The sequence below is a fragment of the Soonwooa purpurea genome, assembly GCF_053891095.1.
The window spans coordinates 115,343-223,546 of the sequence record NZ_JBSSMA010000004.1; the positions used below are offsets into that span (position 1 = coordinate 115,343).

132 protein-coding genes and 3 tRNA genes (1 of these 135 running past the window's edge) are annotated in these 108,204 nt (G+C 33.9%); 51 read left to right on the top strand and 84 right to left on the bottom strand.

All coding sequences use genetic code 11. The features are described from left to right. The 5 genes from ACVFVN_RS05185 to rplT all read left to right on the top strand — a co-directional run. Window positions 1–58, top strand: partial view of a F0F1 ATP synthase subunit epsilon gene (locus tag ACVFVN_RS05185; protein WP_165130918.1) — the 3' end only. It extends 224 nt beyond the left edge of the window; the window shows 58 of its 282 coding nt (coding positions 225–282); the start codon falls outside the window, past its left edge; the stop codon is at window positions 56–58. 155 nt (window positions 59–213) lie between these two features. Further along, the gene (gene thrS, locus ACVFVN_RS05190) at window positions 214–2,160 is read left to right on the top strand and encodes a threonine--tRNA ligase (protein WP_456234472.1); all 1,947 of its coding nucleotides are present in this window, start codon (window positions 214–216) and stop codon (window positions 2,158–2,160) included. A gap of 60 nt (window positions 2,161–2,220) precedes the next feature. Continuing rightward, on the top strand, window positions 2,221–2,751 hold the full coding sequence (gene infC, locus ACVFVN_RS05195) for a translation initiation factor IF-3 (protein ID WP_165130922.1): 531 nt from the start codon (window positions 2,221–2,223) through the stop codon (window positions 2,749–2,751). Window positions 2,752–2,888: 137 nt separating this feature from the next. Then, on the top strand, window positions 2,889–3,086 hold the full coding sequence (rpmI, locus tag ACVFVN_RS05200; protein WP_165130924.1) for a 50S ribosomal protein L35: 198 nt from the start codon (window positions 2,889–2,891) through the stop codon (window positions 3,084–3,086). Between the two features lie 119 nt (window positions 3,087–3,205). Beyond that, entirely contained in the window at window positions 3,206–3,550 is a 345-nt protein-coding gene (gene rplT, locus ACVFVN_RS05205; RefSeq protein ID WP_165130926.1) for a 50S ribosomal protein L20, read from the top strand. A 68-nt stretch (window positions 3,551–3,618) separates the two neighbouring features. Here the strand turns inward: rplT and ACVFVN_RS05210 are convergent, their stop codons facing one another. Then, complete coding sequence (locus ACVFVN_RS05210; protein WP_165130928.1) at window positions 3,619–4,053, bottom strand: FKBP-type peptidyl-prolyl cis-trans isomerase; 435 nt, start codon at window positions 4,051–4,053, stop codon at window positions 3,619–3,621. 127 nt (window positions 4,054–4,180) lie between these two features. Here ACVFVN_RS05210 and ACVFVN_RS05215 point away from each other — a divergent pair, with 127 nt between their 5' ends. The 4 genes from ACVFVN_RS05215 to ACVFVN_RS05230 all read left to right on the top strand — a co-directional run bounded on the left by ACVFVN_RS05215 (window position 4,181) and on the right by ACVFVN_RS05230 (window position 9,645). After that, the gene (locus ACVFVN_RS05215) at window positions 4,181–6,622 is read left to right on the top strand and encodes a hypothetical protein (RefSeq protein ID WP_456234473.1); all 2,442 of its coding nucleotides are present in this window, start codon (window positions 4,181–4,183) and stop codon (window positions 6,620–6,622) included. Between the two features lie 164 nt (window positions 6,623–6,786). Continuing rightward, window positions 6,787–8,175: a dihydrolipoyl dehydrogenase gene (gene lpdA / locus ACVFVN_RS05220; protein WP_456234474.1), complete on the top strand. Its 1,389-nt coding sequence runs from the start codon at window positions 6,787–6,789 to the stop codon at window positions 8,173–8,175. 1 nt (window position 8,176) lies between these two features. Continuing rightward, window positions 8,177–8,767 (top strand): hypothetical protein, encoded by a 591-nt coding sequence (locus tag ACVFVN_RS05225; protein WP_456234475.1) that lies wholly within the window; start codon window positions 8,177–8,179, stop codon window positions 8,765–8,767. Window positions 8,768–8,847: 80 nt separating this feature from the next. Beyond that, window positions 8,848–9,645 carry a patatin-like phospholipase family protein gene (locus tag ACVFVN_RS05230; RefSeq protein ID WP_456234476.1) on the top strand — a complete coding sequence of 266 codons (798 nt, stop codon included), beginning with the start codon at window positions 8,848–8,850 and terminating at the stop codon, window positions 9,643–9,645. On the opposite strand, the gene ACVFVN_RS05235 is transcribed toward ACVFVN_RS05230, so the two are convergent. From ACVFVN_RS05235 to ACVFVN_RS05245, 3 genes are read right to left on the bottom strand one after another with little or no spacing between them, the layout of a single operon-like run. Further along, window positions 9,620–10,408 (bottom strand): alpha/beta hydrolase family protein, encoded by a 789-nt coding sequence (locus tag ACVFVN_RS05235; protein WP_456234477.1) that lies wholly within the window; start codon window positions 10,406–10,408, stop codon window positions 9,620–9,622. The genes ACVFVN_RS05230 and ACVFVN_RS05235 overlap by 26 nt on opposite strands. A gap of 15 nt (window positions 10,409–10,423) precedes the next feature. After that, window positions 10,424–11,785, bottom strand: coding sequence for a M28 family peptidase (locus tag ACVFVN_RS05240; RefSeq protein ID WP_456234478.1), 1,362 nt, complete (start codon window positions 11,783–11,785; stop codon window positions 10,424–10,426). A gap of 15 nt (window positions 11,786–11,800) precedes the next feature. Beyond that, a complete protein-coding gene (locus ACVFVN_RS05245; RefSeq protein ID WP_456234479.1) occupies window positions 11,801–12,634 on the bottom strand; it encodes an ion transporter in 834 nt (277 codons plus the stop codon). A 63-nt stretch (window positions 12,635–12,697) separates the two neighbouring features. Here ACVFVN_RS05245 and ACVFVN_RS05250 point away from each other — a divergent pair, with 63 nt between their 5' ends. Together ACVFVN_RS05250 and ACVFVN_RS05255 are read left to right on the top strand one after the other, a co-directional pair. Continuing rightward, complete coding sequence (locus ACVFVN_RS05250; protein ID WP_456234480.1) at window positions 12,698–13,804, top strand: Nif3-like dinuclear metal center hexameric protein; 1,107 nt, start codon at window positions 12,698–12,700, stop codon at window positions 13,802–13,804. 3 nt (window positions 13,805–13,807) lie between these two features. After that, window positions 13,808–14,590: a zinc ribbon domain-containing protein gene (locus ACVFVN_RS05255; protein WP_456234481.1), complete on the top strand. Its 783-nt coding sequence runs from the start codon at window positions 13,808–13,810 to the stop codon at window positions 14,588–14,590. Window positions 14,591–14,641: 51 nt separating this feature from the next. Here ACVFVN_RS05255 and ACVFVN_RS05260 read toward each other — a convergent pair whose 3' ends face one another. From ACVFVN_RS05260 to ACVFVN_RS05270, 3 genes are all read right to left on the bottom strand, one after another. Beyond that, the gene (locus ACVFVN_RS05260; RefSeq protein ID WP_456234482.1) at window positions 14,642–15,529 is read right to left on the bottom strand and encodes a LysR family transcriptional regulator; all 888 of its coding nucleotides are present in this window, start codon (window positions 15,527–15,529) and stop codon (window positions 14,642–14,644) included. Beyond that, window positions 15,522–15,887 (bottom strand): hypothetical protein, encoded by a 366-nt coding sequence (locus ACVFVN_RS05265; RefSeq protein ID WP_165130950.1) that lies wholly within the window; start codon window positions 15,885–15,887, stop codon window positions 15,522–15,524. The genes ACVFVN_RS05260 and ACVFVN_RS05265 overlap by 8 nt, the downstream gene beginning before the upstream one ends. 247 nt (window positions 15,888–16,134) lie before the next feature. Beyond that, complete coding sequence (locus ACVFVN_RS05270) at window positions 16,135–17,616, bottom strand: T9SS type A sorting domain-containing protein (RefSeq protein ID WP_456234483.1); 1,482 nt, start codon at window positions 17,614–17,616, stop codon at window positions 16,135–16,137. A gap of 183 nt (window positions 17,617–17,799) precedes the next feature. On the opposite strand from ACVFVN_RS05270, the gene ACVFVN_RS05275 reads away from it, so the two are divergent. Both ACVFVN_RS05275 and ACVFVN_RS05280 read left to right on the top strand, forming a co-directional pair. Beyond that, a complete protein-coding gene (locus tag ACVFVN_RS05275; protein ID WP_165130954.1) occupies window positions 17,800–18,123 on the top strand; it encodes an RNA recognition motif domain-containing protein in 324 nt (107 codons plus the stop codon). Window positions 18,124–18,537: 414 nt separating this feature from the next. After that, window positions 18,538–18,888 (top strand): DUF2493 domain-containing protein, encoded by a 351-nt coding sequence (locus ACVFVN_RS05280; protein ID WP_456234484.1) that lies wholly within the window; start codon window positions 18,538–18,540, stop codon window positions 18,886–18,888. A 12-nt stretch (window positions 18,889–18,900) separates the two neighbouring features. Here the strand turns inward: ACVFVN_RS05280 and ACVFVN_RS05285 are convergent, their stop codons facing one another. From ACVFVN_RS05285 to ACVFVN_RS05320, 8 genes are all read right to left on the bottom strand, one after another. After that, window positions 18,901–19,464: a hypothetical protein gene (locus tag ACVFVN_RS05285; RefSeq protein ID WP_456234485.1), complete on the bottom strand. Its 564-nt coding sequence runs from the start codon at window positions 19,462–19,464 to the stop codon at window positions 18,901–18,903. Between the two features lie 2 nt (window positions 19,465–19,466). After that, window positions 19,467–20,381: a helix-turn-helix transcriptional regulator gene (locus ACVFVN_RS05290; RefSeq protein ID WP_456234486.1), complete on the bottom strand. Its 915-nt coding sequence runs from the start codon at window positions 20,379–20,381 to the stop codon at window positions 19,467–19,469. 118 nt (window positions 20,382–20,499) lie between these two features. Continuing rightward, window positions 20,500–20,733, bottom strand: coding sequence for a hypothetical protein (locus tag ACVFVN_RS05295; protein WP_456234487.1), 234 nt, complete (start codon window positions 20,731–20,733; stop codon window positions 20,500–20,502). A gap of 18 nt (window positions 20,734–20,751) precedes the next feature. Next, window positions 20,752–21,648, bottom strand: coding sequence for a hypothetical protein (locus tag ACVFVN_RS05300; protein WP_456234488.1), 897 nt, complete (start codon window positions 21,646–21,648; stop codon window positions 20,752–20,754). 98 nt (window positions 21,649–21,746) lie between these two features. Next, window positions 21,747–21,974: a hypothetical protein gene (locus ACVFVN_RS05305; RefSeq protein ID WP_456234489.1), complete on the bottom strand. Its 228-nt coding sequence runs from the start codon at window positions 21,972–21,974 to the stop codon at window positions 21,747–21,749. 89 nt (window positions 21,975–22,063) lie between these two features. Continuing rightward, window positions 22,064–23,083, bottom strand: coding sequence for a PDDEXK-like family protein (locus ACVFVN_RS05310; protein WP_456234490.1), 1,020 nt, complete (start codon window positions 23,081–23,083; stop codon window positions 22,064–22,066). A gap of 160 nt (window positions 23,084–23,243) precedes the next feature. Next, window positions 23,244–23,429, bottom strand: coding sequence for a cyclic-phosphate processing receiver domain-containing protein (locus tag ACVFVN_RS05315; protein ID WP_456234491.1), 186 nt, complete (start codon window positions 23,427–23,429; stop codon window positions 23,244–23,246). A gap of 286 nt (window positions 23,430–23,715) precedes the next feature. Next, a complete protein-coding gene (locus ACVFVN_RS05320) occupies window positions 23,716–24,090 on the bottom strand; it encodes a RidA family protein (protein ID WP_456234492.1) in 375 nt (124 codons plus the stop codon). A gap of 145 nt (window positions 24,091–24,235) precedes the next feature. On the opposite strand from ACVFVN_RS05320, the gene ACVFVN_RS05325 reads away from it, so the two are divergent. From ACVFVN_RS05325 to ACVFVN_RS05345, 5 genes are all read left to right on the top strand, one after another. Next, window positions 24,236–24,787: an NAD(P)H-dependent oxidoreductase gene (locus ACVFVN_RS05325; protein WP_456234493.1), complete on the top strand. Its 552-nt coding sequence runs from the start codon at window positions 24,236–24,238 to the stop codon at window positions 24,785–24,787. A 383-nt stretch (window positions 24,788–25,170) separates the two neighbouring features. After that, the gene (gene purM, locus ACVFVN_RS05330; RefSeq protein ID WP_456234494.1) at window positions 25,171–26,163 is read left to right on the top strand and encodes a phosphoribosylformylglycinamidine cyclo-ligase; all 993 of its coding nucleotides are present in this window, start codon (window positions 25,171–25,173) and stop codon (window positions 26,161–26,163) included. A gap of 45 nt (window positions 26,164–26,208) precedes the next feature. After that, window positions 26,209–26,772 carry a phosphoribosylglycinamide formyltransferase gene (gene purN / locus ACVFVN_RS05335; protein ID WP_456234495.1) on the top strand — a complete coding sequence of 188 codons (564 nt, stop codon included), beginning with the start codon at window positions 26,209–26,211 and terminating at the stop codon, window positions 26,770–26,772. Window positions 26,773–26,962: 190 nt separating this feature from the next. Then, window positions 26,963–28,477 (top strand): bifunctional phosphoribosylaminoimidazolecarboxamide formyltransferase/IMP cyclohydrolase, encoded by a 1,515-nt coding sequence (gene purH, locus ACVFVN_RS05340; protein WP_456234496.1) that lies wholly within the window; start codon window positions 26,963–26,965, stop codon window positions 28,475–28,477. 152 nt (window positions 28,478–28,629) lie between these two features. Further along, window positions 28,630–29,163 (top strand): glutathione peroxidase, encoded by a 534-nt coding sequence (locus ACVFVN_RS05345; protein ID WP_165130980.1) that lies wholly within the window; start codon window positions 28,630–28,632, stop codon window positions 29,161–29,163. A gap of 34 nt (window positions 29,164–29,197) precedes the next feature. On the opposite strand, the gene ACVFVN_RS05350 is transcribed toward ACVFVN_RS05345, so the two are convergent. Further along, window positions 29,198–29,542 (bottom strand): DUF4377 domain-containing protein, encoded by a 345-nt coding sequence (locus tag ACVFVN_RS05350; RefSeq protein WP_165130982.1) that lies wholly within the window; start codon window positions 29,540–29,542, stop codon window positions 29,198–29,200. A gap of 117 nt (window positions 29,543–29,659) precedes the next feature. Next, entirely contained in the window at window positions 29,660–31,327 is a 1,668-nt protein-coding gene (locus ACVFVN_RS05355) for an APC family permease (protein ID WP_456234497.1), read from the bottom strand. A gap of 398 nt (window positions 31,328–31,725) precedes the next feature. Here ACVFVN_RS05355 and ACVFVN_RS05360 point away from each other — a divergent pair, with 398 nt between their 5' ends. From ACVFVN_RS05360 to ACVFVN_RS05375, 4 genes are all read left to right on the top strand, one after another. Next, window positions 31,726–34,701 (top strand): tetratricopeptide repeat protein, encoded by a 2,976-nt coding sequence (locus tag ACVFVN_RS05360; RefSeq protein ID WP_456234498.1) that lies wholly within the window; start codon window positions 31,726–31,728, stop codon window positions 34,699–34,701. A 27-nt stretch (window positions 34,702–34,728) separates the two neighbouring features. Beyond that, on the top strand, window positions 34,729–35,613 hold the full coding sequence (gene bla / locus ACVFVN_RS05365) for a class A beta-lactamase, subclass A2 (RefSeq protein WP_456234499.1): 885 nt from the start codon (window positions 34,729–34,731) through the stop codon (window positions 35,611–35,613). A 39-nt stretch (window positions 35,614–35,652) separates the two neighbouring features. Further along, on the top strand, window positions 35,653–37,425 hold the full coding sequence (locus ACVFVN_RS05370) for a TonB-dependent receptor (protein ID WP_456234500.1): 1,773 nt from the start codon (window positions 35,653–35,655) through the stop codon (window positions 37,423–37,425). 15 nt (window positions 37,426–37,440) lie between these two features. Continuing rightward, window positions 37,441–37,512 (top strand) — tRNA-Arg (locus ACVFVN_RS05375). Between the two features lie 169 nt (window positions 37,513–37,681). Here ACVFVN_RS05375 and ACVFVN_RS05380 read toward each other — a convergent pair. Further along, window positions 37,682–37,816, bottom strand: coding sequence for a ribbon-helix-helix domain-containing protein (locus ACVFVN_RS05380; RefSeq protein ID WP_456234501.1), 135 nt, complete (start codon window positions 37,814–37,816; stop codon window positions 37,682–37,684). A gap of 69 nt (window positions 37,817–37,885) precedes the next feature. On the opposite strand from ACVFVN_RS05380, the gene ACVFVN_RS05385 reads away from it, so the two are divergent. After that, window positions 37,886–38,770, top strand: coding sequence for an HNH endonuclease (locus tag ACVFVN_RS05385; protein WP_456234502.1), 885 nt, complete (start codon window positions 37,886–37,888; stop codon window positions 38,768–38,770). Between the two features lie 75 nt (window positions 38,771–38,845). On the opposite strand, the gene ACVFVN_RS05390 is transcribed toward ACVFVN_RS05385, so the two are convergent. The 16 genes from ACVFVN_RS05390 to ACVFVN_RS05465 form a co-directional block, all read right to left on the bottom strand. After that, complete coding sequence (locus ACVFVN_RS05390) at window positions 38,846–39,286, bottom strand: M15 family metallopeptidase (RefSeq protein WP_456234503.1); 441 nt, start codon at window positions 39,284–39,286, stop codon at window positions 38,846–38,848. Window positions 39,287–39,333: 47 nt separating this feature from the next. Then, window positions 39,334–39,903: a hypothetical protein gene (locus tag ACVFVN_RS05395; RefSeq protein WP_456234504.1), complete on the bottom strand. Its 570-nt coding sequence runs from the start codon at window positions 39,901–39,903 to the stop codon at window positions 39,334–39,336. After that, complete coding sequence (locus tag ACVFVN_RS05400) at window positions 39,851–40,357, bottom strand: phage holin family protein (RefSeq protein ID WP_456234505.1); 507 nt, start codon at window positions 40,355–40,357, stop codon at window positions 39,851–39,853. Before ACVFVN_RS05400 ends, ACVFVN_RS05395 begins: the two co-directional genes overlap by 53 nt. A gap of 46 nt (window positions 40,358–40,403) precedes the next feature. Continuing rightward, complete coding sequence (locus ACVFVN_RS05405; protein ID WP_456234506.1) at window positions 40,404–40,739, bottom strand: hypothetical protein; 336 nt, start codon at window positions 40,737–40,739, stop codon at window positions 40,404–40,406. 16 nt (window positions 40,740–40,755) lie between these two features. After that, a complete protein-coding gene (locus tag ACVFVN_RS05410) occupies window positions 40,756–44,604 on the bottom strand; it encodes a phage tail spike protein (RefSeq protein ID WP_456234507.1) in 3,849 nt (1,282 codons plus the stop codon). Continuing rightward, entirely contained in the window at window positions 44,589–45,647 is a 1,059-nt protein-coding gene (locus ACVFVN_RS05415; protein WP_456234508.1) for a galactose-binding protein, read from the bottom strand. The genes ACVFVN_RS05410 and ACVFVN_RS05415 overlap by 16 nt, the downstream gene beginning before the upstream one ends. Next, window positions 45,647–46,147: a hypothetical protein gene (locus ACVFVN_RS05420; protein ID WP_456234509.1), complete on the bottom strand. Its 501-nt coding sequence runs from the start codon at window positions 46,145–46,147 to the stop codon at window positions 45,647–45,649. Before ACVFVN_RS05420 ends, ACVFVN_RS05415 begins: the two co-directional genes overlap by 1 nt. A 13-nt stretch (window positions 46,148–46,160) precedes the next feature. After that, window positions 46,161–50,486 carry a hypothetical protein gene (locus tag ACVFVN_RS05425; RefSeq protein WP_456234510.1) on the bottom strand — a complete coding sequence of 1,442 codons (4,326 nt, stop codon included), beginning with the start codon at window positions 50,484–50,486 and terminating at the stop codon, window positions 46,161–46,163. 212 nt (window positions 50,487–50,698) lie between these two features. Further along, on the bottom strand, window positions 50,699–51,211 hold the full coding sequence (locus ACVFVN_RS05430; RefSeq protein WP_456234511.1) for a hypothetical protein: 513 nt from the start codon (window positions 51,209–51,211) through the stop codon (window positions 50,699–50,701). A gap of 71 nt (window positions 51,212–51,282) precedes the next feature. Further along, a complete protein-coding gene (locus ACVFVN_RS05435; RefSeq protein WP_456234512.1) occupies window positions 51,283–51,753 on the bottom strand; it encodes a hypothetical protein in 471 nt (156 codons plus the stop codon). A 19-nt stretch (window positions 51,754–51,772) separates the two neighbouring features. Continuing rightward, entirely contained in the window at window positions 51,773–52,201 is a 429-nt protein-coding gene (locus ACVFVN_RS05440) for a hypothetical protein (protein ID WP_456234513.1), read from the bottom strand. Then, on the bottom strand, window positions 52,198–52,578 hold the full coding sequence (locus ACVFVN_RS05445) for a hypothetical protein (protein ID WP_456234514.1): 381 nt from the start codon (window positions 52,576–52,578) through the stop codon (window positions 52,198–52,200). Before ACVFVN_RS05445 ends, ACVFVN_RS05440 begins: the two co-directional genes overlap by 4 nt. Before the next feature lie 5 nt (window positions 52,579–52,583). Beyond that, window positions 52,584–52,904 carry a DUF6706 family protein gene (locus ACVFVN_RS05450; RefSeq protein WP_456234515.1) on the bottom strand — a complete coding sequence of 107 codons (321 nt, stop codon included), beginning with the start codon at window positions 52,902–52,904 and terminating at the stop codon, window positions 52,584–52,586. 3 nt (window positions 52,905–52,907) lie between these two features. Further along, window positions 52,908–53,996, bottom strand: coding sequence for a major capsid protein (locus ACVFVN_RS05455; protein ID WP_456234516.1), 1,089 nt, complete (start codon window positions 53,994–53,996; stop codon window positions 52,908–52,910). A gap of 42 nt (window positions 53,997–54,038) precedes the next feature. Then, a complete protein-coding gene (locus ACVFVN_RS05460) occupies window positions 54,039–54,575 on the bottom strand; it encodes a hypothetical protein (protein ID WP_456234517.1) in 537 nt (178 codons plus the stop codon). Between the two features lie 31 nt (window positions 54,576–54,606). Continuing rightward, complete coding sequence (locus ACVFVN_RS05465) at window positions 54,607–55,308, bottom strand: hypothetical protein (RefSeq protein ID WP_456234518.1); 702 nt, start codon at window positions 55,306–55,308, stop codon at window positions 54,607–54,609. Window positions 55,309–55,463: 155 nt separating this feature from the next. On the opposite strand from ACVFVN_RS05465, the gene ACVFVN_RS05470 reads away from it, so the two are divergent. The 12 genes from ACVFVN_RS05470 to ACVFVN_RS05525 all read left to right on the top strand — a co-directional run bounded on the left by ACVFVN_RS05470 (window position 55,464) and on the right by ACVFVN_RS05525 (window position 61,991). Continuing rightward, window positions 55,464–55,700 carry a hypothetical protein gene (locus ACVFVN_RS05470; RefSeq protein ID WP_456234519.1) on the top strand — a complete coding sequence of 79 codons (237 nt, stop codon included), beginning with the start codon at window positions 55,464–55,466 and terminating at the stop codon, window positions 55,698–55,700. 5 nt (window positions 55,701–55,705) lie between these two features. Further along, window positions 55,706–56,494, top strand: a complete 789-nt coding sequence (locus tag ACVFVN_RS05475) for a hypothetical protein (protein ID WP_456234520.1) — start codon at window positions 55,706–55,708, stop codon at window positions 56,492–56,494. Window positions 56,495–56,547: 53 nt separating this feature from the next. Next, entirely contained in the window at window positions 56,548–56,922 is a 375-nt protein-coding gene (locus ACVFVN_RS05480) for a hypothetical protein (protein ID WP_456234521.1), read from the top strand. Window positions 56,923–57,073: 151 nt separating this feature from the next. Continuing rightward, window positions 57,074–57,316, top strand: coding sequence for a hypothetical protein (locus tag ACVFVN_RS05485; RefSeq protein ID WP_456234522.1), 243 nt, complete (start codon window positions 57,074–57,076; stop codon window positions 57,314–57,316). 152 nt (window positions 57,317–57,468) lie between these two features. Beyond that, the gene (locus ACVFVN_RS05490; protein WP_456234523.1) at window positions 57,469–57,795 is read left to right on the top strand and encodes a hypothetical protein; all 327 of its coding nucleotides are present in this window, start codon (window positions 57,469–57,471) and stop codon (window positions 57,793–57,795) included. Window positions 57,796–58,213: 418 nt separating this feature from the next. Continuing rightward, a complete protein-coding gene (locus tag ACVFVN_RS05495; RefSeq protein ID WP_456234524.1) occupies window positions 58,214–58,429 on the top strand; it encodes a hypothetical protein in 216 nt (71 codons plus the stop codon). 41 nt (window positions 58,430–58,470) lie between these two features. After that, on the top strand, window positions 58,471–58,920 hold the full coding sequence (locus ACVFVN_RS05500) for a hypothetical protein (protein ID WP_456234525.1): 450 nt from the start codon (window positions 58,471–58,473) through the stop codon (window positions 58,918–58,920). 186 nt (window positions 58,921–59,106) lie between these two features. Beyond that, the gene (locus ACVFVN_RS05505; RefSeq protein WP_456234526.1) at window positions 59,107–59,526 is read left to right on the top strand and encodes a hypothetical protein; all 420 of its coding nucleotides are present in this window, start codon (window positions 59,107–59,109) and stop codon (window positions 59,524–59,526) included. A gap of 142 nt (window positions 59,527–59,668) precedes the next feature. Continuing rightward, on the top strand, window positions 59,669–60,400 hold the full coding sequence (locus ACVFVN_RS05510) for a hypothetical protein (protein ID WP_456234527.1): 732 nt from the start codon (window positions 59,669–59,671) through the stop codon (window positions 60,398–60,400). A gap of 130 nt (window positions 60,401–60,530) precedes the next feature. Continuing rightward, the gene (locus tag ACVFVN_RS05515; protein ID WP_456234528.1) at window positions 60,531–60,782 is read left to right on the top strand and encodes a hypothetical protein; all 252 of its coding nucleotides are present in this window, start codon (window positions 60,531–60,533) and stop codon (window positions 60,780–60,782) included. Between the two features lie 9 nt (window positions 60,783–60,791). Then, window positions 60,792–61,412, top strand: coding sequence for a SprT-like domain-containing protein (locus ACVFVN_RS05520; RefSeq protein WP_456234529.1), 621 nt, complete (start codon window positions 60,792–60,794; stop codon window positions 61,410–61,412). A 12-nt stretch (window positions 61,413–61,424) separates the two neighbouring features. Then, window positions 61,425–61,991, top strand: a complete 567-nt coding sequence (locus ACVFVN_RS05525; RefSeq protein ID WP_456234530.1) for a hypothetical protein — start codon at window positions 61,425–61,427, stop codon at window positions 61,989–61,991. 11 nt (window positions 61,992–62,002) lie between these two features. On the opposite strand, the gene ACVFVN_RS05530 is transcribed toward ACVFVN_RS05525, so the two are convergent. The 32 genes from ACVFVN_RS05530 to ACVFVN_RS05685 form a co-directional block, all read right to left on the bottom strand. After that, entirely contained in the window at window positions 62,003–62,149 is a 147-nt protein-coding gene (locus ACVFVN_RS05530) for a hypothetical protein (protein ID WP_456234531.1), read from the bottom strand. 615 nt (window positions 62,150–62,764) lie between these two features. Then, the gene (locus tag ACVFVN_RS05535) at window positions 62,765–62,893 is read right to left on the bottom strand and encodes a hypothetical protein (protein WP_456234532.1); all 129 of its coding nucleotides are present in this window, start codon (window positions 62,891–62,893) and stop codon (window positions 62,765–62,767) included. A gap of 21 nt (window positions 62,894–62,914) precedes the next feature. Continuing rightward, window positions 62,915–64,000 carry a hypothetical protein gene (locus ACVFVN_RS05540; RefSeq protein ID WP_456234533.1) on the bottom strand — a complete coding sequence of 362 codons (1,086 nt, stop codon included), beginning with the start codon at window positions 63,998–64,000 and terminating at the stop codon, window positions 62,915–62,917. Further along, window positions 64,001–64,528 (bottom strand): hypothetical protein, encoded by a 528-nt coding sequence (locus ACVFVN_RS05545; RefSeq protein WP_456234534.1) that lies wholly within the window; start codon window positions 64,526–64,528, stop codon window positions 64,001–64,003. Between the two features lie 2 nt (window positions 64,529–64,530). Beyond that, window positions 64,531–65,103: an ADP-ribosyltransferase gene (locus ACVFVN_RS05550; RefSeq protein ID WP_456234535.1), complete on the bottom strand. Its 573-nt coding sequence runs from the start codon at window positions 65,101–65,103 to the stop codon at window positions 64,531–64,533. A 149-nt stretch (window positions 65,104–65,252) separates the two neighbouring features. Continuing rightward, on the bottom strand, window positions 65,253–66,005 hold the full coding sequence (locus tag ACVFVN_RS05555) for a LamG domain-containing protein (RefSeq protein ID WP_456234536.1): 753 nt from the start codon (window positions 66,003–66,005) through the stop codon (window positions 65,253–65,255). Between the two features lie 4 nt (window positions 66,006–66,009). Continuing rightward, window positions 66,010–66,978 carry a phage upper tail fiber protein gene (locus tag ACVFVN_RS05560; RefSeq protein ID WP_456234537.1) on the bottom strand — a complete coding sequence of 323 codons (969 nt, stop codon included), beginning with the start codon at window positions 66,976–66,978 and terminating at the stop codon, window positions 66,010–66,012. An 18-nt stretch (window positions 66,979–66,996) separates the two neighbouring features. Continuing rightward, the gene (locus ACVFVN_RS05565) at window positions 66,997–68,475 is read right to left on the bottom strand and encodes a phage portal protein (protein WP_456234538.1); all 1,479 of its coding nucleotides are present in this window, start codon (window positions 68,473–68,475) and stop codon (window positions 66,997–66,999) included. Window positions 68,476–68,499: 24 nt separating this feature from the next. Then, window positions 68,500–68,757 (bottom strand): hypothetical protein, encoded by a 258-nt coding sequence (locus ACVFVN_RS05570; RefSeq protein WP_456234539.1) that lies wholly within the window; start codon window positions 68,755–68,757, stop codon window positions 68,500–68,502. 152 nt (window positions 68,758–68,909) lie between these two features. Beyond that, on the bottom strand, window positions 68,910–70,217 hold the full coding sequence (gene terL / locus ACVFVN_RS05575; protein WP_456234540.1) for a phage terminase large subunit: 1,308 nt from the start codon (window positions 70,215–70,217) through the stop codon (window positions 68,910–68,912). A gap of 183 nt (window positions 70,218–70,400) precedes the next feature. Next, window positions 70,401–70,652, bottom strand: a complete 252-nt coding sequence (locus ACVFVN_RS05580) for a hypothetical protein (protein WP_456234541.1) — start codon at window positions 70,650–70,652, stop codon at window positions 70,401–70,403. A gap of 1 nt (window position 70,653) precedes the next feature. Continuing rightward, entirely contained in the window at window positions 70,654–71,076 is a 423-nt protein-coding gene (locus tag ACVFVN_RS05585; RefSeq protein WP_456234542.1) for a hypothetical protein, read from the bottom strand. A 257-nt stretch (window positions 71,077–71,333) separates the two neighbouring features. Continuing rightward, window positions 71,334–71,407: transfer RNA gene (locus tag ACVFVN_RS05590), tRNA-Cys, on the bottom strand. Window positions 71,408–71,518: 111 nt separating this feature from the next. Further along, a tRNA-OTHER gene (locus tag ACVFVN_RS05595) sits at window positions 71,519–71,651 on the bottom strand. A gap of 91 nt (window positions 71,652–71,742) precedes the next feature. After that, window positions 71,743–72,021: a hypothetical protein gene (locus ACVFVN_RS05600; RefSeq protein WP_456234543.1), complete on the bottom strand. Its 279-nt coding sequence runs from the start codon at window positions 72,019–72,021 to the stop codon at window positions 71,743–71,745. Next, a complete protein-coding gene (locus ACVFVN_RS05605; protein ID WP_456234544.1) occupies window positions 72,008–73,090 on the bottom strand; it encodes a hypothetical protein in 1,083 nt (360 codons plus the stop codon). The genes ACVFVN_RS05600 and ACVFVN_RS05605 overlap by 14 nt, the downstream gene beginning before the upstream one ends. 145 nt (window positions 73,091–73,235) lie before the next feature. After that, the gene (locus ACVFVN_RS05610; RefSeq protein ID WP_456234545.1) at window positions 73,236–73,505 is read right to left on the bottom strand and encodes a hypothetical protein; all 270 of its coding nucleotides are present in this window, start codon (window positions 73,503–73,505) and stop codon (window positions 73,236–73,238) included. A 2-nt stretch (window positions 73,506–73,507) separates the two neighbouring features. Beyond that, entirely contained in the window at window positions 73,508–74,095 is a 588-nt protein-coding gene (locus ACVFVN_RS05615) for a hypothetical protein (RefSeq protein WP_456234546.1), read from the bottom strand. A gap of 64 nt (window positions 74,096–74,159) precedes the next feature. Next, on the bottom strand, window positions 74,160–74,525 hold the full coding sequence (locus ACVFVN_RS05620) for a VRR-NUC domain-containing protein (RefSeq protein ID WP_456234547.1): 366 nt from the start codon (window positions 74,523–74,525) through the stop codon (window positions 74,160–74,162). Beyond that, window positions 74,506–74,706, bottom strand: a complete 201-nt coding sequence (locus ACVFVN_RS05625) for a hypothetical protein (RefSeq protein WP_456234548.1) — start codon at window positions 74,704–74,706, stop codon at window positions 74,506–74,508. Before ACVFVN_RS05625 ends, ACVFVN_RS05620 begins: the two co-directional genes overlap by 20 nt. A gap of 108 nt (window positions 74,707–74,814) precedes the next feature. After that, window positions 74,815–75,105 carry a hypothetical protein gene (locus ACVFVN_RS05630; RefSeq protein ID WP_456234549.1) on the bottom strand — a complete coding sequence of 97 codons (291 nt, stop codon included), beginning with the start codon at window positions 75,103–75,105 and terminating at the stop codon, window positions 74,815–74,817. After that, entirely contained in the window at window positions 75,077–75,799 is a 723-nt protein-coding gene (locus ACVFVN_RS05635) for a hypothetical protein (protein WP_456234550.1), read from the bottom strand. The genes ACVFVN_RS05630 and ACVFVN_RS05635 overlap by 29 nt, the downstream gene beginning before the upstream one ends. Then, entirely contained in the window at window positions 75,759–76,553 is a 795-nt protein-coding gene (locus tag ACVFVN_RS05640) for a hypothetical protein (RefSeq protein ID WP_456234551.1), read from the bottom strand. Before ACVFVN_RS05640 ends, ACVFVN_RS05635 begins: the two co-directional genes overlap by 41 nt. Window positions 76,554–76,630: 77 nt before the next feature. After that, window positions 76,631–77,170: an HNH endonuclease gene (locus ACVFVN_RS05645; protein WP_456234552.1), complete on the bottom strand. Its 540-nt coding sequence runs from the start codon at window positions 77,168–77,170 to the stop codon at window positions 76,631–76,633. Further along, entirely contained in the window at window positions 77,170–77,313 is a 144-nt protein-coding gene (locus ACVFVN_RS05650; protein WP_456234553.1) for an NfeD family protein, read from the bottom strand. Before ACVFVN_RS05650 ends, ACVFVN_RS05645 begins: the two co-directional genes overlap by 1 nt. A gap of 22 nt (window positions 77,314–77,335) precedes the next feature. Then, window positions 77,336–78,064 carry an MBL fold metallo-hydrolase gene (locus ACVFVN_RS05655; RefSeq protein WP_456234554.1) on the bottom strand — a complete coding sequence of 243 codons (729 nt, stop codon included), beginning with the start codon at window positions 78,062–78,064 and terminating at the stop codon, window positions 77,336–77,338. Further along, the gene (locus ACVFVN_RS05660) at window positions 78,061–78,504 is read right to left on the bottom strand and encodes a hypothetical protein (protein ID WP_456234555.1); all 444 of its coding nucleotides are present in this window, start codon (window positions 78,502–78,504) and stop codon (window positions 78,061–78,063) included. Before ACVFVN_RS05660 ends, ACVFVN_RS05655 begins: the two co-directional genes overlap by 4 nt. Window positions 78,505–78,604: 100 nt before the next feature. Continuing rightward, window positions 78,605–79,375 (bottom strand): phage recombination protein Bet, encoded by a 771-nt coding sequence (bet, locus tag ACVFVN_RS05665; protein ID WP_456234556.1) that lies wholly within the window; start codon window positions 79,373–79,375, stop codon window positions 78,605–78,607. 41 nt (window positions 79,376–79,416) lie between these two features. After that, window positions 79,417–81,360 (bottom strand): AAA family ATPase, encoded by a 1,944-nt coding sequence (locus ACVFVN_RS05670; RefSeq protein WP_456234557.1) that lies wholly within the window; start codon window positions 81,358–81,360, stop codon window positions 79,417–79,419. 21 nt (window positions 81,361–81,381) lie between these two features. Further along, on the bottom strand, window positions 81,382–81,696 hold the full coding sequence (locus tag ACVFVN_RS05675; protein ID WP_456234558.1) for a DUF3853 family protein: 315 nt from the start codon (window positions 81,694–81,696) through the stop codon (window positions 81,382–81,384). 360 nt (window positions 81,697–82,056) lie between these two features. Continuing rightward, window positions 82,057–82,401, bottom strand: coding sequence for a response regulator transcription factor (locus tag ACVFVN_RS05680; RefSeq protein ID WP_456234559.1), 345 nt, complete (start codon window positions 82,399–82,401; stop codon window positions 82,057–82,059). Between the two features lie 123 nt (window positions 82,402–82,524). Then, window positions 82,525–82,731 carry a hypothetical protein gene (locus tag ACVFVN_RS05685; RefSeq protein WP_456234560.1) on the bottom strand — a complete coding sequence of 69 codons (207 nt, stop codon included), beginning with the start codon at window positions 82,729–82,731 and terminating at the stop codon, window positions 82,525–82,527. Between the two features lie 193 nt (window positions 82,732–82,924). Here ACVFVN_RS05685 and ACVFVN_RS05690 point away from each other — a divergent pair, with 193 nt between their 5' ends. The 6 genes from ACVFVN_RS05690 to ACVFVN_RS05715 all read left to right on the top strand — a co-directional run bounded on the left by ACVFVN_RS05690 (window position 82,925) and on the right by ACVFVN_RS05715 (window position 87,125). Next, window positions 82,925–83,725: a S24 family peptidase gene (locus ACVFVN_RS05690; RefSeq protein ID WP_456234561.1), complete on the top strand. Its 801-nt coding sequence runs from the start codon at window positions 82,925–82,927 to the stop codon at window positions 83,723–83,725. A 26-nt stretch (window positions 83,726–83,751) separates the two neighbouring features. Continuing rightward, on the top strand, window positions 83,752–84,228 hold the full coding sequence (locus ACVFVN_RS05695) for a hypothetical protein (protein ID WP_456234562.1): 477 nt from the start codon (window positions 83,752–83,754) through the stop codon (window positions 84,226–84,228). An 11-nt stretch (window positions 84,229–84,239) separates the two neighbouring features. Further along, window positions 84,240–84,788 (top strand): hypothetical protein, encoded by a 549-nt coding sequence (locus ACVFVN_RS05700; protein ID WP_456234563.1) that lies wholly within the window; start codon window positions 84,240–84,242, stop codon window positions 84,786–84,788. A 19-nt stretch (window positions 84,789–84,807) separates the two neighbouring features. After that, the gene (locus tag ACVFVN_RS05705) at window positions 84,808–85,098 is read left to right on the top strand and encodes a hypothetical protein (protein ID WP_456234564.1); all 291 of its coding nucleotides are present in this window, start codon (window positions 84,808–84,810) and stop codon (window positions 85,096–85,098) included. Next, entirely contained in the window at window positions 85,085–86,392 is a 1,308-nt protein-coding gene (locus ACVFVN_RS05710) for a hypothetical protein (RefSeq protein ID WP_456234565.1), read from the top strand. Before ACVFVN_RS05705 ends, ACVFVN_RS05710 begins: the two co-directional genes overlap by 14 nt. Window positions 86,393–86,843: 451 nt before the next feature. After that, window positions 86,844–87,125 carry a putative quinol monooxygenase gene (locus ACVFVN_RS05715; RefSeq protein ID WP_456234566.1) on the top strand — a complete coding sequence of 94 codons (282 nt, stop codon included), beginning with the start codon at window positions 86,844–86,846 and terminating at the stop codon, window positions 87,123–87,125. A gap of 134 nt (window positions 87,126–87,259) precedes the next feature. Here the strand turns inward: ACVFVN_RS05715 and lgt are convergent, their stop codons facing one another. The 8 genes from lgt to ACVFVN_RS05755 form a co-directional block, all read right to left on the bottom strand. Continuing rightward, window positions 87,260–88,087, bottom strand: coding sequence for a prolipoprotein diacylglyceryl transferase (lgt, locus tag ACVFVN_RS05720; RefSeq protein ID WP_165137470.1), 828 nt, complete (start codon window positions 88,085–88,087; stop codon window positions 87,260–87,262). 449 nt (window positions 88,088–88,536) lie between these two features. Beyond that, complete coding sequence (gene yidD, locus ACVFVN_RS05725) at window positions 88,537–88,776, bottom strand: membrane protein insertion efficiency factor YidD (protein WP_165130994.1); 240 nt, start codon at window positions 88,774–88,776, stop codon at window positions 88,537–88,539. A 32-nt stretch (window positions 88,777–88,808) separates the two neighbouring features. After that, on the bottom strand, window positions 88,809–89,450 hold the full coding sequence (locus tag ACVFVN_RS05730; RefSeq protein WP_456234567.1) for an alpha-ketoglutarate-dependent dioxygenase AlkB family protein: 642 nt from the start codon (window positions 89,448–89,450) through the stop codon (window positions 88,809–88,811). Continuing rightward, the gene (locus ACVFVN_RS05735; RefSeq protein WP_456234568.1) at window positions 89,451–90,431 is read right to left on the bottom strand and encodes a chorismate-binding protein; all 981 of its coding nucleotides are present in this window, start codon (window positions 90,429–90,431) and stop codon (window positions 89,451–89,453) included. Window positions 90,432–90,433: 2 nt separating this feature from the next. Further along, entirely contained in the window at window positions 90,434–90,856 is a 423-nt protein-coding gene (locus tag ACVFVN_RS05740; RefSeq protein WP_165130996.1) for a PaaI family thioesterase, read from the bottom strand. Window positions 90,857–90,870: 14 nt separating this feature from the next. Further along, on the bottom strand, window positions 90,871–91,437 hold the full coding sequence (locus tag ACVFVN_RS05745) for a 1-acyl-sn-glycerol-3-phosphate acyltransferase (protein WP_165130998.1): 567 nt from the start codon (window positions 91,435–91,437) through the stop codon (window positions 90,871–90,873). A gap of 334 nt (window positions 91,438–91,771) precedes the next feature. Next, window positions 91,772–93,508 (bottom strand): PspC domain-containing protein, encoded by a 1,737-nt coding sequence (locus ACVFVN_RS05750; RefSeq protein WP_456234569.1) that lies wholly within the window; start codon window positions 93,506–93,508, stop codon window positions 91,772–91,774. A 6-nt stretch (window positions 93,509–93,514) separates the two neighbouring features. Then, window positions 93,515–93,850 (bottom strand): PadR family transcriptional regulator, encoded by a 336-nt coding sequence (locus ACVFVN_RS05755; RefSeq protein ID WP_165131002.1) that lies wholly within the window; start codon window positions 93,848–93,850, stop codon window positions 93,515–93,517. A 387-nt stretch (window positions 93,851–94,237) separates the two neighbouring features. On the opposite strand from ACVFVN_RS05755, the gene ACVFVN_RS05760 reads away from it, so the two are divergent. Continuing rightward, on the top strand, window positions 94,238–94,534 hold the full coding sequence (locus ACVFVN_RS05760) for an MGMT family protein (protein WP_165131004.1): 297 nt from the start codon (window positions 94,238–94,240) through the stop codon (window positions 94,532–94,534). A 147-nt stretch (window positions 94,535–94,681) separates the two neighbouring features. Here the strand turns inward: ACVFVN_RS05760 and ACVFVN_RS05765 are convergent, their stop codons facing one another. Both ACVFVN_RS05765 and ACVFVN_RS05770 read right to left on the bottom strand, forming a co-directional pair. Continuing rightward, window positions 94,682–95,233 (bottom strand): ferritin, encoded by a 552-nt coding sequence (locus ACVFVN_RS05765; RefSeq protein ID WP_456234570.1) that lies wholly within the window; start codon window positions 95,231–95,233, stop codon window positions 94,682–94,684. 161 nt (window positions 95,234–95,394) lie between these two features. Beyond that, the gene (locus ACVFVN_RS05770; protein ID WP_456234571.1) at window positions 95,395–96,420 is read right to left on the bottom strand and encodes an SDR family NAD(P)-dependent oxidoreductase; all 1,026 of its coding nucleotides are present in this window, start codon (window positions 96,418–96,420) and stop codon (window positions 95,395–95,397) included. A gap of 280 nt (window positions 96,421–96,700) precedes the next feature. Between ACVFVN_RS05770 and ACVFVN_RS05775 the strand changes: the two genes are divergently transcribed. The 7 genes from ACVFVN_RS05775 (at window position 96,701) to ACVFVN_RS05805 (ending at window position 101,947) form a co-directional block, all read left to right on the top strand. Then, on the top strand, window positions 96,701–97,249 hold the full coding sequence (locus ACVFVN_RS05775; protein WP_456234572.1) for a lipocalin family protein: 549 nt from the start codon (window positions 96,701–96,703) through the stop codon (window positions 97,247–97,249). An 88-nt stretch (window positions 97,250–97,337) separates the two neighbouring features. Further along, the gene (locus ACVFVN_RS05780; protein WP_456234573.1) at window positions 97,338–98,543 is read left to right on the top strand and encodes an NAD(P)/FAD-dependent oxidoreductase; all 1,206 of its coding nucleotides are present in this window, start codon (window positions 97,338–97,340) and stop codon (window positions 98,541–98,543) included. A 310-nt stretch (window positions 98,544–98,853) separates the two neighbouring features. Beyond that, on the top strand, window positions 98,854–99,183 hold the full coding sequence (locus ACVFVN_RS05785; RefSeq protein WP_171622011.1) for an ArsR/SmtB family transcription factor: 330 nt from the start codon (window positions 98,854–98,856) through the stop codon (window positions 99,181–99,183). 94 nt (window positions 99,184–99,277) lie between these two features. Next, entirely contained in the window at window positions 99,278–99,742 is a 465-nt protein-coding gene (locus ACVFVN_RS05790) for a DUF6428 family protein (RefSeq protein ID WP_456234574.1), read from the top strand. An 18-nt stretch (window positions 99,743–99,760) separates the two neighbouring features. Further along, window positions 99,761–100,108 (top strand): hypothetical protein, encoded by a 348-nt coding sequence (locus ACVFVN_RS05795; RefSeq protein WP_456234575.1) that lies wholly within the window; start codon window positions 99,761–99,763, stop codon window positions 100,106–100,108. Window positions 100,109–101,240: 1,132 nt separating this feature from the next. Next, window positions 101,241–101,666, top strand: a complete 426-nt coding sequence (locus ACVFVN_RS05800; RefSeq protein WP_456234576.1) for a DUF6943 family protein — start codon at window positions 101,241–101,243, stop codon at window positions 101,664–101,666. 71 nt (window positions 101,667–101,737) lie between these two features. Next, entirely contained in the window at window positions 101,738–101,947 is a 210-nt protein-coding gene (locus ACVFVN_RS05805) for a KOW motif-containing protein (RefSeq protein ID WP_456234577.1), read from the top strand. Between the two features lie 162 nt (window positions 101,948–102,109). Here the strand turns inward: ACVFVN_RS05805 and ACVFVN_RS05810 are convergent, their stop codons facing one another. From ACVFVN_RS05810 to ACVFVN_RS05825, 4 genes are all read right to left on the bottom strand, one after another. Further along, window positions 102,110–102,397: a hypothetical protein gene (locus tag ACVFVN_RS05810; protein ID WP_456234578.1), complete on the bottom strand. Its 288-nt coding sequence runs from the start codon at window positions 102,395–102,397 to the stop codon at window positions 102,110–102,112. Then, a complete protein-coding gene (locus ACVFVN_RS05815; RefSeq protein ID WP_456234579.1) occupies window positions 102,384–102,650 on the bottom strand; it encodes a hypothetical protein in 267 nt (88 codons plus the stop codon). Before ACVFVN_RS05815 ends, ACVFVN_RS05810 begins: the two co-directional genes overlap by 14 nt. Window positions 102,651–102,662: 12 nt before the next feature. Further along, entirely contained in the window at window positions 102,663–103,115 is a 453-nt protein-coding gene (locus tag ACVFVN_RS05820) for a DUF5675 family protein (protein ID WP_456234580.1), read from the bottom strand. A gap of 101 nt (window positions 103,116–103,216) precedes the next feature. After that, window positions 103,217–104,020 carry a hypothetical protein gene (locus ACVFVN_RS05825; protein WP_456234581.1) on the bottom strand — a complete coding sequence of 268 codons (804 nt, stop codon included), beginning with the start codon at window positions 104,018–104,020 and terminating at the stop codon, window positions 103,217–103,219. Window positions 104,021–104,128: 108 nt separating this feature from the next. Here ACVFVN_RS05825 and ACVFVN_RS05830 point away from each other — a divergent pair, with 108 nt between their 5' ends. Continuing rightward, window positions 104,129–104,686, top strand: a complete 558-nt coding sequence (locus ACVFVN_RS05830; RefSeq protein ID WP_456234582.1) for a thermonuclease family protein — start codon at window positions 104,129–104,131, stop codon at window positions 104,684–104,686. 106 nt (window positions 104,687–104,792) lie between these two features. On the opposite strand, the gene ACVFVN_RS05835 is transcribed toward ACVFVN_RS05830, so the two are convergent. The 3 genes from ACVFVN_RS05835 to ACVFVN_RS05845 all read right to left on the bottom strand — a co-directional run bounded on the left by ACVFVN_RS05835 (window position 104,793) and on the right by ACVFVN_RS05845 (window position 107,016). Next, complete coding sequence (locus ACVFVN_RS05835) at window positions 104,793–105,353, bottom strand: hypothetical protein (RefSeq protein ID WP_456234583.1); 561 nt, start codon at window positions 105,351–105,353, stop codon at window positions 104,793–104,795. 468 nt (window positions 105,354–105,821) lie between these two features. Then, window positions 105,822–106,046, bottom strand: a complete 225-nt coding sequence (locus tag ACVFVN_RS05840) for a hypothetical protein (protein WP_456234584.1) — start codon at window positions 106,044–106,046, stop codon at window positions 105,822–105,824. A gap of 211 nt (window positions 106,047–106,257) precedes the next feature. Then, window positions 106,258–107,016, bottom strand: a complete 759-nt coding sequence (locus ACVFVN_RS05845; RefSeq protein WP_456234585.1) for a hypothetical protein — start codon at window positions 107,014–107,016, stop codon at window positions 106,258–106,260. Here ACVFVN_RS05845 and ACVFVN_RS05850 point away from each other — a divergent pair. Further along, window positions 107,007–107,162, top strand: a complete 156-nt coding sequence (locus tag ACVFVN_RS05850; RefSeq protein ID WP_456234586.1) for a hypothetical protein — start codon at window positions 107,007–107,009, stop codon at window positions 107,160–107,162. The two genes, ACVFVN_RS05845 and ACVFVN_RS05850, sit on opposite strands and share 10 nt — an antisense overlap. An 86-nt stretch (window positions 107,163–107,248) precedes the next feature. Here ACVFVN_RS05850 and ACVFVN_RS05855 read toward each other — a convergent pair whose 3' ends face one another. Further along, window positions 107,249–107,890 (bottom strand): hypothetical protein, encoded by a 642-nt coding sequence (locus ACVFVN_RS05855; RefSeq protein WP_456234587.1) that lies wholly within the window; start codon window positions 107,888–107,890, stop codon window positions 107,249–107,251. Window positions 107,891–108,204 lie beyond the last annotated feature (314 nt).

Here is a 108,204-nt window from a genome sequence, read left to right on the forward strand (position 1 = left end):
GATAAGAAGTGGTGTTCTAGAATTCAACAACGATAAAGGAATTATCCTTTGCGAGTAAGAATAGAATAAATATATTGAAGCACCCCGAATTTTCGGGGTGTTTTATTTTTTTGTTATTTTAAATATTTAAAATTAAATTATAGCATCTTGGCGAAGACCTTGTTAAATATTTGAAAAAAACACTAAATTTGTACCTTAATTTTTTATATCATTATGCTTAAAATTACGCTTCCTGATGCTAGCATCAGAGAATTTGATGGAGCAGTGACTCCACTTCAAGTTGCACAAAGTATCAGCGATGGATTAGCAAGAAATACCATCTCTGCAATTGTTAATGGCCAACAGACAGAAGTTGACACGCCAATAACGACCGACTCTACCGTGCAATTGTTGACGTGGAATGATGATATGGGAAAAAAAGCATTTTGGCATTCTTCAGCCCACCTTTTAGCACAAGCCATTATGGAGTATTATCCAGAAGCTAAGTTGACAATAGGTCCTGCGATTGCTAATGGATTTTATTATGATGTAGATTTTGGTGATAAAGCATTGTCAGAAAAAGACTTTGAAATGCTTGAGAAGAAAATCATTGAAAATGCTAAAAAGAATTCAACTTTCAATTTAAGACATGTTTCAAAAGAAGATGCATTGAAAGAATATGCTGACAATCCTTTTAAAACAGAATTAATAGAAAATCTTCAAGACGGTGAAATTACTTTTGTGACGCACGATAACTTTACAGACCTTTGTCGTGGTGGACACATCCCTGCAACAGGAATTGTGAAAGCTGTTAAAATTCTTAATGCTGCAGGGGCTTATTGGAGAGGAGATGAAAAGAACAAGCAATTGACGCGTGTTTATGGTATTTCATTTCCAAAACAAAAAGAACTTACCGAATATCTTGAAAGGCTTGAAGAAGCAAAACGTCGCGACCACCGTAAGTTAGGCAAAGAGATGGGGATTTTTACTTTCTCAGAAAAAGTTGGAGCAGGTCTTCCACTTTGGCTACCAAAAGGTGCTGCGCTTAGAAAAAAATTAGAAAATTTCTTATCTGCTGCTCAAAGAAAACAAGGCTACGAATTTGTGATTTCTCCACATATTGGGCACAAAGATTTATATGTAACTTCGGGACATTATGAAAAATACGGTGCTGACAGTTTTCAACCGATAAAAACACCAAACGAAGGGGAAGAGTTTTTATTAAAACCAATGAACTGTCCACACCATTGCGAGATCTACAAAGCGCAACAATGGTCGTACAGAGATCTTCCAAAACGCTATGCAGAATTTGGAACGGTGTATAGATACGAACAATCAGGAGAATTACATGGCTTGACACGTGTACGTGGATTTACGCAAGATGATGCGCATTTATTCTGTATGCCAGATCAGTTGAATGAAGAATTTGAAAAAGTTATAGATTTGGTTCTTTACGTTTTTGGTTCTTTAGGATTCGAAGATTTTACAGCGCAGATTTCTTTAAGAGATCCTGAAAATAAACAAAAATATATCGGTAGCGACGACAACTGGGAAAAAGCAGAAAGCGCCATTATCAATGCTGCAAAGGCTAAAAATCTTAAGACGGTAACAGAATATGGTGAAGCAGCGTTCTATGGCCCGAAGCTGGATTTTATGGTGAAAGATGCATTGGGTAGAAGTTGGCAGCTAGGAACCATTCAGGTAGATTACAACCTACCAGAACGTTTTGACCTTTGGTATGTTGGTAATGATAATGAAAAGCATCGTCCAGTAATGATCCACAGAGCACCATTCGGTTCTATGGAACGTTTTATCGCGATTTTAATTGAAAATACAGCTGGTGATTTTCCATTATGGCTGAGTCCAGATCAGTTTATTATTCTCCCTATTAGCGAAAAATATGTAGACTATGCTAAAAAAGTTTCACAATTGTTGGAAAATCACGATATTAGCGGTCTAATTGATGAGCGTAACGAGAAAACAGGTAAAAAGATTCGCGATGCAGAGATTAACAAGATTCCGTTCATGTTAATTGTGGGCGAAAATGAAGCTGGTAACAATACGATATCGGTAAGAAGAAGAGGCGAGGGCGATCTTGGCGAGATGAAAATCGAAGATTTCGTTTCTTATTTTAAAACAGAAAGTATGAAAGGCATTAAACCTTTCGGCGAAAATAATTAGTAATAACTTTAAAATTTTAATACAATAGCACTAAAACGTAACAACAGCAGAAGAGGTCCAATGCGTCGTCCAGTACAGGAAGATTTGCATATGATTAACGACAAAATCCACGTAAAAGAAGTACGTCTAGTTGGTGAAAATGTCGAGCCAGGCGTATATCCTACGGCTAAAGCAAAAGATATTGCTAGAGAGCAAGAGTTGGATTTGGTAGTAATATCAGATAAATCCGAGCCATTTATCGCTAGGATTTTGGATTACAAAAAGTTCTTATATGAGCAAAAGAAAAAGCAAAAAGAACTAAAAGCAAAGCAAGTAAAAGTTGTGGTTAAAGAGATTCGTTTTGGTCCTCAGACAGATGAGCACGATTACGAATTTAAGAAAAAGCACGCTGAAAAATTCTTAGAAGAAGGTTCTAAACTTAAAACTTATGTATTCTTCAAAGGACGTTCTATTATCTTTAAAGATCAAGGAGAAATTTTACTTTTAAAACTAGCTCAAGAATTAGAGCATGTTGGTAAAGTGGATCAACTTCCTAAGCTAGAGGGTAAAAGGATGATTATGATGATGAGTCCTAAAAAACCTGCTAAATAATAACTGTTTTTTTTAAATATATAGCAAGAGATTAATGTAGGTCTCTTGCTTTTAAATATAAGTCCGCAAGATTCAAAATAATTTTGTAATTTTGCAGATTCAAAGAATATTGATAACAAATTATAAAAAGCAAAACAATGCCAAAATTAAAAACGAAATCTGGTGCTAAGAAACGTTTTGCTCTTACTGGAACAGGTAAGATCAAAAGAAAAAATGCTTACAAAAGCCACATCTTGACAAAAAAGGAGACAAAGCAAAAGAGAAATCTTACGCAAACTTCTTATGTTGCTAATGTGGACGAGAGAAGTGTTAAACGTCAATTAGCAATTAAGTAGTTTTTATAACCAATTTTCGGTTTATAAGAATTCACAAAACAATTCAAAATTTTAACCCTGAAACGGCGCACAAAAGAGAGTTGTAACAACTCCGCCCTTTTCAAAAAAACAATTACATTATGCCAAGATCAGTAAACGCTGTAGCGTCTAGAGCGCGCAGAAAAAAAATTATGAAGCAGGCTAAAGGTTTTTTCGGTAGAAGAAAAAATGTTTGGACTGTAGCTAAAAACGCCGTGGAAAAAGCAATGCAATATGCTTACCGCGGTAGAAAAGAGAAGAAAAGAAACTTCAGAGCACTTTGGATTACGCGTATCAATGCGGGAGCTAGAGAGCACGGGATGTCTTACTCTCAGTTCATGGGAGCTCTTAAAAAGAACAACATCGAGCTTAACAGAAAAGTTCTTGCAGACCTTGCAATGAACCACCCTGAAGCTTTCAAAGCTGTTGTAGATCAAGTAAAATAATTAATCAATTTTGTTATCAATATAAAACCTGAGCATTAGCTCAGGTTTTTTTATTTAATATATTTATTTTATTTAATCCCAATCAATTCGACTTCGAAAATTAAAGTAGAATTTGGTCCAATTTCTTTCGAGATTTGTTGACCGCCATAGGCCAAATGCGGTGGAATTACAAACTTCCATTTGCTGCCCGTTGACATCAACTGTAAACCTTCTGTCCAACCAGAAATAACGCGGTTAAGTGGAAAACTGGCTGGTTTGTTTCTTTCTACAGAGCTGTCAAAAACTTCTCCTTTGATGGTTGTGCCATGATAATGACAAATTACCGTATCTCTAGCCTCGGGTTTTCTTCCTTCTTCATCCGTGATAATTTGATATTGTAATCCGCTTTCCAATGTTACAACGCCTTCTTGTTTGCCAAACTCTTCCTGAAAGGCTTTACCTTCGTTAAGATTTTTTTCGGCTAAAGCTTTTTTCTTTTTTGCTAAAAAATCAGCTACTCCCATGTTTTAAATTTTTTCAAATTTACGGATTTTAGAATTTTAAAAGGGGTTTAGATTAAGCTTTTACAATCTATTAGTGCTAAAGTCAAGATATATTTTTATTTTCGTAGGTTCTTACATGTTTTAAACAATGAAAAAACTTTATAGTTTATTATTTTTTTGTATCAGTCTTTTCACATTTTCACAATCAATGATTTGGGTGAGAATTGCTGGTAAAAATATGCCTTTATCAAATGCTTCAGTGTATTGTAACAAGCAATTATTGGGCAATACTGATAATCATGGTAAATTAGAATTCAAGACAAAATGTGATCAAGTTACAGTAAAACATCCCGATTATGAAGATGCCGATGTTGTTGTTGACAAGGTGATGGAAGTGTCTTTAGAAAAAGAAGAATCGAAGGTTAACAAGATAGAAGCTGTCATTGTCAATGATAAAAGCGATCCGAAAGCGATAGCAATCTTGGATAAAGTTAATAATCATTTCAAAGACAATTCGCCACGAAGTTTGGATTCTTATGCCTTCAAATCCTACGAGAAAATGTCGTTTGATTTTGATGAAGATAGTATTAAACTCTATCAAACTTATATGACAAAGCGTTTGGACTCTTTGAAATTGGTTCCTGCTAAAAATCTTAAACAATCCAAAGGTGAAAAGAAAGATTCTTTGATGGAAAATGACATGACCAAAACGATGATGCAGAGCAAACTTTTCCTTTGGGAACGGGCGAACGAATATCTTTATTCCAAAGAATATGGCGAAAAAGTCAATGTGTTGGATAATCGTGTTTCTGGACTCAAAGAGCCTATTTATCAGCTTTTGGCTTTGCGTTCTAACCGTAACAAAATTCCTCGTGAGATTATTCCAGAAAATCGAAATCTTTACCGCTACTATTTAACCGATTCTATAGAGATTGACGGACGCGAGAATTATGTGATTCGGTTTCGTCAGGTTGGTAAAAAGTCGGAACCCAATCGACGAAAATATAATGGTTACCTGTATGTAGATCAACAAACGTTTGCCATAAAAAAAATTGAAAGTAACAGCAACAAAATCAATGATGGTAGCATAACATCAATTTGGATTCCTATTGAAAACAAATGGTTTTTACAAAAAGAAAATCTTAAAATTCGTGCAGGAAGTATGAGTTTTAATAATACCGAAAATAAATCGGACGAGAAAGATAAATCCGAAAAATCTGCGGAAGAAAAAAGAGAAGAATTAAAAAAACGACGTACCAAATTCGGGAATTATGTCTCTATGAAAGTCGATTATTTTGATTTTAAAACACCAGTGGATTTTAGTGCTAAAGATTTTAGAGGTTATACAATGTCTATCAAAAATACAGATGGCAGCCTTTTGGATCAATACAGAACGGACAGTTTGACAGCTCGGGAGAAGATGACCTATGTGAAAATCGATAGCCTTGGACAAAAATACAATCTTGACAAAAAAGCAAGTTTCATAAGCAATTTGGTACGAGGCAAAATTCGTCTTGGTGTATTGGATGTCGATCCTTTTGGCAGCAATTATAATCGTTACGAAGGCGTAAGATTGGCATTAAAAGCTAAACTTAACGAGAAGTTTAACCAATATATTTCTCCAGATATTTATATAGCTTATGGCTTCAAAGATTCTAAATTAAAATATGCTGTTGGCGTTGACATTAGAACGACTTTGGCTTATAACTCGTTTTTCCGAGCCGAATATTATGACGATGTAGAATCTTCGGGAAGATTTAGCCAAAATTTATGGAACTTCAAAATGCAGTTTATGAATTCGGGCGTCGACCTTCAGAATGATAGATTCTATCGTTTCCAAGGAGGAAAACTTAGCTACGAAGTTGATCTTAATAATGCTTTAACTATGAAGATTTCTGCAAAACGCCAAAATGAAGAAACCAAATTCGATTATTATTACGAAGGCGAAAAGCGTGTTTTTAAGAACTTTGCGACGATGTTAACTTTAAAATATTCGCCCAATTCTAAAAACATTATGACGCCGTCTGGGAAATACACTTATGAGCAACAATATCCAGAAGTTTATTTTAATTTCGAACAAGCTGGGAAAATTTTGGGTGGCGAATTTTCTTATTCAAGATTTGATGTGTTGTTTGCGCACCAGTTCAAAACCAAACTCGGCGTTACGGGAACACGTTTGTATGGCGGTTTTATGACAGGCGATGCTCCTATTTGGCATCATTTCCAGATGGGTGGTTTGGACGCTTCCAATAATGATAAATTCTTTTCGCATTTCAATTTGACGACCTATTTGGGATTTGCAACAATGGAGGCGGGGAAGTATTTTAATGATAAATTCATGGGTTATTATGTGACACACAGAATACCGTGGTATTTCAAGAGTTTTGGTAGAAATACTTCTAGTTTTGACGTGGTTTATAAAGGAACGATTGGCGATATGAAAAATATGGATCAACATACGTTCAACTATGATAAACTGGATCATCTGTATCAGGAAGTCGGACTAGAATACAATAACTTTTTGAGCACGAGACTTAATCTGGGTTTGTTTTATAGAGTTGGATATTATTCAACTAATAAATTCAGTTAAAATTTAAATTTTTAGGTTTTTAATTGAAAAGACTTTTTAATATTGATTTTTATAATTTAAATTAAAACTTTGCCTGACTGAAAAATCGATAAAAAAACTTCATTAAAATTAATAGGTATATAAAATAAAAAAATCCTTATTTTTGGTAAAAATTTTTTAAAGTAATGAAATACGATATTATTGTCATCGGTAGTGGACCAGGAGGATATGTTACAGCAATCAGAGCTGCGCAATTGGGCTTCAAAGTAGCCATTGTAGAGAAGGAGAATCTTGGAGGAATCTGCCTTAACTGGGGATGTATTCCAACAAAAGCATTATTAAAATCTGCTCAAGTTTTCAAATATATCAATCATGCTGAAGACTTCGGTCTTAACAAAGTTGAAGCTTCTTTCGAATTTCCAAACGTTATTAAAAGAAGTCGTGGCGTTGCCGAAAATATGAGCAAAGGAATACAATTCCTAATGCGTAAGAATAAAATCGATGTGATTATGGGCGCTGCAAAAGTGAAGAAAGATCGCAAAATCGATGTTACAGATAAAGACGGAAAAGTTACAGAATATAGTGCAGATCATATTATTTTAGCCACTGGTGCAAGATCTAGAGAACTTCCTAATCTTCCACAAGATGGTAAAAAAGTAATAGGTTACAGACAAGCCTTATCTCTTCCTGAGCAACCAAAATCAATGATTGTTGTTGGTTCTGGAGCTATCGGTGTAGAGTTCGCTTACTTCTATGCAACAATGGGTACGAAAGTTACAGTGGTAGAATTTATGCCAAACATTGTCCCTGTTGAAGATGAAGAAGTTTCTAAACATTTAGAAAAATCTTTGAAAAAAGCAGGCATCGAAGTAATGACCAATGCATCAGTAGAATCTCTAGATACAAGTGGAGCAGGCGTTAAAGCAAATGTTAAAACAGCTAACGGAAATATTACTTTAGAAGCTGATATTCTTCTTTCTGCTGTTGGCATTGCTGCTAACATCGAAAATATCGGACTAGAAGAAGTTGGTATCCAAACAGACAAAGGCCGCGTTTTGGTTAACGAATGGTACCAAACTTCGGTTCCAGGATATTATGCAATTGGAGATATTATTCCGACGCAGGCTTTAGCACACGTTGCTTCTGCGGAAGGTATTACTTGCGTTGAAAAAATCAAAGGTCTTCATGTTGAGAAAATCAACTATGGTAATATCCCAGGATGTACCTACTGTTTACCAGAAATCGCTTCTGTAGGTCTTACAGAAAAACAAGCTAAAGAAAAAGGTTACGAACTTAAAGTTGGAAAATTCCCATTCTCTGCAAGTGGAAAAGCTACTGCTAACGGCGATACCGACGGCTTTGTAAAAGTAATTTTTGATGCTAAATATGGCGAATGGTTAGGATGTCACATGGTGGGTGTTGGCGTTACAGAAATGATTGCGGAAGCAGTTGTAGCACGTAATCTGGAGACAACAGGACATGAGGTTCTTAAATCAATCCACCCGCATCCAACATTATCAGAAGCGGTAATGGAAGCGGTAGCAGCAGCTTATGGAGAAGTTATTCATATTTAACATGAGGATTTTACTTTTAGGATTTTTGTTATTTTTAGGTAATTTAACTTTTGCCCAAAAGAAATTTGAGTATAAAAAACATCATTTACCAGTAAAATACGTTCTTAAAAAATCAACCGACACAGTACATACGAGAATACTGGCGCAGTGGGCTTTTAAGAAAAATTATTTTTATCCAACAACTATTATTAACAAATTAAGTTTTGTTGATAGTATAGGAAAGAAAACAAATATAAAAGATGCTGAAATTGATTTTATCGAAATTACAGATTTTGATGGTAGCAAAAAGAAATTTGTAAATTCTGAACGTTTTCCAGTATTAAAATCAAAAAAAGATTTGCTTTTAGTATTATTTGAAGGGGTTAAAACCGGCTATTATGTTGACTTTTTTATAGCGAATATTTATGGCAACGTTAACGCAGTAGAATATATTATAAATGGAAATAATGCTATCAGTTCTAATTTATTTTCTGGAAGAGATAAAAAACTAAAAGAATTATTTGCAAAACATCCTGATTTAATTGCTAAAATTGATGAGCTCAAAACCCGCGAAGATATGATCCATCTTCTCGAAGAATATGATAAAAAATAAATCAACTTTTGATTTACAAATAAACAATGCTGTGTCTTGTATAAGATGCAGCATTGTTTTATTTTAGACTAATGAAAAAGATGCAGAATAAAATAGGATTGGTGCTTTCAGGAGGAGGTACGCGAGGTTTGGCACATGCTGGCGTTATTAAATTTTTGAACGAAATAGGCATCCAACCAGACGTTTTATCATGTTGCAGCGCAGGTTCTATTGTTGGAGCGCTTTATGCTGTGGGGAAAACACCAGAGGAAATTCTAGACTTTTTTAAATCTATTTATTTTTTTAATTGGAAACATTTTACGTTTAACAAGCCAGGTTTTGTGTCATCACAATTATTCACACATTATTTGGATCCTATTTTTGGAGATTCTAAGATTGGAGATTTAAAAACAGATATTCGTATCATTGCGACAGACCTTATCAGTGGCGAACAAGATATTTTTGATAAAGAGGCCAAAGTTGTTGACGCAATTATCGCATCGTCTTCCATTCCGGGCATTGCGACGCCTTATATCATTGGTGATGCGATGTACAGCGATGGAGGCGTTCTTAATAATTTTCCTGCCGACATTATTTTAAACGAATGTAAAAAATTAATTGGCGTCTATGTTACGCCAATTCAAGATGTGAAAATGAGTGATCTTAATAGCATCCGAGCCATTACAACGCGGGCTTATGATTTACTTTCACACAGAACCGAAATTCATAAATTCGCTTATTGCGATTGGTTTATAACGTCTAAGAAATTAGCACAATACGGTACATTCGAGCGAAAACCACAGCGTCTTGAAGAGATTTTTGAAATTGGTTATGAGAGTGCCAAAAAAACTTTTTATGAACAAGAAGAGGACTTTACTTCACTGTTTTTAAAAACTTAGTAAGCGCAGTCCAATATTCCTCCGAGCCTATAAAATTACTGCTTAACGTAATTTCACCATGATAACCTTGCCAATTGTTGGGTAGGAAATACTCTTTTTGTCGCGAATTTGTATTATTAAATATGTCGATCCAAGTCGATTTTTCGCCTTTTGCAGAACTTAAAAATATCGGAATAGTGACCTCTTTCGCATAGTTTTCAATTTTCTTTTGATCAATTTTTAAATATTCTCCAGGCGAAAAGACAACCAAAGCTTTGTAATCTTCAGGATGCTGACTTACATTATAAAAACCTAAAGAAGCAGAATAAGAACTTCCGAAGTAGATGATTTTTTTTGCTTTCAAAACCTTTCTTGCATAGTCATAACTGGCTTCTATATCTGGAATACTATTTTCAAATTCTGTGGGTAGATTTTTAGTTTTGGCTTCTTCAAAAGTTTCATTGGGAACGTTTCCAAATTTTTCACCAGAACGCAAATCTACAGCCAAGACATTAAAACCTAAAGCCACCAATCTTGGCGCAATATCTCGATAAACACCGCGACTGTAGCCAGCCTGATGAAAGGCTAAAATAAGTGGCGCCGACTTAGAATTTGCAGAATAATAATCCGCATAAACTCTTATTTTATTATCTTTTGATGGGAAGCTTATACTTTTATAATTGAATTTATCTTGCGAAACATCGGCAAGGTTTTTGGGTTGACTTTCACAAGAAATTACAAAAGACCCCAGAACAATTGATGTAGTTATAAGTCGTTTTTTCATTTTAATTCCAATTAATTATTTCCAATATTGATCAACCATATAGACAAGCTGCGTCATAACAGTTGCCCCGAGTAGCAGTTCCCGACGATTCACTTTTTCAAAAGTATCTTCTTCGGTATGGTGTATATCAAAATAGCGTTGCGAATCTGGAACCAGTCCTGCGAGATCAGTTCCTGTTGATTTCATCGGCGTGATGTCTGTTCCAGCATAAGTTTCTGTAAAATCATAAACGCCATAAGGTAAAAAAAGTGTTTTCCAAGATTTTATAATCTCTTTTTTATCGTCAGACATATCGAGACCAAATCCTCTTGGACTAAATCCGCCACTATCGCTTTCGATGGCAAAAATATTCTTTTCGCCTTTTTCAGCGATATTTTTCGCATAAGCAGTTCCGCCTTTTACGCCGTTTTCTTCATTGGCAAAACACACCACACGAATTGTATTTCTATTGGGGATATTCAGATTTTTAAAAGTTTTTAAAACTTCGATGGATTGTACAATTCCAGCGCCGTCGTCGTGCGCGCCTTCACCGACATCCCAAGAATCAAGATGACCACCGACAACGATCACGTTTTTGCTTTCTTTTCCAGTAATTTCGCCAATGACATTGTAAGACCTTACAACACCTTTCATGCTACAATTGGAGTTTATTTTTGCTGATATTTGTTGTGTTTTTGCTAGCTCCGAAAGTTCCATTGCAGATTTTGGACCGATGGCAATTGCAGGGATTTTTTCTATACCATCTTCATATTTCATAGCTCCCGTATGTGGAACATCATCATAAGCAGAACTTAGCGATCGTATGATTACCGCTTTTCCTCCTTTTTTGGCTACTTCCGTAGCGGCGACACGTCTTACTTTGCCTGCTTGGCTGTAGGCGTGCATGGTTTTGATGTGTTCTTGTGGAAATTCGTTATTGAATAAAACAATTTTGCCTTTAACTTTTTCAGTTGGGGTTTTTGCAAATTCTTCTAAAGAATTGACAACCAAAATTTCGCCAATTAGGTCTTTTCCTTTGGTTCCTTCTGAGTTTCCTAGCGAAAGCATTTTGATATTTTTCCAAGTGCCATCGGCAGATTTTATATGTAGCGATTCGTCACCACGATACCAATTCGGGACCATCACTCTTTCTAACCAAACTTTGTCTGCGCCCGCTTCTTTCAGTTTTTGTTCTGCCCATTTTACGGCCTTTTCATTTCCCAAAGAGCCACTAAGACGATGACCAATATTTTTTGTTAAATCATAAAGCCAGTCATAAGCTTGACCTTCTGTCATGATCTTATCCGAGATATTTTTAAACTTAATGGAATCTTGTTTGCTTTGCGCGAATCCAAAAATAGAGGAAGATACAGCTAATGTAAGAACGAATTTTTTCATTAATTTGGAATTTAATTAAGCGAATTTTTCACCACATTGTTTACAATATCGCGCATCGTTGTCGTTATCTTCGTTACCGCAACGTCCACATACGAAATGATAACGTTTCCCTTTTCGGAATTCTGAGGTTACAATACCTGTAGGAACGGCAATGATGCTATAACCGCACAACATAACGATAATGGACAAGAATTTACCAATTGGCGTAGCTGGAGAAATGTCACCATACCCTACGGTTGTTATGGTTACAACCGCCCAATATACACTTTGTGGAATGCTAGTAAATCCATTTTTTCCACCTTCTATTAAGTACATTAATGCGCCAATTATCACAATGAAAATGACCATGAACAATAGAAAAATATAAATTTTTCTAGAACTGTGACTTAGCGCTCTCAAAATATATTGGCCATCATGCATATAATCGGCAAGGTTGAAAATTCTGAAAATTCTCAGCATTCTCAACATTCTTAAAATACCGATATAATGAATAATAGGAAAAAATAAACTTAGATAAAAAGGGATAATCGATAAGAAATCTATAATCCCAATTGGACTAAAAATGTATTCTCTTTTGTCTTTGATACAAGCGATTCGCAGGATATATTCCACCGTGAAAATCATTGTAATGATAAACTCTAGTGTGTAGAAAGTATTATGATATTTTAAGTTGATTAATGGTATGGTTTCAACCATCAAAAGGCCAACACTTATCAAGATTAAAATAAGAAGGCTAATATCAAAAATTTTTCCTTGACGCGTGTTGTCGAGATAGATAACGTTATAAACTTTTCTGAGCCAGCCATCTTCAGGAGTCAAATCAAACTCAGGTTTTATTATTCTTCTCATAATTTTTAAAATAAGTGTAAATTTACACTTAGTTTTGACATAAGAAAAAGTTCTAGAAGAAATATGAGCCCAAAAATATTAAAAGAAGTTTGCAATCAGTTAGATACAATTTTTAAAATAAAACAAGCCGAAGATTTTGACAATGTCGGTTTGTTATGTGGAAATACTGCTCGCGAAGTGACAGGTATTTTGATAACACATGATGCCTTAGAAGATGTCGTTGACGAAGCGATAGAAAGACGCTTTAATCTTATTGTAGCTTTTCATCCCATTATTTTTTCAGGTTTAAAATCTTTAACAGGGAAAAACTATGTTGAAAAAGCAGTTCTCAAAGCAATTGAAAACAAAATCGCCATCTACGCCATGCATACGGCTTTTGATAATGATTTCTTTGGTGTTAATTTTAAAATATGTGAAGCTTTAGGTTTGCAAAATCAGAAAATATTAATGCCAAAGTCCCAAAACTTAAAAAAACTGGAAGTCTATGTTCCTATACTTCAAGCTGAGAAAGTGAAAGAAGCTATCTTTGAAGCCGGAGCGGGAAATATTGGTTTTTATGACGAATGTAGTTTTGCAATAGAAGGTAAAGGGAGTTTTCGACCAAAACATGGCGCCAATCCTTTTTTAGGCGAGGTTAATCAACGCGAAAATGCTGATGAAGTTTTATTATCATTTATATTTGAAAATTATAGACAATCGGCGGTTCTGAAAGCTATGTTTGGTACGCATCCTTACGAAGAAATTGCTTATCAAATTATTAGTTTAGAAAATGATAATCAATACGCTGGTTTGGGAAGATTTGGAGATTTGGAGAACGAAATGTGCGTTGAAGATTTTTTAAAATTAGTTAAAAAAACCTTTAACCTCGAGGTCATTAGATACAGTAATACAGAACAGAAAACTATAAAAAGAGTAGGCGTTCTCGGTGGAAGTGGTGCTAGTGGAATAAAAGCGGCCATGGCTGCGGGCTGCGAGGCTTATCTTACTGGAGATGTCAAATACCACGACTTCTTTTCCGGTGAAAATAAAATATTAATTGCCGATATTGGACATTTTGAAAGCGAACAATTTGTTACTCAACAATTATATGAAATATTGTCCGAAAATTTTATTAACTTTGCAATCGCTAAAACGAGCAAAAAAAACAACCCTGTAAATTATTTTATTTAAGATATGGCTAAAAAAGCAAACGATATCTCGGTTGAAGAGAAACTAAGAGCACTTTATGACTTACAAATCATTGACTCTAGATTGGACGAAATTCGCAATACGAGAGGAGAATTGCCTATCGAGGTTGAAGATTTAGAAATCGAAATTGAAGGCTTAGAGAAAAGAGCCAACAAATTCGATGCGGATATTAAAGAGCAGAACGGTGAAATCAACGCCAAAAAAGAATTGATTACACAAGCTCAGAATCTTATTTCTAAATACAAATCTCAACAAGATAATGTTAGAAATAACAAAGAGTACGAGTCTTTGGATAAAGAAATTGAATACCAAACTTTGGAAATTCAATTAGCTGAAAAAAGAATCAAAGAATACAGCGCAAAAATTGCTCACAAAAATGAAACACTTAGCGAGCTAAATAGCAAAATTGAAGATCTACGCAACCACCTTACGCATAAAAAAAGTGAGTTGGATGAGTTGATCGCAGAAACACAAAAAGAAGAAGATTTTTTATTAGAAAAATCTAAAGAATTTTCTGAAAAAATTGATGCAAGATTACTATCCTCTTACCAAAGAATTCGTCTAGGATCTATCAACGGTTTAGCGGTTGTTGGTCTGGAAAGAGGCGCACCGAAAGGATCTTTCTTCACAATTCCACCTCAAAAACAAATGGAAATTGCACAAAGAAAGAAAATCATTATCGATGAAAACAGTGGAAAAATCCTTGTAGATGATGAGTTGGTAAATGAGGAAAATGCTAAAATGGCAGAAATCATTAACTTTAATTAAGAATAATTTACGCCCAAATAGAAGTCCGAAAGCTTTAGCTTTCGGACTTTTTTATTGTGTCATGATGCCGCAGGTTTTCATAAATAACTTGACAAGTTCGGGCGTTTCGCCTTTCGGAATTATAAATTGAAATTGCCTTTTGATTTCAAATTGTTTGACGTCGATAATGCTTAGTTTGTTGTATTTCAGCTCGTTGGTAATCGTGCTTACCGATAGAAAAGCCATTGCGTTAGAATGTACTAAATAGTTTTTGATACTTTCGCTGCTGTCCAGATTCATAATTTTTTTGAACTCCGTTGTTGGGATTTTCATTTTTCGTAGTTCCGAATCGATAAAATCCTGAGTGCCAGAACCATTTTCCCGACTGATAAGATCAATATCATGAAGGTCTTTCATCGCTAAAGTTCTGTTGGCTAGCGGATGTCCCGTTCTTGCGACCAATACAATTTCATCAGAAATAAAAGGAATATAATCAAATAATGGCGACTGGAAAGGCCCTTCGATAATACCAAGATCAATAGAATTGTTTTTTAAAAGCTCCGAAATTTTGTCCGTGTTTTGGGAAGTCAATTCGATATGAATATCCTCATAATAAGAATGGAATTTAACCAAGATTTCCGGTAGAATATATTGTGCAATCGTTGTGCTAGCACCAATTTTGAGATTTCCTTTTAATTTGTTGTTAAGTTTATTAATCTCAAATTCTGCCTCGCGATAAATTTCAAAAATAAGATTGGATTTTTCTAAAAGTATTTTTCCGCTCGACGTTACCTCTATGCTGGTGCCATTTCTGGTGAAAAGTTTGGTGCTAAGCTGTTGCTCCAATTCCTGAATGTGCTTAGTAACCGCAGGTTGCGAAATATGCAGCTCTTGCGCTGCTTTAGTAAAACTCAATCTTTTAGCAACGCAAGAAAATACTTTTAATCGGAAATCAAACATTAGATTGTCGTTGTTTTATCTTCTCAAACCTAACTTTATTAAGGGCTTCGACACGATCTTTACGTTTTATTTTTCTTAGATTACTTATTGCAAAAACGTATTCTGCATTTTGATCAATAACTTGGATAATATCGCTTTTTTGCGTCATATTATCAGGATTAAAAGTATTCCAAACAATTTTTGCGAAAGAGATTGTCTGTCTTTTTTTATCAAGATTCAGAAAATCTAAACCTTTAAGATAAGGAAAGGAAGGGTTTTTTTTACCATTCAGTTGTTTTCCATGTTGGTTGAAGATTTCACCATTTTCATTAACCATGAAAGTTTTTATGGAAGGGATATTGGCTTTCAGTGTTTTCATCTACATTTTTGCTTAACTAAGTAAATATATAAAAAAATAATCGTAGGTGTTTTATGGAATGTCACATTTAATCTTAGAGATTGTTTTAGTTTTTATTTTGTGAGTAGTTCGATATGGGTTTTTTACTTTATAGTTGAAGATTTCTCAATCCAAATGAAAAATATAAAGCGAGAAAGAAGCTCTCAACAAATCAAAAAAAATCGGTGCAAAAATTAATTTGTACCGATTAATACTCTGTTATAATTATTTATTGAATGACAATCTTTGTTGAAGATTTTGCCGTTTCATTTTGATAATTTAAAATATAAACTCCTGCGGTTGCTTTCAGGTTGATTTTGTTTTCACCTTTAATAACCGAACCAGAATAAACCGTTCGTCCTGAAAAATCGGTGATTACAACATTGCCTTCCGATTCCGATTTTAAATTAAATGTTCCTTGGCTAGGATTTGGGTACACTTGAAGTTTTACTTTTTGTAAGTCAGTAACAGCTTGTACAGCGCCACAATTATAAGGTTTGAAATTTACCACGCCGTAAGCGGTATCATCAACTTGATGGGTTATAACATCTTCTACCATAGCATCGTTAGATAATTCGCCTTCTCTCCAACAATTGAATTTTGCCTCAATATTATTGGGTGTATTATTATACAAAGCATAGACTTTACCCTCATTAATATTGTTTTTGAAAATATTTTTCCCCTCGTTTTCTTTTCCAGGTATATCGCTACCAAAATTAGCTTGCGCAGTTCCTTGTAAAGTTACACCCCACAGATTTCCACGTACTTGGTTTCCACTTACTTTAATATCCATAACGGCAGTTCCTGATCCAATAAAGTTGATTCCACTGCCACCTTGTAATGGATTGTTCTGGGTATTGTTGTTTTCAATAATATTTCTTGTGACTGTTCCGTAAGAAGAGTTACCCGCAACGGTTATCCCGTAACGGTTGTCACGAATAATATTGTATTCGATTTTAACATTATTAGCGCCACCTATCAAAGCAGAAGCAGATATACCACCTGTCATTGTGAGATTTCTGTTACCAATAATTTCGTTATTGGTGATGACAATACCTGCTGTACCACCAGGTCCCATATTGATTTGTGGTCGATTTTGGTTACTGGTGTTGTTGCCATAAAAATAGTTGCTGTCAATAGTTCCAGATACGCTGATGTTAGCACCTGATCCTAGTGCAGAACCGTAATTTTCTATAAATCCAGAATTTTTTATCAAGGTATTGTTAACGCTTCCAAATTGTATAGCGGCGCTAGAAGTGGCACCACCACTCACTGTAACATTTTTTCGAATAATACAGTTATTCATGACAAAGTTTGACGTATTTACTCTCATACCGCCACCTTTCTCGATAGTCGTATTTTTGATATCTACTGTAGAAGTATCTTCAAAACGGATACCTTTATAAGGTTCGCCTTCCACATTGGTTGTGTAGATAAGCTGTGGAGAATTGGTTTGATAAGTTCCGAAAATATAAAGCATAACATCTTTGTTAAGCTTAACGACTGTGTTTTCGTCAATAATTAATTTATCATTGGCAGAAATAGTAACATTCTGGGAGATTAAAAAGTGATCTCCATTGTTAGTCACAGTTCCTGGAGCTGCTTGCGCGAGACTTGTCAGGTTGTATGTGACGCCTGTATTAGGACTTGTAAACTGAGCAAATGCTCCAAGATAAGCCATTACAGCTATTAAGGATAGAGTTTTTTTCATAACTAAAATTTTATCAAAGTTAAAAATTCTTTACAATTTTGTAACATTATAAAATAAATCTAAACAATTAAAATTAAAAAGTGTAAATTGCACATGTTTTTATAGTCGAATTCAATATGTTCATTCTATTTTGTCTTCTCTTATAACGACAAATTTTTATTACCAATTTAATTTTTTTATACAATGAACATTTTTGTTTCAAACATCAATTACGCAACTAAAGAAGAACAGTTGTTATCATTATTCGAAAATCACGGAGAAGTTTCTTCTGCAAAGATTATTATGGACCGTGATACAGGAAGATCAAAAGGCTTTGGTTTCGTTGAAATGCCAAACGACGACGAAGCTAAGCAAGCTATCGAAGCACTTAATCAACAAGATTTTAATGGAAAAACTTTGAACGTTAGCGAAGCTAGACCTAGAGAAGAAAAACCAAGAAGATCATTTGATAATAATAGAGGCGGTGGTTACGGTAACGGAGGAAACCGTGGCGGTGGCCGTTGGTAAGATATCTTTAAAAAAAAGGCTCCTTTTGAGCATTAGTAGTCGGAAGAACAATCTTCCGGCTTTTTTGTTTTTATAAATTCATAGTTATTTAATTTTAAAGATTTCATATTAATTTATTCGAAATAATATTTGTGAAAAATTCCAAAATTGATAAATTTTATTTAAGAAATAAATAGGATAGGGAGGCAGACAAATATTGCACACATTTAGATTTTAGTTTGATTTTTAATTGGTGTGCTCTGATTTTCTTAAACGTATGCATCTAATTTTAAAAATTCTTTAAGTTTACAGGAATATAAAACAAGACGATAACTGTCAAAAATTTGCAAATGATTAAAAGGTCTTCAGTAATTTAATTCTTATAGGTCACAACTCGACCATGCCCACCAATATTTTTGCTTCAAAATCGAGCTTATGAATATTGGAATTGTCGGTGGTCGCGACTTTAATAATTATGACCTTTTGAAAAAAAACTTGGATGCTTATATTAAAAATCAAAGTATTTTAACAGCAATTGTTTCGGGTGGGGCTTCCGGTACCGATACTTTGGCCGAAAAATATGCTCAAGAATTAGCAGTTGACATGATTGTGTATCGACCTGATTATAAAAAATTTGGTCGTGGTGCGGCTTTGGCGCGTAATACGCAAATTATTGAACACTCGGATGTTGTGTTTGCTTTTTGGGATGGAAAATCCCGTGGAACGATGGATTCTATTAATAAAGCTAAAAAATTGGCGAAGCAACTTTTCATTATTATTTACTAAAAGGAGCAGTTTTTACTGCTCTTTTATTTTCTCTCTTATATAATCACTGATTACCGGTATTGCCCATTCGGCAAAATGAAGTAATCTGTGAGAGTCATCAATTTCCACGACTTCAAGATTTTCATGTGGAGAAACAAAATTTTCGTCACAGATATCTCCAAACAAATCCGTTTGATCCAGCACTTCATCGCTTCTAGAAGCTATAATTAACGCATTTTTAGGACTTTCAATTTTTATCAATTGAGGTTTTATAAAACTTGGAAAATCGAAATTAGCAATGCGTTTATCAATATCAAGAAGCGGACTTGTCAAAATCAAAACATCATTTTCAGAATTGCGCAACTCACGAAGCTGATAAGCGAAATTAGCTCCCGTAGAATCTCCGATAATGATAAGCTGGGTTTGATTTTTATATTTTTTTAATTTTTCTTCAATTAATTTTTTTACATCAGAATCATTGTTCCATTCCAGAAAATCATATTCTAATTGAGTTTGAAAATAATCTTTGAGATTAGTAAACTTTCTTGAATTTCTGTCGGAACCTAAACCGTGAATGTAGAGTAGAGTAGGTTTCATATTTATTTCTTTAAATTATCAATTCCTTTTTGTAAAAAACTTACATATTCATCACGAACAAATTTTGGTTCAATAGACAAAATACGTTCGGCATGTGTTAATAATTCTTGGTAGAAATCATAAGTAGGAACCAATGTGAGTTCCACTTTAAGTTCATCTTGATTATCAAGCAAAATTTTCTGAGAATGATGAATGGGAAGCGACTTGACAAACATCCCTTGCCACGGCTCGAAAGACAACGTAATGATGCTCGGCTTTTCATGCAAAGTAGATATAATTCCGAATGAGTTTTCGAATAAAGTTTCAATATCAACTTCTTGTCTTTTAAATGATGAATTTGACAATTCAAAATTTGAAATCCGATCCAGACCTAGGGTTTTTAGAAGAAAATTTTTCCCATCGCGCTCATTCGCAAGAAGATACCAACGATTTCGGAATTCCTTTACCGCGTAAGGTTCTACCACTTTTTTTCGAGGAATTCCTTCCCAATGTTTTGTGTAGTCGAAGCTGATATTTTTTGAGTTTTTTATGGCATAAATAATACCTTCAAGATGTTCTAGACCAGATGCCTGTCGTTTTTCAAAATGCATAATCTGCTCGTAATTAGCCGCTTGTTTATAAGCATTAACCAGCAACAAATTATCAAAAATCGTTTGCTCGGGATAATCATCGATGTCATTTACAATTTGATAAGTCATCGTAGAGCGTTTGAATTTAATTTCAATTCCCAGCAATTCTTGCATGATTTTGCGATCTCTTTGAAAGGTTTTTTCACTAAAAGCCAATACGCCCTCAGAATCTTGATAGTTTTTTTCTTCTAAATGTTTTGAAATTTCTTCAAAAGAAGCGCCCTTCGATTTTCCTTTTAAATATGTTACAACATTCATCAAACGTAATAATTGATCTTTTTTTGCCATTGTCTTGATTTTTATGAGACAAAGCTAATATACCAAATGGTCAAAATATGACCAATATATATATGTGTTGTTTTTTTTAAAAGAAAAATCCTCAAAAAATGAGGATTTCAATTTCGATTTAACTTCTTTTTATCCAAGATCGCCCTTCGTTCGTCGAATAGTAAAGGCCTTTTGAAGTAATGCCTAAGATTTCTTTCCCGTTATCTGATAAATCTGAAAATTCTCCTACGGAAGATGATCCGTTGTAACGCGTATTCCAATTTCTTCCACTTGTAATAGAATATTCAATTTTTTTGGCGTCTTTTGGAGAAATTCTAATAAGCTCTTTCCCTCTGTTAATCATTGTAGACATATCGATTTGATTTTTAATTTACAAGACAAAATTATAAAGCTTAGTAGCCAAACCGTGACCATTAGTTTTTTTGTTTTTAAATTCTTTAAAAAGCACCAATAATATTAAATGGTGTAAAATCTGGCTTAATCGTAAGATAGAGAAAAGTCTTATCGTTGGTAAGGACTTTTTTGTATTTTCATCAATATAAAGAGAACTGTTTTTAAATATTGATGTTAACAAATCTGTTATTTTTTCTTCTTGGATAATGGGGAGTTTCGTGGCGTTTTTGGATCCATACTGAACCAAAATGTACAAAATAGGATCAAAAATTTGGGCCCGATTAGCAAATTTTTGTTTTACTTGTGTATAGATTTCATGGGCATTACCATAAAAACAGTATACAGAATTTAGTTCTGGAAAAAGTCCAAGCGCTAGGTGTTTTAATTTAACAATTTGCAAATACTCATCAGTTGAAAGCATTTCTTTCTGAAAATGATGGTATTCCGTCCATTGTTTTAAAAGTAATTCTCCTTGAATAAAAAGTTGCAATAATTGATTTTTTTGCCTTGTAATCTCAATTTTATTCTTGTTTTTTGAAGTGTTTTTTAGACTTATTGTTTGGGACTCTTTGAGATGATCATGCTTTTTTAAAAGTTCATTTTCTAGAATTAAATTTTGATAATTCGTTTCCAATGATGCAACAGTCCATAGTAAATCTGTATGATTTAGAACCGAATGAGAATCCAAAAATCGTCTATGTTTTTGAATTTGATTTTGCAAAGTAACTTCAGTTTCTATAATCTGCTCCTGGATTTTACTCGATTTTTCATAATCTTGATCACGAATAAAGTTTGATTTTTTCTTTTCTAAACGTATAAGTTTTAATTGTAACTCTAATAATTCTTCTTTTGAGGATAAATGTTCCAGATTCATTTTCTTTTTTTTACAAATTTTGATTTTAACTTGGTCAAAATATGTCTTTGGTTAAAGAGAATATTCTAAAAAAATTGCTTTTAAATATTGAATAGAATCTAGACTTTTTCCCAGCTTTCGCCTAAATTTTTAGACATAAAAAAACCTTTGGATGTGTAGATAATAATCCAAACATCGTTGGCAGCAATAGAATAAATTTTAGCATGAAGTTTATCTTTGTCTAGAAGAATAGTCCATTGTTTTTGAGCCTTCCGTACCAGGAGCGTATTTTGACTTTCATTATCAATACGAATAATTTTATCTTGTATTTCTATAATTTGTGACATGATTTTTATGTCAAAATTAGATTGCCACTCAGTCTATTTATGACCAAATAAAAAAGATTCTCTTTTTAGAATCTTTTTAAAATAATTTTTTAATTTATAATCTCGGAAATAGAGAGGATGTACGCTTCAAAAGCTTCACTAATGACTTTGTTAAATGTCCCATCTTGTAATAGTTTAGCGGTTTCTGGAGCATAGAAATTTTTGAACATCGGAAGATATTTATAAGTTGGCCAATAATCACTAGGATGCTCTATTGGAAATCTATCATTAATTTTTTTTATAAGATCATGATTTACTGATAAAGAGTTATCAAGCTTGGATATGCCGACATAAATATCATTTTTTTCGAATACAATGCCAATACAAATATTGTGATTTTTCCAATTATCAGTAATATAATAATATTCATTATCAGAGTTGTCTTCTGTTTTATAAAAGCCCTTTTCTTTCATTTCAGTTTCTAAAGAAGCTAATCGATTGTTTCTTAGTTTTTTTATGGCACTCTCGTAATTATTATATATTTGATATGCAGCATCAAGATTCTCTGGACTTGATGTGATTTCTGTTGCTATTTCTTTTTCCATTTCTTGTGTATAACCAGTAAAACTTATATTTTTAACTAAATTGTAATATTGTTTAATCGAATTTTGTAAGAATTGTTTGCCTGAGATTTCATTTAAAATAGACTCTAACCATTTAGAGATTTCTATTTCATAGCTAATTGGCATATAATCAAAATCAACTCTATTCTGATAATCTTTACCATCAATGGTTAAATATAGAATTTTAGCATTAGGAAATGCTTGATGATAACGTTCTAGTTGATTTTCTTGATCTTTAGCATAGATCTTATTCTCAATCAGTATTTTTTGATGATTAATCTCAATTAATATATCAATACGTCCGCCTTGGGTATAATGTTCGTCAATTTCGCCAATGTAATATTCACGGTGAACTTTGGCATATTCAAAATTAGTAGAATCAATGTTTAGGCTATCGAGAAATAGTTTTAAAAATAAACCTTTTTGACCATGAGATCCTTCAGGAGATAATAAATCCGCGAGTAAAACCGAATGGGTTTCATCTTCGCGATGCTCAATACCAAGCAACGTCTAGAGGTTAAAAAGCTCTCCACTGTCTCTTCTATTGTTTTGATACTTTCCGACAATTTTAGAGGATTTATTTAGAATATTACTAACTTGATTTTCCATATTATTTTTTTGTAAAATTATTGTTTAAGTTTATATTTCCCTAAATATTTCAAAATTTTTAAACAACCTCAATATTCTCCTTACCCACAGGATTTTGACTATGTACAGTATAATCAAGCAATTTCAATTGATAATCAAAACAAAACCCCACCAAAAATTTACCACAATCAAAACCTGTTTTCTCTTCTCCCAAATCGTGATCGAAAGATATGAAATTTGGAAGTTTGTTTTTTTGATACAGCAAATGTAAATAAGCAAAACGCCAAAACAGGTCGGTTAATTTCTAATGAATTATTTCTTATGCATTTATAAAGCCCGTTCTGCTTAATCGAACAAAGCACTAGCTCGAATATATTTTTTGTCTATAAATCACTTCTATGTAGTTTTTTATGATTCATTGTTTTTACTTATTTTATGTATGCATATAGAATCTTAAAAAAAAATAAAAAATTATTAAGAATTACGAACAAACATAAATGAATATGGCCGGAAAAAATCCGACCATGTTTATAACCACTATACATTCATTTTTAAATTCGCGCCGCTGTACATTCGATTTCTATAAGACAACCGCTATTAAGAGGACCAATTGGGATAATACATCGCACGGGTTTGTGATCGCCAAAAAACTCTGAATAAACGTGGTTAACATCTGCCCAATAGGCAATATCCGTAATATATACCACCATACGGATAACCGAGGTTTTATCCTGTCCGAAAGCCTTTAGAACGTTTTCTACGTTTTCAAGTGCCAGTTGTGTTTGTGCTTTTATGCCATCAGGAACTTCTTTGGTTTCAGGGTGTTTTGGAAGTTGTCCAGACAAGTATAATACGCCATTGTGTTCTATAGCAGGAGAAAAATGTCCCGCAGGAGTAGGAAGTGTAGCGCTTTCTAAAATTTTCATATCCTTTAAATTTTTATTGAGCCGAAAATAAACTTTCTTTTAATAACAAACAAGATTTAAAATTTGAAAATCTTACGATACATCAATGCAAAACTTCTAAAAGTCCTTTATCTTTGCAAAATTAATTTTGAAAATAAATAGATACATGAAAATATTAGCAATCTCTGGAAGTAATGCCAGTAACTCAATGAACAGTATTTTGGTAAAATATGCCGCAAAACAATTTGGTGGAGAAAACGACATTGATTTTGTGGACATGGCCGATTTTGAAATGCCAATTTACCGTCACGAAGTGGAAGTTAACTCTGGAATTCCTGTAGAAGCACAACATTTTGCTGACAAAGTGGATACAGCAGATGTCATTTTGTTATCTCTTCCAGAACATAACGGGACTTATACAACAGCATTTAAAAACGTTTTCGATTGGGTTTCCAGAATTAAAGACAGGACAGTTTGGGCAGAAGTGCCCATGTTGTTAATGGCGACTTCGCCAGGTGCACGTGGTGGTGCAGGCGTGTTGGAAGCAGCGAATAAAAGATTCCCTTTACATGGCGGTAATATTATCGAAACTTTCTCTGTTCCGTTTTATAATGACAATTTGAGCAAAACAGAAGGATTGATTAATGCTGATAAAATCAATGAATTACAAGAAAAAATAGTGAAAATTGAAAAGTTAGAAAGTATCCTTTCAAAATAGAATTAAAATTTAGTTAGGATATTTATATAAAAAGTTTTAATTTTGTCAAAAAGAACGAAAGTGAATATTCAGACCAATTTCATGAAGCAACATTACGATTCCAACAAAGGGAAAATTGTGAGCTCTGAAATACTGAACTAAAATAACGGCCGACGATCTGAAAGATTGTCGGCTTTTTTATTGTCCTTTTTTGGACAACCGCAAATATGCAAACAATACAAGTTTGAAATAAATCTGAAAGCGTTTGTAAGTCATTACAAACAAAAAATGAAAAGTGAAAAGGAAGTACGACATTGTCGGATTTCGATCTGGATCTAAAGGCGTGAAACCTAATCTATTTTACGTCTTTAGGATTCCAAAAAACCTTAAAAAGTAAAGAAATCATGAGCAACACCTACAAGTCTGCAGGCGTAGACAAAGAAGAAGGTTACAAAACCATTGACAAAATTAAATCTGCCGTTGCAGAAACACATAACAAAAATGTCCTTAACAATTTGGGAAGCTTCGGCGCTTTCTACGAAATAGGAAACTATAAAAACCCTGTTTTGGTATCTGGGACAGATGGTGTTGGGACAAAATTAAAAGTAGCTTTGGATACAAAACAATACGATTCTATCGGAGTTGATTGTTTTGCAATGTGTGCCAACGATATTCTATGTCATGGTGCAAAACCTTTGTTTTTCTTAGATTATCTCGCTTGTGGAAAGCTAGATTCTGACATCGCAGCAGAAATCGTTTTAGGCATGGTAAAAGCTTGTAAAGACAACGAATGTGCATTAATTGGTGGCGAAACGGCAGAAATGCCAGGAATGTATCAGCCCGGTGATTACGATGTAGCAGGATTCTGCGTTGGCATTGTTGAAAAAGACGAAATTATCGATGGTACAAAAATTAAAGTTGGTGACAAGATTATTGCATTGCCAAGTTCGGGCTTCCATTCCAACGGCTTTTCATTGGTGAGAAAAGTGTTCCCAAATTTTGAAGAAGAATTTGATGGAAAACCTTTGTATGAAACACTTTTAGTTCCTACAAAATTATATTATCAAGATATACAAAAGTTACTGAACGAAATGCCACTCAATGGGATTGCGCATATTACAGGCGGCGGATTATACGAAAATGTTCCAAGGATTATTGCCGATGGACTTTGTGCAACGATTGACGCTTCTAAAATCCAAATTCCAAATGTAATGTTGGAGTTGGAAAAACGCGGAAATATTACCCGCGAAGAGATGTTCGGGACTTTCAATATGGGAGTAGGGATGATTGTTGTGGTGAATGCCAATCATGCGCATAAGGTATTAGAATTAATTGATGATGCTTATGAAATTGGTGAAATAACTGAATCTAATGAAAAAATTGATTTGAAAATTTGATAATTAAACCAAGATTAAATTACAATATTTTCAAGTTAACTTAATATGAAAAATATAGTTGTTTTAGTTTCCGGGTCAGGCACCAATTTGCAAAGAATTATCGATTGTACAGAGACAGGAGAAATCCGAAATGCTAAAGTCAGCTTGGTAATCGCAGATCGTGAGTGTTATGGTCTTGAAAGGGCTTCAAAACATCATATTGACAATGTTTTAATTCCGAGAGGGAAAGCATTTTCAGATGAGTTGGAAAAGATAATCCCTGCAAACACAGATTTAATTGTATTGGCCGGATTTTTATCAATACTAAAACCTGAGTTCTGTCAAAAATGGGATAATAAAATTATTAATATTCATCCGTCTTTATTGCCAAAATTTGGAGGAAAAGGGATGTGGGGACATCATGTTCACGATGCTGTTATACAAGCTCAAGAAAAAGAGAGTGGTGCGACTGTACATTTTGTGACTTCTCAGATTGATGAAGGTGGAATTATTTTGCAAGGAAAAGTAGATATTAATTCCGATGATACAGCAGTAACTTTAGCTCAAAAAATTCATCATATTGAATATGAAATTTTTCCAAAAGCAATTGATAAAGTACTTAATAATTAAATTTTAAATATTAAACCTAAATTTAATTAAATGATTTAATTGTCTGTTTGTCAAATGTTAAAGAATGGTTTAATTGAATTAAAACTTTAAGTTATTTAAACTTATAAATAAATCAGTAAAAAATAAAATCCGGAGGTGAAAGAACCGGTAAAACTGCAGTTTTGAGATAACTGTAAAAAGTAAAATTGAAATGAAAAAAAGAGCATTAATTAGTGTTTCAGACAAAAGTGGCTTGCAGGATTTTGCAAAATTTTTGGAACAAAATGACTGGGAATTAATTTCTACAGGAGGAACTTTTAAACATCTTAAAGATGCGGGGCTTAACCCAATCCAAATTGATGAAGTGACCAATTTCCCTGAAATGTTGGATGGTCGTGTTAAAACTTTACATCCAAAAGTGCATGGCGGTCTTTTAGCGGTTCGTGATAACCAAGAACACATGGATACTGTGAAAGCACATGAAATTGCGCTGATTGACATGGTAATCGTTAATCTTTATCCATTTTTCGAAAACGCTAACAAAGATATTTCATTAGACGAGAAGGTTGAGTTTATCGATATTGGTGGACCTTCTATGTTGCGTTCTGCAGCTAAAAATTTCAAATCTGTAGCAGTAATCACCAATGTGGAAGATTATGACTTGGTAAAACAAGAAATGGAAAGCTTGGGTGACACCAGTTTAGAAACAAGAAAAACATTAGCTGGCAAAGTTTTCAACCTTACTGCGGCTTATGACGCTGCTATTGCAAAAATGTTATTGAACGAAGATTATCCGCAATATTTGAATGCTTCCTACAAAAAAGTTGCTGACTTGCGTTATGGTGAAAATCCACATCAATCTGCGGCTTATTACGTATCAACAGTTGAGAATGGCGCCATGAAGGATTTTGAACAGTTAGGTGGTAAGGAATTGTCTTTCAATAATTTGAGAGATATGGATTTGTGTTGGAAAGTGGTTAACGAGTTTAAAGAAGAAATGGCTTGTTGCGCTGTAAAACATTCGACGCCGTGTGGTGTTGCCATTGGAACGTCCGCTTTAGAAACCTATCAAAAAACTTTCGAGTGCGATCCAGTTTCTATCTTTGGTGGAATTGTAGCAATGAATTATACCATCGATGTTGCAACAGCTGAAGAATTGAATAAAACGTTCTTAGAAATTGTTATGGCTCCAGATTTCACACAAGAGGCTTTAGAGGTTTTAAGAAAGAAAAAGAATTTAAGAATTATTCAAATAAAAAATTCGGTTTCAGATAAGCAAACTTGGGTGAAAGTAGATGGAGGTATTTTGGTTCAAGATAATGACAATCAGTTTTCAGAAGATATTCAAGTTGTTACAGAAGTTCAACCAAGCGAAGAGCAAAAGAAAGCTTTATTGTTCTCTCAACGTGTTGTTAAATATGTGAAATCCAATGCAATTGTGGTGTCGAATGGCATTCAGGCTTTTGGAATTGGTGGTGGTCAAGTTAATAGAATTTGGGCGACACAACAAGCAATAGAAAGAGCAAAAGAAAAATTCTCTGGTGATTTGGTTTTAGCTTCTGATGCATTTTTCCCTTTCCGTGATGTTGTCGATTTTTGTGCACAGGAAGGCATTACAGCGATTATTCAACCAGGAGGAAGCGTGAAAGATCAAGAAAGTATCGACGCGGCTAATGAGCATAAAATTCCAATGATGTTCACAGGAATGAGACATTTCCTACATTAATGAATTGATTAAGTAATAGTTAGTAGTCGCGCCCGAAGCTTTGCTTCGGGCGCGACTTTTATAATGTAGAGTAGGATAGGTAATAGGTCTTAATTGTTCAATTATTTCATTTTTTTTAAATCCATGCGTTTAAAAGAAGTATATTTATCATTATGAAATATCTATTAATTATGTTATTTGGTTTATTCAGTTGTTCCAAAGGAACGTCACAAGCAAAGTCCATTCACAGCTATAAAGTTGAAGCATTAGATGGTAGCACCATCGATTTTGCGAAATTTGAAGGAAAGAAGATTTTGATAGTTAATACGGCGTCAGAATGTGGTTTTACGCCACAATATGCTCAGCTTGAAGAATTGTATGAAAAGTATAAAGATAAACTGGTTGTAGTAGGCTTTCCCGCGAATAATTTTGGAAGTCAAGAGCCTGGAACCAATCAAGAAATCTCCACCTTTTGTCAAAAAAATTATGGTGTGAGTTTTCCTATGGCTGCAAAAATTTCGGTGAAAGGAAATGACATTGCTCCGATTTATAAATTCTTAACCGATAAAGATGAAAACGGCGTAATGAATATTTCAATTCTTTGGAATTTCACCAAAATTCTACTGAATGAAAATGGTGAAGTTATCGACAGTTTTGTGAGTACTACCAAGCCAACAAGCGATAAAATAACTAAGTATTTAGAATAAAAAAAGAACCTCATAATTGAGGCTCTTTTCTTTTTTATTGTTCTCGTTTGGTTTTAGAAATTTGTTTTATCAAAGTATATTTGATAGAACTAGCGTCCGCTGGCGGATTGGCGATTTTGGCTGTAGAAACTGTCAATACATAATCGTAGCCAGGTTCATAATTAAAACCATCGATGTTACTATAAAAATAAGACCATTGTTCGGTTGGTTTTTCACGAACCAACATGCATTTTTGAGTTCCAGCGCCATTCGAGCAATCTTTCTGTTCTGCACTTACGAAAAGTGTTTTAATACTTGTGTTCTCCGAAGTTTGTACGCTACATTGTGCCAAAACAAATAGGAAAATACCTAGAAAAAAGATTTTAATAGCTGATTTCATACTTTTAGATTTAATGTTTCGAAGTTTTCAATTATTATGCCATCAAATTTTTAGTTCAAATAAAAAAGTCGGAACTCTTTTCAAGTATCCGACTCTTAGTGTTTTTTTGAATGCTTTTTAAGCTCTATTAAGTTTGCTATGTTTTCTTCCGTAAGCGAAGTAAATTACAAGGCCAATAGCGAACCATACGCCGAACCAAAACCAGTTGTTATGCGTCATTCCAGTTAATAAATAAAGACAAGAACTTAATCCAACCAACGGAATTAATGATAAATTTTTGATGAATGCTAAAACGACTAAACCAAAATTAATCAATAAAAATACAGTCACAGATAATCGGAATTCGCCTTCTACTGGATCGCTCCAATTAAGTAAGTTGTGGAAAAATTCGGGTTGCCAAAAGTAGAAAAATACTAAGCCTCCTAAGAAAAATAAGGGAAATATAAATTTAGCATTGATATAAGGCATGTGAAAACGACCTTTAATTTTTTCCTTTTTGGGAAGCATCAGAACACCCCCACAAACCAATACAAATGCGAAAATTGTCCCAATACTTGTAAAATCCAAAATGAAAGATTTATCGGTGAAAAAAATCGGGATTCCCACCACAATTCCTGTGATAATTGTTGCGAATGAAGGGACTTTGTTTTTACTGTGTACTTCTTGAAATTTCTTTGGAATAAGACCATCACGGCTCATGGCCATCCATATTCTCGGCTGTCCCATTTGGAATACCAAAAGTACAGTTGTAATCGCTACAATTGCAATAAGTGCAACGACAAACTCCATCCAAGGAATATTAAGATTTTCTTTTTGAAAGACGAAAGCCAATGGATCGCCAACCCCGTCGAATTTTCTGTAATCTACCAAGCCTGTAAGCACCAATGTTAAAACAATATATATCGCCGTACAAATTCCTAACGAAATCATCATTCCGCGGGGTAAATCACGTTGTGGATTTTTAGTTTCTTCGGATAAAACACTTAAGGCATCAAATCCGATGTATGCGAAAAAAACGCCACTTACCGCTGTCATAACACCAGAAAAACCGTTGGGCATTAGACTCGGTATTCCTTCATGATTGCTTGGGAACCAGTTACCTGTATTGACATAACCAACGCCAACGGCAATCACCAAAAGAATTACAAACAGCTTTAATATTACAAAAAAGTTATTGAAGTTTTTACTTTCTTTAATTCCTTGATAACAAAGCCAAGTGATAATTCCGTTAATTGCCAAAGCGGGAATATCTACTATAAAACGCAAATTTCCAATGGTTGGTGCAGAGCTCCAAGCGTTAAGAAGTTCTTTATTGGTAGAATTATTTAAAACCGCTTTTTTTGCTTCAGTATAGCTACATGTCAGATAATCAGGGATATGGATGCCGATTCGGCTCATAAAACTGGTGAAATAATCTGACCAAGAAAAGGCGACATAGATGTTACCAAAGCTATATTCCATAATCAAAGCCCAACCAATAACCCAAGCAATTAATTCTCCAAAACTTGCATAAGCATAGGTGTACGCACTTCCTGCAGTTGGAATTCTACTGGCAAATTCGGCATAACAAATTGCGGTGAAGGCACAGGCAAATCCACAAATAAGGTACAAAACAATAACACCTGGACCGCCCCGAAAAATGGCTTCACCCAAGCTGCTAAAACTTCCTGCTCCTATAATTGCGGCAATACCAAAAAATACAATGTCCCAAGTCCCCAAAACGCGATTCAGCTGTCCTTCGTTGAGATCGCTTGAATATTGTTTCCTTCTAAAAAGTGAGTTCATTAAAGATGCTTAAATTTTGAAAATAAAAGCAAATGTAACGATTTTTTGATAGGCTGTTAGATTTGTGTTAATAAACTTAAACTTTGTTAAAGTTTATTTTTTCATAAGATTCGGATATTTCTCTATAATTCTTTTGTTTTTTAATTAAAAAATCTTTATAATATTGTTAAACAGAGAATTTAACTTGTGAAATGAAATTTATTGGATGAAGCTTTTATTTCTATCAAATATGGATTTTTGAATTCGCTTTATTAAGAAATTTTTAATTTTTTAAACTTGTTTTTTTTAAAAAAAATTAAATTATAAAATCCTTTTGTAAGTTGCTTAGATAATAAGTTTTGCCTATTTTCGTTCCTTTACTATAACTTAAGTTTTAGATATAAAGTTTTTAGACTTAGATGAATTCAAAAAAAATAATCTTAGCATCCTTACTTTCCATTTATGGACTGTCACAAGGACAACAATCAAAATACTTTAACGATAAAGAAGCTTACCGCTACAATCTGGCCGAAAACCTTTATCAATCCAAGATTTACGCAGCTTCGCAATACGAATTTGCTAGACAGTATTTTTACAACCAAACTTTATCGCAGTCCAAAAAAGAGGCGGCTTTATTTTTTAATCAAGTCATTTCTATGATATTGCAACAAAATCATTCGGAGGAAGGTTTTGAAGCATTCATGAAAGAATATCCAAATTCATCATACTTTGCGCAAGCCAATGGACCTTTGGCGGATTATTATTTGGCTAAAAAAGATTTCCCTAAAGCTTTGGAGACTTTGCAAAAGATTAATCAATATCAGCTAAGTCAAGAAGAAAATACGCAATATATTATGAAATTGGGTTATGCCAAATTCATGACGGGCGATTCTTCTGGCGCTATTGAGGCTTTGGAAGAAGCTAGCAAAAATGCAAGTAATGAAAACGATAAAGCTGGGATTTCTTATATGTTGGGACATTTGTATTATGCAGATCATCAGACGGACAAAGCATTTTCCTATTTTGATCAGGTAAAATATAATGAACAATATGCGACCATGGTACGTCCATATTATGTCCAGATGTATTTTAATAATAAAGATTATGATAAAGCGATTTCTGAAGCGCAAGATCTTTTAGCTTCGGGAACATCATCCAATTACGAAACCGAAATTCAGAAAATTATCGGTGAAAGTTATTTTATGAAAGGCGATTACCAATCGGCTTATCCTTATCTTAAAAAATACCTGGATCAAGCAGGAAATCCTACAGAAAGTGATTTGTACGAAATGGGATTTGTAGCAGCAAAAGCTGGCAAAGCGGACGAAGCGGTTTATTATTATAATCAGTTGATTAACAGTAATTCGCCTTTGGCGCAAAATGCTTATTATCAATTAGGGAATGCTTATTTGCAAACCAACAAAAAGCAAGAAGCACTTTCGGCTTATCGTAACGCGGCAGAAATGAATTACGATGCCAAACTTCAACAATTGGCGATGGAGCAATATGCAAAGTTGAGTTACGATATTGGAAATCCATTCGAAACGGCGCCAAAAGTTCTACAACGCTATATCGATAAATATCCAAAATCGCCGAAAGTCTCAGAAATGAAATCCCTTTTGGTGAAATCTTATTTGTATTCTGGTAATTATCAAGAAACTTTGAATGCTTTAAAAAAGATTGATAACAAAACGCCCGAAACTAAAAAAATAGAGCAAGAGGTAGCCTATCTTTTGGGAAGTGAAGAATTTAATAAAGGTAATTACGACGCTGCCGAACAATATTTTAAACAAAGTCTGCAATATAATCTTAACAAAGATTTTTCTAAAAAAGCACAATATTGGTTAGGACAAACTTACTATCAAAAAGGGGATTACCGTTCGGCGATTATTGCTTATTTAAAACTAGAAAACGAAACTTCTGAAAATTTCCCAGAACGTGAACAATTGGATTATGATTTGGGTTATGCTTATTTTAAAAATAAAAACTTTGAATCGGCGCAAGAGCATTTTAAAGAATATTTGAGATTCCCAAGACCCGAGTTCAAAGCGGATGCGGAGCTTCGTTTGGCCGATACCTATTATGCGGATAACAAGCTTAACGAGGCTATCGACATTTATAATAAAACCGAAGGTGCCGCAGATTATGTGCTGTTCCAAAAGGCTATGGCTTTAGGTTTCAAAGGCGATACAGTTTCAAAAATTAATGAGCTTAAAAAGTTGATTTCGTCATATTCTAACAGCGAATATAAAGACGATGCACAATACGAAATCGGAACGGCCTACGCTGCCAACGATGATTACAGCAATTCTAATAATTATTTTGATCAAGTTATCAAAACAAGTTCGGATAAAGACTTAGTTGCTAATGCACAAATCTATCGTGCACAGAATTTTATTGATCAAAACCAAATTGATAAAGCTTTATCGGAACTAAAACAACTCGGAACTCAATACAAAAACTCGGCATACGCTGATAAAATAGTTGCGGCTTCTCGACCTGCTTTTGTTAAAAAAGGCGATATTTCGGGTTATGAAAGCTTTGCAAAAAGTTTGGGCGTTAACATTTCGAGCTCCGAAAAAGACCAGCTTAATCTTTCTTTAGCACAAGAAAGTTATGCAAAAAAAGATTTTACTAAAGCGATTGTTTATTACGAAAAATATTTAGCAAACGATCCTTCGGGTTCTAGTTTTTACCAAGCGCAATATGAGTTAGGCGAAAGTTATTATCAAACCAAAAATCTTAGTAAAGCCTTATTAATTCTACAAAATGTTGCAGATTTCCAAAACGATTATCAGCAAGATGCACAGGTGAGATTGGCGCAGATTTATATCAATCAAGGCAAATCGGCTGAAGCGCAAGCTTATTTGGAAGCTGTTGCTACTTCGGCGGATGTTAATATCAAAAACTTTGCTTCTTTAGAATTGATGAAGATTTTTGCTGATAAAAAAGATTTTTCGAAAGCGGAACAATATGCAGATGCTGTGTTGAAGAATACCAAAAACTCGGTCGCAGTTATCGAACAAGCTAAAATTGTGAAGGCGAGAAGTGCGATGCAAAATGGCAAAGATAAAGAAGCACAAACGGCTTTTTCTGGTTTAGAAAAATCATCAAATCCGGAAGTGGCGGCCGAAGCCTTATATGCAAAAGCTTTTTACCAAAATAAAGGAAAAGCCTTTAAGTCGAGTAACGAAACGATTTTTAAACTCGCTAATAATTACGCATCAGAAGAATATTGGGGCGCAAAAGCCTTAGTAATTATGGCCAAAAATTATGTGGGTCTCAAAGATAATTATCAAGCTTCATATACTTGTGACCAGATTATTTCCAATTATGCTGATTTCCCCGATGTTGTGGCGGAAGCGAAAGAGGTAAAAGCGAAAATTAAGAAATAGCGATTGTAAAACTTTAATTAGAAAAAAATGAACAAATTAAAATACATCGTTTTTGCCGTTGCTGTTTGTGGTTTTGGAATTAAATCTTTTGCGCAACAAGATCTTAAAACATCAATACAGACTATTCTTAAAGATAAAAAGGCCAACGTTGGTGTGGCTGTTTGGCATTTGGAAAAGCAAGATACTTTGAGTGTAAATGGACATCGCCATCTGCCAATGCAAAGTGTTTTCAAACTTCCAATTGGTTTGGCAGTTTTGGATTTGGTGGATAAAGGAAAATTTAAAATAGATCAAAAAATTAAATTTACCAAAGCAGAAATGATGCCTGTAACGCACAGTCCAATGCGTGATGCACATCCTAATGGTGGTGAGTTGAGCCTCCCCGAAATGTTGAAATATGTCGTAGCAAACAGCGATAACAATACATGCGATATTTTGCTGGATAGAATAGGAGGTCCAGAAGTTGTACAGAAATATATGGACAAAATTGGGATTAAAGATTTCCAAATGGTTTCAAACGAAAGAATCATGCACGAAACACCAAGCTTCCAATATCAAAACTATTGGAATGCCAATTCTGCAAACGATTTGTTAAATAAACTTTATACAAAACCTATTTTAAAAGAAGTTTCCAAAAAAGAAATAATCAAAATTTTGGAAGAAACCAATACGGGGCTTAATCGTCTAAAAGCAGAATTGCCAGTCGGGACCATCGTTGCACATAAGACCGGAAGTTCGGCCACAGAAAACGGGAAAACTGCCGCAACCAACGATATTGGCGTTATCACTTTACCCAATAAAGAGCATTTGATTGTGAGTGTTTTTGTGAGCGATTCTTACGAAAACGATGCGACCAACGAAAAAATTATAGCAGATATTGCAAAAGCAAGTTTCGAGTATTATTCAAAATAAATAAAGATTAAATAAGATTTTTCAATCTAATTATAGATAATGAACAAATTAAAATACATAGCAGTTATTGCATTTTTGAGTGGTTTTGGCACTCAATATTCTTACGCGCAACTCAAAGAAGAAAAATTGGTGTTGGATAGAAAGCGCGAGCCAGAAGTCAAACGTATCGAAAAAAAGAAAACTTCTGTGCAGCAAGAAAAAAATTACCCACCCGAATCCAAAGCTAACGAAGTTGTAAGATACGATATTACCGACGTTCCGCCAGTTTCGGATTTCAAAACCTCCGAAATACAAGCGGAAGATATTTCACCAAAATTTGATTTTGACAAGCAAAATAATTATTTCCAAATCGGTTATGGCAACTACGCTAAATTTTTAGCAGATGCTAATATTTCGGGAAAAGTTAATGATCACGTGGAAGTGGGTGCAGATATCCATTATCTTTCTACGAATGGTCTAAAAAAAGAATTTGACTGGTCATCGAAACAAACGCATCTGAGTGCAGGAATGTTCCTGAATGCTTATACAGAGCAAGGTAAATTCAATATCGATGCTAATTTTGCATCGGATAAATACAACTATTACGGTATATATGCATTTAATCCAGATTCAAAAATCGATTTGGAACAGCGTGTTAATCGTTTTAAAATTAATGGATTCTATGACCATTATTCGAATGAGTATCTTAACAATGTTCGTGTGAAATCGTCAATTCTCAGCGATTATTTTGATTCTAAAGAAACACATGCCGAGGTTTTAGCTAATTTTTCTAAACACGATTTGGATATCTATACCGATATTAAAATGAACGCTGATTTGGGCGCTGGTCTAGAAACGGTCAATACGAAATTCGGAATTTTAGATAAAAATCAAAGCGATTTATTTAATTTTAATTTAGGCCCAAAATTGACATTTTATAAAGGCAATTCTTATTTGAGCATTGGTTCGGACTTTTCATTTTTTAATCAAAAACATCAAAGTTTAATTTTAGAACAAGAAAAAAACAGCAAATTTTATTGGTTTCCAAAAGCCGAATTACAGATTGCTGCAACAGAGGATTTCAAATTTTATGGCGGGGTAGAAGGTGGACTAAAATTGAATTCTTACAACCAACTTTTGGACGAAAATCCTTATATGATTTCGGATCTTTATCTAAAACCAACGGAAACCAAATACCGTTTTTATATAGGAATAAAAGGTGATGTTGACCAGACTCTGAAATACGATATCCACGCAGGATTTAGCAAACAGAATGATATTTTGTTTTTCCAAAATAATTCTGTGATTGACGCGACAGTGACCAACAATCGTAAAGCTTATGACTTTGCCAATACTTTCGGTGCAATCTATGACAACGGAACCGTTAGCGAGGTTAAAGCAAGTGTGCAGGTTTTTCCGTTAGAAAATTTAGCGATAGATGGTGAGTTGCATTTTGCAAAATACAAATTGGATCATCTTAACGAAGTTTATTACAAACCTTTGGTGCAATCCAGTTTTGGTGCGAAATATTCGATGTTGGCTAAGAAGTTGAATCTCGGTTTCAAAGGGATTTTGGTAACAGACAGAACGGCTAATAGTTTTGAAATTTCCGAAAATACAACCAATATGCCAGCGTCTTACGATATCAAAGAAAATGATAATCAGAAAGTTGGCGGATATGTTGATCTTAACTTGTCTGCAGAGTACAAAATCCATAAAAATTTCAGTATTTTTGTGCTCGGAAATAATCTTCTCAATACAAAATATCAAACGTTCTATGGCTACAAAGTATTGGGCGCTCAGATTTTGGGAGGTGTTAAAATTTCCTTTTAATTGCACAACAACTAAGGCTGCATAGTTTAATGGATAGAACTTCGGATTTCGGCTCCGACGGTGAGGGTTCGAATCCTTCTGCGGCTACAAAACACCCCTATTTATGGGGTGTTTTGTATTTGTGATAACACTTTTGAGTACAATATAATAACAAATGCGAGATTCTCGCTAAATCTCGCATTATTAGCTACATATAAAACATAAAGTTGTTTAACAAAAAAGCCTTCAACTCGTGCGGGGACACGACATCCGAAGATTACTTTTTCTCAAATTCTTTTTTGATTAATTGCTCAATCATATTTGCCATAGAGCGATTTTCTTTTTCCGCAAGTTGCTTTAATTGTTCGAGAAGCTTTTCTGAAAGTCTAAATGAAGTTACCTTTTTGCCCATAATATTTGATTATTTAATTGTAATATATTACATTTGTAATACGATATAATATAATTGAAATACAAAGATATGGAAAATTACATTAATGAAATATGGAAAAAAATTGATGGCTACAACGACTACTATGAAGCGTCAAATTATGGTCGAATAAGAAATATAAAAACTAAAAGAGTTTTAAAACCATCAGTTGCAAAAAGCAGCGGATATTATCACATAAATCTTCGACAAAGAGGTGCAAAAAACGGATATATTACCGTTCAAGTTCATAGGCTCGTAGCATCAGCTTTTATTCCTAATACAGATAATCTCGATACTGTAAATCATATCAATTTTAACAAATTGGATAATAGAATTGATAATTTAGAATGGCTTTCTATAGGAGATAATTGCAGGCATTACTATAATGCAAAGTATCCTCCTAAACTTAAAATTAGCATTAAAAACAAAAGAAAATCATATAATAGAATTGCTATATTTCTAAAGCACTATTTTAAAGTAAAAAGAGAACTTTGTATTGAGGAATATAATATTTCGGATAACAAACTAATTGAAAATATAAAATATCTTATTGATAAAGGTTATTATTATAAAGATGGTCACGTTTATTCAAGGTTACATAAAAAATGTAAACAAGTAAAATCTAATATAGTTTTTATCAAAACAACAAGAAATAAAAAAACATTATCTGTAGCAGCACATAAATTCATATTCTATTACATCAATGGATATTTACCTCGTTTTGTTTGTCATATAGATGGAAACAAACTCAATAATAACATCAGTAATCTTACAGATATTTATCCATTAGACAAACATAAAGGTTACTCTATGAAAAATGATAGATATTGTGTAAGGATGAGTATAAACAATAGAGATAGGTTTTTCGGTTGTTATAAAAAAAAAGATGATGCCGAATACATTTACCAAAAAATAGTGCGAATATTCAAGTGTTAAAAAAACCGCACAATCTCACGACTGGACGGTATTAGATAAGGAAATCTCATTTTAATAAAGGTTAATAATAAAGACTTATTTTAATTCGATATGTGGAGGGTCGAACGGATTTTTCCAGTCGATTCCGCAAGTGATATTAACACCTAATTCTTTCGCTACTTTCTTAATATGGTCTGTAATAGCTTTTAAACATTTTATAGTGTCTTTATGGTTAACTTGTACTTGACCAAGAAAGAATGGATAAATATCCACAGCTTTACCTTTTCCATCTCTTTTACCGTCTGCCATATCTTGATGATTAGAAATAGATTTTACACCGTCTCTATTCGTAACTCGCTGACCAGGTTTTGTTCTACCTTGTGCGTAAAGTTCTTTTTGTCTTGCATCGCTTCGTAACCCCTCTGTTACGGTAAAATCAACAGGACTATTTGTAATTGCTTTTTTTAAAACACTAACCAAAGGTTCTTGAACGCCATCAAGATTTTTTAAACTACGTTCTCCAAATTTATATGCCATAACTTAATTTTTAAATGTATTAATATTAATTTTTAATTCTTGTGATGTCATCGCTTTTTAAAATATACAAGCAATCCTATTATCAATAAAGCGACAACCCCGAAAATCGTAATCAATCCGAAAGACCAAAAAGTACCAGTTTTAGTGCTTACTTCTTGAGTCCTTTTTTTCATATCTGCAACACGCTCTTTAACGTTGTTTTCTTCAATTATTTTTTGTGAGAAATCTTTTAAAATCGTCGTGATTATCTCTGTTGATGACTTGCTGTCGTTATTTTCAATCTGGCGCGTTTTAGACTTTATTAAAACCTGCGCTGAGCCAACAACTCGAATAGATTGTAAAGTATCGCCATTTTGAATATTATTAAATTCTAAAGGCTTGTCGGTTTCTGCTTTTCCTTTAATCGTGATGTCACTTTGTACGTATTTCTTTTGTTCTGTGTTTTCCGATTTGGTTTCCGTCTTTTTTTCTTCTGTTTTTGTAGAAGTTTGGGTACTGTCTTTCGCTATTGAAGTCTTTTCGAAAGTCTGTTGCTTTTCTAAATTTTTAACACTATTCTTTGATTTACATGCCATCAGTAGCATCGCCACCAATAGAAGTATTGTTATCTTTTTCATCTTCTGTTTTTTTGTAGTTTGACAATAAATCTTGGATAATATCTTCTCTTTTTTCAAGAATTTCTAACACCTGAATCATTGATGCGTTAACTTTTCGGCGTTGTTTATCTTCGGCTTTTTCTTGGACAGATTTCCATTCGGTAAAAACAAGAATTACGGTTGCTAAAAGTGATACAACAGGTATTGCTGATATTGGAAACTCAAAGAAATATGATATAGGAACAATCGTATCGAAAATAAAAGCGTACAAAAGCATCCCGAAATAATGGTTAAACTTTTCGACAGACCTTTTATAACCTTCCGAATTTCTAACTTCGCCTATTTGTCTGGCTTTGCGTATTCCAAAGTAAAAATCTATAATCATAGAAATTAACACCGCACACCATAAAATGCCAACTACAATGAGTTTCATTATAATCGCATCATAATCTTCTTTTAAAAATTCTAAAATCATAATTTTTTAAATTACAAGTTGATGGGAATCTGTTTCAATAAATTGCTTATTTTTTAGATTCAAATTTTTGCAAGGCATCGGGATCACCAGCACAAATTGCTTGACATGTGTCGAGAATAGAAAGATATAGTACTTCATCGCCAAATTGAAAACCGCTATTCCTAACGTTAAATCCATTGCCAGATGAGTAAAACTCTCCTTGTATCACATTGTTTCCGTTGAAGTTTTCAGATCCTGCAACTCCTCTTTTAACATAAAAATTTATGGCTGTTGGTGCTGATTCATCACTTGTAGTAGTCCATGAATAATCTACGGTGTTATCCAAGATTATTTCTTGAGCATTTACGCTCGTTTGTTTGTTTAAAATTGTTAAATTCTCCATTGTTTATAGTTTAGTTTTATTGTTCGTAATCTTCGATAGGGAAGTCTGTTGACCTTGTTGCAGTTGAGCTTATTGGAGTGTTTATGTAAATGATAATAGAACCTATTATTTTTCCATCTTCAATTTTCCACGCTTCTGTTGGGTAATTAACCGAATCTCCTGGATTGATTGGATTACCATTTAGATTACCAGTATATTGGTTTTCTAAAATAAATTGTCGGACATAAATACCATTAGGTATATGACTATCAAATTTATTAGCGGTTGGATAAAAACCAGCATATTGTGCATTGTCAGCACTTTCGAAATTTCTACCTTCATAATAGCTATATGCTGTATAATTTGTAACAGAACCAATATTATATTGTCTCCAATTGTTATCTGGAGTAATTGGCGGTGGTGCTTGTCCTATCAAAAATTTTGTTAGCTTATTTTGCATCTCGGACTCTATATCCGATTTTATAAATGATGTAGTTATTAATTTTCTAAGGTTGTATTTTTTGTAGCTTTCAGGAATATAGCCTGTAAACTCAATTCCGTTCGGGCCTATTGTGGCTACCTTTATTCCGCTTTCGTTGTATATATCAAAAACAACCTTTCCTGTATTCTGATTATATCCTAATTGAAATGTGGTTTGTCCATTTGAGGGATTTACAAATCTAACCATGCCGTTGTCGAGGACTTGGAAAGGTGAATTGTACTTTTGATCGTATGGTTTACCCGCTCCAAATCTTATTGATTCTCCATTTGGTCGATCCGTAACACCGCAAATCATTGCATTTGCTCCTAAAACATCACCCACTAAAAGCGTTCCTGTGCCAACTACATTACCTTGTATAGATGTTTGTAAAAAACTTGTCAAATTAGCTACATTATTAGCTGTGTTTATAGCATTATTTGCTTGTGCTAAGGCTGTTGCAGTGTTGATAGTGTTAGTGTCAATTTGCGCTTGCACATCTTCAGGCGCAGGTGTCCAATCTGTCGATTTGTTACCCTTCTCAATCTTTATTTTTTCAAATATATATTCTGAATTTGCAATTCCAGCAAAATCTAAAAAATTAAGAGAGTTTGAATAACCCTGAATATTAAAAGTCATTTCAAAACGTTTCCATTCCCCATCTCCGACAAAAGAAAAAGACTGATAAGGGCTGCTAAAATCAGCAACTTTGAAGGTTAAATTTTCGCCAAAAGTATTTTTCACGAATCCAGAAACCGTCCAATATCCATCAGAATTAATAACTTTTTTAAATCTTATTTGAGAATTTCCAGAACTTTTACCAATAATTTTAAAATCATTTTCGGTTCTCGTTAAAAGACCATCGTTTTCTAAAATGATTGTTTTATTATAATAATTACGACCGCCAACTTGGATGTTTTCAATTTTTTTATTTTCAATCAAAGTAACTATTGATACGTTTTGCGTATAATAGCTTTGAAAATTAGCTCTAAAAGTTGTTCCTACGATATCCGATGTAATCGTTAAGTTTGAAAGTAAAGGTGTGATATATGAATTAAGCGTATTATAAGCATTTTGATAAGTCGTAATCGCTAAACCTAATGTTGTTGCTATTGATGAATTTTGCGAATATTCTGTTTGTATTCTATTCCATTCAACTACTAATGTTTGCTTTTCGCTTGGCGTTAGCTTATTGTCACTTCCTATATCGTTTATCTGACTAATAGCACTATTTGCTGTTGCTTGTGCCGCCGCTGCTGCATTACTAGCATTATTAACAGACGTTTGTACGTTTGATCCATCGGTAAAAATAAATTTACCCCGAAATTCTCCAGTATCAAGATCAAACCAATTCAATCCATCAATAGAAGTAATTTTACCTGTCGTAATTACGCGGCCATTAATAAAAGAAGCTCCATAGTTTAGATGTATCAATCTAACACCGTTTTGCGGTTGGAATAATACGCCTAACAAGAAATTATACTGCTTATCTTCTTGGTCAAATTTTCGCTGTTCTGTGGTTACAATAAATGTCCCTACGTTAGTGCTTCTCGCGCATCTTGCATAAATATAATAAGATTGCGATGGTAGCAAGCCTGTCATATTCAAAGCCGATAAATTCCAAGTTTTAATTCCGCTAGGGTCAATAGAAAAATGAATAAGAGAGCCAGCCGAAATACTTATGTTATTTACATTACCATCTTTGTTTGGTGTGAAAATAACGTCTTTTAAAGTTAATTGCTGACTTGTTGCTCCTACGGATAACATAGTGGTAGTAATAGAACCAGCGGCGAAATTATCCATGTCGAATTTACCATCTGTATCAAAAACCATCCCTTGTAACTCCATCATTCTGCGATAACCAGATAGCATGGCTTGTGCGCTGATTTGCGACTGACTTTGTATTTGCGTATTTATGGTATTTATCTCCGTGAAAATCTGCGTAACAATGCCTATTTCATAAGTATCTGATATTTCTGCTGAATATTTTAAAAGATTAATCATATCACGTCTTAATGATATAATTCTACTTTGTTTATTGACTAATAATTGACTGTCTTTTACATTAGCATAATCACCAATTCCTATAATTTTCGTAAACTCCGTATATCCAAGTTCAACAAAAAACATAGGATCAATATCCAATGAGTACTTTACATTGTTTTGGCTTTTTTTAGCGTAATCTTCAATCGCTTTATCGCGTAATTTCGCTTCTGCAATATCAACATAAGATTGTGGCATGATGATGTCTAACAAGGTAATCTCATCGCCAATAGCAAATTTAAAAACCGTTGCTAAGTCGGGGAATTTCTGTCCTCTTTCGTCTGCAAATTGCTTTACTGTAAGTGTCTTTGTAGCGTGGACATACTTATGAATTTCAAAATCATAACCCGCCAAATTTCCTTTGTTGACGTGAATCCTTGCGGGCGTTCCTGGAATAAGATATTTTGTCGAGCCATCTGGCTTTGTTTCGTTCAAATCAAAATCAATGTTACTAACGACAATATCAAATGTGTTATTATTATTGATTACGGTTCCAACAGCTGATAAAATACCTTTAAATGTCGGTTTAATATCGTCATAGTTGATAATTTCCTCATTAAGCCCATACAAATCAACTTTTGCATCATCTTGAATGTAGTCTTTACCATAAGATGTTGGCATTTTCAAACGTGGCGAAAAATCACGATAATTAGTAGGTATATTCTCGGTACTTCCTAAAGGATAAAGCCTTGTTGTTACTTGCGCGTCTGATACATTTTCTCTTCTCAACGAGTATAGACCATTTTTATATCCATACTCAAAAGTGAAAGGCAAAACTACTCCTACATTACGAATATGAAGTGTGTTTGTTTTTGCTTGAATATTCTGTACAATGTCAAATTCTAACTCAAAATCCTTGCAAATCGTTTGCAAAGCCGCTAATGAATTAGTATTGCTGAATGTTATTGTTTTAGTATCTGTATTTGCAGGAAAATCACCTAATATCCATGTGAAATCAGAAGGTTTTTTATCGCGATTCGCATTGTTAATAAGGCATACTAGAAATGGATGTATATTTCCTGTTAACGGAAAATCACCTGTTGTATAATTTCCGCTCGCGTCATAATTAAAATATACCTTTCTAATCAAATCATATTGCACACCTTCAAAAACCAAATCATATTGAAATTTACTTTCGGATTGTTTATTTACTTTTGGATTTAGATTTAGCGTAAATCTCCTACCTTCGTGCTCGATAAAATCTCCAATATAAAACTGAATAGGCGCATTCGATTGTATGCTAATTTCCAATCTATCCAACGACATCAACTCTTGTACATGTTCTGCTTTTACAATTGATGATAAAGGTGATAAAGCATTAAGACTTAATTCTGTTCCTTTTTGATTAACTACAATTTCTCCCATAATACATCTGCATTTGTAGTTAAGTTTGTTATTTCGTCAATATTACCTGCAATTGTGATGAAATGCACATCCTCAGGTGCTGGCGTCCAGTCGGTTGCTTTGTTAGCTTTTTCAATCTTGAAATTATCAAAATAATAATGTGCATAGCCAATGAAAATATCAAAATAATTAATCGTTTCATCGTGAGTTATTACATTGAATTGAAATTCAAACCTTTGCTTATTATCGGTTACATTCACAAGCATTTCAGTACTATCGAATGAATAAATACTAAATTGACTCGGATATTCCCCCCACGCATCAAATGAAACTGTCCAAATTCCTTTTGATTGAATTGTATTTAAAAATCTTACAGTTCGATTTCCTTCTGGTATTCCTAAAATGTGAAAACTTTTATTTGTTCTGTCGTCGAACGTAACGCCACTATCTGATTGAACAATCGTAGTTAAGCCAAAATAATTCCTTCCACCAAAATTATAGTGAGTCAAACTTCTATTTGGCAATGTCTTATTGATATTAACGACTCCTTTATGCGATTCAATGGCACCATCTATATTAACATCTATCCACTTAGGTGAATTGAAAGATAATTGTAAGTTTGGATTTGCAATAGATAAAACTTTCTTAATAGGGGAGTGCTCGGTCATTTTTGCTTTAAAAAAACCAATCATTTTACCTTTTTTGAATCGTTTTAGCAACTCAATTTTATCTTCACATTTCACATCAAAAATTAAACTTGATATACCAAACCCATCGACAATAAGTCTTTGTTTTCCAGCTTTGTCAAATTCAGAAAACAAGGCATCAAATTTTCTTTTCATATCCGCCCAATCCAATCCTTCGACCCAACCAGATATCTGAATCTCTCTCGATCCGTATCTTGGTTTTTTGGATGTGTCAACTACCAATCCGTTGTATTCTGGCCAATCGTAGGTGTCGGTCTTTTTTTGAGCCGGCTTATCCATCAATCCATCGGATGAGGAAACGCTAACGCCGAAATCTTTAAAATATTTACCGTTTAAGCTCCAAACTAAAGCACTCATTATTCTTTAAATTTTGAAGGTTTAACATTTACTACACCTACACCAGTTGTTATATTCGTGTTTTTGCTGTAATTATAGACTGTCACTTGTGCGTTTTCAACACATTGAATGTCTATTTTAGCGTTGTCTAATGCATTTATGTACACAATAGCGTTTCCTTTTGCTATTAGCTTTACAGTGGAATTATGACGTATAATTAATTTTGAAACTTCATAATCTGAAATCTCGATTGTGGCTTCTGTATTTCCGAAAAATGCACCTTTTGAAATGTTATTTACGACACCCATAAAATCCACATACATTTGATAAGGCAAAACACCTCCTTTGTACTTTCTTAGCATGTTTAATCGCGGAAAATCATTTTTCATTGACCAATCATCACCAAGAAAATACATGTCTGCTAAATCTTTAAATTGCGTAATTTTTAGCATTCTTTTGTACCAAGGATCGCACAACGTGTATTTTTTTGCTTCTAAAGCTATTTCTTTACCTATATCCATGGTTATTAGTTTTTTAAATTAATCCGTTAGCTCTCAAATCATCGTTATTTGACTTTCCCATTGCGGCGTAAATCAATCGTAAATATCTCGTGTTAAATTCGATCATTACGAGTTGGCTAAGTTGTTGTTGCATTAAGTCGAATCCACTTTGTTGCCCTTGTAAGGCTTCCGCTTGCATAATTCTGATAGCGTTCATTTGACCTGCTATGATAGAAGCCGTTTCTTCACTTACGCCTTTTATAGCGCCTTCAAGATTTGAAGCTGAAACACCATCGGCAAATAATGAGCTGTAAGCATCAAGAAAGCCTTGTTGTTGTAATCCAACCTGCGCAATGAGATTTTTGTAATAGGCTATCTGCTCTGGTGAGAATCCTGCAAATGATCCGTTTCCGTTCTTATCAAAACCTGCAGCCGCTAAGACTTGATTTAAGACATCTTGTAAACCATCTTGCATTCTCATTTGAAGCGCGTGCTTCACCATGTTTTTGAACACATCATTTGCAACTTTATCTAGTGACTTTGCCGCATCTTCGCCTTTTTCAAAAGCATCTACTAATGCATCAGCAAGTCCAGAAGCTAGTTGCTTAACATCGGTTTGAAGAACATCTTTAATGATATTATCGCGTATATCATCAATCATTCTATCCATTTGTCTGATCTGGTTTTCCCAATCAGCAATTTTACCGTCATCAGTATCTTTCTTGCTGCGTTCCTCGCTAATCATTTGTCGCAATTTCGCTTGTTGCTGTTGAAGGTTTTTAACTTGATCTAGTTGGTTTTTATAGACATCTTCTCCCAATGCTTTATTGATAGCGTGCTGGAGTTGCTCATATTGTTCTTTTAAATTTGCGACTTCATTTGCCCATTTTTTAATGTTTCTTTCTTTTTTTCGGTCATTGTTGAAAAGAGAACCCACAGCTTTTACAATACCGCCAATAGCTTTTATCCCTCCAGTGATTACACTAATAGGATCTCCTTTTGCCATAGTTGCTAATCCCTCGCCCATTTGTCCGATACCTTCAAGTACTCCTTGCGCCTTTTCTAATGCGTCTCCAAAGGCGTTATCTAGACTTAATCCTAAATCATCAGCAATACCTTTAATATCATTGATTGATCCGGTAATCATTCCAGATAGCTCTTTCATTGCTGATCCAGCCTTGCCAATAGCTTTTAGCTTTTCAGCCGTTGTCAAACTTTCATCGCCAATAGCTTTTATAGCATCTTTAATTGCTGTGAATGGGTTTCTGGTTGCGACCAATCTATCTATGTTTTCAATCTCGATTCGCAATTGCTCTAATGCTTCGGGAGTAGCTTTACCGCTATTTTTTAGATTTTCAAATTCAGAAACTAATTTTTGACGTAGTTGTTTCAATGAATCAATCGTCATTCGCTCTACGTTTGCAAAAGCCTGTCTGAATGCTGGATTGTTTGAAATATTATCCATAAAAGCACGAGAAAACTCGTCTGCTTCTGCTTGCCCTGCTTTCGCCATAGCATCACTTTTTTGAGAAGCCGATAAAGTTTCATCACTTGCGATCTGCTCACGAATTTTTGCGAACCTTTCAGTAATTATCGCTTTCTGCTCTTCAAAGCTTCTATGGTCGTTAAGGAATTGCTGGTATTGCTGACGTAGTTGGTCTTGTATTGCGCGTTCCTGCTCTACAACATACGCATACTCACCGCTGTATTTTGAAGCTGTCGATTTTTTATCATTCAAATATTGCAGCTTTTCCGCTTCTGTTGCCATCGTAGAAAGAGTGTCAGCGACATTTTTCTTAAATTGGTCTAATTGTGATTGTTTTCCCAACATCTCATCGATTATTTGGGAAACCTCGCTTAAAACCTCTTTTTCTTCATCAGTAATTAAAGATTTACCATCTTTATCGGTAGTGTTGGCTTTCGCCAAAAGTTCTTGCTGTTTCTTTTGCAATTGCTCAAATTGGGAAGAATCATTTGCGAGTAGATCACCATAAATTTTGTCAGCTGTCGGTTTTCCAAGGCTTTCGATCGTTGAATAATAATCAGACCATAACTTTTGACTTTCCGAAAATTGCTGTTGTAAGCTCTGTATTTGGATTTTCTTTTCAGCTTCTGCCAATTCTTTAGCTAAAGCAATACGCTTCGTTTTTAGATCAGCAATTTGTTTGTCGCCAGTTGCTTTTGAAAGTGCTTTATCAATTTCCGATAATCTTTTCTGAATTTCAGCAACAGAACCAGGAGGAAGAAACTCGTCAGCCGCCTTTTTAGCCGTTTTGGTTTTGGGTGATTTTGTCGATTTACTTAATTCTTTCGCAGCTTTATCCATTTCGGCTTTAGCTTGTGAAAGTTTATCAGTTTGCACCTTAATATCTGAATCTGCATCAGCTCTAAGTTTACTACCTTTCTTGTCATCAAGACCTGTAAAAACCGCCTTTGCTCCAAGTCCTATTTTACCAAAAAAACCAGCGTTTTCCCAATCCTTGTCGAATTGTTCTATTTCTTTATCGGCTAAAATCGCTTCTTTATATTTTTCAACAGCAATTTGAGCGTAGGCAGCAGCTTCAGCACGCAATATAAATGCATTTTCAACAGCTTTAGATTGTTGTATTAAAAACTTATCAGCTTCATTCACATTGGATATTTCAACGCCTAAATCATGGAATTTATCTTTATTTTCTTCAATATATTTTTGTTGCTTCTTCAAATCACCACCAAGCGCATTCCAAGCTGTTTGTAATTGCTTATACTTAACAATGCTTTCGGCTGCACCGTCTGCTGTGGCTTTATTTAGTTTTTCTTGATCTTCTGCCGCTTTCTTAGTCTTACCAGAAAACATAACTAACGCGCCTACAACAGTAACCAAAGCAGTAGCCAATAAAACATAAGGATTAGCTTTTGCAACAAGATTAAAAGCTCTTTGTGCTATTGTAGCACCTATTGTATTTTTTGTCGCTAATGCTTCGGCTTTCGCCTTTGCTAAAGTCTGCACTGCTACAACGGACTGTATAACGCCAGATTCTTTAGCTAAACTATTTTGGATTTGCTGAATACCTATCGCCGCCGACATTGTAGCCTGCAAACGAACCATAATTTTGTCTAGGTTTTCATTATTACCTGCAAACATTGCCATAAATCCATTGGCGGCAGAAAGTCCTCCAGACAATAATCCTAATGAATTAACCATCGCGGTGATGCTAGTGCTTCCTGATAAAGACTTTAATTCTTTATTCATCTGTTGAAGCTCACTTTGGTACGCGATAGCTTGCTTTCGCAATTCGTTATATTGCGCTGAATCTTTTTCGCCAGCAGCAGCCAATTGAAGCATTTCTTCTTTTACAGCACGTAGCTTGGATTGTAACGTGGTGTTTTTTTCTTCAAGCGGCTTAATATCTTTAGCGACTTGGACAATCATTTGAGAATACTCTTGGGCCTTTCCCTTCAATTCTTCATATTCTTCGGATTGTCCTTTACCGGAAAGCATTAAAGCTTCCATTTCTGTTTTTACAGAAGAAAGTTTTTCGCGAAGATTATCATGATTATCAATGTTTGGCTTTAAATCGTCAGCAACTTGTTTTAATTGCGCTGAATATTCTTGAGCCTTTTCTTTAAGCTCATTATATTCAGCTGTATTTCTTTTGTTATCTGCTGATAACGCTTCCATTTCTGAACGCACAGTCGATAATTTTTCACGTAAAGAAATATGTTCTTTTTCCGTATTACGTAAAGCTTCCTCTAATTCTAGTAAAGCCTTTTTTTCTAATTCAATTTCTTTAGCTATCGCAGACGCTTCTCCCATTACAGTAAGTTTAGCCTTACTAGGTGCCATGCCGTCAATGGTTTTCTGAAGTTCTTTTAATTGTGACTCCAGTTCTTTAATATATTGCTTTTGGATAACTATATTTTCTTTTGTTACGCCAATAGCTTCAATAGTGTAGTTTTCAGAAGTGGTTTTAACTATTTTTTCGCGGACTTCTTCAAGATCCTGCGTTAGATTGACATTTTTATTGCTGAATGACTCTAAAACAATATTCATTTCATTGATTTTATTTTTATACAAATCAATTTCTTCCTTGAGTCGATTAATCTCTTGTGTAAAAGCCGCTACTTCTTCATCATTTCCAATTTTTGTTGACGTTTTTTGAAGATCATCATATTTTTTCTGCAACTCGGCTAATGCCGTTTTTTGTGCTTCAATAGTTTTTAAAGCTTCAACAAAAGCACTATCAATGTTTTCGCCTGCTTTTTCCACCACATCAGAAAAGCCCATAACGCCTTTTTCACCATCTTTTAGCCCATTTTGTAATGGGGAAATATCTAATTCGGCTGTGTATTTGATCGCTCCGCCTGTTATTTCTGCCATCTTTGTTTACTTTTTGTTGCTTAAAACCTGCTGATTAATTTGAGCTATTAAGTCTGAATGGCTCATTTCCTGTAAATCAAAATCATCGGTGTTTTCTTCATCTTCTATTTGTGGAGAATCTGCCATTATTTTGAGCAATGTGTTGAACGGAATCTGATTATTTACATAATCCCATGACCATCCAAACTTCTCGCACAATGCAGCCCTTTGTCCTACTGTGCTAACAATTCCTGTGACTCCTGATCTATCCGTTCCGCTTCTTTTTCTTTTTGAACTGTGTTGGCGGCGGTCACAAGACGGATAGAGTTTATAAAATCCCCTAAATTGGAAGCTATATCTATGAGCTGACAAATTCGATTAACATCGGAAGGCTTTAAAAAATCATAGAATAATTGAGTTAACCTGTTAAATCCTTTTTCCGTGTAGTTAGTAGATAGAACAGCAATAGCGATAATCTTAGCCATAGAAAGGCGATGATTTACAGCTTCACGTTTTAGTGCTTTTTCATTTGTTTCGGTAGCATATTGCTCCATTTCAAGCGATAAAAGACTAATGCGATCTAATGTTGAATAGGGAAGCTCTTTTATCTTGAATTCATGCTTTACTTCAATCGTTTTTGGTTTTGCAAGAATGTGTTTTTGAACTTGTTTTTTTTCAACAACCTCAAAAACAAACCCATCATTAATCAATCGAAGTAATTCTGATTTTCTTTCTTCTAAGGACATGTTATTAAGTTTTTTATTTAGAAAAAGTCCATCCAATTCGGATGGACTTTTATTATGGTATTTAAGCTTTATTATGCCGACTCCTTAAAAGTAATAGGCATTACATCTGGATCGTCTGGAGTTAATGGTGTTACCACGAATTTTACTAAAAGCAAACCTTTGTCCGAGATTTCAAAATCAATTGATACATCAGCATCGCCTTTAGCGATAGTAATGCTTTCAAAGCCTTTTTTGGGTAAAATTTCCCATTCTCCATTGGCCACAACGCTAGTGCCGTCATACCCAAATGTTTTAGATGCAGCATCGTAGTCACCCCCTAAATGCGTTTTTAAAAATTGCGCATCAGGATTCATAATCGAAAATTCTAATTTTGGAATTTTATTCTCTTTATTCTTAATAGCTGGAGAAGAAACCCCTTCTTCGAAATGTTCAGTGACATCTGGAGCATCTTGCGTTAACTTACAAGTGTCTTTGTAAGTCATCCCAACCTTAGTACCATTAAAATTGATCTGTGAAAGACCGTACGTGAATAATGTTGCCATGGTTATTTATTGTTTTTTTTTAGTTTTTTGGAATTGTAAATTGTAATCTTAAATTTTGGTAATGTTCTGGACGGTTATTCCCTTCGTTTTTCCAAGTTTTATCTTCAAGAATTGTAAAACCGATATCTTTAAATTCATCGGCTGTCAAAGCTTCTGATATTGATCTTGTAGCTATGTCAGAAAGATTTTCTAACTTTTGGTAATTAGGTACATTTTGCTCTTTACTATTAATGCTTTGTTTTAAATCACCGACGTAAATATTTACATTAGCCATTCCGATTTGTGGATTGTCACGCGTTAAGGCTAACACATTTACACAAGCGTCATCTTTTAGGCTGTCCATAGGCCGAAAAGAACCTTTGTAAATTCCTCCACCTAATGCAGTCTTAAATTCAGTGCTTCGGTTTAAGATTTTAAAAAGAATTGCTGTTAATCGTTCCGAATTCATACCCAAATTCTCGTATTTAATTGGCTTAAACTGAAACCAATACTTGGTTTATCAATCCTTACCAAACCTGTTTTTTTACCTTCTTCAATAAAGTTTTCATCAATCAATGATAAATCCTTTATTTCTTCGGTTGTGACCAAAATCGGTGTACCTTCTTGTAGAATAGTTTTGTTCTTTGTAGCATAGATAATCGCGTTAAAAACGAATGATGAACCATCAGAAAGCTGTTTTATTTGCCCTTTTGAATTGACAGAATCGCGACCTTTTCCATAATAAAGCCATTGTGGAGCAGAAGCATCAACAAAATTCCCTTCCTCATCTTGTGAAGATTCTGCTCCTGGCTTTTGATAATATATGTAATATGGGTGCAGCGCCATCTTTTCTAAGAATAAAAACTAGCGTCATTAACTTCGTCATCTGGAGCATTAAGCTCCGAGATAACGTCCACTTCACCTAGTTCTTTGGCTAATAGAGAATACCACAAGGTTAATCCTTCCCAATTCCATGTTTCGGAATAATCGCCTTCTGAAACATTTTTTAATGGGATCAACGTTGAGAATTTTTTGTATGCAGATTTCTTACAAGCGATAACATCAACGCTTGCATCACCGTCTAATTGCTGCGTTACAAGCAACATTTCGACATCCACATCGGAAACGCCAAATTTTGACGTTAGATTCCTTATGTACTCTCTATTAGTCATTTTCTACTTTGTGAAGGTTGCGTTTTCAGTATCTAACAAAATAGACTTGTTAGAACCATTCCATGCTGGGAAAATGTTAGAAATCCCTTGCGTAACCTCTGTTACAGGTTCTTCAGTTGAGAATTTCTTAACCATGATAGGACCGTTCATAACCTTCAAGGCAGCAGAACCTGTCAGCGTCATGTCGATTGGCTTTTTCCAATAAGTGTTTCCGAAAGTTTCACTCTCAACAAGCGTCACAACATCGTTTTCAAATGGATTACCAGTTTTTCTTTCTCCATTGATCTCAACAGTAATATCTTGATCGATAATTCTGATTTGCATACCATCTAAGAATGGCGTTCTTGCCAGCATCGCGTTAATTGTTGCTAAATCTGGTGTCTGTGAAATTCCTAAGGCGTTTTGAGCAAAAGATGCTGACTTTTTGATAACTTCATCATTCTCTACGAATGTTGAAAAAGTATTCAAATTCATAAATGCGAATCTTGGATTGATTGGCTTCCCTCTCAAAGCTTTTTTGATTTTCACTAAGTCTGAAATCGGTTTTGCGTCTGTTGCGGACCATTTCTTAGCAACACCCTGCTTCTGCGCATCAGGAATTTGATAATCAACATCAAACTCAGTAACAACCCCTTGGTTATCTTCCTGAGAAAGACTGATTTTACCTGTTGAAATTTGGCGCAATGCCATCCACTCAACACGAGCGGCAACCCCAGTCCAACAGAAATTCATGTCATTTGCCCAGAACTCTACGATAGCTTTTAAATCTGAGTTTCCTCCAGCAAGCGCAAGCGCAATGTCGTATTCGTTAAGCTCGTTTTCGTCCATTTCGCGAGAAATAGCAACTTTCGGAATAGAACCACCGATTCTTCCAATAGCTTCACGAACTTTTCTTGGAATAGTTGATCCTCGCGCGACAATATCACCCGCAATTTTAAGCCCCACAGTGGCTTCCAATGCTTTCCATGATAAGGTCATGTTTTCCTTCAAAGGAAAAAGAGTAGGGAAGTAGAAAGGCTTCAAGTTGTATGAGTTAATCACACCTTGCATGTCCTTTTCTTGCAATCCCTGCATTAAAGTTTGATTTATCATTTTGATTGATAGTTTTTAAATGGTTATTAGTTTTTACCCCTCTTAGTTTGTGATATAGATCACGCCAGCTGGTTTATTTGCTGGCTCTGGAACAATAGCTGAATTAACAGTAGCCCTCACCCAAGCAGATACAGGTAAATTCCGGCCTTTATTAATAACTTGTGCTTCTCCTGTAATAGCTAAAGCTTGCCCTTCGCCACCTTGGACAAGTGCTGTGTTAATAGCCTTTGCTCCTAACGTCGCATCAACTGTGATTTTATCCTTGGATGGATCGGTAGTGTCAATAGCTGTGATATTCACGTCTGTTGTGCCTGTTTTGTTGATTTTATCACCAACATTAAACAAATGGCCTTTTGCTACGATGTAATCGGTTGCGGTTGTGGTTGCGGCTTCTACAACTTTTGCGCTTGCAATAGCTTTCCATAGCTTCCCAGAATCACGAGTGATAAGCGTTGCTTCGGGTAAAATATCAGCAGTTAAGCCTGTTGTTTTTACCGTAACACCGCCGGGGATGTCAGCTTCTTTATGAAAAATCGCAATTTTCTGCGCGCCTTCTTCTTGTCGTCTTTCGATATGCATCTCTGATAACTTTTTTTTGATTAAACTTTACTTAAATTGACTTGCCTCCAAGTGGATTAGAGGCTTCGCCTGTTGCAGTCTGTTCGGCTATGTACTCCTTAACCGCTGCACTAGGCTCGTCTTTCTTTCCACCTGCATTACCACCACCAACTAATGGACGTCTAAAACCTCCGTTGGCTTGGTTGGCTACTTCTTGGTTGTACGCAGTTAAATCAGTTTCAGTTTCGCCTAGAAACGCGTTGAAATCTTCATCGTCTTTGAAAGACATACGACCATAATCTCTTAAAGCCTTTTCCCTGAAAGCTTCTGGCGCATCAGCCAACTTATCATTGAAAGTTTTTAATCGATTGGAAACAATTGTGTTTTCATCAATTGTATCGAGTCTTTTTTGAAATGGTTCCACCGCTGCTTTCACAGCATTTTGAACGATTGTAGCAATGTCGGTTGGATTCGGACCGTCTTTCGGATCGTCTTTTGGATCTTCTGGATTCGGAATCGGGTTTTTACTTTTGTAAGTTTCAACCCCCTTCGTAACTTCACCATCAACGCCTTTGCGCCAATCTTTAACAAATTCAGTTACCTGTTCATCGGTTAATTTATCAACAAGTGCCTGTGCTTCTTCGTCGGTCGTTACAGTTATACACAGCGATGCGGCTAACTGTTCTAGCCCGTCTTTGCGAACGCCTTTACCAAGATATTTGGCATTAAGTAGCTCTAAAAGTTTTTGTTTCATTTTGAATTGATATAATTTGTACTTAAAGCACAAAATTATATCACATTTTCAATGAAGTATGGCATATTTTCTAATAATTAATAAAATATTTTTATCAATTGTGGCTAAATGTCGCAAATTGAAGTATATTTGTAGTACTAAAAACTAAAAGAGATATGAACGATCAGGAACTGACAGAAAATGGATTTGTATTTCAAGATAAAGGCAAAATGGAAGATGGCGAGTATTACAAGTGGTGGAAGCTTAAAATCCGAGATATTTCTATTTACTATACAATCGAATACACAGCCAAGAACGATGTCATTACCGATTATTGGGAAGTAAACGAACATAAGCTAAATAACCCAGCAAAAGGCGATATTTTAACATTAATACGGATTTTAAATAATTAAACAATATGTCAATAGGAGCAACAATTTATGGTTACAGAAATAATTTTAACTGTAAGCAAACCACTACTAAAAAAGGAAGGACTACTAAAATTAAATTATTTAATCTAATAATTAACGGTTTCAGAACAGTATCAAAATATGACGATGATTATTTTATATCAATCGCTCAATACTTCATGAAAAAAGGATACCCAAAAACATTTGGAATAACAAACGACAGAAGTAATATAGATGACTTTTTCCAAAGTGCTTTATTTTCTATTGACCCATTCCATTGGCAGTACCTTATGATGAACAATGAAAAATTTGATGTTTTTGAATGGAGAGAACAGTTTAAATTATTTGAAGAAGTTGAATTAAAGGGATTGAATTTTTATAGAAAAAGAAGTTCTATGCCATTACCGAACTTTACTTCAATGCAGGATATTTATACAAAGATTTTTAGTTTCTCTTATAAAAAAGAAGAATTATTAAAATTTCAGTTTAATAGTAGTCATTCAGAAGCAATATACATAATCACAAAGCGTATGACGATTGCTAAAGACAGATTCTATTACTGCATTGATTATGGTTATAAAGACGATTTTGAAGATGCTTGGAATAAACAAAGCCATTCATCTTGGACTATTACAATTAGTAGCGAAATGGGAGAGAATTTTATTGACTTCTGTTTAAGTATTTTCAATAATTATGATGCCATAATATCTGGAGATAAAAACGTATTAATCTCAGAATACAAAGAAGAAAAGCATTTTTATTTAGGCGGAAACTTTCAGATTCGTTCGGAAGTATAATTTAGGTTTTTAAATTTTTAGCGAGGGCAAATTATTAGCTTAAAAATATTGATATGATACTTACAGATAACGCAAGACAACATTTTGAGATTTGGTATACCGCAACTCAATGCAATAAAGAAAAAAGAAACGGCGCGAGTAATCGACAATTGCTTAGATGGCTTTATGATGATGGTCAAGGTATTATTTTGAATTCATTTATAATTGAATGGTTTGATAGTATTGGAATTTATATTTTCATAGATAATGTAAAAGCTTATAAAGAAAGATTTTGGCGATTTCATATAGCTATGAATGATTTAGATAGAAATATTAGGGAAGAATTTTATATGAATAATCGGAGCGAAATAACTTATAAAGCTATCAAAGAAGCAAACAAAATCTATAATGCAAAGTTTGAGAAAGCGGAGGGAGAAAAACTTTCGTAGAACGGAAAGAGGCTTGGCGTCAGTGCGGCGAAATAAGCTGAAACTTTCCACAATCACAAATAGACGAAAGAAGCAATCGGCGCGAATTCGAAGAATTCAATGCCGCATTGCGCCAAACCAATGTTATAAGCAGTTATAAATTATAATAATTATGAAAACAAACAGATTATTAATCAACATGCAAAATAAGGTTGAAACAATAAATGGTGCTATCAGTATGATTTTTCGACTTAAAAAAGGAGAAACGATTGTTTTAAATGGTATTCACAGATTTGAAGTTTCGATGGAAAACGACAAAGATTTTGACTACAATAAACGTTTGTCCGAATTATACGAAGAGCGAGAAAACCTACAGATTAGAATTAACCGAATGTCTGGGTATAATTGCTTATAACGGTTCGCATATACCCGAAGGAGGGGATTTTCGGGACGAAAATTCAATCCGAAGCCGTTCAACCGCTCTTTTGCCTATACTGTGTTATCTGCTGTTTTGTTCACTAAAAATGAACGTTCAGCAGGAATGAACACTTAAAAATATTGAACATTATGAATGAAGTTTTAAGAAAAAGATACAAGCAAAACGAAGCATTTATTAAAGAGCCGCCTCTTGTATATAAAGACCAAGGGAAAAATAGAATTTGCATATCTGGCGGAAATGAGTTTTTAATCGTTGGAGAAACAGAAACAGCTTATCTATGTGTAAATCCTCACATAAATATTAGATGTTCCATAAAGAAATCATCTATTTCAAACACCTATCCAAGGTACGATGATTATGTTTTGAAAGACAATTATTGCTATGGCGTCGAATGGAGGAAATCTAATGGTTTCAAAATTTTCGATTTATCGCAGTCTTTAAAAAATAGCAGATAACGGGTCAGAGGCTTTGCGTTCGTTGCTGAATGTGAAGCTGAATATTAGTAATTAAAACAAAACTTAAAAATGAGACAGAATTTAAAAATAAAAGACTTAAACAGCAATGACGCAAAACCTATGTTAAATGATGGTTTTGTTATTGACTTCTTTGAACTTATGTTTTTAGCTGAGTCCGTTATTCCAGAAAGACCAATAGCAAGGTCAATGTGTTTTGATGATTTTTCAGAAAGGCACTATCATAAAATGAATAACAACCAACGATTGCAGTTTTTTGAACACGTGCAAAAGTGTCACGGCTTCACTTTAGAAAACGAACAATGCAGACATTTTTTTGCAAGGTTTAATCCTAAAAATCAATACTTAGTTTCTTGTTTTCACAACGGCAAAGCAGAAACTATTCAATGCTATATGTTTGATGAAGAATATAGAACATCAAAGAATAGATTCGTTAATCGGGATTATATCAAAAGCGTTGTTAGGATGCACGATTCCAAAACTATCATTTAACGAGCCGAGTGTTGCCGAAGTGGTGGAAATTAAAGCGATGAAGCCAAATAAAGCACTCACGTTGAACAACGGTAAAATGTTCAAATTATGCACTTCCGCCACCATTTTGGCAACACTTTGTTAGCGGTTCGTTGCAATTAATTATTAACTAATAAATATAAAATTATGATTATTTCAGAAATTTTTTACGGTGTAAAGTGTAACCGTTGTGGAGAATTATACGAAGACGGAGAACACTCATTTTGGATTGATGAAAGTTCAGCTATTGAAAATGCTTATGAAAGCGATTGGGCTGAATTGAAAGGCAATCATTATTGCCCTAACTGCCACGAAATAGACGAAGAAACTGACGAAATAAAAGTCTATGAAGAATATCCGAAGCATTTAAAAACCCTAAATGGTTTTATTGATAGGATTTTATGCGGAACACGAAGAAATGTGATTGAAAATGATAATGAATTTTTCTTAGTCAAATGCCAATTTTATAATAAGCCAAAACTTGATTTATTCGAGGTTGAATATATCAAAAGCTTGTTGGGAGATAAATTCGTCTCGTTGGATTACGAAGAAGGCAAATACAACAGCTTTAATTGTTGTATAAAATTTAAAAAGTAGATTTTTTTGGGGTTGTTCTGGGCAATGACCGCTAACGGCTGGGTATTGCCGAATAACGGCATAAGAAGCCGAAAACGAGCTACTGAAAACGAGAGTAGATAAAAAACAAAAACGCCAACTGATAACATTCAAGCCGTTTTTTGGCAATACTGTGTTATCTGCTGTACTAATTCAAAAAGTAAAACAATGATTAATATTTTATTAAAAGACAAAAACGGAGTTGAAGTTAATAACGGAGACATACTTAGAATTGTATCTATATCACCTGAATATCAGGAGGAATATGACCCTTTTTATAGGTTTCAAAATGGAACATATATAAAGTGGCAAGAAATAGTAATTAACCCGCAAGAGGAACTTGATACATTTGGTTATTGCGGAATAGGAATAAATGAAGATTTCACAAAAGAAATGCTTTTAGAATTATTCGATTTGCCAACCAAATGTAATGAAGAAGAATATCAAGAATGCGTAATTGATGTTATCTGTGAAGAATTAAAAATCAAACCAAAAACTGAGAACGAATTTTTTGAAATAATAAATGGATTTGAAATAGTAGGAAATTCTTTTAAAACCCCTGAATTGTTGAGAAGTTCGGAAGTATAGCAGATAACGATTTATGGCTTTGCGAGGTTGCGCTTATGTTGCACAGTAGTTTCAGCGCAATCTTGCAAAACCACTTGTTATCTACAGTAATTTTTTCAAAAGCGATGGCAAAAATGGCGTAAGCCAATAAAACAAATAAAGTATGAAAAAAAAGATAATTTGGAGTCTATTTGATTCAGAAACCGCAATTACCCAAAAGTTAAATTCAGATGAATATGAGGTTTATTCTATTGGATTACCAAGTTCAAGTGCAATAACAAATAATTTTATATCAATGGATTTAAGTAAAAGAAGTTGTTTAAAAAAGTTAGAAAAACTACCAAAACCAGATATTATATTTGCAAGCCCTCCTTGTGAGAGTTGGGTAATGGTTAATATAGGCAATGTAATTCATTTTAATAGAAATTTTAATGAGTATAATTTTTATTGGCAAAGAAATTTTAAAGGCAATGATTTTTTACCAAAATACAGATTAAATAGATTATTAGGACAGAAAACGGCTTACTTTACTTCTGAAATAATTAAAAAATTTAAACCTGAACTATGGTGCATTGAGAATGGAAGCAGTAGTTTAATTTTTAAATACTTATATAAATATCATAATTTAAAAGGAAATCAAAACAAAACTTATTATTCAAGTTACGACAATATAAATTTTGGAAGAAAACCAACTACAATTTATAGTAATTTAAAAATGAGTTTAAGACAATATTTTAAAAAGTCAAACATTGCTACAACAGACCACTTAGTAGGAAGTAAAAGAGGAACAAAAGAAGTTAGAATGGATTATGCAACAAGGTCAGCAGTTCCAATACAGTTATACCATAATATTTTAGAAATATATGAGGGTAAAGGACAATTAACATTATTTTAAACTAATATTACGAAGCCACGACTTTTTTAAGCGGTATGAACGTAAAAAGCAAGGGCTTGAAAAATTATTGTAGATAACTACCGCATATGCGAACTTAACAAAACCACCTATAAACAAAGGATTTATGGAAATGAAAAATCAAAATACAGCACACTGTCAAGTGCCAACTGTCAAGTATAACGGTAGATATTACCGAGTGCAAAAAGACCGAAATGGATTTGAATACATTAAAGTTTCACAATATGGCAAAAGAGTTATAATTGCCCTTTCCACTTTAGAGTCAAAAGATCCTGTATTTAATTACGTTTTCAATTATGGATTTCGTAACAATCCTAATCCAGAACTAGACAAATTAGCTCGTGAAAGAATTTATAATAAATAGCATTAAAACATGAATCACACCCAAAAAATATATCAATTCTTATCACAAATTTTCGACTATTACAACTTTAGCCTTTTTGAATCTAAGCTCTCAAGTTGTGTTATTTCAATTGGAGCAAAAAATGCATCTGGCGTTTTTTACCGCAACAAATGGAAAACTCAAGAAGGAAAGATTATACACGAAATCGCAATTAATCCAGAAAGCAATTTTCACGCTGTTGATTTTCATCAAGCAATTGTACACGAAATGTGCCACCTTTGGCAGTTTGAGCACGGTATGTACCAGTCAACAGAAGGATATCATAATGTAGAATTCGCAAATAAAATGCAGTCAATCGGATTGGATGTGTCGAGCACCGGAATGGCGGGCGGTCAAAGAACAGGATTTCAAATGTCGGATTTCATTATTGAAGATGGTCCATTTGAGAAAGCTTTTAAAAAGTTTCAAGAATCAGACGAAAAAGAGTTTATGAATATTTGCAACCTTGAATCCTTTCAAGATGTTAGACCGAAGTATAACCGATTAAAAGCAAAATATTCTTGCAATTGCGGTACCAATATCTGGGGAAAGCCAAATTTAACTGGTTTATTTTGTAAAAAATGTAATAGTGATTTTGTAATTAAAAAATAGTAATTTTGAGATATGGATAGTAAAGAATTTTTAGAAACAAGAATACCAAATGTCAATTTTGACAATTTGAAATACAGCGCGGGTTTTGACTTATTAAACGACAATCCTTCCATCAAAGAAATTTCTTTTGGTGATGTTCCAATAGACGTTGAGTCAGTGATGGGTGGATCTTTGGAATTGCCTAAAGCTATGATTGATGTTAGAGAATTAAGAATAGGGAATTATCTTAATCATTTTGAATTAGGAATAGTTGAAGTCATCGCTGTTGGTAAAGATTATATCCATTGTATTTTTAATAGTGAAACATTCTATGAAAACATACGTAGTTTTTCTCCTATCCCTATTACAGAAGAAAGACTAATTAATGCGGGATTTTCTAAAGATTTTGGCAAGGACATATATAATAAAGAGGATATTACTTGGTATTTTTGGAATCCAAGTAGTATAATAATAAACATAAACAATGGTTTTGTTAACTATAATCTTGAAATAGAATGTGGATACATTCACCAACTCCAGAACATAGTATTCGACTTAACTAAAAAAGAAATTGAATTTAAAACAGAAAACCACCCTTAAATGAGTGGTTTTTACTTTTTAAAAAACTTCCAGATCCACCACGCCAAAAGCAACGGTAAAGCTAAAAACATCTCAAAAGGTATTCCGTAAGAATATCTCATTTTTTCAAAATAGATGTCATAAATTAAATCATCAAGCCAAATCCAGAGTTTTTCCATATAAAAAAAATTCTAACAATTATAATAAATTTACAGATGATGACTTTCAGTAAAAAATAAAAAGTCAATCTGAAATAATAAAAAAAACTAAGTTGATTTTTTATTTAGAAATGCGTTAGCACTTTCCATTGTGTATTTTTTGTTGAACTTTTGTTTTCTAAATGGATTCCCAGATGTATTAAGCCATTTGTAATAATCGCCTAATTTACCTTTGTTACTTTTAATATGATCCAAAACAGACTGTGATGCAGATTTATTCGCTGATAATTTAGCTTTACTTTCATTTGCTTTTCGCTCGCTAATCTGACGGTTTAAAAACTTTTCTCTTCCAATTTTATTAACATATTTGCTGTTTTTTTCAAGCGCATAAGCAATAGCCCACCGTTGTTTATCTGTAAAGCTATACCCTCGTCTTAAACTGAAATTATTATCAGATGTTAATATTTTGTAAGCAACAGAGTCTTTATCAACAATCTCCCTTAATTCATTTATTAATCTTTCTGAAACTTGAATATGTAATTCACTAGCGTATGTTCCTAATGAAGATATAGTATTAGTGGTCGTATTAATTGATGATATATCATTAAATATATCTTTTACGCTTACTGGATCTTTCTATAGGTTTGCATTTTCATCCTCGTTATCCCCTCCATTATTACCAGTGGCTATGCTTGCGTTAAACAATCCAAGTGCTGCTTGATTACAACGCTCGTTTCTAATCTCTGAATGTAAAGTTGTGCGCATAGTTATTTAGTTTTCACAAAGTTAAAAATAATTTTGCATGACTGATTTATTATCTTGTAACCAATACGGAAGCGTTGCAGCTCTCAAAATACGGTCTTTATTCTCAATCAAATAATCATTCAGTTGGATTGGCAAATTATCAATTAATTTTGGCTTAAATTCGGCTTGTTTGCCCATGAAAGTTAATCGGTAAAGTTCTTTTCTTTCGGCTTCAGTAATTAATATCGGAACCATGCGACAACGACATTGCGGATGCCAACCAGTCCACAAGAACCATTTCGGATAATCACCAGCTAATCGTTTACAAACAGAGCATTGATTTTCGGTATTATTGCTTAAAACGATACGATAACCACTAACCAAAGGGTTGTCCTGAATACTAAGCCATTGGCTGTGTCTGTACGCTCGGTTTATTTCGGTTCGAGCTAAACGATTGGCGTTTTTGAAAGATGATCGATAAACGCCTTGCCCTGGATGATACTCTTGCGCAGCTTTCGACCATTCAAGTTTTCCTGTCTTTTTATTTTTTACTTTTCGATAAAGGCGATCTGGCTCTTTCAGATTCTTTTTAAGATCTTTGGTTACATCATCGGCAGATTTCCCTTCTTTGATGGCGTTTTGAACCATTACGTCAATTTCTTTTGGTATTTGCTCATACAAGAGCCACACACGATTAGAAATAGTTAAACCGCCTTTTGTCTCGTTGTAGAAAGTTCGAGCCGAATTTACACTATTTCTGGACGTTTTTTCGGCAATGGTTTTTAGCTTTTCAAAAACAGAAACTTGATCTAAGGTTTTAGCATATTTTGAACGTAATCCTTTCCAAAGTTTTTCGTTTGCATAATCCCATTCGTTTTGAATTGAGTTTAGAAGCGTTACTTCGAATTGCTTTCTATTTGCTTTCAGATATTTATTTAGTTTTCGGATTACATTTTTATCTGTAAAAATAGAGTAGTCGTCAGTCCCTTTTGTTAAGGCTTGTTTGACTTGTGGCAACGAGATTAAAAACAAAAAATTATTCTCGATTAACTTTTCTAGTTGTCGGATTGTTTTTTCGCGCTCGATATTGCGCTGCACATCTTCGTTGCTGAGTCTTTTGTCTGGCATTTACAAATCTCCTTTTTTTAAATCTGATAACCAATCATCGAACGATGCCTTTTTTGTTGTCACAAGTTTAATATTGACTCCCATTTCCGCTAATGATTCCGATTCATTTGCGAATATATTGTCAAATTGCATAAATGAGCTTGTTAAAACATCATAACCTTTATTTTCGACCTCTCTAGCGTAATTCATTCCAGCAACAAAAACAGCAGTGTAGCCTACCGCATTCACGCTACTGTCTCCTGCTATTTCGGTGCCAACTTTCACTCCCTCAGATCCATCTCCTTGTCCTCCGGTACCTGCGTTAGAAAAAGATGATTTTATTAATTCCCCATTTTTAAACAACGCAAAACCAATAGACGATCTTAGATTATTCGTTCTATCTTTATATGGTTTTGTTGAGTAAGTATTGTTTTTAGCAAAAATTTGCAATTGTAATAATGTTGCATGTAGCATTGTTTCTATGGTATCCTCTAATTTTTTTATAAAATCATTAATATCCATTAATTTAAAATCTGCTTCAAATCCCATAATTAAATATATTTAGTATATAATATTAGCTTTCCTGTCTTACTGATTGAGACTTTTTCAATTAAATAACTAGAATCACGCTTTATGAGAAATTCTTTTTCATTTTTTTTAGATCTCTTTCCAAGTCTTCTTTGTACATCAACACCCTCTTTTACTCCACTTATTTGCATAACAGTTGTTTTCCCTTTTCCGGTATCTCTCGCAAAATATGCTGCTGTATTTAAATCTTTAGAGGTTGACGAAAACCCCTTGTCTTTCAAAACTTTTCCTTCAAGCTTTAACTTTAGTTCTGATAAATCATTGATATCTTTGATTTTAAAGAGTTGTTTTAAAGTCATTGTAAAATTATGATCTAAACCTCGGTATAAAGTATCATTTGTTACATCTTTGATTCTATCAATATCTTTTATCAAGTTTTTGTAAATATCTGGCTCATCATACCTAAGTTCATTATTAATACCATCAAATGCATTGCCTTGATATGTTTGAATTGCTGCTACGCTCGCGTTGTAAAGTCCAAGTGCTGCTTGATTGCAACGCTCGTTTCTAATCTCTGAATGTAAAGTTGTGCGCATGGTTATTTAGTTTTTAATTTTTCGTCAGGTGTCATAACTCTTCGTCACTTTCTATCGGGGTAAATTCGACTACCTCAAAATCTCCTATTTGAAGGAATTGAGCTTCTACAAGCGAAACTATCCAATTCCCGTTTTTGTCTTGAATTTTATCATAATTCTGAATTATATAAAGTTGAAACTTCCACTGCTGTGAGTGGGTAGTTGTAGATTTTTAAATTGGTAAGCGAGCCGTTAAAACCTAAAGAACTTCCTGCTCTTTGACCGATAAATAATATATTATTTACGAAATTTTCCGTAATATTTGCTACTGAACTGGGACTCTGAATATAATCTAAGGCTCCATTCACATATATTTTAACTTGGTTTACCCCCAAACTCCTATCAACAGATAAAACAACGTGAGTCCAAACATTCGTATTTATATCAGATGATGAACCACCACCATTATATCTAGGTGTGGAATGTGTTGTAAATGTAATTTTACCATTGACGCCAGAACGAAAAGCATTATTTAAATTATAATCTGTTGATAACTCAGCAATATTTCCTACTTTTGTCTGTGTAGTTTTAATCCAAAAAGCAATCGTTACCTTATTTGAATTTATCGGTAAATTGGTAGTGGTTTTAATAGACTGTGAACCGTTGAAAACTGCGCAATATTCACCTGGTTTTCTGCCTGAAAGTTCAAAGGTTGGTTGGTTTGACATACCACCTGCAACCATTGTGTTTGTTCCCGTTAAATCTGTGAAATCATTTTGGAAAGGTAAATCTAAAATAGGTACAAGCGTTGGAACAACCTCCCTCTCCCAAACCAAACTGCTACCCAAATACACCTTCTGCGCTTCGGCTTGATCTAAGCGCACATCTTTTATGTTGATATTTCCAATTTTAAACAAACTCATTTTTTTATGGTTTTATAATATAAATTGTTGAATTATCCTTAGTTACGATTGCATCGTATTGAGCTTGTGTGCCTGACCATAATTTTAATGCACCACCTCCGTTTTGGTCTGTGATTGAATCGTGTGTGTGTGTACTTTCTGCCTTACCATTTAAAGTAGTTTGTAAACTTGTAATCTGTGCAATAGTATGTGTATGTGTTGAAGGTGTAAAGGTGGTTGGTTTATCAGTAATACCATTCCATGAGGTAGTACCAGGATCTCCCTTATCTCCCTTATCTCCTTTTAAACCTTGAATCCCTTGCAAGCCTTGTTCTCCTACATCGCCTTTATCACCTTTAACACCTTGAATACCTTGCTCACCTTTTTCGCCTTTCGCTCCATCTACACCATCTTTTCCATCAGTACCGTTTTTACCATCTACACCATTTTTACCGTCGAAATAGTCAACTCCTTTTTGTGGCGTATAACCGTCATCGCCTTTCAAGCTATCGAGCCATTCGGATTCAGTACCGACAAAACCGTTTTCAACCGCTATTTCGTATGCCGATTTACCATCAGAACCAGAACCACTACCGCCTATATTAATCACCGAAATTGATAATGAATAACTTATGCTTTCCTCTTTGATTTCAAGTGTGAAATTAGCATCAGAACTATAAGCGCAATCACACGGCTCTGAACTTATTTTAAAAGCTTCAATAGCAATAATTTCAATAGCAATATCTTTAAGATTTGCCCAATACTCAATTTTATAACTTCCTATTTTTTGGCTTTCCAATTCGTCAAAAGAAAAATAAACGTCATTTGCATTTTTAACGCCTTGTATCTCAGTAATTAGAGTATTTTGGAAATTATAAACCTTTGCAGAAAAAGTGTCTTGATTTATTTGTCGGTCTGTAAATGTGAATTTGCGACCTTGAAAAGTGCTACCTGCAACCTCGCAACCACTTAATTTTAATGCCTTGCAACTCATTTTTTTTATTATTTAAAATTATCCTGCTGGAGGAAACATCTCCAATGTATTCGCTTCTCTTTGTTCTTTTGCAATTTGCTGTAATTCCTCATCAGTATCTTGCGCCCATGCGATTTGCTGAACACCAAGCTTCTTAGACATAACACCTGCGTTTACAGCTTGTGTAACAATATCAACAGTTTCCTTGTCATCGCCCATGATGAAAGGTGTGATTTCAGCACTTATCATTACGTTCTCAGCGGCTTGTTTGTACTGTTGGTTAAAGTCAGCAATGAAAGATTTTATAATTGATATTCTTCGCTGTAAGAATGGCCCTAAAAAGATTTCTTTCGACTTAACTTTCAAGTGCGCATCCATGAACAATAACTTTTGAGCTGCCGCGCCTAAATTTCCGATTGATTTCATGGAGTTGAACGAAACATCTGGCGTCTGTGTAAGTGAATAAATATCCTCACGATTCATCAAATGCTGAGTTTTAACACCTTCGGCGGCGTTCTGAGATTCTAACAACCGAACATCAGCGTCTTGACCGATTTCAATAACTTTACCAGCTTGCCCTTTTTTTGAAAATCCATTGATTTTTCCCTTTACAACCGTAGTTGGATTAGAATGATAAGCGTTGGTATCTGAAAAATTAGATCGTAAATTTTCATCATCAGCGATGATTGATTTTACTTTGTCAAATTCTGGCTTTTCCTGTTGAACATAGGCAATAGGAATTTTACCAATGTTTATTTTGATAGGAAAACCATCCATAAGCTCCCAATCAGAATCTTTGCGATATTGATAGTGGTTATCGGCTGTAAATACGTCGAAATATTCTACTTCTTTATCTTCCTCTTTAATTGAGAATTTACGACCAAAAGCAATCAAGTCGCCCGACTTATCGAAATACGGAAACAACTCTTCTTTTTTTGAAAGTTTAAATTGAATTACTCGCAATTTCATTTTTGTAGGGAAACCGTAATTAGTATGCTCAACGCCTGTGTCGATAGGGTACCATAATTCGGCAACCTCAGTATATCCAAATAATTCTTGCGCTAAATCCTGGTCAAAGAATTGCATTTTATTGTCGTGAATGATTCTTTTTAATGCATTCAATACAGCAATTTCGTTGGCATCTTTTGTATCTGAATTATACTTTACAGGCGTTCCAAATGCAAAAGCGGCGGCTTTGTTTACAATCTGCTCTTGATAGGCTAATCCTATGCGTGCTACTTTCTCCCATCGCATTGATATTGACGTGGTTTTTCCGCCTTTTGTAACTGTTTTTACTCCAGCATCGGCAATTTCACCTTCATCGGCTTTTACCTTCTTGTCTTCACGCTTTTTTTTATCAAATACATCGTGTTTATTAGGGTCAAGTTGCTTTTCGATTTCTTCGACATCTGGAAGCTCCGTTGGTCGTTTTTCTTCAAACTTCTTGACAAGTTTTTCGAGTTCTGAGCTATCGGAAGAATTTAATAAATCTTGTAGCTCGTTTAATTCCTCATTCATGGTTATTGGTTAGTTTTTAGTTTATTATTTTGGATTAAAAGCCTCGAATTCTTCTCTTGCTTTATCATATAGATCTTTTGCAATATCCCAAACTAAATCCAAAACTTCTTGTTTTCTATGATTAGGAATTGTCACCCATCCAGAATCAACATTTGATAAGCTTAAGTCTCTTTCGCTATTCTCATGCGCGGTTTTCCAATTGTCAATATTGGTAAAAGATTCATCCGCTCGTAGATAAGATTGATTCAACTCGTTTGCTTTTTTTAAATCTTCTTTAGTCATCTCACTTTAATTTTTCGCTATTACTTTTTTCTTGGATTCCTCCAAAGATTTAAACTTTATTTCTGGAGTCTTGTAAACTATTTCATCAGTCTTTGTCCAGTTGGATTTTATTTGGTCGAGCTTCATTTTTATTTCTTTTTCGGTTTAATTTTTTAAAAATATCCTTCCGCACTTTCACCGTCATCTTCTCCCATTTTCTCCACCATTCCGGTAAGCACATCGAGACCGTCATCATGTTTGTTTTTTCCTGTCTTCATGTAGGTTGTAACATGTTGATAGAATTCTGGCCACAAGTTTTCCCAACCTTCGGGGAAATAGATCATATTCATCACCTCGTTTGATCTCGTGAAAATTCGTATTTCCTTATTTCCACCTTGATGAAAGGTCACAAATTCAGTCACTAAATTCTTTAAGATTCGGGTTTGCGTTTCAACATTTCGACCATAGGACCTACCACCGTTATTACTTTCAATGTAGCAGATTTCTGTTTCGTGCTTAGTAAGCATTTCGGCATGTTTCGGCTCTGTGTATTCTTGTGGCTTTTGAGTGAATAAAATATCCTCAACAAATAAACCTCTTTCAGTTTCCGTGTAATTTATAGAACATAAATAATCAGATCCAGTATCAGCGACGTCCGTGTAGTTTTTCTTTAGCATTTTAAGAGAGTACGGAACCACGCCCAAAGTGTAAGTCTTGAAAGGCCTATCATACATCAAACCCTCTTTTGGCTTTGGATTCATTTGATATTGAGTTTCAAAAACAAATGGGTTTTTAACTCTCATTTCTTTCAATTCAGCTACCGTATGTTTGTGTTCCCATAACGCCTTTTCTTCTCCGTTTTCATCGTTATACAAGCATGGAAGCTCTATCAATTCCCACTCACCACCATCGTCAACACCTAAAACACCTTCTAGCTTTTGGAGATAACCGCAAAGATCATTCATGTGAAGCCTTTGCATAATGATGATAATAGGCGTATCGCGGCTATTTACACGATTTCGAATTGTAGTATCAAACTTTTGATTTACTGCTTCTCTTTTTTGGTCTGAAAGCGCATCATCTGGCTTTATTGGATCATCGATAAGAATAGCTCCAGCAAACTCAGAATCATAGTAAGGAATAAAGTTTTCAAAATCTTTTTCGTCATCTTCATGGCTTTCTTCCTGTACTGTTCCTGCTCCAAATCCTGTAACCTGTCCACCAGAAGAAACCGCGTAAAAGCCACCTCCGTGGGATGTTTGCCATTTCTTTTTTGATTCAGAAGTTAATTCTAAATCGAAAAGTTCCTGAAAGGCTTCACTTGTTACCGTGCCTTGCACCTCACTACTGTTATCCATTGCGAGGTCAGCAGAATATGAAAGATGAATGAATTTACAAGCTGGATTGATTGCGAAACCGTATGCAGAAAAGTTTTTGATTACTAGCTCGGTTTTAGAATAACGCGGCGCGAGATTAATCATTAATCGCTTTGTTTTGCCTTGAATTACCCTATCTAAGGCGTTGCAGATTATCTCGTGATGTTTATTGACAATAAATTTTTTTCCGAAATTCTTTTTAAAAAAATAACGAGTGAAGTTCAACGTTGAGCTTAAAACCCACGTTTTTGTTGCATCAATATCTCGTATTTCTAAAGTTTCGGACATTTATTTATTTAAAGTTTTACGAACAAATCTTTGTCTCGCCAACTCTTCGCTGAGTTTGTAAACTCTTCTTATGGTAGGGCTTATTCTCTTCCATATAATTTGAAAACGCTCTTCTTCTTTTTCTGTTAACTGATATGGATCTTTCTCCACAGACTCTATACTTGTTTCACTTCCAACACTCGCATTAAACAGCCCCAACGCCGCTGCATTGCAACGCTCGTTTCTAATTTCATTGGTTAAAACTTTTCTCATGTTAATAATCTTCTTCTAAATTTTTAAAATATTCTTTAAGTTCTTCTGGAGTTAGTACGCGCGCTTTGACTGTTTGAATAATTTCTTGCTGAGGTTGACCAAACATATAATTTCGGAGGTCGGCAATTGCCTTGCTTCTGGTGCTTTTGTCGTTCAATTCAGCAATGATATATCGAAGTGCTAACGGTTGTTTTTTATCAGCTACTAAAGCTTTCAACTCATCCTCTGTGGCGTTGAAAATTAAAGTGTAGAATTCAACAAGTTGCTTCTTTGTTAAAGCTTGAATCCCTTTCTTTTTTAGTGCTTCATTTACTTTAGCAAAAGATTTACGATTTGCCCCAGTACGGTTAATGTTCTGTGGGTTTTGCGCAAATCCGTTTGTGTTTGCTTTAGCACTGTTTTGTATATTTTTATTTCCCGACATCTCGGTTGCTTCTCGTTTGCTTTTCAATAAAAAAAAGCTCGTCTTTCCGAGCTGTCAGACTTAGTATTGAATCTTTATCGTTCTCAGTGTATAATCTTTAACAGCGTTTAAGTATCGCACTTTGTCGGCTTTCAAATGATTTTCTTTGTCATCAGAATTTCAAGTTTGCTTCGTTACATTGGTACGCAATAACTCAGCTCCATACCTAACCACCTATAACTGCTTTTCGATATCTGAGAACTCTCTCTATTGGTATGAGCCTTGTAACGGATTCGAACCGCTGAACATCTGTTTTGCAAACAGCCCCCTTTGACCACTCGAGCAACAAGGCGAAAAAATTATGGTCTTTCCCATCGTCACCATGTTTATCAAAGACGGGAATTATTATTTCGTTTGCGCTCATTGAAATAATTTACCGCAGAAAACTTTGGTTAAAACTTAGTGGAAAAGACAGGATTCAAACCTGTACGCTAGGAAGGACAATCTTTCTTAATCTTTTATAAGTACATGTTGTTTACCTAGCTCATATCCCGTTTTAGCTCCTTTATAGCGTCTACCAATTCCGCCACTTTTCCGTTTGCCGAACTTTCTCGGCTGTCAGTCTTTTAAGGAAACTTTCACTTTCCGCTGTCTTTCCAGCTGTCAAAAAACACGTATCATGAAAATTTACACTCTTTCTTTTAAGCATTTCTGCGATCTCGCTTTGTTAGCGAATTGTGTGTGTATATCTTGATAAAACTTGTTAATATTCAACACTCGCAAAACATAATTAAAAGGCACTTTTTCTTTACTGCATTTAGATTCTAATTCAGTCAAAATGCTTGTTTTTATTGACTCTTTTTGCGCGAAAGACATTTCTTGAAAAATCTTTGCCTTTACTTCATCCCAGAAAAAATCACATAATATTTCTGTTTTTGTAATTATATCTTTATTAATCGCTTTCATCAAGAATCAAATAATCTTTAGTGTTATATGTGTTTGGATGATACATTAGCATTCTATCGCCGTCAGCATCTTTTACCCAATCTAACTTTCTTTTTGTTTGCTTTTTTACCCATGAGAAAACAGGTGAGTTCTTTGCTAGATTTAATCCTGCACTGCTATCCCAATAAGGGTGCAAAATATTTGATAGACGCATTTTTTTGTTATACGTCTTGTCTGTTAAATTTGACTTGTTGTAGATGTATGAAGAAATATTCCCTTCTATCTCTGGAAGTAATGGAGCGAAAAAGTCGTAAAATTCAGCGAATGTAATAAAATCACCGTCTTTCTTATTTTCTTCACACCATTTGAAAAAATCATTTTGCGTTGGCATTGTTTTCGGATAGACCGAATATAAGTCATCAAAATATGATTCTGAATGTCCACTTGGCGTGCCAACTATTGTACATCCCTTGAAGTCAGCGTAAGCACAAATCTCTTTGTACAAATCAATTGTTTCTTGTGGGTAAATTGAAGTATTACCATTTTTAAGAGTAAACTTCTTTTTCGCTCCACGCTCCAATATTTCAGGTCCTAAAACTTCTTTTTGTCGTTCAGTTAGGTTAGATTGCTGTTTGTATGTTAGATGAAATGCATTTACCCAAAAGTACTTAACACCAATTTCTGAATATCGATCGATTATATCCTTGTGATCTTCTGAAAAATTAATATCAAAAGGGTTGATTCCAATCATCACCTTATGCTTTTTGATGATTTCTTTTACCATTTCGAAACGCTCGTCTAATGTTGGCGCGTTCGGTTCGTAAATCTTTCTAACGTCATCATCCGAGTATGGCACGGATACATACCACAAAGACGGTTTTAGCTTCTCGCTTGCTTCCTGCCATCCGTAGCCACCTCGTGTGTTTATTTGTACGGGAATATCCAAATCAACAAGAACATCAAGAATCTGATTAGTAAGCTCGTGATTATTCTTTGAGAAAGGATCTACATTGTTTGAAATTAAAATCGGGTACTTTTCTTTTAGAAAAAAACTTGTAATATCGTTTCGGTTTTTATGGTTTTTTAGCACCGAAAGTATTTTTTTTATGTCCGCTTTTCGTTTTGGATTATTCAAAATTGAAAAGCAATACATGCACCCATGAGAGCAAAGATTTAAGGATAATTGCAAGGGTACAGGGTTTGTCAGAAAGCTGTTGGTTAGTGGTGTTATCATGCTAAATATTCGTTCTTTTATGAGTTCCACGCTTAACAAAGTACATTCCGTAGGTCTTAGGATCTATGCTAGTTTTTCCATTAAATTCGCTTGCAAACGGACGGTAATTATTGATTTTGAATAAACTACCAGAATTCAACTTTGTAGAAGTTGCTTTCAAATCGTTAATACTGCTAGATAACTCAGTAACAGATGATTTAGCCGTATTTGAAACCGCAGAACACCCAAGCATAGACATAGCGGCTGTTATTAATCCTAAAAGTTTTTTCATAGTTACTCTTCGTTTTCAGTTTGGTACATGAATTCAATTAATCGGAAAATAGCTTTCTTGTCGTTTTTAATTCCAAGATGCTCTTTCGCGTTTAGCCAAGATTCTTTTTCTTCATCCGTAAGCGTTACAGCGATCATGTTATCTTCATCTGGCTTCTCGATATGTTCTTTTTCTTCCTCTTCAAAATCATCGAATGAAGGAAATTCCATACCCCAATCTTTTAATTCAGCTTCATCCCAGTCGTTAGCAAGTGCTTCAAAGTCATCATTTCCAAAAGCTACATTGTCTTTTATCGAAATTTGCCGCAAAATATTAGCTGGTGTATTCACGTCCAAAACCTTACACGGTGCTTCTTTGAATCCAAGATCTTTCATCGCTCGAAAGCGCATGTTTCCACCGATAATTACAAATCGCTTATTGAACGGAATCACAATTAACTCTCGTATTTCGAGCATTTCTGGAAGTTCCTCAATTGATTTTTTCAACTTTTCAAACCTTTCATCACGGATAAATCGGGGATTTTTTGGCAATCCATCAATTTGACCATCATTTGGAGAGAGTTGAGAAAGTTTGATATTGGTTGTTTCCATTTTGACAAATTTACAAAAAAATAATTTCAATTATGACATTTCGCCACAATTGAAATTAAAAAGTTTAAAACTGCTTAGTATTTTTCAGATAATTATTTATTTCTGTCGTGAATTGAGTTAGATTTTTACAGATAACGTATTTTCCAAATCCAAGTTGCTCAATTTCTTGTTGCCACTTTCTTTGGTTAGGTGTTTGTTTGCCTTTTTCCGTTTTCATCTCAATTGCGAGAAAGTTAAAGTCTTTGTTAGGGTGGAGTAGTAGCAAGTCTGAAACTCCAGCTTTTGCGCCTTCTGCTTTTAGGATTTTTGCTTCTGTAATAGTCCTTTTTCCACCGTTTGGAACTGCAAAAAATAATGGAAATAACGCAGGGTATTGGATTCTAAACCAATTAACGCAGGTTATCTGTATCTTACTTTCCAAATGACGCATCTTCAACGCTTTTAACTTTAACTAATCCAGAAAAATTAATGTGTTTGTAAGTTCCAAGTGTGAATCTATTATGTTTTAACATGTTTTCTTCTAGGCTTGTTACTTGTGAATTTATTTGCAACATGTCATTTTCTGCCTTTGTTTCAATGCTTATTTTTTCGTAATCTAAAGTCTTTTTCATATTTTTCTATAAATTTTAAAATTGTTATTTCTTGTTGTTTTAATCGTTTCTGTTTGTTTTTCTGAACACTTACAAAATCTTTGATTTTATCATTAAAATTTGAGGTTGTCATCTTGTATGCCTATTCGTTTTGCCCAATTTCTTTTTCCAATAACTGATTATTTTTTCTTCAAAAAATTCTAATCTAAATTTTTCCAAATCTTTTTTAAATTTTTTATCAAAAGTGATAAAATCATCAAATTTTTTAATGTTATAAACTACAGTCGAATGATGAATATTTAAGAAATATGCTATTTCGATAATCTTAGATCCAGACTCTCGTTTTAGCTTGCAATAAATTTTGATCTCATTTTGAAGGCTTGTTGGAAATCTATGTCTTCCAGTATTTAACCCACTCATCTTTTGTTAGTTTTTTTAAATCGTGGTACTGAATAAAAGACTTAACTAGCCTTTCTTTGAAATAGGTCCCTATGTCGTTTTTTGTCATTTTAGGAATGCCGCCAATTGTGCCTATTGCCGTTTCTGGCTTAAAGTTTTCTAGTACATTTTCAATAAATTTTAGTTTTATCATTTCAACATTTTTCAATGTTTTAATTTTATCATAAAATAAAATCGCCCCTTGTGTTGGTTTGTCATTTTGCACTCTTTCCCACTCAGATTCTAGCCATAAATCATGCTCTTTGCTTATTTGTTCGGGCGTTTTTTCAAGTGGTGGATTCAAAGCTTTCGCCAACATAGCCTTTCCTTCCTCGTATTTTTTGTCAATATTTTTTTTGTGATAATTGTAGGCGGCTTTAACTTCTCCTAATTTCAATCTGTCGATTTCGCGATAAAGTTTAACTTGTTGATTTTTGCCATTTTCGTCAGGAATCGTGGATAGCTTACCTTCCGCCGCTAACTCTAAAGCAATCATAAATTCACTTGCTGTTAGTTCACAATTACGAGCAAAAGAATATAATTCAGCTTCTGCGAGTTCTAGTTCAATTTCCTCATCTTGGAATTTTGGATTCAAGAAATTTAAAACCTTCGCTGCAAAAATGCTAATTTCTGAATCACTCGACGATTTCAGCATCGATTGTGATATCTCCGCCATCACTGTCGGGTATTTTGCTATTTGCATTCGCAAGCCTTCTGGCAAGTATGGTTCTAGCGGCTGTTTTCCCACCAAGGCTTCTCTTGGGATTTTCGAAATTGTTGAAATTTCCGTTTGTGTTTTTATTATTTCTTGATTTTCCATTTGTTGTAATTTTTTCGGCCGCGGCCCCTGGATTATTATTTTGCAAACTTGTTTTTAACCAGAATTCGAAATTCTTTTTTAAATCGCCATTATTTTTCCAATCATTTTCTTCCCATGAAAATTTTTTTTCTACAAATTCATCAATTTTTGAGCTTAGTTGATCTTTTGAAATTTTGTATTGCATCATAAATCTGTCATTTGTGATTTGTGATGATTTTAAAACTTTTTTCACTTTTTCAATTTCTTCCGAATTTTCAAAATCGCCTACGTCGTCTATTTGTGTATTTGTATATTGGTAAATTGGTTTATCTATGGTATCAATGCGATTCACTATGCTTTCACTATGCTTTATATCATGCTTTAGCAATGCTTTATCAAGTGCTTTATCAAGTGCTTTATCAAATTTTGATATAGCGATTATATTTGCTGAGTATTGATTTTTTGATTTTTCAATCAATTTTATAAAACCAAAATCAACCAAATCATTAAGCGTTTTAATAAAAGTATTATAAGATTTAATCCCTATCGCATCCATCACCATAGCGCGAGGAAAACCAAACTTTTGCTTCCATCCAAGTCTATTACAGTGCTCAATTGCAAAAAAGTACATTGCGCAATGATTAGGGTTTATTTTTTCTGGATTTTCGAATGCAAAATCCCAAAAGTTCCTAGACAGATCATAAATATTCATAATTTTTCTCTAATTTGAGTCCAACAAATTCCACAGAAATATCTAAGCGCATGATCTTCGTCGTACATTTTATTGCAAGCTTTTTCCATGGCATCAACAACTTCATTTACGCCTAGTTTGCTAATGAAATCTTTAACTGAAATTCTAAATTTTGGTGTAAAAATATAGCCTTCGAAAATTGACATATAAACCATCTCTACAGAATCGATATCTATTTCCATTTGCATTTTTTCCATTTGCAATATTTTTTGATATTCTTTATATTGCTTTAATGCTAATTTTTTACCTTCTGATTTTTCTAATATAGTTTCTGGAACGCTAGTTAATTCAATTCCAGATTTTCCTCTATTACAATCAAAACAAGCTGTAATTAAGTTATCTATATTGTTTTTACCTCCTTTACACACAGGCATAATATGATCAACTTCTAAGGGTACTTTTGGTGGCTTCGCTGAGCAATATTGACATGTGAAACCATCTCTTTTTAATACTTCAAAGCGTATTTTTTTACTAATTGAAATTCTCTTATCTGCCATTATTCTAAATCTTTTATATTACAAGGAAAGCGTTTTCCGTTAGTTTTTTCGACTGTTGCCGCGTTTCCACTGATTGATATTACTTTTACTTTTTCGCCTTTTTTTAGCCAGATTTGACCCTTGTAACCTGAGTCTTGATTCATTGTTTTAGTTTCGTTTAGCATCTCAAAAAGGTATTCCAGTTAAATTAATTTCAAGCCCTTTTTGGGCGATATAAGTCGGTTTCCCAAACTCTCTTATAATTCCTTCCCGAAACTCTTTTCCGTTTGAATTTCGGTCAGAAAGATGTATCAGAATTATATTTTTGCATGGTGTGAGGTCGTTAGCTTCTAAAGCTTTCACGCATGTGTCATAACTCATGTGCGATTGCAGTGTTCTATCTCTCAAAATCTTGTTGAAGCCTTCTGGTGTTTTAGCGTACAATATGTCCTTTCTGTAATTACATTCTATCAGCCAATGACTGACATTTGCAAAGCGATTTGGCAAGTAGTAAGTGTCGGTTGCGAAAACAATATTTCCAGTTTCGGGATGATTTATGAAAAAGCCTAAAGGCTCTTTGCAATCGTGTTTTATTTTGAAAGGAATAATTGTGAAGTTTCCGAATTTTGCTACTTTTCCAGCTTCCAGAATATTGTCAGATTTTATGTTTTTAGCTTCCCATGTTCCTTTGCTTGAATAGGTCGGAATGCTTCTTTTCAGAAAGTCGGAGACGTATTTGAAATGATCGCCGTGTTCATGAGTAACAATACAGGCAACAACTTTTGAAGTATTGAAATTTAAACCTTTCAAAACCTCTGAAAATTTTATTCCTGCTTCCAATATCAAAGCTTCATTGTCGTTTTGCAGTATGTAACAATTTCCGTTACTGTTGCTGCCTAGTACTGTTAGTTTCATGATTTTAATTCAGCTGTGGCAGCTCTAAATCTGAAGTGGCTTTCTATATCATCGTTATAACAACCCTCTTCTAATATGGTATCTTTCAATTTGAAGTGCTGCTCTATGGTAGTTCTCAAAATTTGCTCTACTTGTGAGTTCTTCAAACCAAAATCCACCATAATATGATGCCAAATCTTTGGTTTATTCACCCAAACTTTTAGCCCTTCTTCCTCTTCCTCAATTTCAAAAACAAGAGTATCACCATCAAAATAAAAGATTGAATTTGGGTATATTTCAAAATCAGTTTTACATATAAAATCCTTTTCAAAAAGTGATTTTGCAAATTCTTCAGCTTCAATTAATTTCTTGTTTTCAAGTTGTAATTTTAATTCCTCAATTTGGTTTTGAAGTTTTAAAATTTTAGCTTCTTTTTTTTCTATTTTATGCGCTATTTCCATTATTTCTTGCGTCTTAAACTGATTAAACAAATGATGATGAAAACAGCCAAATAAATGGCTGTTTCTTTATGGTTTTCTATTGCTTGAAAGAAGTTTTCCATTAGAATCCAGGTTTACTATCATCTGTTGGAAAGGCAATCTCTGGTGAAGCGGTGGGGATTTTCGGTTCCGATTTTTCATCAGTAAATTCAATCACTTCTGCATTGGCATTTTCGGTAATTTCGGTAGCTACTTTTTTGTCCACAACTTGATACTCGGCTTCAATAGTTTCGGCTTGTTCTTCCTGCGTGTACATCGCACCTAGTTGTGCTGGGAAAGCTTCTCTTAACGCTTGCACTTTAGCAATCTTAGCGATCATCGTAGATTTTTTTTCGTTCCAAACAGACTGTTTTTTATCGTACTCATCCAAGGCTACTTTTGCGACAATAGGGAACTTTTTATCATCTCGGTGAATCTCAGCCCAACCACCTAAAAGAACATCACTTTTAAGTTTGAAAGTTCCCTCTAATTCTAAAATTTGGTTATCTCTCTGAATTATGATACCAGCTCTAAAACCTTGGTAGTTAGGATTGGCATCTGCACGCTTGAAAAATGCTTCTTTAGATACTATCATTTGCGCTGGTTGCGCTCCAAATTTTACTAAATAAGCTTCATTAAGGAAAGGGTTTAATTGGTTGTACTTACAGATTGAAATAAATTGCGTTAAATCTTGATCTGATACGTCACCATTACCTTTTGTTAGGAAATCTCTAACGATTTTGTAAGATAGTTTTACATCTTGACCAGCTACTTGATAAACAACAGCTCCTCTGTCTGGGTTTAATTTTGCAACTTGATTTTCTGCTTCTTGCACTTGATTTTTTGTACTCATAATGTTGAAGGGTTTTTAAATGTTATTGATTAAATTTTTGATTATTTTACAGTTAACTCATTGTCATAGCTCACTCGTAAATTCACTACTTGCGAATTGGTCATTCTAACCTCGGTAACGCTTTCGCGGTTGTCGATAAATACAGGTGCTGAAACGCCATAGAAGTCCGATAAAACATTGATAATGTCTAATCCAGCGTTAATTTGTGAAGCCGTATTCGCGTCAGAATAAGGCACGCCGTCAATGGTAATTTCACATGTTGGCTCGGTCCATCCATTGATTAATTGATTGAAAAGTTTGAATTGAACAAACTCAAATCTTTTATTGATTCTGGTTTCGCTTTCTTCGATGATGGCAAACTCCATGTTTCGCGCTGTATATTCATCTTTTTCAATGTCAGCAATTAGTTGAGAAAGGCGTTTTCCTTCCGCTTCTAATTCTGCTTTTCTTTTGTCAGCTTTCTCGATCTGTTCTTTTGCTGAAAGTTTACCCACGATTGCAGAAATCTCGGATTGTAGCGCGTTTCTTTGTGCGGCTTGCTCCGTTGTGTCGGGCTTGGCTACTTGCGTTAATTGTGCTTTTAACTCGGTAATTTGATTTTCTAAAGCGGTCCATTCTGGAAGGGTAGAAGGGATAACTTCAATAGGGACTTCTGATGGGATTGCATCTAGTTCAGCCTCGACTTCTTTCAAAACCTCAATAGCTGCTTGAATTTCCTCTCTAATCAAACTATCATCACGATCTTCGATGTCGGCTTTTAAAGCTTGACCACGTTGATTAATTTCATCTAATTTTCTTTGTTTTTCTGCATTAAAGGCATGTAATGCTTTATTTTTATTTTCAGAATGAAGTTCTTGCGCCTTCGCAGAATCACAAACGAAATTGTAAATAGGACAAACAAGACCTTTGTCACTTGATTCGTATTGTTTCGAGAAAACCTCTGAATATTCAGCACGTAGCGCAATTACTTTTTGCTCCAGCTTCGCGGTTTCTTCATTATAGATTTTTAGATCGTTTTCTTTTTCTCTCTGTAATCCATCTAATTTTCGTACTTCATTTTGAAGATGTTGCTTTCTATCACGATTTGCGTAATTATCAAGGTTTAAAGCTTGTTTTGCTTTTAAAACAACATCGTTTTGCTTAATGATTAAAGCATTGATTTGATTTTGCTTTTCAGAAAGCTGTGAGAATTGCAAATCATAATCTTTGTTGATATTCAATAGATTATCATCAATTTGCTTCAGTTCTGCTTTTTTTGCTTCAACATCTTTTCCAAGTTGTATGAAATCTTGTGTTTCTGGCTTGCTTCGCTCCACTTCATCAATACGAGTAGGGATAACATCCAAGTCAGATTTTAGACGCTTCTTTTCTTCGGCTTTTTGCTTACGGAAGTCCTCAATTGATTTTCCATTTAAGGAATCCCAAAGTTTTTTAAAATCTTTGTTAGTTTGTGCTATTTCTTCCTCAGTAACGGTGCCAGCAATTTTGAAGAGAATTTCTCTTTGGATTTTCCAAGGTAGTCCAGCGAAGTATTTAGGATTGGTAACTAATTTGAAAAGGATTTCATCAAGAATTTCATTGATTTCCTTTACATACTCGTTTACTTTTTTCGGCACATCATTGATATAACAAAGTACTTCATGCCCTTGCAATGTTGGTTCTAATTCTCCTTTTTTATTGCTCCATTTTTCTTTGTAGATTTTACGAAGCATAAGGTCTGTGCCATCAACTGAAAGCAATCCTTCTACCGTATGCTCTGTTTTGCTGAGTGTGCTTCCGTCTTCATTTAGAGTTTTGATTTCAAAATCTTTACGATCGTGAGAATCTTTACCAAAAAGCAACCATGTAAATGCGTCGAAAATTGATGTTTTACCGGATCCGTTAGGCCCCGAAATGTCTGTTATTTGACTTGTGAAGTCGATTGTTTTCTGTTTAATCCCTTTGAAGTGGGATAGGCTGATTTTTTTTAGAAATATGTTTTTCATTGTGAAGGGATTTTTTGATTTTTAAATTCTATGTTTATTATTGTGATATAGCTCCATAGCTTTTTCTTTGTGAACCTTTATTGATCTTCCAGCGTGTGTGATTGCCGCATCGAGATAACCACTGTTTTTTATTTTTTGCGCAGTAGTTTTACCGCATCCTAATATTCTTCCCAATCCAGCAAGGCCATAATCGAACGCATCAACATTTGGTATTTCTTCCTGTATTGGCTCTGGTAATGGTAATTCTTCTATCTGTGGCTTTTTAAATAAGAATATTTGCAAAAGCTCATTCACTGTAACCTCTCCTAAAGGTTTTTCTAAAATATCATGTTGCATCGTTAATAAAGTTTTCCGTTAAACCAATATTTTGTTTCGTGGGTAATTAGGTCTGTAAAGGTTATTTTTACGCCTAATAGTTTTGCAATGGTTCTCATACTGGGTCTTTTTCTTGAAAAAATTGAACTATTGCCTTGTGATTTACCCTTGCAAAAAATGTAATTCCTAGAAAGAACATAGTCCATGATAGAAGTTTTACATTTTGCGTTTCTGAAATTGCGAGAATCCAAACTATTTGAATAATCAGAACAATATTTATAAAGTGTTTTAGTTTCATATTAGTTGTATTTTGGATTTTGTTGTATTTTTTTACTACTCTCAATTTCTACTTTAGCGGCTGTTTTGATGAATTTTTCCATATTATGCAGCTATTTTCAGTTCAGTTCTTTCCATTCGGTCACTACGCATTCTGCGGCGGCAAATCATTTCTCTTTCGGATAACAAGCCGATACAGATTATCATAATTGGGATTAATTTGAAATAAGGTATTTGGTCTTTTCTTACTCCTAATTTCCTCACCATCCACCAGATTACTAATTCTGCCTGCTTATTGATCCCCAGCTTTTCATAGATTCTGTAACTGTGCGCTGACAAAGTGCCTTCTGATATAAATAGCCTTTCGGCGGCTTTCTTTCTGTCGGTGCTAAAAGCTATCATTTCAGCAACCTCTAGTTCTCTTTTTGAGAGATTAGCGTCGAGATTCATGGCGTTGCTAAAAATTTATTTACAAAGTAAACTTGCCCTTTGCCTGTTAGCTGAGCAATTTCTCTACTGCTCATTTTTTGATTTTCTGTTTTGTTGAAAATTGTTAATTCCATATTGTTGTGTTTAAGCGATTACGTTAAAATTCTCAGTTCCGTTTTTTAATTTTTCGTGAATTTTCTTTACCTCTTCATAATCGAAGTAGACTTTTTGGTCTTTAGTAGGTATAGGATCTAATTTTGGTCGGTATTTGTTATAGACCGTAGATCGGCTGACATTGTACAGTTTCATAATTCCACGCACTGTAATCACATCAATCTTAGTATTTTCCATATCTCAAATTTTTAATAAATTCTTATTACACACCTTTTAAACACTTTTACTATCTTTGTTTAAGAATAAGGTAGTAAAAATGTAATAGCTTGTATTTTCTTGTACAAATATACAAGAACTTATCCGTAAAACACAATAATATACAATAAAATACAAGTTTATTATCTAACTAATTGATTTTCAGTTATAAAAAATGATGCATACCCATTACTTAGAAAGGTTGATTATTAGCAAGCAGATGAATCCAAAATCATTTGCTGAAAGTTTAGGATATAAAAGAGCAGATATAATTTATAATGTTCTAAATGGAAAAAATGGATTAAGCTCTAAACTGGCTAAACTTATTGTATCTGTTTATAATGATGTTAATTACGAATGGTTAATTTCAGGAGAAGGCGAAATGCTTTTGACAAAGGATGAGATAATGCGAAACCAACTAGGTGGTAAATCGCTAAATGCAAACTATGCCAAAAATAAAGACGGTGTAATGATGGAAGAGTCTGAGATTTATAATAATTTAAAAGATACCGTCACTCAAGTAGATAGTGATAATTACATGGAGGTGGAATATAGGGATCTTTCAGTTGCAGCTGGACCACTCAATAGAACCGATGAAAAAGCACCTAGAAAAACAATGCTAGTGCCGCGTGAATATGAAAAAGGAGAATATCTTGTTGTTAGGGTAGATGGTCCTTCTATGGATGATGGCTCAACATATTCAATCCCAGAAGGTGCAAAAATATTAGTTAGAAGATATTATTTGGATAATGGTGACAAGCTTCCTATTCGTGGAAATCTATTTGTTATTGACGCAAAGGAAGGGCAGGCATTGAAGCAAATTGTTGAGCATAATACGGAGTTAGGCTATGTTAGATGCCATTCTTACAATCCAGAATTTAAAGATTATAATATTCCGCTTGAGGAAGTTTATGGTTTTTATATTTTTAGAAAAATAGTTGCATTTAGGCCTCCAGTAAGAGATATAGAGAATTAAAAATATAATAAGCAAATATAATAACTATGAAAAATTGCACTTATCAAATCTATTCGAGAGAATACAAAGGAAAAAATTGGATTGATTTTCAAAAATCTATAATAGAAATAGTAAAAAGCTTTCCAGAAGAATATAAATTAGGCGAAATTGATGAGATAAACAAAAGTGTTATGTTGACCGTTACAAAGGTGCCGTTTTATGATGGTATTTCTATTTGTATTAAATGTGAAGATGCTAATAGTAATATTTTAGTTAACTTCTTTATCGACGATGCTGATATTCCTGAAATAATGAAAACTGAAGCCAAAAATTTAGTTATAGAAGCTGCAGGTAATATATACTCTTCATTTAGTGGAACTCTTCATTTATCTGCTAAAGAAGGCCCTTTGAAAGAAAAGAGAGAAGAGCAATTAAATACAGGTGGAGGAATTGTGTCATTCATTATACTAATAGCCTCCATAATTGTAGTATTTTATTCTATGAAAACCTGTTCTTCAATATAAACTTATAAACTATGAAAAAACTATTATTATTAAGCGCATTATTAAATTGTGTTTTGCTTTTTTCCCAATTCACTTTAACGACAGATAATTTTAAAAACGCTACAGATCCTGAAAAAAATTATATAATAATTGAAGCAAAAGAAAAAAATAAATTAGATTTATTCAAGTCGGTAAAATCTTATATAAATTCAACTTTTAAAGGTGTAAAACAAGGTTCTTATAATGAGATTGAGCCAGATCAGATAGTAATTGATGTAGAGTCAACTACAGGATATGTTAAAATTCTAGGTATAGAGCAAAGCTTAGGAGAAGCTAATATTAGATATGAATTTAATTTCAAAGATGGAAAAATAATGATTAAGCCATTTTTTCAAAAACTTACTTTGCCAGATAACAATGTATTAAATTTAACTGGCGGTAATATGCTAATAAAAGCTGTTTTTAATAACAACGGAAAAGTTTCGATAAAAAAGCAAACCTTTGAAGGTTTACAAAATCTACCAAATAAAATGGTCGAAAATATAACCAAATCTATAATTAATCAAAATTCTGACTGGTAATAATCACAAATCCCTTCCTATGACCGACCTTCCAACAAAAGAAATCCTTAATCGAATATTTGAAGCTATTGAATACCTAATCGCGACAAAAGAAATTACAGGCGTTAGCGACTTTTGCAAAAAACATAACGTCAATCAAGCGAAAATGTATAAACAAAGATCTGGATATTATGAAGCTAACATTTCTCAAGCTAACAAGGTAGATTTTAATGTGGTATATTTTTTAAGAAAATATTACGGAATATCCCTAGAATGGATAGTCCTAGGAGAAGGGGATATGAAGTATTCGGACAATTATGTTAAAGTATAAAGTTAATTTTTATCTTAATAAAGAGAGTCGAACTACTCCAGGGGATTATTCAATTATAGTATATGTATCTTATGCCGGTCAAAGACCACATATTTACACTAGCATTTATGTTACAAAAGAAGATTGGTCAAAAGAGCTTCAACGATCAAAGAATAAAAAATCTTATCAAAACTCTGAACTCAATGAAATCGAAAATATAATTGATGACATCTTCAAAGATTATGATTATACCGAAAGACGATATCCAAGTCCTAAAGAATTAAAAAACAATTTTGACAATCGATACAAACGAAAACTTCCAAAAGATTTTGAAGATAAATTTTTAGTTCAAGATATTTATGAAGAGTATATATCTACCGTAAGTGTTCGGGATAGTTGGACTCTTGGAAATATCAAAAAGCATAATAAGATTAGGAATCATTTTAAGTTTTATAATTCAAATTTAGATTTAGCACGATTGACTGAATCAGATTTAATTGGAGCAATAAAATATTTCCAAACTGAACCAAAAATTTTACTAAAGAATGGTAAAATTAAAGAGCAACCACCTCACAAAAACATTACAGTCGATAAAAACATTAAGGATTTTAAAGCATTTCTACGATGGGCACATAAATGTAAGTATTATAATGGCGACCTACATGATAGCTTTCGACCTAAATTTAAAGGGATATCAACTCAATTAAATGAAATAATATATTTTCCGATAGATAAATTAATAAAATTTTATAATCATAAATTTTCCAAAGACGAAGTACACTTGGAGCAGGTAAGGGATGTTATTGCCTTTTGTTGCTTTTCATCATTACGCTTTTCAGATGTTGCAAAACTAAAAAAAGCACATGTTGCAGTTGAGTCATTTTCAACAGTTACAGCTAAGACAGTTGACAAATTGAATATTCACTTAAATGAGTATTCAAGATCAATACTGAATAAGTATGCAAATATAGATCTTCCAAATGGGCTAGCTCTTCCTGTTATTTCGCAACAAAATACTAATGAGCATTTGAAAACAATTGGACAAATTTTAAACTTTAATAATTTAGTTAGTACAGTTTACTTTATTGGCAATAAAAGATTTGAAGATATTGATCCATTCTGGGCACACATGAGCACACATATTGGCAGGAGAACATTTGTTGTTGTTGCTATTTATTTAGGAATTCCCGAAACGGTCATCATGAAATATACTGGACATAAAGATTATGAAACCATGAAACCGTATATTGCAGTTATGGAAAATCAGAAAAAATCTGAAATGTTAAAGTTCGATACGCTTAATATAGATTTATAGGTGCACTTTTGAGTACACAAATTTGAATTATTACAATTTTGCACGAAAACATACAGTTGTTTATTTGTTGTAAAAGCCTTTTATTATTCGCTTTTTAGACGTTAATGTATTTTTACGAAATGCTACGAAACAATACTGTGAATCCTTCTGCGGTCACAAAAAGCCCTGTTTATGGGGCTTTTTTTATTTCTTTTTTCTAAATATTTTAAGAATTAGTATTGAAATTATCTGTAAAATACTTGTAAAATTCAAGATGTTTATTTTAAAATACCAATCTGTACAAGCCATGAAAATTGTCCGTACATTTGATTAGTAAAATAAAAACTTGAAAACATGGAAACTAATAACAGATTATTTATAAAATCAGTTCTTATGCTCTCTGCTTTATTTTTTAAGTTGTAGCTCAAGCGATAAGAACGAAATCGACCATTCGAAAAATATTGTTGTTTTGGTGAAATATAAAACGCAGCCATCAAAAGAAAAAGAAACGCTTTCTGCTTTATCGGATCTCATGGAAAGTGTAAAGATAGAACCCCATTTTGTGAAGATTAAACTTCATATAGATTCAAAAGATAAAAGCAATATTTTGCTTTACGAAGAGTGGAATGATGTAGCGTATTACAATTCCAAACATTTGCAAACCAGTCATCTGCAAAAGTTTATTCTAGATTCTAGAAACTTTCTTGCGCGGCGGCCAGAAATTTCATTTTGGAAAGTCGAAAAAGAATTTTAATACATTATTTAATTTTTAAAGTTGAGCGTTTCACCTTATTTCGTGTAACTAAATTTTTAGCAACTATATAAAAAAGACTAAGCCGAAAAGCCTAGTCTTTTTTTTAGATTTATCAAAATAATACTTCGACAAACTTATTTCTCAAGTTTCCAATTTTTAGAATAAATCATGATGACAAATCCAGCTAGCATAAAAGGAATACTTAATATTTGTCCCGTGTTAAGTCCTGCAAACTGGATAAACTCGTCACCTTGTGGTTCTTTTAAAAATTCAACAAAGAATCTTATCGCCCAAAGTATGATGAAGAATAATCCAAACAGCCAACCTTGCTGGTATTTTTTGTCTGTTTTTCTGTACAAAAACCATAACAAGACAAATAGTAAAACATAACCAATTGCTTCAAATAATTGCGTGGGATAACGCGGAATTGTTACGCCATATTCTGAACTTTGTTGTGGGAACAAAATAGCGAATGGCGAAGTGGGATCAACTGGTTTTCCGATAATTTCGGAGTTGAAAAAGTTCCCCATTCTCACAAAAGCACCACCCAAAGCAACAACAATGCCTAGACGGTCATATACCCAAAACGGATTCTTTTTAATGATTTTGAAGCTGTAATACAAAGTCGTGAAAATCAAAGCAATGGTTGCGCCATGACTTGCAAGTCCCGAAAATCCTGTGAAATGTAGTCCGCCTTTTGTAGAAATTGGTAAGAAAACACTTAGAAAATCTTCTTTAAAAAGTTCTGGCTGATAAAAAATAACATGTCCTAATCTTGCACCAAGAATTGTCCCTACAAGGGTCCAAGTAAATAAGGGATCCAAAAACTTCTCGTCAACATTATCGATTTTGAAGATTTTTTTCATTAAAATATATCCAAATCCAAATGCAAACACAAACATCAAACTATAATAATGTAAGGTAAATGGTCCTAGATGGATGCCTGTGTTGGGATCCCAAATGTTGTATGTTGAATTTAATTTTACATAATCTGTAGGTTTAATAGTATCTACAGCATTGTTGGCGTGATACAAATATTTTATCGTTTGTACATCTGTAATTGTTGTCGGATCTGCCAATAATTTCAAATCCTTATCTAAAAACTGATAATTTTTTGATTTATAATTCTGAATTGTTGAAAGAATAAAGTTTTCGTAATCTGCGCTGACAGGTTCGATATTGTCTTTGTTAACAATAACCAAAGTATTTTTTGCAGGTGCTTCAAAAGAAAACTGACTGAATTTGTTGCCGTTAACTGTTGCGAAAACTTCGACAGGAACATTCTTTCCCTGGATGTTAAGTTCTGCAGCACTCGTTTTAAAATCTGGATTTTGTGCTGAGAAGATTTGGAAAAATCCAACTAAGATGGTTAAATAAAAGCTTAAAAATTTCTGTTGCATTTAGATTTAATTTAATGTTTGTGTTTTGGCGGAACAGGATCGTAGCCTTCCCCGCCCCAAGGATGACAACTCATGATTCGTTTTATAGCTAGCCAGCTTCCTTTAAAAAGACCGTGTACTTGCAAAGCCTCAACGGTGTAATGGGAGCAGGTTGGCTCATAACGACAATTTTTTCCCAACCAAGGCGAAATCGCAAGTTGATAAAACTTGATCAAAACAACCAACGGAAAAGTCAAAATTTTGTTTATCATTCTATTGTTAAAGCTACAAAAATAGAGGATTTTTATTTTATTTCCTGATTTTTTGCTGTTAAAGATTCGCTAACATAAGTTCGGAAAGTTAAGTTAATGCGTGGCGTTGCAATTTTTTTGGAAGGCGGAAGGCGATGTAGCCAATGTTGCTGTGTCTCATCTTTCATGATTAAAAGACTTCCAGATTCTAAAGTCAAGGAAACTGTTTCGCCAGAAGTTTTATGCTTAAAAGAAAATTTGCGTTCTGCCCCAAAACTTACCGAAGCAATGGCAGCATTTTTTTTCATTTCGCGTTCGGCATCGCTGTGCCAAGCCATGCCTTCGGCGCCGTCATGATAAAGATTTAATAAACAAGAATTAAAACTTTCTTGACTGATTTTTTCGATATTTTTTTTAATTTCTAAAAGCTCGGGCGTCCATTGTTTCGCAATTTTTGTCCTTTTAGAATAAGTATAGGGATAGGTATCATCGCCGTACCAAGCGACTTTACGTTTGGTCGTGATGAGTTTTCCGAAGATTAAAGCTTCATCATGTTGCCACGAAATATCATTTAACAATTTCGAATAAAATTCTAAAGTTTCTTCTGTTGAAAATATTTTTCCATAATATAGAACACAACCATCAAAAGGCAGAATATTCTTTGTAGGATTAATAAATTCTGGAAATAAAAACATCTATTCGAAAACGAGATTATGTTGTATGGCTAAAGATTTTAATTCGGTTTCCGTCCATTCTTTTTGGGGATCACTTTTTTCTGTAATACCGCCGCCAACATACAGAATTGCATAACTTTTGAAAAATTCTGCACAACGAAGATTTACGAAATAATAGATTTCTTCTTCGGTTTCCACTTTTATAAAACCTGAATAAAACTCGCGGCTATTAAACTCAATAATCTTAATGCCTTGCATGCAAACATCTTTTGGGAAGCCACATACAGCAGGCGTGGGATGAAGTTCTTTAATTAAGTTTTCTAGATCTTGCGGATAAACGGTGGCTTTGAAATCGGTTCTTAAATGTTTGATATTTCCGGAAATATGATCCTGAACTTTTGATATGCTAATGTCAACTGCAAAGCGTTTCAGAACAGATTGTACATAATCTGTAACAGGTTTTTGTTCTTCAATTTCTTTTTCGGTCCAGGCTTCGTCCACAGGCATAGTTCCTGCGAGGCTCATGGTTTCGAAGGCATTGGTCTTTTTATTATATTTTCCTAAAACTTCCGAAAACCCGCCCATCCAACATTGTCCATCTTTCTCAAAAAGATAGCAAAATGCATTGGGGTAATTTTTGGAAAACTGAAGAAAGCTTTTTCCCAGAGATAACTTTTTATCATGCGAAATATCGGTGTACATCAAAATTTTTCCACGAGAAATAACCAACTTACGTAGCTGATTGGTCGTAATGTAGTCGATAGCTTGTTGGACTTTTCGAGAATAAGAATCCTCGGTATCTTTATAAAGCTCGATACGTTCTTTTTTAGATTTCGGAATGTATTCTTCTTGAGCAATTTGTTCGCTAGAAATTGGAATGAGATTACCTTTGAAGTCCAATTCTTTTTTACGATCAAAACTTATAAAACTTATGTTTACCGCAGAAGAATCATCGTCTGTGGTAAAAAAAGTTTCACTTTCTGGAAATCGGAAATATAACATGACTATTTGCGAATGACGATGTTTGTCATTGTTGTATGGTTGAGTAGGTCGCCTTTTTCATTACGGATTTCGATTTCAGAATAATGCAAAGTTGCGCCTTTTCTGACAAATCTCGCTGTACCAGTTACGATGCCTTTGGTAGCGCTTTTCAGGTGATTGCTGTTGATATTAGTCCCTACACAATAATATTTTTCTGTATCCAAAGCGGTTACGGAAAGGGTAGAGCCAAGGCTTTCTGCTAATACACAACTTGCACCGCCATGCATAAGTCCCATCGGTTGATGTACCTTCCAGGTTACAGGCATTGTTGCCGTTAGGCTGTCCTCGGTAATATCTGTAAAAGTAATTTCTAAAACTTCTAATATTGTATGCTTGCACCAATCGTTAAGGTGCTTTAGTTTAGCTTCTTTCGTTGCTTGATCCATTTCTAAATCTCTGATTAATAAATTTGAGGATTCCAATTTTCTGGAACTCTTGGGGTGATTTTTTTCAAATAGTTTTGGATTTCTTCCATCACGTCTTCGTAAGGGCGATTTACCAAATCTTCATAACTTATTTTATAACCCAAATACATGGTGTTGGTTGCGAAATCTCCTGTTGCAATAACAATAGGCACTTTGGCCTCCAATGCCATATGGTAAAAACCTTTGCGCCATTTTTCCACGCGAGATCGTGTACCTTCTGGGGTGATAACCAAACTGAAACTTTCTTTTTTGAACAAATCAGCAACGAATTGCACCAAATTGTTTTTTTGAGTGCGGTCGATACCAATACCTCCTAAAGCTTTTACTACAAAGCCATACCAAGCTTTTGTATGGGCGTCTTTTATGATGACCTTCAGGGGTTTTTGTAATTTCCAATAGGCGAAGTTTCCTAAAATATATTCAAGATTATGGGTGTGCGGTGCCACAACTAAAATACAACGATCGAGGTTATTGACATCTCCATCAAGATGGATTTTCCATCCCATTATTTTAAGCATCAAACTACCAATAAGTTTTTTCATAAGTCTTTATTTATGATAAAAAAAAGTATAACCATAATGGCTATACTTTACAAAGCTACACAAATTTAGCTTTAATTTTTGATTGGAATATTTATTTTATTTCCGTATATTCTAAAAGCTAAAATCCACGGAATGTCTTATTGATTCTAATGTTTTAGAATAAGTTTGATATAAAATCTACAATTGTGATAGCAAACTCGATGACGATCTGGATCATGATAATTGTTTTTAATGTTTAGCAAATTTAATAATTATTTTCAGACTGGTAATTTTATCTAAGTTAAAAAAGTCTTAAATTTAATTACAATGGGCGTTTCGAATGGATTAATGAAAATTATTTGCTTGCTTTAATTTTCACTTCGTTGTTCCCCTTTTTGATGTTGATGTCAAGATCTTTCAACTCGTTTCTATCGATTTTAAGTCTATCCAAAACATTCTCAGCGCTGTCTATTGGGTATTTTTTACCATTTATTTTGATGAAATTTTCATCGTTTGAGTTATATTCTATAGTACTGCCATTGATTTTGATTCTATTCTTTTCGATGCTCATTCCTTTAGAATAGTTGTCATAATCAAAATCCATTTTGTCGGTCGTGTCATCCGAATCGTCATTAATATCGCCGCGGAAGCTTACCCCGTTACCATGCTCTTTTATAACAGTCATGCGCGACGGAATTACCAATTCGTAATCTACTCTGTAATTTCTGAAACGATAGTCGTAAGGATAGGAAAAATAATTTGGAAGTGAAATTTTGTTCCCAACCACTTCTACCGGAACCGACATCCTAAGTGGGCTGTTGTAACCTTCGCCGTCTTTGTTAATTATCAGGTAAGGTGTTTTAACATCTGCTCTTTTCACAACTTCAAGACTTGGATAATCTTGTTTGTAGATGCTTTTTTTGTCGGAGTAGATGCGTCCCCAATAACTTTTGAATTGTTGTGGAATTGCTACATTTTTGCTTCCCACATAGATGCTATCAGATGTTGTGTTGATAGAGATGTTTTCTGTCTCCTCATTATGTCCTTCGTACTGACTTTCTACAGAAATGGCACTGTAAGAAAATATACCGATTACGGCTAACCAAATAATTCCTAATAATCCCATGAATGGCCATACGTAGTTAAACTTTGATTTTGGTGCAAAGATTTTGATTGATAACAATAAAAATCCAATTGCACACATCAAAACTGGTATTCCTGCCAAAGCCAGCATTAGATAATGCAAGTTGTTTTCCTGTAGATAGAACGACAAATTGTCTCCTACATTAAACTGTCCAGAATTGAACGCTGCAAACATAGCAAACATGCCTATAAAGCAGCCCGCTGTGCAAAGGATAGCGAATATACCGATGATATACTTCATCACATTCCAAAAGCTACTTCCTGCGTTGTTGATATTTTGCTTGTTCGAGTTATAGATTTCTCCAACTCGTTGTGTAGAATCATTGGCAAACTGAATAATCTTGTTGGATTCTTCTTTCAAGTTATCAAAATTAAGCGCTTTACCTTTTAATTTTAAATAATCTGAAGCCGATTCTGCTTTCGGAAGTACCGCCCAAAGAATACCATAAAGTACAACCACTAAAAACGAAGATCCTGGCGCTACCCAAAGTAGAATAAAAGTACCTACCCAAATAAGACGCATCCATGTCACATCTAGTCCAAAATATTCTGCTAAACCAGCACAGACACCCGCAATCTTTTGTTGTCCTGGATCACGGAAAAGTTGTCTTTGTCCATTGTTTCGGTTGGCAAAAGATGCTTTAGAAGTTCTTTTTGTATCTTGTCTACTTTCTGAGTAATAGGCTTCTTCTTGCTCATCGATTTGCTCTGGCGTACCGATTTGCGCAATTACTTTTTCTACATCTGTATCGTTGATAACGTCTCTTTTGCTGAGGCTTTCTTTAAAGATTTCAACCATTCTGATCTCGATATCGTGCATCACTTCATCAGCCTCTTCTGCGTCTAGAGAACTACGCAAAGCGCTAAGATAGTCGCTAAGTTTTATATAAGCATGCTCATCAATGATGAAGGAAAATCCTGCTAATGCTATTGATAATGTCTTGTTCATAGTTTCTTAGATTTGTGAGTTTTTGGTTATTTGATTAACCGATTCTGTCAGCTCATTCCAAGTCGATTGTAGTTCCTTTAGGAATAGGCTTCCTTTTTCTGTTATTTGATAGTATTTCCGTGGGGGACCACTTGTGGATTCTTCCCAACGATAAGTAAGGAATTCAGCATTTTTTAGTCTTGTCAGAAGCGGGTAGAGTGTACCTTCCACCACGTCCAACTTTCCTTTTTTCAGTTCGTCCATAAGATCAGAAACATACATTTCGCGACTTTGGATCAAACTTAAAATACAGAATTCCAGAATTCCTTTACGCATTTGCGCTTTTGTATTCTCTGTATTCATTATTTTTTGGTATTTAATAGATCAAATTCTCTTAAAAGTCAAATGGACTTTTCGCACTTTAAGTAATATTACATAGCAAAGATATGTATTTAGTTTGGTATTATGCAATACAAAGTAGTAAATAATTTCAAATATAGTATTTAACTTGTTGATTATCAGTTTTAAATATTTTTATAAGCCAGGAACCTGCTTTCGCTACTCGCTGTTACAAAGCCAAAATGCTAAGTCTTTACTTTTTGTAACGAGCTCAGACACGCCGCTCAATCAAGGCTAGAAAAAACGTTACGAATTAAGAGTTAAGAGTTAGAGATTATAACAGGTGATTTTGTAGCAGAGTGGTGGCCAAATAAGCTTTATAATTTTTATCTTTATTAAATATTAATTCCAATGAACGAGCTTTTCAAAAATCAGGTTTATGAAATTACAAAACTAATTCCCAAAGGTCGGGTTACCACCTATGGAAGTATTGCAAAAGCGATGGGCTTTCCGAATCATGCGCGCCAGGTTGGAAAAGTAATGGGCAATTGTCCCAAAGATGTCCCTGCACATCGTGTGGTTGCAAGTTGTGGACATCTATCAGTCGTTGGGTTTAAAGAAATACTAGAAGGGGAAGATATTCTCGTGGAAAATAACAGAGTTAAAAATTTCAAAAATCTATTTTGGAACCCTTTGGACGAGATCTGAGCATAGGTATTATATCCAAGTTTTATAGCAAAATATTGTTACTATTTGAAATAGCTTTTGGCGGTCAGCAACTTCCACAATCTAGAATTTCTTTAAGATAATTTACTGGTAATATTTTAATGTATTTTACAGCAAATAATGATTACATTAAGGATTTTCGGCCGTTGCATTTCTTGCCATTTCGGCTTCGTCAGGCATTTTAGCTAAAGTTTGATCTAATGTGAACAAGGATTCGTCCGTCGCTTGGTCACCTCCAGCGATATTCAACTTATCAATAAGGTCCATTGCTAAACTTTCTTCTTCAATTTGCTCTTTTACAAACCATTGCAGAAAATTCCATGTGGCCCAGTCTTTTTCTGCAAAAGCTAAATCGACTAATGCGTAGATTTTTTCTGTATTCTCCACTTCATGTTTGAAAACCAAATTGAAACAGTCTGCTAGATTTTTAGGATCTTTTCCTGGCGCAGGCAAAGCTTCTACTTTAGGCTTTCCGCCACGGTTTAGGATATATTCCATGAATTTTATGGCATGGTTGCGTTCTTCTTGGGCATGACGAAAAAGGAAATTTCCAATGCCGTTATAGCCTTTATCCGTTGCCCAAATACCGTAGCTAAGATAGACATGAGATTGTAAATCTTCTACATTCATTTGAGCGCTTAAGGCTTGTTCTAGTTTTGATGAAATTCTTTTTGTATCCATGATTTTGTTGTATTTATTGGTGTTTTAGTATCAAAAACGATTCCAGAAGTTAGACTCTTTTATGTCTTATTTATGATTACAATATTTTTCAGTTTTAGAAAAACAAATTTTTCATTAATATAGATAACGGATACCTATATTCTTTTTAATGCCATAAATTCTTATAGCGCATATTTGAGACTTTTTTTCGGCTTGTTGTTTTTATGATTAATGCTTTTCCAGATCAACACACCAATGCCAATTGCTAATCCTGCAGAAATAATATTTTTGCTTGTTTTTGAAGGAACGGGAAAACTAGTTTCTCCATATATTTGATGGGGTTCTCCCGACGCCTGCAAGATATTTCCTGATGTATCTTCGGAATGGTCATTTTTCATCATCATTCTTAAAGCTGTTGTGGCAATATTGCTGATGCTGTGCGGAAAAAGCCCATAAATAGTTTTTAAAGCATAAGACATAAGCCCTGGAAATTTATCATTTTGAGGCTTTTTTGTCAGCTCATAAATGACTTTTGCAGTGTCTTTGGGGTCGGCAGCAAAAGGTGGAATTTTAAAATCTAAACCTGAATATTTCGCAGAATGCATATTTCCTGTTGATTGTTGAATTTGAGGATAAATATTACAAATATGGATGTTTTTTTCATTACTGTATTCACTTTGTAAACCGCTCATCAAACCTTTTATTCCGAATTTTGTGGCGGAATAAACCGAGCTGTAAGGCGCTGGCATGTAACCACCAATAGAAACGTTATTAATAAGAATACCTTGTTTTTGTTCTTTAAAAACGGGCAAAATATAATATGCCCCGAGCATATATCCCATAAGATTGGTCTTGATGACTTGCTCATTAATTTCTAAAGGAATTTCCTCAAATTTTCCACTCGCCATAACGCCAGCATTATTAACCCAAATGTCTATTTTCCCAAATTCATCTAGTCCCACTTGTACCAATGTTTTAACCTCTTTTGCAATGGACATATCTGTGGATTTAACAATTACTTTTGCACCTAGCCTTCGACATTCTTCAGCCGCTTTTTCTAAAGCAGGAAGTCCTCGCGAAGCAAGTATCAAATTGTAGCCTTTTTTTGCAAATAGTTGCGCTGTAGCCAAGCCTACACCACTAGAGGCTCCAGTGATTACCGCTGTTTTGCTAATGTGGGCTTGGTTATTTGTAAGATCATTTTCCATTTTTTATTGTATATTAATTGATTTTTTCTCAATGATGTTTTTGAATTAAAACAAGTATTATGCCTTAAATAATATTAAGAATATAGATATATCTGTTTATTTTTCTGAAAACACTTATTATAGGCGGTTTAAAGTGAATTAAATAAAATTAAGGTAAATGCTATCACTTGAATCTTTATTTTTGGCTTGGTTTTCGATAATTACCTCAAAATCATCAAGAATAAAGAAGATAAAATTAAAAATTCTAAGATGAATTTCTAATCTTTAAATACAGAATATCATGAAACGAAAAAATCTTAAATATCCGCTTGCTGCTTTGATAGGATTTGGATTGATGTATGGATTATTGGCTTGCTCCAGCAGTAACAAAATGAGTTCTAAAGTGAAAGTCGTACAAAACTTTGATTCAGAAAAATACTTGGGGCAATGGTACGAAATTGCAAGACTGGATTTTAAATATGAAAAAGATCTCAAAAATGTTACCGCAAATTATTCTAAACGAGAAGATGGCAAAATAAAAGTCGTCAACAAAGGTTATAATTATGTGAAAAACAAATGGGAAGAAGCCACGGGAAAAGCAAAATTTGCAGATTCTGAAAAATCCGCAGCTCTGAAAGTCTCTTTTTTTGGACCATTTTACGCAGAATATAATGTCGTAATGTTGGATCCAGATTACCAATCGGCTTTAGTGTTTGGAGAAAGCACCGACTATATTTGGATGCTGTCCCGAAGCAAAAATCTTCCAGAGGCCACCAAACAAGCCTATTTAGAATTCGCCAAAAAACATGGTTACGACGTGAGCAAACTGGTGTGGACTCAGCAAGATTAATAAAAATATCATTTTTTAGGACCTGTCGCGAATTTTGATGGGACTTTTTTTTCTTTCTAAATTAGAATTTTTAATATAAACAACAGCTATGGATTTAAAATCTAATGAAGCATTTTGGCTGGTGAAAAATGGAATCATCCATTCTTATCCATCACTTCACGAGGATAAATCTTGTGATGTGTTGATAATAGGAGGTGGAATAACAGGAAGTCTTATGGCGCACCAATGCATCAAAGAAGGTTATCGAACAATATTGATTGACAAACGCGAAATCGCACACGGAAGTTCTTCTGCTACCACATCTATGCTTCAATATGAAATTGATATTCCGCTGTATCAACTTTCGGAAATAATCGGCGAAAAATCGGCGGTCAATTGCTACAAAGCCTGCGCTGAATCGATCGATTTGTTGCAAAATATTTGTCAGGAAATCCATTCTAAAGCAGGTTTTAGAAAGAAGAAATCTCTGTATTTTGCGGCGTTCAAAAAAGATAAACAATGGCTTAAGAAAGAATTTGAAGCTCGAAAGAAAGCTGGTTTTTCTGTAAAGTGGTTAGACGAGAAAGAAATCGACAAACGATTTAAAATACCAACTTCCCACGGCGGAATTCTCTCCGAGCAGGGGGGAAGTGTGGATGCTTTTCAATTGGTGCATGAGCTTTTGGATTATAATCTTAAAAAAGGTTTAGAAGTTTATGACAAAACAGAAATGATTGCTATACAATCAATAAAGAAAAAAACTCATATAAAATTAAATACGGGAGCAAATATCATTGCTAAGAAAGTGGTTTTTTGTACAGGCTATGAAAGTACCAATTTGATTAAAGAAAAATTTGTGAATCTGTTGAGTACTTATGCAATTATTTCCGAGGTGGATGAAGAATTAACCAAAGCTTACCAAGACCTTCTTATCTGGAATACTGCAAATCCGTATTTGTATTTGCGCACGACGGACGATCACCGAATGCTGATAGGTGGCGAAGATGAAGACTTTTACAATCCTCAATTAAGAGATCAGCTACTAAACAAAAAAGCTAAAATTCTGAATAAAAAGTTTCATAAAAACTTTCCGTCTTTTATTTTTAGGGAAGATTTCGCATGGTCTGGAACTTTTGGTTCCACCAAAGATGGACTGCCTTATATTGGAACTCACAAGGATTATAAAAATGCCTATTTTGTTTTAGGATTTGGTGGCAATGGCATCACTTTTTCGGTAGTGGGAATGGAAATGCTATCCTATTGGCTAAAAAATAAAAAACATCCTTTAGCGACCTATTTTGCTTTTGGAAGATAAAAAAAAACTTGTTTTGTTGTGTTTCGGATTTCATTTTTATCTAAATTTATTTTATTGATGAAATAGATTATAGTTGGTGAAAAGAACGTTAATTAACTATTTTAAATTAAATAAGAAAGGGAAATGAATGTATTTTCCTTGCATAATTTTTTAGAAGTTAGTGATGTCTTTAAGTATATTGATGATGTTTAATTTTTAGATTATCTTCCTAAGATGTTAATTTTTTTATCATAAGAAACATTGTCTTGAAAGCTTAAATTATTTTGTCATCAAACAAATATATCGTAATATTGCGATACGAAATTAATCTATGGGAACTACAAAATCAGAAATATTTACAGACGAACAAAATAGATTAGCGCTCATGTTCAAAGTATTTGGAAATCCGGCACGTATTGCTATTTTACAATACATTATCAATCAGAAAGCGTGTATTTGCAATGATTTGGTTGATGAATTAGGCTTGGCACAAGCAACGATTTCTCAGCATTTGAAAGAGCTCAAAACACTTGGAATTATTCAAGGTACTATCGAAGGAAAGTCTGTCTGCTATTGTATTGATGAAAAAGTTTGGAATGATGTTCAAAACGATTTGATTGCATTTTTCAAACAAGATGTTCACATTAAACAATGCTGTTAATACTTTTTTTATATTAATTATCATCGTAATATTGCGATAATGGTAAAAGTATATGAATATTAATCATAACAAGTCAAATTATAAATAATAAGCTATGACACTTGAACAAATTAAAGAAATTCTACCAACATTAGAGAATGTTGAATTTCAATTAGAAAATGGGACTTTTGTTCCCGAACACTTTCACGTAACAGAAGTTGGTCAAATTACAAAAAACTTTATCGATTGTGGCGGAACCATTCGTAACGAAAAAGTAGTTAACTTTCAGTTATGGAATGCAGATGATTACGAACATCGTCTAAAACCAGGTAAACTGTTAAACATCATCAAACTATCCGAGGAAAAACTTGGGATCGAAGATGCTGAAATTGAAGTAGAGTATCAAGCCGAAACGATAGGGAAATTTGATTTAGATTTTAACGGAAAATCTTTTGTTTTAAAAAACAAAACAACGGCATGTTTAGCCGAAGATGCGTGCGGAATTCCAAGTGCAAAACCGAAAATTAAATTAGCAGAAATTCAATCGTCTTGTTGTACACCTAATTCGGGTTGTTGCTAAGAATGTAAACCAATACTCATGTTTCCATTGTTAAAAGAGAACATAATAAAATTTCAAGTATTTGATGCAATATCTACGGAAAGAAAGGCTGTTTTACAGCCTTTGGTGGATTATATACAGCAAAAATTGGAGGAAAGCGAAATAATAAATCTCAATTTCATTTGCACCCACAATTCGCGTATAAGCCATTTTGCACAAATTTGGGCTCAAGTTGCAGCCGCACATTTTAATATATCCAATGTAATCTGTTATTCGGGTGGTACAGAAGAAACGGCTTTATTTCCAAAAGTCGCAGAAATATTAAGTCAGCAAGGTTTTCAAATTCTAAAAAATAGCGGAAAGAAACAATCCAATTTATGCTATTAAGTTTGATGAAAATGCGCGGCCTATTATTGCTTCGGAGATTGCTTCTCTTCCGCTAAAGCTCCAGTACAGCAACTGCCAACAAGGTGCGCCTATAATTTGAGATTATGTTAAATGCTTCTCCTCGTTTCAGGCATAGCCTTCCACTGCCTTTCCTGGCCAACGCTTTTTAACCCACCCACCCAATTTATAGGTTGCACAAATAGGATGCAGATAGAGTAGTCCTTTTCCAATCGTTACAGTCACTTCGTACCTGAAACTATTTTAAAAAGAAAGAAAAAATAGTTCCGGTACCCAGTCCCTTTCACTTAAGCGCATAGCCGTATTCCTTTCTTCCTACAGCAGCTTTTTCCTAAGCAATATTTTCAGCCCATACCAAAAATGGAATAGTTTTATAGGTAAATACTTTCAGCTCATTTTTGCTTCGGTCTGAAGATGCCACCACCAAGCTGCTTCCGTCAGTCAGTCATACCGCTATCTTTCCCACCGCTTATCAATAATCGTTTACAATTGAAATTTTATCATCATTGACCTATTTGAAAAGCATCATTTTTTTTGCGAGCTTGTTTACCCGTTTTTGCCTTTTCTTCCCTTTACTAAATCCCACGTTCTCCAGTTCCTTCACAATATGGTTATGCAAGCATATCCATACCGTTTCGTCACCGCACACAGGAGTATGCCGCCAAAGCAATTCCCATCTACAGCATACCCCTGCCTTTCCCCTCGCTCACCATTCTTTGCCAAGCCACTTCCCACACCTTTTTAGACAATGGTTGAAGAAGTAGTCCTTCAAATTTAAGCAGCATTCTTTGACTATTTGTCAGCCGTACAACGGCCAAAAAATAAAAAAAGCAAAGCAAGTTAGGGGGCTCCCGAATCCAGCCGCCAAGTGGTATAAAGGTCAAGCACTACGTGTTTTTGCGAAAATTTTTGTAGTAATTCTATTAGAATTTATTCAGCAGTATTATAGTTAGTAATTGGAAGCCGACCTTCGGCAAAATTTTTCCCAAAAAACCTTGACACCACGCCTCGCCCCCTTTAAAAGGGGCTTTCTTTTTTTCTTTTTTTTTCGGTTTTTTTCTTCGTTTTCTTTTGAAAAATTTTCCCAGGAGCCCAAAATTTTAAATCCCGACCTATGGAAAATTTCAAAGTACGCACGTACAACCCAGCAAAAGGTAACCCTGAAAATGCACTATTTATTTTGTCAAGAGGGCAAAACGCAGGAAAGCCCCTTTTTGAACCTTGCCCCAACTGCTTTATCCTGTACTGCAAGGATCAAAACCAACTTCAAAACCTATACTGGACCTTTTACACCCTTTGGAAAAACGGCTTTTTCCATCCGTATTTGTGTGGTTCTGTCATTTTGATGCTTCGCCTTTTTGAACTCAAAAAAGTGATGCAAAATTTCATTATTCCAAGCCTTGAAAAGATGGAGCAAAACGAGAAAATCCTATCCGACATTAAAGCCGTTTATCAGCTGGAGCAGAAGTTTACAAAGCAACTTCAAACACTTTCAGAACTTCGTTCTGTTCTAGTCCGAAAGTATTATTTTCAAATCTAATTTTATAAAGTCCCCACATCGGGGACTGTTCTTTGAAAATAGTATAAATTAGAGCTTTAAAATTAATCGAAATGAAGAATGATTATATTGATCCCTTAATAAGCTATAGTCCTATAAAAGCAGGTGATTATTGTTTAGTAATTGCAGGAACTCATAAAGGTAAAGAAGGAGTAGTAGGAGATTTGAACGTAAGTAAAACGGGACATTTGACTGTAACAATTACAAAATCTGATGGTGTACGTTTTAAAACTTTAGCTAAGAATCTTCAAAAGAAAGATTAGTTTACTAGATTTTACTTTAAACCCACTTTAAGCAGCAGATAAAAGCTATATACTCAACCCTTCTATATAACGGAGTGAAAGCAAAGGAATAGAGTAGAAGCAATATAAAAAAGCCCAGTGTAATACTGAGCTAAAAAGAAGTTAATTGATAGAATTTAGAAGCTATTTAGATTCTGGATCTGAATTTACAGTTTGATTTTCAGAGGATTTTTCTGAATTTTTACCGAATTCTTCGGAGCTGATAGCCGTTTGTGATAAAGCGCTGGCGAGAGTTCCACCAAGTAGTAAGTAGCCTCCAATAGTAATTAAAGTAGCTGGCAACGCTACCGGAGCAGCAACTAAAACACCACCCACCGCCGAAAGGATTAAGCCGGTTGAACGTATAATTTTAAACCATTTTGGAGTTGGTTCTTGAATTCTGCTAACGATATTGAAATTATTTTTTTTCATGATCTGGATTTTTTAAAAGGTTAAGTTCTATTTTGTTGATGCGTTGCTCTAAGTATTCAACTTTCTGATTGAGTAAATCGTGAGAGTTTTTGAATTCTGTTTTAATAAGCAAAGCCATTGTTTTAACTTCGGAAATGTCTTTTTCCATATTCTTAAAATCGGAGTGAAGCTGCCGAATAAAATAAGCTACGACTGCCAATAATAAACTGGATATAGAACCGAATAGAATATTGATTTCTGATGAAGATCCCATAATAAAGAGTATTTAAAATTGAAAATTGTTTTCGATGATGATCGTTTTATCCTTGCTTTGAGCAATAACAAAAAGTTTTGGATAAATCAATTGGTAAGCATCTGTACTTTGCAGAACTTGATAATCACCATCTTTTTTAATATAACTCAATCCACAAAGTGGACAACCTGCAGTTTGAGTAATCGTGTTTCCAATATGGATGTACACCGCTTCAAACGTAGGTAAACCATCAATCTCGATCATTCCTTTATGCATTAACGGGAATTTATTGGCGTAGTCTTTATTTTTACCGCCCCAAGTGTTGAGGGTTAAATAAAATTCACCCGTAGGTATTGCCGTTTGCTTCATGATTTTGATTTCACGTATTTTATCTTCCAACAAAAAGCATTGGAAAATCCCATCAATATACAAGTGAGAGAGGGTGGATTGTTTGCCTTGAGCCACTCTAATTATTTTTGTTTTCATTTCTGCTGATTTTTTGGTTGTCTTGAATCTTGTTTCTTGAATCTGAAAATCTATTATAAAAAAAGCCTTCCCAACGTGGGAAGGCTTTGCGAATGACACGTTTAAAAAACTTCCTCCACTTTGAGACAGTTACCCGAAGCAAAAGGATAATAATTACCGTTGACTTCTTGGAAAAACTCAATTCCGATACACTGAACTACCGAAACATTAGCCCCCAATGTTGGAGGACCAGGCAATTCTGCCGTAATGGTAGAACCTGCATAAGCTGCATTCAAAGGAATGTAAGCCGAGTATTCAATAACCGTTAACTCGTTATTAGCGATATCATCAGCTTCATAACTTCCCGTAACAGGATTGTATGAAAAATCTGATAAAACTGCTAAAGCATTAATTAAACGGAAGTGAGTAGAACCCGAAGGAGCCGAAATCAAATCAGCTGGATTAAACGGTGCAATTACAAAATCCGAAGAATCCCTTCCTGCAGTATGGGTAACATCGTAAGGAGCATTGAAAATACCACTAATAGAAAGATTCTTATTAAACTCGAATCCTTCCAAGTAATTTCTTTGAGTAGAAACCTCTACTTTACGATAGCCTCTGGCTTCCGTTCCGTCTTCCAAATTGATTTTTTTCATAATAGAAGTTAAACGACCTGTAACTTGAGGATCAGTAAATTTCCCCATTAACGCAGATAAAGCCGTACGAAGCGATTTCCCAACTTTCGCACAACCTCCAAACTCGTTCATATTTTCTCTTGTTCTTTCGAACTCTGGAGCAGATTTTACTTGTTCTGCAGTGGGTCCACCGACCATACCAGCGAAAAAACCTTCTTGCCCTTTGATTTTGAAATGTCTTACATCGCCGATGGTTCCGACGTATTTCATAAGACCTTTTTGTCTTGCCATGATTGTAAATTTTAAATATTAAAAAAGACTGAAAAACACTGTTGTCTAGACAGATATAAATTTCTTGAATTATCTTTATAAATACAATAGTTAAAATGCTGTAAACCAATGAAATACAACGTAATTATACCAAATGGTACAGAAAAAGAGAGTAGCCTTAGCACTCTGGAACAAGAAAATTATTTCTTGATGAAAGACATCCAAGTAGAAACTCATTTAATAATTGAAAGAGTATTGGATGGCGATAGTTTAATTGTCAAGCAAGAATACGGACAAATAAGCAAGGAAATCAGACTGTATGGATTAGATGCCCCCGAAGTGAGAATAAGCCGAAAAATGAAAGAGGATGAAGCCAAGAGCCACGTTCCTGCTTCAATGCTGCTGCAATATGGACTGATGAGTTTAGATTTTGTTTTGAACCTTGCACCTGTCGGTACAAGGATCACAATCTTAACAGAACCCAAAAATAGAGTAGACTTCTGGAAAAGACAATTGGCGTATGTGATCCTTCCGAATGGTAAATGCTTGAATGAAGAACTCATAAAAAATGGCTACGCAAAAGCCAGCCATGAGTATTTCTGTGAGAAACTTCCTATTTATCAGACTTTAGGATTTCAAGCCAAACAACAAAAGCTCGGAATCTACCTATTCATCGATGTTTTTTAATTTGTTGTACTTATGCTGTACTTTTTAATACAAGAAAGTCAGAAAGTACCATGAATAAAGGACAACTTATATAGACTTTATATAATACAATGTTAGGCGATGTTTTTTATTTCTGACGAACTATAACTCTTGTTCTATAACCTTCATTATCAGAACCTAAAATAAAGCTGTATATATTTATTTTTTGATTTTCCCAATTTTTACTTTTTCTCCAACCATTATCGAATTTTTGGAATTCTTCTTTACTATTTTGTTTCATTTTTTTCGCAATAAATGAATTGTTAAGAGAATACAAATCATCAATAAATGGATTTTGATTTTTTATTTTCCAATTTGTATTCCAACTATATTCAATCAAACGAACAATGTTGTCATTTTTCGTGAAATAATATGAAATTTCAGTATTGAGATTTAGTGTATCTCTTTGATAAATTATAGGTTGTGCGAAATCATATTTATCTAAATCAGGGAAATAATCTTTAGAAAGATAATTGTTTATAGGTTTTAAATATTTAATTCCATTGCTTTTTTTCTCAATTTTTGGAATTTCAGAAGTTTTGATTTTGTTAGTCATGAAATTTGTTTCGTAAATTTTGACATCGCTTGAATTTATTGCATTTGGAACTCTATTCATTTGTTTACAAGCAAATAAATTTAATATTATCAAAATTACCAAAATTTGTTTTATTGACGTGGTTTTCATAAAATATCGCCTAACGGAAAAAGGCTTTGCGAAGTGCGGGAATTCGAAGAACCAAAAGTTCAAGAATTCAGAAACGAAGCAAATGCTTTTTCAGATTGTCTAAATTAAGTAAAAAAACAATATGAAAAGCAATTTGCGGAATAAATGGAGTAGAAGTTCAACTTTGACTTAAACCCCGCATTTTGCAAAACCTATGTTATCTGCAGTCTTTATTATTCAAATTTGTTTTAATGAAGCCAAGTATTAGAGCAATAATTAAAATAATTGGACTTAAATACATTGAAAATACACCTACAACTAGAAAAATTGTATTTAGTGAATAAGGTAAACTTACGGTCCAAGCAAGAAAGTTTAATCCAAAACCAATTGGAAATAAGATTATTGCAAACAAACAAATTTTAGTGAAATTTAATTTCCAAATCATTAACTTTTTTAGTTCTTTAATTCATTAAAATGTGTTTCTATTTGCTTCTTTATTCTCATCAAAATTTCATCGTCTGAATCATTATAAATATCACGAAGTTGAAATTCATTTTCAGCATCATTTTTAAATTCATTTACTGCTAAATTAAATAAAGCTTGTCCAAATCTTTGATTAGGATATTTTTTCAAAAATTCAGATATAAGTTCAATTATCTCTACGTGTTGCTGTTTCATAAGATTGCAGATAACGGAAAAAGTATTGGCGAAGTGCGGGCTTAATTTGAACGAAAGTTCAAGTTCAGACCAATCGTAGCCAATATTTTTTCAATGGAACTAAGTTAAACAAAAATGTGGAATTGGAAAATATTGGCGGCTAAAAAAGTAAAGTAGTTCAATTTAGTCTTAAAACCCGCATTTTGCCAATACAATGTTAGCTGTAGTTGTTTTAATTTATAATCAAATCTCCATTTTCATTTAGAACTTCATTGTTGTTTTTCTCAATTATCAAACTTATATCAGAATCATTTTCAGTTCTAATAATATTTCGAAAAATCTTATAAGTATAATCATTATTCTTGAAAATAATTACATGATTTCCACCGCTACCTTGAAATTCTAATAATCCATTGTTCAAAATTAAATCTGGTTTCGAAGATTCGGATTTTGAAGATTTCCAAGAAGTATACCTATATTTTCCGTTTTTTAATTCGTCTATTCTTATGCGATATTTTTCAGTTTTTATTTTATATGTAGGATTTTCAAAATCTTTTAATGAAGAATAAATATTTTTTTTATCTTCTTTGATTAAATTATATTTTAATTTTTCTTCAAAATTAGTTTGATAATTAATTGCGAATATTTTTCCTTCAGAATTAATCCAAATAATTCCATTTTTTAGAGCAATTCCTCTCCAACCGATTTCATTCCAATCTTCTATTTTTGAAGTTGTTATTTTTTGTATTAAATTGTTATCAAATATTTGTTCAAATCTTGAGATAAACTCCTTTTGATTCTTGATTTTTGGAATTGGATAATCTCTATATAATGGATATTCAAAAAAAGAAGAAATTTCTTTAATATTTTTGTTCTTAAATGCTGTTATTATTCTTTCAACATTATATTTATCTGTTTCAATAAGTTCTTTATTTTGACCAAATCCTAAATCAAAAAGGAGAAAAAAAGTAAAAATCAAAAATGTCTTCATTTAATAGGGCAGTATTTTGGACAATTACAGCTAACGGAAAAAGTATTGGCGAAGTGCGGGCTTTCGAAGAACTGAAAGTTCAAGGAAGTTCGGACGTAGCCGATATTTTTTCCATGAAACGAACTTACAAAAAATTAGTGGAATGAAAAAATAGCGGCGGCTAAAAAAGTAGAGTAGTTCAACTTTTACATTTTCCCCCGCATTTTGCCAATACAATGTTAGCTGTAGTTTTTTAATTTTCAATTAACGCTATTTTGAAAGTATTTTTTATAAATTCCCATAATAAATTTGCATTTTCTTTATTTACTTGAAGCTGAATTATTATACTTATTAATGTGCCAATAAATAAATTGAACCAATCGAATTTATTCAAATCAATAGCTAATTCTGTTATATTTTCAAGTTTTTCAATAATGATTTTTTGATTTTCAGGCAGAATGTCTAATGTGTTAATTTTAGAATATATCAAATTCATTTTTTCTTTTAATTCAATAAATTCTTTTACATTAAATTTTTTATCATCACTTTCATTTTTATAATCCAAATCATTTATTATAATTTTAAATCTTGACCATAAATCAACTTCTGAATTTTCACGAATAACATAATTGATCCAATTTTCAAAAATAGAGTAAATACCATTCCAATCTTTTGTAGTAAATAATTCTTGGAATTCATTTTCCCCAGGAATAATATTTATTTTTATATAAAAATTTATATCTCTTTCACTAAACAAAAATCTGAAGTCAGAATTTTGGAATTTTATTTCAATAAAATCAGGATATTCAAATATTTCAAATTGGTTTGGTGAAATTTCTTCATAATCTTGGATTATTTCGAAAAATCTATTTTTTTGAGAAAGTAATAATTTCATTTATTATGTGCAGTTGGATAAAAATTACAGCTAACGAAAAAGTATTGGCGAAGTGCGGGCTGGATTTAACTGAAAGTTCAATTCAGACTGAGCGAAGCCGATGCTTTTTCAGATTGTCTAAATTAAGAAAAAAAACAATATGAAAAGCAGCGGCGGATAAAAAAGTGGAGTAGTTCAATTTACCCTTAAACCCCGCATTTTGCCAATACACTGTTACGCGCAGTAGAAAATGAGAACTTTTCAACGCTGAAAAATAGTTCTAAAAAATTATGAGCAATTAAATCACAAACAAATCAAAAGAATAAAACGAAACT

Excerpts from the sequence above, each read along its gene's own strand:
- infC (WP_165130922.1), top strand. The coding sequence starts at position 2,221 with ATGCGTCGTCCAGTACAGGAAGATTTGCATATGATTAACGACAAAATC.
- ACVFVN_RS05850 (WP_456234586.1), top strand. The coding sequence starts at position 107,007 with ATGTCTTCATTTAATAGGGCAGTATTTTGGACAATTACAGCTAACGGA.
- ACVFVN_RS05300 (WP_456234488.1), bottom strand. The coding sequence starts at position 21,648 with ATGAATCTGGAACATTTATCCTCAAAAGAAGAATTATTAGAGTTACAA.
- ACVFVN_RS05840 (WP_456234584.1), bottom strand. The coding sequence starts at position 106,046 with ATGAAACAGCAACACGTAGAGATAATTGAACTTATATCTGAATTTTTG.
- ACVFVN_RS05695 (WP_456234562.1), top strand. The coding sequence starts at position 83,752 with ATGAAAAATTGCACTTATCAAATCTATTCGAGAGAATACAAAGGAAAA.
- ACVFVN_RS05630 (WP_456234549.1), bottom strand. The coding sequence starts at position 75,105 with ATGAGTGGGTTAAATACTGGAAGACATAGATTTCCAACAAGCCTTCAA.
- ACVFVN_RS05410 (WP_456234507.1), bottom strand. The coding sequence starts at position 44,604 with ATGGGAGAAATTGTAGTTAATCAAAAAGGAACAGAATTAAGTCTTAAT.
- ACVFVN_RS05230 (WP_456234476.1), top strand. The coding sequence starts at position 8,848 with ATGCAGAATAAAATAGGATTGGTGCTTTCAGGAGGAGGTACGCGAGGT.
- ACVFVN_RS05390 (WP_456234503.1), bottom strand. The coding sequence starts at position 39,286 with ATGGCATATAAATTTGGAGAACGTAGTTTAAAAAATCTTGATGGCGTT.
- ACVFVN_RS05260 (WP_456234482.1), bottom strand. The coding sequence starts at position 15,529 with ATGTTTGATTTCCGATTAAAAGTATTTTCTTGCGTTGCTAAAAGATTG.
- purH (WP_456234496.1), top strand. The coding sequence starts at position 26,963 with ATGAAAAAAAGAGCATTAATTAGTGTTTCAGACAAAAGTGGCTTGCAG.
- ACVFVN_RS05555 (WP_456234536.1), bottom strand. The coding sequence starts at position 66,005 with ATGAGTTTGTTTAAAATTGGAAATATCAACATAAAAGATGTGCGCTTA.
- yidD (WP_165130994.1), bottom strand. The coding sequence starts at position 88,776 with ATGATAAACAAAATTTTGACTTTTCCGTTGGTTGTTTTGATCAAGTTT.
- ACVFVN_RS05520 (WP_456234529.1), top strand. The coding sequence starts at position 60,792 with ATGAATCACACCCAAAAAATATATCAATTCTTATCACAAATTTTCGAC.
- ACVFVN_RS05285 (WP_456234485.1), bottom strand. The coding sequence starts at position 19,464 with ATGAAACCTACTCTACTCTACATTCACGGTTTAGGTTCCGACAGAAAT.
- ACVFVN_RS05460 (WP_456234517.1), bottom strand. The coding sequence starts at position 54,575 with ATGCATATCGAAAGACGACAAGAAGAAGGCGCGCAGAAAATTGCGATT.
- ACVFVN_RS05425 (WP_456234510.1), bottom strand. The coding sequence starts at position 50,486 with ATGGCAGAAATAACAGGCGGAGCGATCAAATACACAGCCGAATTAGAT.
- ACVFVN_RS05625 (WP_456234548.1), bottom strand. The coding sequence starts at position 74,706 with ATGAAAAAGACTTTAGATTACGAAAAAATAAGCATTGAAACAAAGGCA.
- ACVFVN_RS05280 (WP_456234484.1), top strand. The coding sequence starts at position 18,538 with ATGAATATTGGAATTGTCGGTGGTCGCGACTTTAATAATTATGACCTT.
- ACVFVN_RS05495 (WP_456234524.1), top strand. The coding sequence starts at position 58,214 with ATGAAGAATATAGAACATCAAAGAATAGATTCGTTAATCGGGATTATA.
- ACVFVN_RS05405 (WP_456234506.1), bottom strand. The coding sequence starts at position 40,739 with ATGGAGAATTTAACAATTTTAAACAAACAAACGAGCGTAAATGCTCAA.
- ACVFVN_RS05290 (WP_456234486.1), bottom strand. The coding sequence starts at position 20,381 with ATGGCAAAAAAAGATCAATTATTACGTTTGATGAATGTTGTAACATAT.
- ACVFVN_RS05475 (WP_456234520.1), top strand. The coding sequence starts at position 55,706 with ATGTCAATAGGAGCAACAATTTATGGTTACAGAAATAATTTTAACTGT.
- ACVFVN_RS05820 (WP_456234580.1), bottom strand. The coding sequence starts at position 103,115 with ATGAAAACAAAAATAATTAGAGTGGCTCAAGGCAAACAATCCACCCTC.
- ACVFVN_RS05855 (WP_456234587.1), bottom strand. The coding sequence starts at position 107,890 with ATGAAATTATTACTTTCTCAAAAAAATAGATTTTTCGAAATAATCCAA.
- terL (WP_456234540.1), bottom strand. The coding sequence starts at position 70,217 with ATGATTAATCTCGCGCCGCGTTATTCTAAAACCGAGCTAGTAATCAAA.
- ACVFVN_RS05295 (WP_456234487.1), bottom strand. The coding sequence starts at position 20,733 with ATGTCTACAATGATTAACAGAGGGAAAGAGCTTATTAGAATTTCTCCA.
- ACVFVN_RS05680 (WP_456234559.1), bottom strand. The coding sequence starts at position 82,401 with ATGAATCTCGACGCTAATCTCTCAAAAAGAGAACTAGAGGTTGCTGAA.
- ACVFVN_RS05775 (WP_456234572.1), top strand. The coding sequence starts at position 96,701 with ATGAAACGAAAAAATCTTAAATATCCGCTTGCTGCTTTGATAGGATTT.
- ACVFVN_RS05270 (WP_456234483.1), bottom strand. The coding sequence starts at position 17,616 with ATGAAAAAAACTCTATCCTTAATAGCTGTAATGGCTTATCTTGGAGCA.
- ACVFVN_RS05580 (WP_456234541.1), bottom strand. The coding sequence starts at position 70,652 with ATGAGAAAAGTTTTAACCAATGAAATTAGAAACGAGCGTTGCAATGCA.
- ACVFVN_RS05380 (WP_456234501.1), bottom strand. The coding sequence starts at position 37,816 with ATGGGCAAAAAGGTAACTTCATTTAGACTTTCAGAAAAGCTTCTCGAA.
- ACVFVN_RS05235 (WP_456234477.1), bottom strand. The coding sequence starts at position 10,408 with ATGAAAAAACGACTTATAACTACATCAATTGTTCTGGGGTCTTTTGTA.
- ACVFVN_RS05225 (WP_456234475.1), top strand. The coding sequence starts at position 8,177 with ATGAGGATTTTACTTTTAGGATTTTTGTTATTTTTAGGTAATTTAACT.
- ACVFVN_RS05440 (WP_456234513.1), bottom strand. The coding sequence starts at position 52,201 with ATGAATTCGGAACGATTAACAGCAATTCTTTTTAAAATCTTAAACCGA.
- ACVFVN_RS05530 (WP_456234531.1), bottom strand. The coding sequence starts at position 62,149 with ATGGAAAAACTCTGGATTTGGCTTGATGATTTAATTTATGACATCTAT.
- ACVFVN_RS05845 (WP_456234585.1), bottom strand. The coding sequence starts at position 107,016 with ATGAAGACATTTTTGATTTTTACTTTTTTTCTCCTTTTTGATTTAGGA.
- ACVFVN_RS05690 (WP_456234561.1), top strand. The coding sequence starts at position 82,925 with ATGATGCATACCCATTACTTAGAAAGGTTGATTATTAGCAAGCAGATG.
- ACVFVN_RS05655 (WP_456234554.1), bottom strand. The coding sequence starts at position 78,064 with ATGAAACTAACAGTACTAGGCAGCAACAGTAACGGAAATTGTTACATA.
- ACVFVN_RS05685 (WP_456234560.1), bottom strand. The coding sequence starts at position 82,731 with ATGGAAAATACTAAGATTGATGTGATTACAGTGCGTGGAATTATGAAA.
- ACVFVN_RS05795 (WP_456234575.1), top strand. The coding sequence starts at position 99,761 with ATGTTTCCATTGTTAAAAGAGAACATAATAAAATTTCAAGTATTTGAT.
- ACVFVN_RS05700 (WP_456234563.1), top strand. The coding sequence starts at position 84,240 with ATGAAAAAACTATTATTATTAAGCGCATTATTAAATTGTGTTTTGCTT.
- ACVFVN_RS05815 (WP_456234579.1), bottom strand. The coding sequence starts at position 102,650 with ATGGGATCTTCATCAGAAATCAATATTCTATTCGGTTCTATATCCAGT.
- ACVFVN_RS05525 (WP_456234530.1), top strand. The coding sequence starts at position 61,425 with ATGGATAGTAAAGAATTTTTAGAAACAAGAATACCAAATGTCAATTTT.
- ACVFVN_RS05250 (WP_456234480.1), top strand. The coding sequence starts at position 12,698 with ATGAGCCCAAAAATATTAAAAGAAGTTTGCAATCAGTTAGATACAATT.
- ACVFVN_RS05560 (WP_456234537.1), bottom strand. The coding sequence starts at position 66,978 with ATGAGTTGCAAGGCATTAAAATTAAGTGGTTGCGAGGTTGCAGGTAGC.
- ACVFVN_RS05830 (WP_456234582.1), top strand. The coding sequence starts at position 104,129 with ATGAAATACAACGTAATTATACCAAATGGTACAGAAAAAGAGAGTAGC.
- ACVFVN_RS05825 (WP_456234581.1), bottom strand. The coding sequence starts at position 104,020 with ATGGCAAGACAAAAAGGTCTTATGAAATACGTCGGAACCATCGGCGAT.
- ACVFVN_RS05565 (WP_456234538.1), bottom strand. The coding sequence starts at position 68,475 with ATGAATGAGGAATTAAACGAGCTACAAGATTTATTAAATTCTTCCGAT.
- ACVFVN_RS05245 (WP_456234479.1), bottom strand. The coding sequence starts at position 12,634 with ATGAGAAGAATAATAAAACCTGAGTTTGATTTGACTCCTGAAGATGGC.
- ACVFVN_RS05430 (WP_456234511.1), bottom strand. The coding sequence starts at position 51,211 with ATGTCCTTAGAAGAAAGAAAATCAGAATTACTTCGATTGATTAATGAT.
- ACVFVN_RS05485 (WP_456234522.1), top strand. The coding sequence starts at position 57,074 with ATGAAAACAAACAGATTATTAATCAACATGCAAAATAAGGTTGAAACA.
- ACVFVN_RS05570 (WP_456234539.1), bottom strand. The coding sequence starts at position 68,757 with ATGACTAAAGAAGATTTAAAAAAAGCAAACGAGTTGAATCAATCTTAT.
- thrS (WP_456234472.1), top strand. The coding sequence starts at position 214 with ATGCTTAAAATTACGCTTCCTGATGCTAGCATCAGAGAATTTGATGGA.
- rplT (WP_165130926.1), top strand. The coding sequence starts at position 3,206 with ATGCCAAGATCAGTAAACGCTGTAGCGTCTAGAGCGCGCAGAAAAAAA.
- ACVFVN_RS05615 (WP_456234546.1), bottom strand. The coding sequence starts at position 74,095 with ATGGAAACAACCAATATCAAACTTTCTCAACTCTCTCCAAATGATGGT.
- ACVFVN_RS05610 (WP_456234545.1), bottom strand. The coding sequence starts at position 73,505 with ATGAAAAAACTTTTAGGATTAATAACAGCCGCTATGTCTATGCTTGGG.
- ACVFVN_RS05670 (WP_456234557.1), bottom strand. The coding sequence starts at position 81,360 with ATGAAAAACATATTTCTAAAAAAAATCAGCCTATCCCACTTCAAAGGG.
- ACVFVN_RS05400 (WP_456234505.1), bottom strand. The coding sequence starts at position 40,357 with ATGATTTTAGAATTTTTAAAAGAAGATTATGATGCGATTATAATGAAA.
- ACVFVN_RS05320 (WP_456234492.1), bottom strand. The coding sequence starts at position 24,090 with ATGAAAATTTTAGAAAGCGCTACACTTCCTACTCCTGCGGGACATTTT.
- ACVFVN_RS05275 (WP_165130954.1), top strand. The coding sequence starts at position 17,800 with ATGAACATTTTTGTTTCAAACATCAATTACGCAACTAAAGAAGAACAG.
- ACVFVN_RS05515 (WP_456234528.1), top strand. The coding sequence starts at position 60,531 with ATGAAAAATCAAAATACAGCACACTGTCAAGTGCCAACTGTCAAGTAT.
- rpmI (WP_165130924.1), top strand. The coding sequence starts at position 2,889 with ATGCCAAAATTAAAAACGAAATCTGGTGCTAAGAAACGTTTTGCTCTT.
- ACVFVN_RS05240 (WP_456234478.1), bottom strand. The coding sequence starts at position 11,785 with ATGAAAAAATTCGTTCTTACATTAGCTGTATCTTCCTCTATTTTTGGA.
- ACVFVN_RS05755 (WP_165131002.1), bottom strand. The coding sequence starts at position 93,850 with ATGAATACAGAGAATACAAAAGCGCAAATGCGTAAAGGAATTCTGGAA.
- ACVFVN_RS05675 (WP_456234558.1), bottom strand. The coding sequence starts at position 81,696 with ATGCAACATGATATTTTAGAAAAACCTTTAGGAGAGGTTACAGTGAAT.
- ACVFVN_RS05385 (WP_456234502.1), top strand. The coding sequence starts at position 37,886 with ATGGAAAATTACATTAATGAAATATGGAAAAAAATTGATGGCTACAAC.
- ACVFVN_RS05730 (WP_456234567.1), bottom strand. The coding sequence starts at position 89,450 with ATGTTTTTATTTCCAGAATTTATTAATCCTACAAAGAATATTCTGCCT.
- ACVFVN_RS05765 (WP_456234570.1), bottom strand. The coding sequence starts at position 95,233 with ATGGATACAAAAAGAATTTCATCAAAACTAGAACAAGCCTTAAGCGCT.
- ACVFVN_RS05585 (WP_456234542.1), bottom strand. The coding sequence starts at position 71,076 with ATGTCGGGAAATAAAAATATACAAAACAGTGCTAAAGCAAACACAAAC.
- ACVFVN_RS05550 (WP_456234535.1), bottom strand. The coding sequence starts at position 65,103 with ATGCGCACAACTTTACATTCAGAGATTAGAAACGAGCGTTGCAATCAA.
- ACVFVN_RS05805 (WP_456234577.1), top strand. The coding sequence starts at position 101,738 with ATGAAGAATGATTATATTGATCCCTTAATAAGCTATAGTCCTATAAAA.
- ACVFVN_RS05450 (WP_456234515.1), bottom strand. The coding sequence starts at position 52,904 with ATGACTAATAGAGAGTACATAAGGAATCTAACGTCAAAATTTGGCGTT.
- ACVFVN_RS05640 (WP_456234551.1), bottom strand. The coding sequence starts at position 76,553 with ATGTACTTTTTTGCAATTGAGCACTGTAATAGACTTGGATGGAAGCAA.
- ACVFVN_RS05215 (WP_456234473.1), top strand. The coding sequence starts at position 4,181 with ATGAAAAAACTTTATAGTTTATTATTTTTTTGTATCAGTCTTTTCACA.
- ACVFVN_RS05705 (WP_456234564.1), top strand. The coding sequence starts at position 84,808 with ATGACCGACCTTCCAACAAAAGAAATCCTTAATCGAATATTTGAAGCT.
- bla (WP_456234499.1), top strand. The coding sequence starts at position 34,729 with ATGAACAAATTAAAATACATCGTTTTTGCCGTTGCTGTTTGTGGTTTT.
- ACVFVN_RS05355 (WP_456234497.1), bottom strand. The coding sequence starts at position 31,327 with ATGAACTCACTTTTTAGAAGGAAACAATATTCAAGCGATCTCAACGAA.
- ACVFVN_RS05535 (WP_456234532.1), bottom strand. The coding sequence starts at position 62,893 with ATGCGCACAACTTTACATTCAGAGATTAGAAACGAGCGTTGTAATCAA.
- ACVFVN_RS05465 (WP_456234518.1), bottom strand. The coding sequence starts at position 55,308 with ATGAAACAAAAACTTTTAGAGCTACTTAATGCCAAATATCTTGGTAAA.
- ACVFVN_RS05420 (WP_456234509.1), bottom strand. The coding sequence starts at position 46,147 with ATGGATATAGGTAAAGAAATAGCTTTAGAAGCAAAAAAATACACGTTG.
- ACVFVN_RS05620 (WP_456234547.1), bottom strand. The coding sequence starts at position 74,525 with ATGCGTCATTTGGAAAGTAAGATACAGATAACCTGCGTTAATTGGTTT.
- ACVFVN_RS05255 (WP_456234481.1), top strand. The coding sequence starts at position 13,808 with ATGGCTAAAAAAGCAAACGATATCTCGGTTGAAGAGAAACTAAGAGCA.
- ACVFVN_RS05545 (WP_456234534.1), bottom strand. The coding sequence starts at position 64,528 with ATGGGATTTGAAGCAGATTTTAAATTAATGGATATTAATGATTTTATA.
- bet (WP_456234556.1), bottom strand. The coding sequence starts at position 79,375 with ATGAGTACAAAAAATCAAGTGCAAGAAGCAGAAAATCAAGTTGCAAAA.
- ACVFVN_RS05600 (WP_456234543.1), bottom strand. The coding sequence starts at position 72,021 with ATGAAAGCGATTAATAAAGATATAATTACAAAAACAGAAATATTATGT.
- ACVFVN_RS05750 (WP_456234569.1), bottom strand. The coding sequence starts at position 93,508 with ATGAACAAGACATTATCAATAGCATTAGCAGGATTTTCCTTCATCATT.
- ACVFVN_RS05445 (WP_456234514.1), bottom strand. The coding sequence starts at position 52,578 with ATGGCGCTGCACCCATATTACATATATTATCAAAAGCCAGGAGCAGAA.
- ACVFVN_RS05740 (WP_165130996.1), bottom strand. The coding sequence starts at position 90,856 with ATGGATCAAGCAACGAAAGAAGCTAAACTAAAGCACCTTAACGATTGG.
- ACVFVN_RS05490 (WP_456234523.1), top strand. The coding sequence starts at position 57,469 with ATGAATGAAGTTTTAAGAAAAAGATACAAGCAAAACGAAGCATTTATT.
- ACVFVN_RS05325 (WP_456234493.1), top strand. The coding sequence starts at position 24,236 with ATGAAAATATTAGCAATCTCTGGAAGTAATGCCAGTAACTCAATGAAC.
- ACVFVN_RS05415 (WP_456234508.1), bottom strand. The coding sequence starts at position 45,647 with ATGAGTGCTTTAGTTTGGAGCTTAAACGGTAAATATTTTAAAGATTTC.
- ACVFVN_RS05635 (WP_456234550.1), bottom strand. The coding sequence starts at position 75,799 with ATGGCGGAGATATCACAATCGATGCTGAAATCGTCGAGTGATTCAGAA.
- ACVFVN_RS05350 (WP_165130982.1), bottom strand. The coding sequence starts at position 29,542 with ATGAAATCAGCTATTAAAATCTTTTTTCTAGGTATTTTCCTATTTGTT.
- ACVFVN_RS05650 (WP_456234553.1), bottom strand. The coding sequence starts at position 77,313 with ATGAATCAAGACTCAGGTTACAAGGGTCAAATCTGGCTAAAAAAAGGC.
- ACVFVN_RS05305 (WP_456234489.1), bottom strand. The coding sequence starts at position 21,974 with ATGTCACAAATTATAGAAATACAAGATAAAATTATTCGTATTGATAAT.
- ACVFVN_RS05345 (WP_165130980.1), top strand. The coding sequence starts at position 28,630 with ATGAAATATCTATTAATTATGTTATTTGGTTTATTCAGTTGTTCCAAA.
- ACVFVN_RS05645 (WP_456234552.1), bottom strand. The coding sequence starts at position 77,170 with ATGGCAGATAAGAGAATTTCAATTAGTAAAAAAATACGCTTTGAAGTA.
- ACVFVN_RS05455 (WP_456234516.1), bottom strand. The coding sequence starts at position 53,996 with ATGATAAATCAAACTTTAATGCAGGGATTGCAAGAAAAGGACATGCAA.
- ACVFVN_RS05500 (WP_456234525.1), top strand. The coding sequence starts at position 58,471 with ATGATTATTTCAGAAATTTTTTACGGTGTAAAGTGTAACCGTTGTGGA.
- ACVFVN_RS05505 (WP_456234526.1), top strand. The coding sequence starts at position 59,107 with ATGATTAATATTTTATTAAAAGACAAAAACGGAGTTGAAGTTAATAAC.
- ACVFVN_RS05435 (WP_456234512.1), bottom strand. The coding sequence starts at position 51,753 with ATGGCAACATTATTCACGTACGGTCTTTCACAGATCAATTTTAATGGT.
- ACVFVN_RS05780 (WP_456234573.1), top strand. The coding sequence starts at position 97,338 with ATGGATTTAAAATCTAATGAAGCATTTTGGCTGGTGAAAAATGGAATC.
- ACVFVN_RS05480 (WP_456234521.1), top strand. The coding sequence starts at position 56,548 with ATGATACTTACAGATAACGCAAGACAACATTTTGAGATTTGGTATACC.
- ACVFVN_RS05770 (WP_456234571.1), bottom strand. The coding sequence starts at position 96,420 with ATGGAAAATGATCTTACAAATAACCAAGCCCACATTAGCAAAACAGCG.
- ACVFVN_RS05370 (WP_456234500.1), top strand. The coding sequence starts at position 35,653 with ATGAACAAATTAAAATACATAGCAGTTATTGCATTTTTGAGTGGTTTT.
- ACVFVN_RS05790 (WP_456234574.1), top strand. The coding sequence starts at position 99,278 with ATGACACTTGAACAAATTAAAGAAATTCTACCAACATTAGAGAATGTT.
- ACVFVN_RS05810 (WP_456234578.1), bottom strand. The coding sequence starts at position 102,397 with ATGAAAAAAAATAATTTCAATATCGTTAGCAGAATTCAAGAACCAACT.
- ACVFVN_RS05510 (WP_456234527.1), top strand. The coding sequence starts at position 59,669 with ATGAAAAAAAAGATAATTTGGAGTCTATTTGATTCAGAAACCGCAATT.
- ACVFVN_RS05745 (WP_165130998.1), bottom strand. The coding sequence starts at position 91,437 with ATGAAAAAACTTATTGGTAGTTTGATGCTTAAAATAATGGGATGGAAA.
- ACVFVN_RS05710 (WP_456234565.1), top strand. The coding sequence starts at position 85,085 with ATGTTAAAGTATAAAGTTAATTTTTATCTTAATAAAGAGAGTCGAACT.
- ACVFVN_RS05785 (WP_171622011.1), top strand. The coding sequence starts at position 98,854 with ATGGGAACTACAAAATCAGAAATATTTACAGACGAACAAAATAGATTA.
- ACVFVN_RS05210 (WP_165130928.1), bottom strand. The coding sequence starts at position 4,053 with ATGGGAGTAGCTGATTTTTTAGCAAAAAAGAAAAAAGCTTTAGCCGAA.
- ACVFVN_RS05395 (WP_456234504.1), bottom strand. The coding sequence starts at position 39,903 with ATGAAAAAGATAACAATACTTCTATTGGTGGCGATGCTACTGATGGCA.
- ACVFVN_RS05265 (WP_165130950.1), bottom strand. The coding sequence starts at position 15,887 with ATGAAAACACTGAAAGCCAATATCCCTTCCATAAAAACTTTCATGGTT.
- ACVFVN_RS05760 (WP_165131004.1), top strand. The coding sequence starts at position 94,238 with ATGAACGAGCTTTTCAAAAATCAGGTTTATGAAATTACAAAACTAATT.
- ACVFVN_RS05660 (WP_456234555.1), bottom strand. The coding sequence starts at position 78,504 with ATGGAAATAGCGCATAAAATAGAAAAAAAAGAAGCTAAAATTTTAAAA.
- ACVFVN_RS05800 (WP_456234576.1), top strand. The coding sequence starts at position 101,241 with ATGGAAAATTTCAAAGTACGCACGTACAACCCAGCAAAAGGTAACCCT.
- ACVFVN_RS05470 (WP_456234519.1), top strand. The coding sequence starts at position 55,464 with ATGAACGATCAGGAACTGACAGAAAATGGATTTGTATTTCAAGATAAA.
- purN (WP_456234495.1), top strand. The coding sequence starts at position 26,209 with ATGAAAAATATAGTTGTTTTAGTTTCCGGGTCAGGCACCAATTTGCAA.
- purM (WP_456234494.1), top strand. The coding sequence starts at position 25,171 with ATGAGCAACACCTACAAGTCTGCAGGCGTAGACAAAGAAGAAGGTTAC.
- lpdA (WP_456234474.1), top strand. The coding sequence starts at position 6,787 with ATGAAATACGATATTATTGTCATCGGTAGTGGACCAGGAGGATATGTT.
- ACVFVN_RS05735 (WP_456234568.1), bottom strand. The coding sequence starts at position 90,431 with ATGTTATATTTCCGATTTCCAGAAAGTGAAACTTTTTTTACCACAGAC.
- ACVFVN_RS05540 (WP_456234533.1), bottom strand. The coding sequence starts at position 64,000 with ATGCCAGACAAAAGACTCAGCAACGAAGATGTGCAGCGCAATATCGAG.
- ACVFVN_RS05360 (WP_456234498.1), top strand. The coding sequence starts at position 31,726 with ATGAATTCAAAAAAAATAATCTTAGCATCCTTACTTTCCATTTATGGA.